Annotated in this window: 106 protein-coding genes, 1 tRNA gene and 1 pseudogene (1 of these 108 running past the window's edge); 57 read left to right on the top strand and 51 right to left on the bottom strand. The window is 71.9% G+C overall.

From position 1 onward, the window contains the following. Nucleotides 1-906, bottom strand: partial view of a glycosyltransferase family 4 protein gene (locus tag ACZ6RT_RS01240; RefSeq protein WP_470151738.1) — the 5' portion only. 282 nt of this gene lie to the left of the window's left edge; 906 of the gene's 1,188 nt are visible here — the first part of the coding sequence; its start codon is at nt 904-906; the stop codon falls past the left edge of the window. Continuing rightward, entirely contained in the window at nt 903-1,811 is a 909-nt protein-coding gene (locus ACZ6RT_RS01235) for a sulfotransferase family protein (protein ID WP_470151736.1), read from the bottom strand. Before ACZ6RT_RS01235 ends, ACZ6RT_RS01240 begins: the two co-directional genes overlap by 4 nt. A 322-nt stretch (nt 1,812-2,133) precedes the next feature. Between ACZ6RT_RS01235 and ACZ6RT_RS01230 the strand changes: the two genes are divergently transcribed. Next, on the top strand, nt 2,134-2,610 hold the full coding sequence (locus tag ACZ6RT_RS01230) for a hypothetical protein (RefSeq protein WP_470151734.1): 477 nt from the start codon (nt 2,134-2,136) through the stop codon (nt 2,608-2,610). Between the two features lie 158 nt (nt 2,611-2,768). After that, nucleotides 2,769-3,632: an NAD(+)/NADH kinase gene (locus ACZ6RT_RS01225; RefSeq protein ID WP_470151732.1), complete on the top strand. Its 864-nt coding sequence runs from the start codon at nt 2,769-2,771 to the stop codon at nt 3,630-3,632. A 108-nt stretch (nt 3,633-3,740) separates the two neighbouring features. Here ACZ6RT_RS01225 and ACZ6RT_RS01220 read toward each other — a convergent pair whose 3' ends face one another. Continuing rightward, nucleotides 3,741-4,094 (bottom strand): winged helix-turn-helix transcriptional regulator, encoded by a 354-nt coding sequence (locus tag ACZ6RT_RS01220; protein WP_399186927.1) that lies wholly within the window; start codon nt 4,092-4,094, stop codon nt 3,741-3,743. Nucleotides 4,095-4,248: 154 nt separating this feature from the next. On the opposite strand from ACZ6RT_RS01220, the gene ACZ6RT_RS01215 reads away from it, so the two are divergent. After that, nucleotides 4,249-5,139: an NAD(P)-dependent oxidoreductase gene (locus ACZ6RT_RS01215; RefSeq protein WP_470151730.1), complete on the top strand. Its 891-nt coding sequence runs from the start codon at nt 4,249-4,251 to the stop codon at nt 5,137-5,139. Nucleotides 5,140-5,150: 11 nt separating this feature from the next. On the opposite strand, the gene ACZ6RT_RS01210 is transcribed toward ACZ6RT_RS01215, so the two are convergent. Further along, nucleotides 5,151-5,732, bottom strand: coding sequence for a TetR/AcrR family transcriptional regulator (locus ACZ6RT_RS01210; RefSeq protein WP_399186929.1), 582 nt, complete (start codon nt 5,730-5,732; stop codon nt 5,151-5,153). A gap of 90 nt (nt 5,733-5,822) precedes the next feature. On the opposite strand from ACZ6RT_RS01210, the gene ACZ6RT_RS01205 reads away from it, so the two are divergent. Beyond that, nucleotides 5,823-6,767: an NAD(P)-dependent oxidoreductase gene (locus ACZ6RT_RS01205; protein ID WP_470151727.1), complete on the top strand. Its 945-nt coding sequence runs from the start codon at nt 5,823-5,825 to the stop codon at nt 6,765-6,767. Nucleotides 6,768-6,922: 155 nt separating this feature from the next. Continuing rightward, nucleotides 6,923-8,353 (top strand): pectate lyase family protein, encoded by a 1,431-nt coding sequence (locus ACZ6RT_RS01200; protein ID WP_470151725.1) that lies wholly within the window; start codon nt 6,923-6,925, stop codon nt 8,351-8,353. Between the two features lie 239 nt (nt 8,354-8,592). Here ACZ6RT_RS01200 and ACZ6RT_RS01195 read toward each other — a convergent pair whose 3' ends face one another. Then, complete coding sequence (locus ACZ6RT_RS01195; protein ID WP_470151723.1) at nt 8,593-10,119, bottom strand: glycoside hydrolase family 53 protein; 1,527 nt, start codon at nt 10,117-10,119, stop codon at nt 8,593-8,595. 94 nt (nt 10,120-10,213) lie between these two features. Beyond that, nucleotides 10,214-12,415 (bottom strand): beta-galactosidase, encoded by a 2,202-nt coding sequence (locus ACZ6RT_RS01190; RefSeq protein ID WP_470151721.1) that lies wholly within the window; start codon nt 12,413-12,415, stop codon nt 10,214-10,216. A gap of 237 nt (nt 12,416-12,652) precedes the next feature. Between ACZ6RT_RS01190 and ACZ6RT_RS01185 the strand changes: the two genes are divergently transcribed. From ACZ6RT_RS01185 to ACZ6RT_RS01170, 4 genes are read left to right on the top strand one after another with little or no spacing between them, the layout of a single operon-like run. Further along, entirely contained in the window at nt 12,653-13,975 is a 1,323-nt protein-coding gene (locus ACZ6RT_RS01185) for an ABC transporter substrate-binding protein (protein WP_470151719.1), read from the top strand. Further along, entirely contained in the window at nt 13,972-14,874 is a 903-nt protein-coding gene (locus ACZ6RT_RS01180) for a carbohydrate ABC transporter permease (RefSeq protein WP_399186935.1), read from the top strand. The genes ACZ6RT_RS01185 and ACZ6RT_RS01180 overlap by 4 nt, the downstream gene beginning before the upstream one ends. Beyond that, nucleotides 14,874-15,764, top strand: coding sequence for a carbohydrate ABC transporter permease (locus ACZ6RT_RS01175; RefSeq protein WP_470151716.1), 891 nt, complete (start codon nt 14,874-14,876; stop codon nt 15,762-15,764). The genes ACZ6RT_RS01180 and ACZ6RT_RS01175 overlap by 1 nt, the downstream gene beginning before the upstream one ends. Before the next feature lie 53 nt (nt 15,765-15,817). Then, nucleotides 15,818-16,819, top strand: a complete 1,002-nt coding sequence (locus ACZ6RT_RS01170) for a LacI family DNA-binding transcriptional regulator (protein WP_399186937.1) — start codon at nt 15,818-15,820, stop codon at nt 16,817-16,819. A gap of 52 nt (nt 16,820-16,871) precedes the next feature. Here the strand turns inward: ACZ6RT_RS01170 and ACZ6RT_RS01165 are convergent, their stop codons facing one another. Beyond that, the gene (locus ACZ6RT_RS01165; protein WP_470151714.1) at nt 16,872-18,143 is read right to left on the bottom strand and encodes a hypothetical protein; all 1,272 of its coding nucleotides are present in this window, start codon (nt 18,141-18,143) and stop codon (nt 16,872-16,874) included. Nucleotides 18,144-18,271: 128 nt separating this feature from the next. Continuing rightward, entirely contained in the window at nt 18,272-19,612 is a 1,341-nt protein-coding gene (locus ACZ6RT_RS01160) for an aminotransferase-like domain-containing protein (RefSeq protein WP_470151712.1), read from the bottom strand. Nucleotides 19,613-19,832: 220 nt separating this feature from the next. On the opposite strand from ACZ6RT_RS01160, the gene ACZ6RT_RS01155 reads away from it, so the two are divergent. Further along, nucleotides 19,833-21,197, top strand: a complete 1,365-nt coding sequence (locus ACZ6RT_RS01155; RefSeq protein ID WP_470151710.1) for a pyridoxal phosphate-dependent decarboxylase family protein — start codon at nt 19,833-19,835, stop codon at nt 21,195-21,197. 65 nt (nt 21,198-21,262) lie between these two features. On the opposite strand, the gene ACZ6RT_RS01150 is transcribed toward ACZ6RT_RS01155, so the two are convergent. From ACZ6RT_RS01150 to ACZ6RT_RS01140, 3 genes are all read right to left on the bottom strand, one after another. Then, on the bottom strand, nt 21,263-21,874 hold the full coding sequence (locus ACZ6RT_RS01150; protein WP_399187164.1) for a maleylpyruvate isomerase family mycothiol-dependent enzyme: 612 nt from the start codon (nt 21,872-21,874) through the stop codon (nt 21,263-21,265). A 257-nt stretch (nt 21,875-22,131) separates the two neighbouring features. Further along, a complete protein-coding gene (locus ACZ6RT_RS01145) occupies nt 22,132-22,989 on the bottom strand; it encodes an ABC transporter permease subunit (protein WP_470151708.1) in 858 nt (285 codons plus the stop codon). Next, nucleotides 22,986-23,903: an ATP-binding cassette domain-containing protein gene (locus tag ACZ6RT_RS01140; protein ID WP_470151706.1), complete on the bottom strand. Its 918-nt coding sequence runs from the start codon at nt 23,901-23,903 to the stop codon at nt 22,986-22,988. The genes ACZ6RT_RS01145 and ACZ6RT_RS01140 overlap by 4 nt, the downstream gene beginning before the upstream one ends. Nucleotides 23,904-24,110: 207 nt before the next feature. Between ACZ6RT_RS01140 and ACZ6RT_RS01135 the strand changes: the two genes are divergently transcribed. Then, on the top strand, nt 24,111-24,920 hold the full coding sequence (locus ACZ6RT_RS01135) for an SAM-dependent methyltransferase (protein WP_399186943.1): 810 nt from the start codon (nt 24,111-24,113) through the stop codon (nt 24,918-24,920). A 40-nt stretch (nt 24,921-24,960) separates the two neighbouring features. On the opposite strand, the gene ACZ6RT_RS01130 is transcribed toward ACZ6RT_RS01135, so the two are convergent. From ACZ6RT_RS01130 to ACZ6RT_RS01120, 3 genes are read right to left on the bottom strand one after another with little or no spacing between them, the layout of a single operon-like run. Further along, entirely contained in the window at nt 24,961-25,665 is a 705-nt protein-coding gene (locus tag ACZ6RT_RS01130) for a hypothetical protein (RefSeq protein WP_399186944.1), read from the bottom strand. Continuing rightward, nucleotides 25,662-26,576, bottom strand: a complete 915-nt coding sequence (locus tag ACZ6RT_RS01125) for an ATP-binding cassette domain-containing protein (RefSeq protein WP_399186945.1) — start codon at nt 26,574-26,576, stop codon at nt 25,662-25,664. The genes ACZ6RT_RS01130 and ACZ6RT_RS01125 overlap by 4 nt, the downstream gene beginning before the upstream one ends. Beyond that, nucleotides 26,573-26,935, bottom strand: coding sequence for a GntR family transcriptional regulator (locus ACZ6RT_RS01120; protein WP_399186946.1), 363 nt, complete (start codon nt 26,933-26,935; stop codon nt 26,573-26,575). The genes ACZ6RT_RS01125 and ACZ6RT_RS01120 overlap by 4 nt, the downstream gene beginning before the upstream one ends. 468 nt (nt 26,936-27,403) lie before the next feature. On the opposite strand from ACZ6RT_RS01120, the gene ACZ6RT_RS01115 reads away from it, so the two are divergent. Further along, nucleotides 27,404-27,754, top strand: a complete 351-nt coding sequence (locus ACZ6RT_RS01115) for a hypothetical protein (protein WP_399186947.1) — start codon at nt 27,404-27,406, stop codon at nt 27,752-27,754. Between the two features lie 462 nt (nt 27,755-28,216). On the opposite strand, the gene ACZ6RT_RS01110 is transcribed toward ACZ6RT_RS01115, so the two are convergent. Both ACZ6RT_RS01110 and ACZ6RT_RS01105 read right to left on the bottom strand, forming a co-directional pair. Next, a complete protein-coding gene (locus tag ACZ6RT_RS01110; protein ID WP_399186948.1) occupies nt 28,217-28,573 on the bottom strand; it encodes an MmcQ/YjbR family DNA-binding protein in 357 nt (118 codons plus the stop codon). A gap of 192 nt (nt 28,574-28,765) precedes the next feature. Continuing rightward, entirely contained in the window at nt 28,766-29,062 is a 297-nt protein-coding gene (locus ACZ6RT_RS01105) for a hypothetical protein (protein WP_470151702.1), read from the bottom strand. A 208-nt stretch (nt 29,063-29,270) separates the two neighbouring features. Between ACZ6RT_RS01105 and ACZ6RT_RS01100 the strand changes: the two genes are divergently transcribed. Together ACZ6RT_RS01100 and ACZ6RT_RS01095 are read left to right on the top strand one after the other, a co-directional pair. Further along, a complete protein-coding gene (locus ACZ6RT_RS01100) occupies nt 29,271-29,579 on the top strand; it encodes a hypothetical protein (RefSeq protein WP_344898078.1) in 309 nt (102 codons plus the stop codon). Nucleotides 29,580-29,607: 28 nt separating this feature from the next. After that, the gene (locus tag ACZ6RT_RS01095) at nt 29,608-31,596 is read left to right on the top strand and encodes a hypothetical protein (RefSeq protein ID WP_470151699.1); all 1,989 of its coding nucleotides are present in this window, start codon (nt 29,608-29,610) and stop codon (nt 31,594-31,596) included. 14 nt (nt 31,597-31,610) lie between these two features. Here the strand turns inward: ACZ6RT_RS01095 and ACZ6RT_RS01090 are convergent, their stop codons facing one another. Next, nucleotides 31,611-32,084, bottom strand: coding sequence for a hypothetical protein (locus ACZ6RT_RS01090; RefSeq protein WP_470151697.1), 474 nt, complete (start codon nt 32,082-32,084; stop codon nt 31,611-31,613). A gap of 465 nt (nt 32,085-32,549) precedes the next feature. On the opposite strand from ACZ6RT_RS01090, the pseudogene ACZ6RT_RS01085 reads away from it, so the two are divergent. Both ACZ6RT_RS01085 and ACZ6RT_RS01080 read left to right on the top strand, forming a co-directional pair. Continuing rightward, nucleotides 32,550-33,341: pseudogene (locus ACZ6RT_RS01085) on the top strand (helix-turn-helix domain-containing protein); the annotation flags it as partial. A gap of 74 nt (nt 33,342-33,415) precedes the next feature. Next, nucleotides 33,416-33,610: a DUF397 domain-containing protein gene (locus tag ACZ6RT_RS01080; RefSeq protein ID WP_470151695.1), complete on the top strand. Its 195-nt coding sequence runs from the start codon at nt 33,416-33,418 to the stop codon at nt 33,608-33,610. A gap of 27 nt (nt 33,611-33,637) precedes the next feature. On the opposite strand, the gene ACZ6RT_RS01075 is transcribed toward ACZ6RT_RS01080, so the two are convergent. From ACZ6RT_RS01075 to ACZ6RT_RS01060, 4 genes are read right to left on the bottom strand one after another with little or no spacing between them, the layout of a single operon-like run. Continuing rightward, nucleotides 33,638-35,725 (bottom strand): amylo-alpha-1,6-glucosidase, encoded by a 2,088-nt coding sequence (locus ACZ6RT_RS01075; RefSeq protein WP_470151693.1) that lies wholly within the window; start codon nt 35,723-35,725, stop codon nt 33,638-33,640. Then, nucleotides 35,722-37,182, bottom strand: coding sequence for an MGH1-like glycoside hydrolase domain-containing protein (locus ACZ6RT_RS01070; protein WP_470151691.1), 1,461 nt, complete (start codon nt 37,180-37,182; stop codon nt 35,722-35,724). Before ACZ6RT_RS01070 ends, ACZ6RT_RS01075 begins: the two co-directional genes overlap by 4 nt. Beyond that, on the bottom strand, nt 37,179-38,003 hold the full coding sequence (locus ACZ6RT_RS01065; protein ID WP_470151689.1) for a TIM barrel protein: 825 nt from the start codon (nt 38,001-38,003) through the stop codon (nt 37,179-37,181). Before ACZ6RT_RS01065 ends, ACZ6RT_RS01070 begins: the two co-directional genes overlap by 4 nt. 14 nt (nt 38,004-38,017) lie before the next feature. After that, the gene (locus ACZ6RT_RS01060; RefSeq protein ID WP_470151687.1) at nt 38,018-39,064 is read right to left on the bottom strand and encodes a zinc-dependent alcohol dehydrogenase; all 1,047 of its coding nucleotides are present in this window, start codon (nt 39,062-39,064) and stop codon (nt 38,018-38,020) included. Between the two features lie 151 nt (nt 39,065-39,215). Here ACZ6RT_RS01060 and ACZ6RT_RS01055 point away from each other — a divergent pair, with 151 nt between their 5' ends. From ACZ6RT_RS01055 to ACZ6RT_RS01035, 5 genes are read left to right on the top strand one after another with little or no spacing between them, the layout of a single operon-like run. Beyond that, nucleotides 39,216-40,616, top strand: coding sequence for an ABC transporter substrate-binding protein (locus ACZ6RT_RS01055; RefSeq protein WP_470151685.1), 1,401 nt, complete (start codon nt 39,216-39,218; stop codon nt 40,614-40,616). A gap of 34 nt (nt 40,617-40,650) precedes the next feature. Beyond that, on the top strand, nt 40,651-41,664 hold the full coding sequence (locus tag ACZ6RT_RS01050) for a carbohydrate ABC transporter permease (protein ID WP_399186957.1): 1,014 nt from the start codon (nt 40,651-40,653) through the stop codon (nt 41,662-41,664). Next, nucleotides 41,661-42,527 (top strand): carbohydrate ABC transporter permease, encoded by an 867-nt coding sequence (locus ACZ6RT_RS01045; RefSeq protein ID WP_399186958.1) that lies wholly within the window; start codon nt 41,661-41,663, stop codon nt 42,525-42,527. Before ACZ6RT_RS01050 ends, ACZ6RT_RS01045 begins: the two co-directional genes overlap by 4 nt. 20 nt (nt 42,528-42,547) lie before the next feature. Next, the gene (locus ACZ6RT_RS01040) at nt 42,548-43,765 is read left to right on the top strand and encodes an ROK family transcriptional regulator (RefSeq protein ID WP_399186959.1); all 1,218 of its coding nucleotides are present in this window, start codon (nt 42,548-42,550) and stop codon (nt 43,763-43,765) included. Nucleotides 43,766-43,823: 58 nt separating this feature from the next. Beyond that, entirely contained in the window at nt 43,824-44,747 is a 924-nt protein-coding gene (locus tag ACZ6RT_RS01035) for a Gfo/Idh/MocA family protein (protein ID WP_470151682.1), read from the top strand. 79 nt (nt 44,748-44,826) lie between these two features. Here ACZ6RT_RS01035 and ACZ6RT_RS01030 read toward each other — a convergent pair whose 3' ends face one another. Further along, nucleotides 44,827-46,089 (bottom strand): RNA polymerase sigma factor, encoded by a 1,263-nt coding sequence (locus tag ACZ6RT_RS01030; RefSeq protein WP_470151680.1) that lies wholly within the window; start codon nt 46,087-46,089, stop codon nt 44,827-44,829. Continuing rightward, nucleotides 46,086-46,457, bottom strand: coding sequence for a YciI family protein (locus ACZ6RT_RS01025; RefSeq protein WP_399186962.1), 372 nt, complete (start codon nt 46,455-46,457; stop codon nt 46,086-46,088). Before ACZ6RT_RS01025 ends, ACZ6RT_RS01030 begins: the two co-directional genes overlap by 4 nt. A gap of 116 nt (nt 46,458-46,573) precedes the next feature. On the opposite strand from ACZ6RT_RS01025, the gene ACZ6RT_RS01020 reads away from it, so the two are divergent. The 6 genes from ACZ6RT_RS01020 to ACZ6RT_RS00995 all read left to right on the top strand — a co-directional run bounded on the left by ACZ6RT_RS01020 (nt 46,574) and on the right by ACZ6RT_RS00995 (nt 50,791). Continuing rightward, a complete protein-coding gene (locus tag ACZ6RT_RS01020; RefSeq protein ID WP_470151678.1) occupies nt 46,574-46,966 on the top strand; it encodes a DUF1761 domain-containing protein in 393 nt (130 codons plus the stop codon). Beyond that, on the top strand, nt 46,963-47,304 hold the full coding sequence (locus ACZ6RT_RS01015) for a DUF1905 domain-containing protein (RefSeq protein WP_470151869.1): 342 nt from the start codon (nt 46,963-46,965) through the stop codon (nt 47,302-47,304). Before ACZ6RT_RS01020 ends, ACZ6RT_RS01015 begins: the two co-directional genes overlap by 4 nt. A gap of 110 nt (nt 47,305-47,414) precedes the next feature. Next, a complete protein-coding gene (locus ACZ6RT_RS01010) occupies nt 47,415-48,956 on the top strand; it encodes an alpha/beta hydrolase (RefSeq protein ID WP_470151676.1) in 1,542 nt (513 codons plus the stop codon). Nucleotides 48,957-49,112: 156 nt separating this feature from the next. After that, nucleotides 49,113-49,448: a hypothetical protein gene (locus ACZ6RT_RS01005; protein WP_399186965.1), complete on the top strand. Its 336-nt coding sequence runs from the start codon at nt 49,113-49,115 to the stop codon at nt 49,446-49,448. A gap of 70 nt (nt 49,449-49,518) precedes the next feature. After that, nucleotides 49,519-50,007 (top strand): GNAT family N-acetyltransferase, encoded by a 489-nt coding sequence (locus ACZ6RT_RS01000; protein WP_399186966.1) that lies wholly within the window; start codon nt 49,519-49,521, stop codon nt 50,005-50,007. A 46-nt stretch (nt 50,008-50,053) separates the two neighbouring features. Further along, nucleotides 50,054-50,791, top strand: a complete 738-nt coding sequence (locus ACZ6RT_RS00995; protein ID WP_399186967.1) for a sulfite exporter TauE/SafE family protein — start codon at nt 50,054-50,056, stop codon at nt 50,789-50,791. A gap of 175 nt (nt 50,792-50,966) precedes the next feature. Here the strand turns inward: ACZ6RT_RS00995 and ACZ6RT_RS00990 are convergent, their stop codons facing one another. Then, nucleotides 50,967-51,581, bottom strand: a complete 615-nt coding sequence (locus ACZ6RT_RS00990) for a TetR/AcrR family transcriptional regulator (RefSeq protein WP_399186968.1) — start codon at nt 51,579-51,581, stop codon at nt 50,967-50,969. 69 nt (nt 51,582-51,650) lie between these two features. Between ACZ6RT_RS00990 and ACZ6RT_RS00985 the strand changes: the two genes are divergently transcribed. Next, nucleotides 51,651-52,226, top strand: coding sequence for a peroxiredoxin-like family protein (locus tag ACZ6RT_RS00985; RefSeq protein WP_470151673.1), 576 nt, complete (start codon nt 51,651-51,653; stop codon nt 52,224-52,226). Between the two features lie 39 nt (nt 52,227-52,265). Here ACZ6RT_RS00985 and ACZ6RT_RS00980 read toward each other — a convergent pair whose 3' ends face one another. Then, nucleotides 52,266-53,549 (bottom strand): hypothetical protein, encoded by a 1,284-nt coding sequence (locus ACZ6RT_RS00980; protein WP_470151671.1) that lies wholly within the window; start codon nt 53,547-53,549, stop codon nt 52,266-52,268. 344 nt (nt 53,550-53,893) lie between these two features. On the opposite strand from ACZ6RT_RS00980, the gene ACZ6RT_RS00975 reads away from it, so the two are divergent. After that, the gene (locus ACZ6RT_RS00975; protein ID WP_470151669.1) at nt 53,894-55,765 is read left to right on the top strand and encodes an RICIN domain-containing protein; all 1,872 of its coding nucleotides are present in this window, start codon (nt 53,894-53,896) and stop codon (nt 55,763-55,765) included. Between the two features lie 266 nt (nt 55,766-56,031). Here ACZ6RT_RS00975 and ACZ6RT_RS00970 read toward each other — a convergent pair whose 3' ends face one another. The 7 genes from ACZ6RT_RS00970 to ACZ6RT_RS00940 form a co-directional block, all read right to left on the bottom strand. Continuing rightward, on the bottom strand, nt 56,032-57,249 hold the full coding sequence (locus ACZ6RT_RS00970) for an RNA polymerase sigma factor (RefSeq protein ID WP_470151667.1): 1,218 nt from the start codon (nt 57,247-57,249) through the stop codon (nt 56,032-56,034). A gap of 34 nt (nt 57,250-57,283) precedes the next feature. Next, nucleotides 57,284-57,625, bottom strand: a complete 342-nt coding sequence (locus tag ACZ6RT_RS00965; RefSeq protein ID WP_399186973.1) for a YciI family protein — start codon at nt 57,623-57,625, stop codon at nt 57,284-57,286. Continuing rightward, nucleotides 57,622-58,125 carry an SRPBCC family protein gene (locus tag ACZ6RT_RS00960; protein ID WP_399186974.1) on the bottom strand — a complete coding sequence of 168 codons (504 nt, stop codon included), beginning with the start codon at nt 58,123-58,125 and terminating at the stop codon, nt 57,622-57,624. Before ACZ6RT_RS00960 ends, ACZ6RT_RS00965 begins: the two co-directional genes overlap by 4 nt. A 123-nt stretch (nt 58,126-58,248) precedes the next feature. Next, nucleotides 58,249-59,142, bottom strand: coding sequence for a sulfotransferase domain-containing protein (locus tag ACZ6RT_RS00955; protein WP_470151664.1), 894 nt, complete (start codon nt 59,140-59,142; stop codon nt 58,249-58,251). 326 nt (nt 59,143-59,468) lie between these two features. Further along, nucleotides 59,469-59,900 carry a hypothetical protein gene (locus ACZ6RT_RS00950; RefSeq protein ID WP_399186976.1) on the bottom strand — a complete coding sequence of 144 codons (432 nt, stop codon included), beginning with the start codon at nt 59,898-59,900 and terminating at the stop codon, nt 59,469-59,471. Nucleotides 59,901-59,983: 83 nt separating this feature from the next. After that, nucleotides 59,984-60,499 (bottom strand): GyrI-like domain-containing protein, encoded by a 516-nt coding sequence (locus tag ACZ6RT_RS00945; RefSeq protein WP_470151662.1) that lies wholly within the window; start codon nt 60,497-60,499, stop codon nt 59,984-59,986. Nucleotides 60,500-61,022: 523 nt separating this feature from the next. Beyond that, nucleotides 61,023-61,394: a DUF5997 family protein gene (locus ACZ6RT_RS00940; RefSeq protein ID WP_470151660.1), complete on the bottom strand. Its 372-nt coding sequence runs from the start codon at nt 61,392-61,394 to the stop codon at nt 61,023-61,025. Between the two features lie 55 nt (nt 61,395-61,449). On the opposite strand from ACZ6RT_RS00940, the gene ACZ6RT_RS00935 reads away from it, so the two are divergent. Next, entirely contained in the window at nt 61,450-62,187 is a 738-nt protein-coding gene (locus ACZ6RT_RS00935; RefSeq protein WP_470151658.1) for a LysR family substrate-binding domain-containing protein, read from the top strand. Nucleotides 62,188-62,372: 185 nt separating this feature from the next. Here the strand turns inward: ACZ6RT_RS00935 and ACZ6RT_RS00930 are convergent, their stop codons facing one another. From ACZ6RT_RS00930 to ACZ6RT_RS00920, 3 genes are all read right to left on the bottom strand, one after another. Continuing rightward, nucleotides 62,373-62,711, bottom strand: coding sequence for a helix-turn-helix domain-containing protein (locus ACZ6RT_RS00930; protein WP_470151656.1), 339 nt, complete (start codon nt 62,709-62,711; stop codon nt 62,373-62,375). 216 nt (nt 62,712-62,927) lie between these two features. Further along, nucleotides 62,928-63,176 carry a hypothetical protein gene (locus ACZ6RT_RS00925; RefSeq protein WP_470151654.1) on the bottom strand — a complete coding sequence of 83 codons (249 nt, stop codon included), beginning with the start codon at nt 63,174-63,176 and terminating at the stop codon, nt 62,928-62,930. Between the two features lie 734 nt (nt 63,177-63,910). Continuing rightward, entirely contained in the window at nt 63,911-64,222 is a 312-nt protein-coding gene (locus tag ACZ6RT_RS00920; RefSeq protein ID WP_470151652.1) for an XRE family transcriptional regulator, read from the bottom strand. A 245-nt stretch (nt 64,223-64,467) separates the two neighbouring features. Here ACZ6RT_RS00920 and ACZ6RT_RS00915 point away from each other — a divergent pair, with 245 nt between their 5' ends. From ACZ6RT_RS00915 to ACZ6RT_RS00895, 5 genes are all read left to right on the top strand, one after another. After that, nucleotides 64,468-64,749 carry a type II toxin-antitoxin system Phd/YefM family antitoxin gene (locus ACZ6RT_RS00915; protein ID WP_470151650.1) on the top strand — a complete coding sequence of 94 codons (282 nt, stop codon included), beginning with the start codon at nt 64,468-64,470 and terminating at the stop codon, nt 64,747-64,749. Beyond that, a complete protein-coding gene (locus ACZ6RT_RS00910) occupies nt 64,742-65,146 on the top strand; it encodes a type II toxin-antitoxin system VapC family toxin (protein WP_470151648.1) in 405 nt (134 codons plus the stop codon). The genes ACZ6RT_RS00915 and ACZ6RT_RS00910 overlap by 8 nt, the downstream gene beginning before the upstream one ends. Nucleotides 65,147-65,566: 420 nt before the next feature. Continuing rightward, nucleotides 65,567-65,959 (top strand): hypothetical protein, encoded by a 393-nt coding sequence (locus tag ACZ6RT_RS00905; protein ID WP_470151646.1) that lies wholly within the window; start codon nt 65,567-65,569, stop codon nt 65,957-65,959. After that, the gene (locus ACZ6RT_RS00900) at nt 65,956-66,291 is read left to right on the top strand and encodes a hypothetical protein (protein ID WP_470151644.1); all 336 of its coding nucleotides are present in this window, start codon (nt 65,956-65,958) and stop codon (nt 66,289-66,291) included. Before ACZ6RT_RS00905 ends, ACZ6RT_RS00900 begins: the two co-directional genes overlap by 4 nt. An 18-nt stretch (nt 66,292-66,309) precedes the next feature. Next, nucleotides 66,310-66,483: a hypothetical protein gene (locus ACZ6RT_RS00895; RefSeq protein ID WP_470151642.1), complete on the top strand. Its 174-nt coding sequence runs from the start codon at nt 66,310-66,312 to the stop codon at nt 66,481-66,483. Between the two features lie 187 nt (nt 66,484-66,670). Here the strand turns inward: ACZ6RT_RS00895 and ACZ6RT_RS00890 are convergent. The 6 genes from ACZ6RT_RS00890 to ACZ6RT_RS00865 form a co-directional block, all read right to left on the bottom strand. Beyond that, nucleotides 66,671-66,745, bottom strand: a tRNA-Val gene (locus ACZ6RT_RS00890). Nucleotides 66,746-66,775: 30 nt separating this feature from the next. After that, on the bottom strand, nt 66,776-67,774 hold the full coding sequence (locus tag ACZ6RT_RS00885) for an ROK family protein (RefSeq protein WP_399186986.1): 999 nt from the start codon (nt 67,772-67,774) through the stop codon (nt 66,776-66,778). 160 nt (nt 67,775-67,934) lie between these two features. Beyond that, complete coding sequence (locus tag ACZ6RT_RS00880; RefSeq protein ID WP_470151641.1) at nt 67,935-68,246, bottom strand: hypothetical protein; 312 nt, start codon at nt 68,244-68,246, stop codon at nt 67,935-67,937. Nucleotides 68,247-68,303: 57 nt separating this feature from the next. Continuing rightward, complete coding sequence (locus tag ACZ6RT_RS00875) at nt 68,304-68,762, bottom strand: peroxiredoxin (protein WP_399186988.1); 459 nt, start codon at nt 68,760-68,762, stop codon at nt 68,304-68,306. A 90-nt stretch (nt 68,763-68,852) separates the two neighbouring features. Continuing rightward, nucleotides 68,853-69,281, bottom strand: coding sequence for a DUF3052 domain-containing protein (locus tag ACZ6RT_RS00870; RefSeq protein ID WP_344896091.1), 429 nt, complete (start codon nt 69,279-69,281; stop codon nt 68,853-68,855). Nucleotides 69,282-69,404: 123 nt separating this feature from the next. Further along, nucleotides 69,405-69,812: a secondary thiamine-phosphate synthase enzyme YjbQ gene (locus ACZ6RT_RS00865; RefSeq protein ID WP_344896094.1), complete on the bottom strand. Its 408-nt coding sequence runs from the start codon at nt 69,810-69,812 to the stop codon at nt 69,405-69,407. A gap of 557 nt (nt 69,813-70,369) precedes the next feature. Between ACZ6RT_RS00865 and aceE the strand changes: the two genes are divergently transcribed. Next, the gene (gene aceE / locus ACZ6RT_RS00860; protein ID WP_399186989.1) at nt 70,370-73,123 is read left to right on the top strand and encodes a pyruvate dehydrogenase (acetyl-transferring), homodimeric type; all 2,754 of its coding nucleotides are present in this window, start codon (nt 70,370-70,372) and stop codon (nt 73,121-73,123) included. A 93-nt stretch (nt 73,124-73,216) separates the two neighbouring features. After that, nucleotides 73,217-74,794, top strand: coding sequence for an alpha/beta hydrolase (locus tag ACZ6RT_RS00855; protein ID WP_399186990.1), 1,578 nt, complete (start codon nt 73,217-73,219; stop codon nt 74,792-74,794). 174 nt (nt 74,795-74,968) lie between these two features. Here the strand turns inward: ACZ6RT_RS00855 and ACZ6RT_RS00850 are convergent, their stop codons facing one another. Together ACZ6RT_RS00850 and ACZ6RT_RS00845 are read right to left on the bottom strand one after the other, a co-directional pair. Next, a complete protein-coding gene (locus ACZ6RT_RS00850; protein WP_399186991.1) occupies nt 74,969-76,849 on the bottom strand; it encodes a serine/threonine-protein kinase in 1,881 nt (626 codons plus the stop codon). A 75-nt stretch (nt 76,850-76,924) separates the two neighbouring features. Next, entirely contained in the window at nt 76,925-78,205 is a 1,281-nt protein-coding gene (locus tag ACZ6RT_RS00845) for an amidohydrolase family protein (protein ID WP_399187167.1), read from the bottom strand. A gap of 82 nt (nt 78,206-78,287) precedes the next feature. Here ACZ6RT_RS00845 and ACZ6RT_RS00840 point away from each other — a divergent pair, with 82 nt between their 5' ends. The 10 genes from ACZ6RT_RS00840 to ACZ6RT_RS00795 all read left to right on the top strand — a co-directional run bounded on the left by ACZ6RT_RS00840 (nt 78,288) and on the right by ACZ6RT_RS00795 (nt 87,963). Next, a complete protein-coding gene (locus ACZ6RT_RS00840) occupies nt 78,288-78,821 on the top strand; it encodes a MarR family winged helix-turn-helix transcriptional regulator (protein ID WP_399186992.1) in 534 nt (177 codons plus the stop codon). A gap of 285 nt (nt 78,822-79,106) precedes the next feature. Next, entirely contained in the window at nt 79,107-79,454 is a 348-nt protein-coding gene (locus tag ACZ6RT_RS00835; RefSeq protein WP_399186993.1) for a hypothetical protein, read from the top strand. A gap of 20 nt (nt 79,455-79,474) precedes the next feature. Continuing rightward, complete coding sequence (locus ACZ6RT_RS00830) at nt 79,475-80,635, top strand: glutathionylspermidine synthase family protein (protein WP_344896112.1); 1,161 nt, start codon at nt 79,475-79,477, stop codon at nt 80,633-80,635. A gap of 23 nt (nt 80,636-80,658) precedes the next feature. Further along, nucleotides 80,659-81,147, top strand: coding sequence for a DUF350 domain-containing protein (locus ACZ6RT_RS00825; RefSeq protein WP_399186995.1), 489 nt, complete (start codon nt 80,659-80,661; stop codon nt 81,145-81,147). A 193-nt stretch (nt 81,148-81,340) separates the two neighbouring features. Further along, nucleotides 81,341-82,558 carry a PucR family transcriptional regulator gene (locus ACZ6RT_RS00820; protein WP_399187168.1) on the top strand — a complete coding sequence of 406 codons (1,218 nt, stop codon included), beginning with the start codon at nt 81,341-81,343 and terminating at the stop codon, nt 82,556-82,558. Between the two features lie 117 nt (nt 82,559-82,675). Continuing rightward, nucleotides 82,676-83,587 (top strand): ACP S-malonyltransferase, encoded by a 912-nt coding sequence (locus ACZ6RT_RS00815; protein WP_399186996.1) that lies wholly within the window; start codon nt 82,676-82,678, stop codon nt 83,585-83,587. Nucleotides 83,588-83,594: 7 nt separating this feature from the next. Further along, nucleotides 83,595-84,551, top strand: a complete 957-nt coding sequence (locus tag ACZ6RT_RS00810) for a beta-ketoacyl-ACP synthase III (RefSeq protein WP_344896121.1) — start codon at nt 83,595-83,597, stop codon at nt 84,549-84,551. A 63-nt stretch (nt 84,552-84,614) separates the two neighbouring features. Further along, nucleotides 84,615-84,854 (top strand): acyl carrier protein, encoded by a 240-nt coding sequence (locus tag ACZ6RT_RS00805; protein ID WP_344896124.1) that lies wholly within the window; start codon nt 84,615-84,617, stop codon nt 84,852-84,854. A gap of 49 nt (nt 84,855-84,903) precedes the next feature. Then, nucleotides 84,904-86,136 carry a beta-ketoacyl-ACP synthase II gene (gene fabF / locus ACZ6RT_RS00800; protein WP_470151635.1) on the top strand — a complete coding sequence of 411 codons (1,233 nt, stop codon included), beginning with the start codon at nt 84,904-84,906 and terminating at the stop codon, nt 86,134-86,136. Nucleotides 86,137-86,544: 408 nt separating this feature from the next. Further along, complete coding sequence (locus tag ACZ6RT_RS00795) at nt 86,545-87,963, top strand: acyl-CoA carboxylase subunit beta (protein ID WP_470151633.1); 1,419 nt, start codon at nt 86,545-86,547, stop codon at nt 87,961-87,963. 197 nt (nt 87,964-88,160) lie between these two features. Here ACZ6RT_RS00795 and ACZ6RT_RS00790 read toward each other — a convergent pair whose 3' ends face one another. Then, a complete protein-coding gene (locus ACZ6RT_RS00790; protein WP_344896133.1) occupies nt 88,161-88,655 on the bottom strand; it encodes a DUF3145 domain-containing protein in 495 nt (164 codons plus the stop codon). Between the two features lie 206 nt (nt 88,656-88,861). On the opposite strand from ACZ6RT_RS00790, the gene ACZ6RT_RS00785 reads away from it, so the two are divergent. The 4 genes from ACZ6RT_RS00785 to ACZ6RT_RS00770 are packed head-to-tail and all read left to right on the top strand — an operon-like array spanning nt 88,862 to nt 93,772. Next, a complete protein-coding gene (locus ACZ6RT_RS00785; RefSeq protein WP_470151631.1) occupies nt 88,862-89,941 on the top strand; it encodes a S8 family peptidase in 1,080 nt (359 codons plus the stop codon). Nucleotides 89,942-89,975: 34 nt separating this feature from the next. Further along, nucleotides 89,976-90,569 carry an RNA polymerase sigma factor gene (locus ACZ6RT_RS00780; protein ID WP_470151629.1) on the top strand — a complete coding sequence of 198 codons (594 nt, stop codon included), beginning with the start codon at nt 89,976-89,978 and terminating at the stop codon, nt 90,567-90,569. Beyond that, the gene (locus tag ACZ6RT_RS00775; RefSeq protein WP_470151627.1) at nt 90,566-91,030 is read left to right on the top strand and encodes a hypothetical protein; all 465 of its coding nucleotides are present in this window, start codon (nt 90,566-90,568) and stop codon (nt 91,028-91,030) included. The genes ACZ6RT_RS00780 and ACZ6RT_RS00775 overlap by 4 nt, the downstream gene beginning before the upstream one ends. Then, nucleotides 91,031-93,772 (top strand): CHAT domain-containing protein, encoded by a 2,742-nt coding sequence (locus ACZ6RT_RS00770; RefSeq protein WP_470151625.1) that lies wholly within the window; start codon nt 91,031-91,033, stop codon nt 93,770-93,772. It abuts the gene before it with no gap. On the opposite strand, the gene ACZ6RT_RS00765 is transcribed toward ACZ6RT_RS00770, so the two are convergent. Genes ACZ6RT_RS00765 through ACZ6RT_RS00755 form a run of 3 tightly spaced genes read right to left on the bottom strand, consistent with a single transcriptional unit; the run spans nt 93,712 to nt 96,247 of the window. Beyond that, nucleotides 93,712-94,548: a sulfurtransferase gene (locus ACZ6RT_RS00765; protein ID WP_470151623.1), complete on the bottom strand. Its 837-nt coding sequence runs from the start codon at nt 94,546-94,548 to the stop codon at nt 93,712-93,714. The genes ACZ6RT_RS00770 and ACZ6RT_RS00765 overlap by 61 nt on opposite strands. Further along, nucleotides 94,545-95,660, bottom strand: coding sequence for an alkaline phosphatase family protein (locus ACZ6RT_RS00760; protein WP_470151621.1), 1,116 nt, complete (start codon nt 95,658-95,660; stop codon nt 94,545-94,547). Before ACZ6RT_RS00760 ends, ACZ6RT_RS00765 begins: the two co-directional genes overlap by 4 nt. After that, nucleotides 95,657-96,247 (bottom strand): DUF5998 family protein, encoded by a 591-nt coding sequence (locus tag ACZ6RT_RS00755; RefSeq protein ID WP_344896154.1) that lies wholly within the window; start codon nt 96,245-96,247, stop codon nt 95,657-95,659. The genes ACZ6RT_RS00760 and ACZ6RT_RS00755 overlap by 4 nt, the downstream gene beginning before the upstream one ends. A gap of 349 nt (nt 96,248-96,596) precedes the next feature. Between ACZ6RT_RS00755 and ACZ6RT_RS00750 the strand changes: the two genes are divergently transcribed. After that, a complete protein-coding gene (locus ACZ6RT_RS00750) occupies nt 96,597-97,496 on the top strand; it encodes a hypothetical protein (protein WP_470151619.1) in 900 nt (299 codons plus the stop codon). Nucleotides 97,497-97,515: 19 nt separating this feature from the next. On the opposite strand, the gene ACZ6RT_RS00745 is transcribed toward ACZ6RT_RS00750, so the two are convergent. Next, complete coding sequence (locus ACZ6RT_RS00745) at nt 97,516-100,134, bottom strand: bifunctional acetate--CoA ligase family protein/GNAT family N-acetyltransferase (protein WP_399187007.1); 2,619 nt, start codon at nt 100,132-100,134, stop codon at nt 97,516-97,518. Nucleotides 100,135-100,345: 211 nt separating this feature from the next. On the opposite strand from ACZ6RT_RS00745, the gene ACZ6RT_RS00740 reads away from it, so the two are divergent. Further along, on the top strand, nt 100,346-101,239 hold the full coding sequence (locus ACZ6RT_RS00740; RefSeq protein ID WP_399187008.1) for a carbohydrate kinase family protein: 894 nt from the start codon (nt 100,346-100,348) through the stop codon (nt 101,237-101,239). A 189-nt stretch (nt 101,240-101,428) separates the two neighbouring features. Further along, nucleotides 101,429-104,230, top strand: coding sequence for an ABC transporter substrate-binding protein (locus ACZ6RT_RS00735; RefSeq protein ID WP_470151616.1), 2,802 nt, complete (start codon nt 101,429-101,431; stop codon nt 104,228-104,230). A 16-nt stretch (nt 104,231-104,246) separates the two neighbouring features. Here the strand turns inward: ACZ6RT_RS00735 and ACZ6RT_RS00730 are convergent, their stop codons facing one another. Then, nucleotides 104,247-106,316: a RecQ family ATP-dependent DNA helicase gene (locus ACZ6RT_RS00730; protein WP_470151867.1), complete on the bottom strand. Its 2,070-nt coding sequence runs from the start codon at nt 106,314-106,316 to the stop codon at nt 104,247-104,249. A 129-nt stretch (nt 106,317-106,445) separates the two neighbouring features. Here ACZ6RT_RS00730 and ACZ6RT_RS00725 point away from each other — a divergent pair, with 129 nt between their 5' ends. Next, on the top strand, nt 106,446-107,054 hold the full coding sequence (locus tag ACZ6RT_RS00725) for a GNAT family N-acetyltransferase (protein WP_470151614.1): 609 nt from the start codon (nt 106,446-106,448) through the stop codon (nt 107,052-107,054). Nucleotides 107,055-107,382: 328 nt separating this feature from the next. After that, nucleotides 107,383-109,899 carry a DNA gyrase/topoisomerase IV subunit A gene (locus ACZ6RT_RS00720; RefSeq protein ID WP_470151612.1) on the top strand — a complete coding sequence of 839 codons (2,517 nt, stop codon included), beginning with the start codon at nt 107,383-107,385 and terminating at the stop codon, nt 109,897-109,899. A 589-nt stretch (nt 109,900-110,488) separates the two neighbouring features. Here the strand turns inward: ACZ6RT_RS00720 and ACZ6RT_RS00715 are convergent. After that, complete coding sequence (locus ACZ6RT_RS00715) at nt 110,489-110,866, bottom strand: VOC family protein (RefSeq protein ID WP_399187012.1); 378 nt, start codon at nt 110,864-110,866, stop codon at nt 110,489-110,491. 400 nt (nt 110,867-111,266) lie between these two features. Continuing rightward, on the bottom strand, nt 111,267-111,584 hold the full coding sequence (locus ACZ6RT_RS00710) for a hypothetical protein (RefSeq protein WP_399187013.1): 318 nt from the start codon (nt 111,582-111,584) through the stop codon (nt 111,267-111,269). Between the two features lie 167 nt (nt 111,585-111,751). On the opposite strand from ACZ6RT_RS00710, the gene ACZ6RT_RS00705 reads away from it, so the two are divergent. Next, nucleotides 111,752-112,246 (top strand): beta-class carbonic anhydrase, encoded by a 495-nt coding sequence (locus ACZ6RT_RS00705; RefSeq protein WP_399187014.1) that lies wholly within the window; start codon nt 111,752-111,754, stop codon nt 112,244-112,246. Nucleotides 112,247-112,353: the final 107 nt, after the last annotated feature.

The raw sequence follows: 112,353 nt of genomic DNA, 5'->3' as shown, positions 1-112,353 counted from the left end.
CATCACCATCGGCAATCCCTCGAACCGGGAGCTGAGCACGTAGAAGGACGCCTTGGCCATCTCCTCGTCCAGGTGCTCGGTGCGTCCCATCAGGGCGACGACGTCCGACAGCCCGTGCTCGGCCGTCAGCGCCAGCAGCGCCTCCTTCTTCGGGCCGGTGCCGTAGATGCGCAGCCGCCAGCCCGGGTGGCGCTCGACGACCTTGGCGAACGCGGGGATCAGCAGGTCGAAGCCCTTCTGCCCGACGAGCCGCCCGGCCGCGACCACGAGCCCGTCCGGGCGGTCGGAAGGTGCCGGCCGCCCGGCGGCGACCGCGTTGGGGATGCGCACGACGGGGGTGCCGGGCAGCAGTTCCTGGTACTCCCCGCGGTCGGTCCCGGTGAGCACCGCCACCGCGTCCAGGGCGCCGTAGTGACGGGCGATCTGCGCACGGACCGCCTCGGGATGGGTGGCCAGGTTCATGTGCTCCTGCGCGACCCTGACGACACCGGCCGGGCCGCGACGGGCCGAGACGAGGTTCAGGGCGGGGCGGGTGGTGACTAGGACGCCCCCCTCCAGCGCGGAGACGTAGTCGATCACGGAACGTTCCACGCGTTCGGTGAAGTAGGAGGCGGCGAACTCGCCCGGGGGCACGATCTTGCCGCGGATCCGCCGCCAGGCCCGGCGTCCGAGCGAGTCGACGGGCCGCTCCCGGCGCTGGTCCGAGAGCGTCAGCAGGCGGACGCGCCCGTCGATCGGGAACTGCGGCCTCTCCCTGCGGCGCACCACACTGGCGATCTCGACGTCGTGCCCGGCGGCGGCCATCGCGTTCGCCTGGTTGATCACCGTGCGGATCGTCCCGCCCATGCCGTAGGCGTGCAGGAGCAGGTAGCGGATCGTCATGGCCTCCCGGCCGGGCGCCGTCACGAGGCCCCCTCACCGGGCAGGTATCCCCAGCTGCGGCACATCGGCCTGAGCGGCTCGGGAACCTCCTCGGGCGCCGGCAGGTCGCGTCCGGGCTGCACGGTCCCCGAACGGATCTTGTCCTTCCAGTCGCCGAGCCCCTTCTCCAGCACGGTCTGCTCGCCGTACGCCAGCATCCGCGGCTCCCAGGGGACGCCGAGGAAGTCGCACAGGCGGCGCGCCTGCGTCTCGGGGTCGGCGGTCAGGTCCTCGTAGCGCACGGTGCATCCCTCGAGCTCCCGGCGCGCCCGCTGCACGGCCTTCATGTAGCGCAGGGCGTCCAGCGCGGCCTCCTGCGGCGTCCTGCCGCCGGTGCCGCCGGTGCCGCCGGTGCCAGCTTCGTACCACGATCTCGCTATGGACGCCGGGTGACGCAGCAGGAAGACGAACCGCGCGTCCGGCCAGCAGGCGGCGATGCGCCGGTGGGCGAAGGCGTTGGCAGGGGTCTTGTCCACGAAGAACGTCTTGCCGCTCCTGACCAGCTCGCGATGGAGCACCCGGTCCCACAGCAGGTGCTCCAGGTCGGACCGGTCGTGCCCGAGCGCCCCCATGGCCTTCTCCGCCAGGGCGGTGCCGAACTCCACCCGCAGCCTGCGGACGTGCAGCTCGTGCGGGGCGTGCAGCATGGAGTGGGCGTTGAGCAGGGCCCGCAGCAGGGTGGAGCCGGACCTGACCGGGGAGAGGACGAAGACCGGGGCGACCAGCAGCCGGTCGGTCGCGGGGTCGGCGGGCGGCCTGAACGGCTCCTCGGCGGCCGGGGCCCTCGCCCCCGGAGATCTTCCCACCCTCGAACCGGTTTTCCCTACCCGGTTCACCTGGAATCCGGTGAGCCGCACAAGGGCGTCGTTGGCCTTACGCTGCCAGCTCATGGCGAGGCAGGCTACTCGACTTTCCTGGCATTTAACTGTGCGTTCACCGGACGTCACCTCTGCGTTCCGGAAATCCATCCTCGGGGACACCCCGGCTCGTGGGGCACCCCCGGTCCATCGGCCCGGATCGCGCGACGGTGGGCGATTCACCCGCGCCGGCCGGGGTAGTGAGACGTTCCCACAGCTCAGACGGCATGCGGCCGACGACGACCGGGCCGCACCGCACCGGGTCGCACCGCGCCGCACCGCGCGGCCGTGCGACCCCGGCCGCGCGGTACGGGCCCCGTGCCGTCCGAGCCCGCCACGCCCCCGCGAGGAGGAGATGTCAGTGACCCACGACGTACGCCCGGAGGCGTCCGCCCCCCAGGATCAGCCGGAGCGGCTCTCCTACCCGGACCCGTCCGGAAGCCGGGTGGACCCCGAGGAGAAGCTGGCACCGGACGTCGACGACGCGACCGCCGAGGCGCTGGGCAAGCTCTCCGAGGCGCTGGAGACCACCGACCGGGCCCGCGGTCACCTGTACACCTTCCACCAGCTGACCGGGCACGCCGACTTCCAGCTCGACGAGGCCGTGGAACTGCTGCGCGCCGCGGGCCGGGACGACATGGCGGAGCTGGTGACCCGCGAGCTGATCGGCCGCGACGTGCTGCCCGGCCGGTGGACCTTCCAGATCATGGAGGAGTACGAGGACGGCTACTACGGCGTCTTCGCCGACGTGGAGCGGCGGGTCAGACAGGAGCTGGCGGGCGGGCGCCGCCACATCCACGAGGCACGGCTGAAGAGGCGCCGCCAGGGCTGATCGTTTTTTCCCGGCGGCCTCGCCCCGCCCGTTCCCCTGCCGGGACGGGACCGGAACCGGTCCGGACCGCGCACCCCGTCCGCGCCCCGTCCACGCCCTGCCCGCACCGCTCCCCGCGGTGTGCGGGGCGCTGGACGGGTCCCCGTACAGTGTGAGGCATGGGGATGGTCAAGACCGTGGGGCTGGTTCTGCACCCGCAGCGCGATTCGAAGGTGGCCATCGACACGATCGTCGAGTGGGCCCGGGGCCGCGACGTCACGGTGATGGGGCTTCCGGACGAGGTGGGGCGGATCGACTGCAGCGCCGTGTCGGTCGACACCGAGACGCTGATCGACCGCGCCGACCTGCTCGTCAGCCTGGGCGGTGACGGCACGATGCTGCGCACCATGCGCCTCAGCTCCGGGAGGAAGACCCCGGTCCTCGGGGTCAACCTCGGCAGGCTGGGGTTCCTCGCGGAGATCGACATCGACGACCTTCCGCCCGCGCTGTCGGCCATCGACAACCACGACTACACGATCGAGCCGCGCATGGCGGTGTGCGTGACCCTGCCCGACGGCACCCTGATGACCGCGTTCAACGACATCGCCCTGGTCCGGATCCCCGGCGACGGGCTCTCGGCGGTGGCGATCACCGTGGAAGGGCACTCCTTCGTCCGGTACGCGGCCGACGCGGTGATCGTCGCGACCCCCACCGGGTCGACCGCCTACAGCTTCTCCGCGGGCGGTCCCATCGTCTCGCCGAACGTGGAGGGGTTCCTCGTGGTCCCTGCCGCGGCGCACTCGTCGTTCAACCGGGCCATCGTGCTCTCGGCCGACGAGCGGGTCACCCTGGAGCTGCTGCCGACCAGCGGCACGCTGGCCGTGGAGGTGGACGGCGCGGTCAGGGCGCACCTGTCGCCCGGGGACGAGCTCGGCGTCACGGCGATGCGCGCCGCGGCCTGGGTGGTCCGCCTCGGCACGACGAGCTTCTACGAGCGCGCCCGCCGCAAGCTCCGCGTCAACGGCAGCGCCGAGGTCGACTGACCCTCCCGGTCTCTCCCCCGCACCTGCCGGATCCTCCGCGCGGTGTCGACGGTGGGCGGGAGCGCAGGACCAGGCGGTGACGGGGCCTGCCGATCCGTCCGCGCCGGTTCACCCCACCTGGTCCCACGGGATGGCCTCGATGCGCTCGACGTGCTCCTCGCCCCACTCCCCGAGCGGTGCCATCGCGGTGTTCAGTGAACGACCGAACTCGGTGAGCGAGTACTCCACCTTCGGCGGGACCTGGTGGTAGACCTCGCGATGCAGCAGCCCGGTGGTCTCCATCTCCCGCAACTGCAGGATCAGCACCCGCTCGCTGATGCCGGGCACCGCGCGCCGCAACTCCCCGAAGCGCAGGGGACCCTCCTGGAGCGCGAACAGGATCAGTCCCTTCCACTTGCCTCCCATGACGGCGACGGCGGCGTCGAGACCGCAGGTGAACGTCCGCTTCTTCGTCTCTTTCACCTGCCCATACTGACACTTATGTCAGTACCCGGCAAAAATGTCGGTACTTGAGAGAATGCAGGCGTTCTGGCCAGCATGGACCAGGCCCGCGTCGGACCACGACGGTCTCAGGACAGCGCGCCCGTCCCCTTGTCCCCATGGCTGGAGCATGCACATGACCGCAAAGAACCTGACACCCGTGACCGTCATCGGACTGGGCTCGATGGGCACGGCACTGGCCGAGGCCTTCGTCAAGGCCGGACACCCGACCACCGTCTGGAACAGAACCGCCGCCAAAGCCGCGCCCCTCATCGCCATGGGAGCCAGGCCTGCGGAGGCCGTCGAGGACGCGGTGACGGCAGGTCCCCTGGTCGTCACCTGCCTGACCACCTTCGATGACACCCGGTCGGCACTGCGGCCCGCCGGTGCCTCGCTGCGGGGACGGGCCCTGGTCACCCTCAACAGCGGTTCCCCCGCCGGCGCCCGCGAGACGGCCGCCTGGGCCCTCGACCACGGCGCCCGGTTCCTGGCCGGCGCGGTCAAGAACGTGCCCTCGGCCGTGGGGGCGCCGGACACCCTGCTGTACTACAGCGGCGACAAGGCGGTCTTCGAGGAGTTCGAGACGACCCTGAAGGTGCTGGGCGGCGACACCGTCCACCTCGGCGACGAGACCGACCTGGCCGCCCTGTACGAGATGGCGGTGGGTGCCATGCTGCTGCCGGCTCTCGTCGGCTTCTTCCAGGGCGCCGCCGCGGTCCAGGCGCGCGGGCTGGAGGTGAGCACGATGGTGCGCTTCTCCGGCAAGTGGCTGGACATGATCAAGTCCCTGCTGCCGGTCTACGCCGAGGAGATCGACGGCGGCGACTACACCGACGCCGCCTCCTCGGTGAACCTCTTCCTGGCGGCGGCGGCCCACGACGACGACCTGGCCGGGGAGACGAACGTCGACACGGCCTGGCTCGCCCCGCTCCACGACCTGGTGAGGCGGGCGGCCGAGGCGGGACACGGCGATCACAGCATCTCGGCCCTCACGGAGGTGCTCAGGAAGCCGGCGCGGCAGCCGTAAGCCGGCTCGACTCATCGGTAGGAGTCGATGAGCCGTGCGAGGTGCCTGCCGGCGATCTCCAGCGGCGCCTCGCTCTGGGACACCTGCGCCGACAGCTCCGCGCCCTCCAGCATGTTGATCACGCTGTGGGCGAGGTCGTGCGCAACGTCGTCGGCGAAGCCGGAGCGGGTGAGTTTGTCGCGGACCAGCGTGCGCCAGTTCTCGTAGGCGTCCTCTGCGGCCCGCTGGATCTCGGGCACCCGGCCTGCGCTCTCCAGCGCCGTGGTGGTGACGGGGCACCCGTCCAGCCAGCCGGACGCGCGCAGCCCCTCGGCCAGGTCGCGGGTGCAGGCGACGATCGCCGACGCCGGATCGTCCTCCTGCTCGAACGCCCTGCGCAGGAATCCCGCGAACTCCCCGTCCCCGTGGCGGACCGCCTCGACCGCCAGCTCCCGCTTGCCTCCCGGGAAGAAGTGGTAGACCGAGCCCAGTGTGGCCCGGGCCTCCTGGGAGATCTGCTTGAGGCCCGTCGCCTCGTACCCCTGCCGCTGCATCAGGCGGGAGGTCGTCCGGACGATCCGCTCCCGGGTGCCGATCTCGTGCTGGGTCCGCATGGCTCTCATCGTACTAGGTAGAGCGTTCGTTCTAGTCATGCTACCGTTTTTCTGGATAGAGCGTTCGTTCTACTGATGAGGAGATCGTGGATGAAGTCCGTGACGGTGATCGGGCTGGGCCCCATGGGGCAGGCCATGGCCGGCGCCTACCTCGACGGCGGCTACGAGGTGACCGTATGGAACCGCACGACCGCCAGGGCGGACGAGCTGGTGGCGCGGGGCGCGAGGAGAACGGAATCCGTCGAGGCGGCCCTCACCGCCGGCGGACCGGTGGTGCTGAGCCTGACCGACCACGACGCGACGGACGCCGTCCTGGCGCAGGCCCCGGAAGCCGCCCTGGCCGGACGCACCCTGGTCAACCTCACCTCCGACACCCCGGACGGGGCACGTCAGACGGCCGCGTGGCTGGCCAGGCGCGGGGCCGTGCACATCACCGGTGGTGTGCAGGTGCCGCCTCCGGGCATCGGCACGCCTGATGCCATGACCTACTACAGCGGACCGAAGGACGCGGTCGAGGGGCACAGGCCCGCCCTGGAGGTGCTGACCGGGATCGAGTACCTGGGCGAGGACCCCGGACTGGCGGCGCTGTACTACCAGATCGGGATCGACATGTTCTGGACGGCGCTGGCAGGCTACCTGCACGGCCAGGCGGTGGCGGAGGCCAACGGCATCTCGGCCGAGGATTTCCTGCCGCACGCGGTGAAGACCATGGACCTCCGCTATTTCCTGGAGTTCTACGCGCCACGCATCGCCGCGGGCGACCACGAGGGGGACGTCGACCGGATCTCCATGGGCGCGGCGAGCCTGGAACACGTGCTGCACACCACACGGGCGTCCGGCGTCGACGACTCGATCCCGGCCGCCGTCCTGGAGATCTTCCGCCAGGGCATCGCCTCCGGTCACGGCCGGGACAGCCTCACGAGCCTGATCGGCGTGCTGAGGCAGCGCCGACGTACCACCGGCCCGGTTCCGGGAGATGGCCTCGATCCTTCCACGGGGTCGCGACCCGACGGCCCGCAACACTTCCTGTCATGAAACTTCCACGGACGGGTTGACACCGGGAAAGCGCTTACCTAGCTTGTGGGTTACTCGCTCACCGGTGCCGATCCGCCCCGGTGAACGCGAGTACTCGCTGGGGGGATCCGAAGCGCAGGCCACACCGGCCTGCCGGACCGGCAAGGAGCTCGAACGTGTTCCACAGAATCAGCAGGAAGACGGCCGGCGCGGCGATCGCCGTGACGGCCCTGGCTCTCTCGGGAGCGGTGGCAGGGGTCTCGTCGGCCGCCGCCGCCGCGCCCGCACCCGGTACCTACAACCTGGTCAACAACGCCAGCGGCCTGTGCCTGACCGTGCCGGGCGCCGGCTCCTCCAACGGCGTCCAGCTCACCCAGAGCGGCTGCGGCGGCGCGGGCCAGGCCTGGGCCTTCACCGGCAGCGGCGGCACGCTCAAGGCCACGCACAGCGGTATGTGCGCGGGCGTCCAGGACGCGAGCACCTCGGCCGGCAAGGCCGTGCAGCAGCAGACCTGCTCGGGCGGCAGCTCGCAGAACTGGAACCTGAGCCAGTCCGGGTCCAGCTACCGGGTGATCAACGCCAACGGCGGCAAGTGCCTCAACGTCAAGGACAGCTCCACCGCCTCCGGCGCCCTGATCCAGCAGAACTCCTGCGACTCGGTGGCGAGCAAGCAGTGGAGGCTCGTCCCGGCCGGCGGCGGCAACCCCGACCCGACCCCGACGCCCACCGTCACCCCGACCGTCAACCCTCCCCAGACCGGCCTGGTCGGCTGGGCGACCCAGGGCGGCGGCACCACCGGTGGCGGCAACGCCCCCACCACCACGGTCACCAGCTCCTCGGCGCTGAGCAGCGCCCTGTCGTCGAGCAGCGCGGCGGTCATCCGGGTCTCGGGCACGATCTCCTGCTCCGGGATGCTCAAGGTCGGCTCGAACAAGACCGTCCTCGGCAACCCGGGCGCCACGATCGCGGGCTGCGGGCTCAACATCTCCAACGCGTCCAACGTCATCGTCCGCAACATCAGCTTCCGTGACTGGAACGACGACGGCATCCAGGTGCAGTACTCCACCCGGGTCTGGATCGACCACAACACCTTCAGCAACGGCTACGACGGTGCGGTGGACGTCAAGCGGGCCAGCGACTACGTCACCATCTCCTGGAACAAGGTGACCAACCACAACAAGTCCATGCTGCTCGGCCACGACGACGGCAACGGCAGCGAGGACAGGGGCCACCTGCGGGTGACCTACCACCACAACTGGTTCGACGCCACCACCCAGCGCCACCCGCGCGTGCGCTTCGGCAACCCGGTGCACGTCTACAACAACTACTACGGCGGCGTCACCGGCTACGGCGTGGCCTCCACCGAGGGCGCGGGCGTCCTGGTCGAGGGCAACTACTTCGAGAACACCGACGACCCGTACCACCTGGGCGAGGGTGACTCCGGCCCGGGCACCCTGGTGGCCCGCAACAACCACTTCGTCGGCTCCGGCTCCGGCCAGGCCGGTGGCAGCGTGGCCTCCATCCCCTACTCCTACTCCCTCGACACCGCCTCCAGCGTCAAGTCGATCGTGACCGCCGGCGCCGGCGCCGGCCGGATCTCCGTCTGATCCCGCTCGACCAGGCCCCGGGCCGGCCCGCCTGACCGGGGCCGCCCCGGACCGGGGCGGGTGGGGCGGCCGGGCCGACCGGCCGCCCCACCCGCCTCACGCCGCCTCCCGGACGGCCCTCGCCCACCTGCGGGCGGGAGCCGTCCGGCGTCGGGACCGGTGACGGTTCAGGGGCCGGTGACGGTTCAGGGGCCGGTGACGGTTCAGGGGCCGGTGACGGTTCAGGGGCCGGTGACGGTTCAGCGGGGGCCGAACTGCGCCAGCGCGGGCAGCGCCCGGTCGGCGAAGTCGAACAGCGCCTGGTTCTCCCACCCATTGCCCGAGGACGGGTCGGCCGGGTCCCAGCCGTTGCCGGTCACCGCGGTCCAGGCGGGCTCCCAGTAGACGAAGCCGAGCCCGCGGCCGTTCGGTACGGCCTGCACGACGCTCGCCACGTCGCGGAGCATCGCCGACTGGCCCGCGGGGGAGGCCGGATAGCCGGGGTAGGGCGTCGCGGCGGTGATGATGTTGGTCAGCGCGTCGTCGTTGCCGGTGGTGAACGGGTAGGCGGTCTCGGCCAGCAGGACCGGCCTGCCGTACCGGGAGGCGATGTCGTCGACGTTGGCCTGGAACTCGCCGAGCGTTCCGTGCCAGTAGGGGTAGTAGGACACGCCGATCACGTCGTAGCGGACGCCGTTGGCCGCGGCGCTGTCGAACCACCAGCGGAACAGCGCGTTGTCGCCGCCCTCGGCGAGGTGCAGCACGACCCTGGTCGAGGACGACACCGCCTTGACCGCGTCGTAACCGGAGTTCAGCAGCTGGGCGAGGTTGCCGAAGTTCGCGCTGCGGCCGTCCTCCCAGAGCATGCCGTCGTTGATCTCGTTGCCGACCTGGACCATGTCGGCGGTCGTGCCCTGCGCCTTGAGGGCGTTCAGCACGTCGTAGGTGTGGTCGTGCACCGCGGCCTTGAGCTGCGCGAACGAGTGGCCGGTCCAGGCGGCGGGCTTGTACTGCTTGCCGGGGTCGGCCCAGGTGTCGGAGTAGTGGAAGTCGACCAGCAGCCCCATGCCCAGGGCCTTGACCCGCCTGGCCACGGCCAGCACGTGCGCCTTGTCGTTGTAGCCGTCGGCCGGGTTCACCCAGACCTTGAGCCGGACGAGGTTCATCCCGGCCGAGCGCAGGATCTCCAGCGCGTCCCCGCGGGTGCCCGAGGCGGTGTGGTACCTGCCGCCGAGCGCCTCGGACTTGGCCAGGCCGGAGGTGTCGCCTCCCCTGACCGCGAGCGTCGCGGCACCCGGGCCGAAGGTGACGTCGTCGAAGTTGGCCCAGCCTCCGGCCGCCGCCGCGGAGCCGAGGGCGACGGTGCACCTGCCGCCGGTCACGGTCTGGGTGACCGCGATCCTGATCCACTCGGACGAGCCGACCGGCAGGTAGGTCCGCTTCTCCGCCGGGCCGCAGTTGCGCAGCGCGATCCAGCTCTGGCTCATGGCCCCGGCCCTGACCCGGGCCCGGAGCGTGTAGGTGCCCGAGCTCAGGCCGGTCAGCGTCTGGTGGGTCTCGACGGTGTAGGCGTTCGAGGACCAGTGGGACAGGCGGTAGGAGCCGGTGTGGCCACCGGCCTCGGAGAAGTCGGCGGCGGCGGTGCCGCCGGTGCTCCACCCGGGCGGCGCCGCGACGGCACCGCCCGTCTCGAAGCCGCCGTTGGTGATCGTCGGGGCGGCCTGGGCCGGTGACGGCGCCAGGACCGCGGCGGCGCAGGTCAGCAGCGCCACCAGGATCTTCTTCATGGGGTCCTCACTTCGGGAAGGGGTGGTACGGACGGTCCCCCGAGGCCCCCGGTGACGCGCCGCGGTCAGGTGGCCGGCGCGGCAGCGGGGAAGATCATGTGTTCCCGGCGAGCTCGACGACCACGACGCCGCCGGCCGGTACGGTCGCCGACCCGGTGTGCCGCGTCCCGTCGAGCAGGCCGGTGCCGTTCACCTCCGGGACCGTGACCGGCCGGTCGCCGTGGTTGAGCAGGAACAGGTGGCGGCCCCGGCGTACCCGTTCGAGGGTGTCGGGCAGGCCGCGCGGGCGGGAGACCCCCGCGCGGTCGAGCACCGCGCGCAGCAGCACCCGCAGGTCCCCGCCGCCCGAGCCCTCCCCGGGAGCGGGGGCCGGGTCGAGGGCCGGGACGGAGCCCGCGCCGGGGACAGGGTCGGGGGCCTGGACGGAGGCCGCGCCAGGGATCGGGTCGGGGGCCGCGCCGGGGGCCGGGTCGAGGGCGGTCGCGACGTACCAGGCGGTGCCCGCTCCCAGCTCGTGGCGGGTCACCGCGGGGTGGCCCGCGTCCGGCCCGCCGGTGAAGACGCCCACGGCGCGCGCCCCGGCGAGACGGATCCGCTCCGACCAGATCCGGCCGTTCATCCGGCCGTTCGTCCGGCCCTCGACGCCGTCGCCCGTCCCGCCACCGGAACCCCCGTCCCCGCCCTCGCCCGCGGCACCGACGCCGACACCGACACCGACACCGACGGTGCCGTTCTCCGGCAGGGGGTGGAACTCCTCCACCGACAGGCCGAGCACGTCGCGCAGCGCGCCGGGGTGGGCGCCCGGGTGGATGGTGTCGTTCTCGTCGACGATCCCGGAGAAGTACGAGACGACCAGGTGACCTCCGGCCTCGACGTAGCGGCGCAGGTTCTTGCCGGACGCCTCGGTGAGCAGGTAGGAGCTCGGCGCGACCACCAGCCGGTACGCCGACAGGTCGGCGGAGGGGTGGACGAAGTCGACGGTCACGTGCTCGCGCCAGAGCGCCTCGTAGAAGGCCTCCACCCGCTCGCGGAACCTCAGGTCCACCGAGGGACGCCACTCCAGCTCCAGCGCCCAGTACGACTCCCAGTCCCACACCAGCGCGACCTCGGCCTCGACCCGGGAGCCGCGCACCCCGGCCAGCCCGCGCAGCTCGGTACCGAGGGCGACCACGTCGCGCCACAGGCCGGAGTCGGTGCCGGCGTGCGGCAGCATCGCCGAGTGGAACTTCTCCGCGCCGTGGCGGGAGGCCCGCCACTGGAAGAACAGCACCGAGTCCGACCCCCGGGCGACGTGCGCGAGGCTGTTGCGCCGCATCTCCCCGGGCCGCTTGGCGAGGTTGCGCGGCTGCCAGTTGACGGCACCGGTGGAGTGCTCCATGAGCATCCACGGCCGCCCGCCCGCCACCGAGCGGGTGAGGTCGGCCGCCATGGCGAGCTCGATGTGGCCGTCGGCGCGCCCGGCGTCGAGGTAGTGGTCGTTGGAGACGACGTCCACCTCGCCCGCCCAGCGCCAGTAGTCCATCGGCTCACAGTTGGGGATCATGAAGTTGGTGGTGACCGGCAGGGCGCCGAAGCGGCGGACCGCGTCGCGCTCGCGGCGGAAGTTGGTGATGTGCGCGTCCACCGAGAAGCGGGCGTAGTCGAGCTGCAGGGCGGTGAGCTGGCCGACCGGCCCGAGCCTGGGCGGTTCCACCTCCTCGAACGAGCCGTAGGTCAGCCCCCAGAACGTGGTGCCCCACGCGGCGTTGAGGGCGGCCACGTCCCCGTGCCGCTCGCGCAGCCACTCGCGGAACGCCTCGGCCGAGGTCTCGCAGTAGCAGCGCGCGTTCGCCCAGCCGTACTCGTTGTGGACGTGCCACATGACGACCGCCGGGTGGGCGGCGTAGCGGGCGGCGAGCCGGCCGGCGATCCGCTCGGAGGCGGCGGCGTACTCCGGTGAGCTGGGGCAGAAGCTGTGCCGCGACCCCCCGGCGATGACGTGGCCCTCCCGGTCGACGAGGCGGGAGCCCGGGTAGGCCGTCCTGAACCAGGTGGGCGGGGACGAGGTCGGCGTCGCCAGGTCGACCTTGACGCCCGCGCCGTCCAGCAGGTCGATGATCCGGTCCAGCCTGCCGAAGTCGTAGACGCCCTCGGCCGGCTCCAGCTGGCTCCAGGCGAAGATGCCGAGGCTGACCAGGTTCACCCCGGCCTCGCGCATCAGCCGGACGTCCTCGCGCCAGACCTCCTCCGGCCACTGCTCGGGGTTGTAGTCCCCGCCGTACGCGATGCCCTCCGGCAGGACGGGATATCCGGCCAACGACTCCCCCTCGAAATATCTTCTGTGAACGTGCACAGTAATGCAGGACCGGCATCTCGGGAAGAGGTCGACACCCCAAAGCCGGGGACGCGGGGAAGATCAGGGTTTAACAAGAACGTAACGGTCATTGACAGGGCGTATCGCGGGATTTCACTCTGTGAACGTTCACAGACTCTCCGGAGCGCCTCGCGGCCGATCCCCGCCTCCCATCCTCGAACGCCCGACACGGAGGAACACATGCATACGAAACGGCTCGTCGTGGCGGCGGCCACGGTCCTCGCCGCCGCCCTGGCCGCCGGGTGTTCCGGCAGCGCCCAGAACGCGGCCGCTCCGGCCGGGCAGGACGCGCCGAGTTCCGCCCCGGCGGGCCCGGTGACGCTCACCTACTGGAGCTGGGTCCCCAACATGGACAAGATCGCGGCCGTCTGGAACGCCGCGAACCCCGGCATCAAGGTGACGATCAGCAAGCAGGCCGGGGGCGACGACGCCGCCGCCAAGTTCCTGACCGCCGCCAAGGCGGGCAACCCCCCGGACCTGGTCCAGGCCGAGTACCAGATGCTGCCCTCCTTCGTCGCCGCCGACGCGTTGGCCGACATCGGCGCCGAGGTGGCGGCGATCAAGGGCGAGTTCGGCGAGGGCGTCTGGGGGCTGGTCACCCTGGGCACCGACGCCGTCTACGCCCTCCCCCAGGACAGCGGCCCGATGATGCTCTACTACCGCCGCGACCTGTTCGAGAAGTACGGCATCGAGGTGCCCAGGACCTGGGACGAGTACGCCGAGGCCGCCCGCACCGTACGGAAGAAGGACCCCGAGGCGTTCCTGGGCACCTTCTCCAGCAAGGACCCCGGCTCCTTCGTCGGCCTCGCCCAGCAGGCCGGCGCCCGGTGGTGGTCGATCAGCGGCGAGTCCTGGAAGGTCGCGGTCGACGACGAGCCCACCAGGAAGGTCGCCGACTACTGGGGCGGCCTGGTCAAGGAGGGCGTCATCGACGACCAGCCGTACTTCACCCCCGAGTGGAACAAGGCGCTCAACGACGGCAGGCTGCTGACCTGGCCGTCGGCCGTCTGGGGTCCCGGCGTGCTGTCCAGCAACGCGCCCAAGGGCAAGGGGAGGTGGGCGATCGCCCCGCTGCCGCAGTGGAACGCCGGTGAGAACGCCACCGGCTTCTGGGGCGGCTCCTCCACCGCGGTCGCCGCCAAGTCCGCCAACCGGGCCGCCGCCGCGAAGTTCGCGACCTGGCTGAACACCGACCCCGAGGCCCTGGCCCTGCTCGTCGAGGAGGGCGCCGTCTACCCGGCCGCCACCAAGGGCGGCACCCTGCTCGGCAAGGCCCCGGACTACTTCTCCAACCAGCCCGACTTCTGGCGGCAGGCCGCCGCGATCTCCGCCACCGCGCGCGGGTTCACCTTCGGGCCCAACGTCAACGTGACGTACAACGCCTTCAAGGACGCCTTCGACAAGGCCGTCCAGGACGGATCCGCCTTCTCCGACGCCGTCGGGAAGATGCAGGAGGCGACGGTCGCCGACATGCAGAAGTCCGGATTCCAGATCGCCCCATGAGACGGCCGCACGACGGCGCCCGCACCGCGGGCGCCGTCCCCTACCTCTTCCTCGCCCCCGCGCTGGCGCTGTTCGCGCTCTTCATGGCCGTTCCCGTCGTCTACACGGCCTACCTGAGCCTGCGCCGCACCAAGGTCTCCGGGCTGGGCCTGGGCAAGGGCTCGCGCCGCGAGGTGTACGCGGGCCTCGACAACTACACCGCCGCCCTGCGCGACACCGAGCTGTGGGCGGGCTGGCTGCGCGTGCTGGGCTACGGCCTGCTGGTGCTCGCGGTCATGCTCGGCCTGGCGCTGCTGTTCGCGCTGCTGCTGGACTCCGCGCACGTGCGCCTGGCCCGCTTCTCCAGGATCGCCGTCTTCCTGCCGTACGCGGTCCCGGGCGTGGCCGCCAGCCTGATCTGGGGCTTCCTCTACCTGCCGAGCCTCAGCCCGATCCGCCAGGTGCTCGACGTGGACCTGCTCGGCACCGGCGCGGTGGTCTTCTCCATGGCCAACGTCGCGGTCTGGGGCGGCGTCGGCTTCAACATGCTGGTGCTCTACACCGCCCTGCGGGCCGTGCCCAGGAGCTACTACGAGGCCGCCAGGATGGACGGGGCGAGCGAGCTGCAGGTGGCGCTCCGGATCAAGATCCCGATCCTGCTGCCCGCGATCATCCTCACCACGGTGTTCTCCATCATCGCCACCGTCCAGGTGTTCACCGAGCCGACCACCCTGCGGCCGCTGACGAACACGATCAGCTCGACCTGGAGTCCGCTCATGAAGGTCTACCGCGACGCCTTCGTCACCGGCGACCTCTACTCGGCCGCCGCCACCTCGATCGTCATCGCGGCGATCTCCCTGGTCCTGTCGTTCGGCTTCCTGCGCCTGGTCCGCGACCGCGCCTTCGGAGGGGAGGGCTGATGGCCGTCACCACCCTTCCGGAGGGCACGGCCGGATCCCGCCGCGCCGCCCCGCCGCGACGCCGGCCGCTCGGGATCGCACCGACCGCGATCCTGCTGCTGGGCGCGCTGTACTGCCTGCTGCCGGTCGGCTGGGTGCTGGTGGCCGCCACCAAGTCCAAGGCGGAGCTGTTCTCCACCGCGACCTTCGCGCCCGGGACCGGCCTGCTGTCCAACCTCGCCGACCTGGCCGCCTACCGCGACGGCGTGTTCTGGCTGTGGATGTTCAACACGCTGCTGTACGCGGGCGGCGGCGCCCTGCTGTCCACCGCCGTCTCCGCGATCTCCGGCTACGCCCTGGCCAAGTACCGCTTCCCCGGCCGGAACCTCATCTTCAACCTGCTGCTCGGCGGCGTGCTGATGCCGTCCGTGGTGCTGGCCGTCCCGCAGTACCTGCTGTTCTCCCGGGCCGGGCTCGCCGACACCTACTGGTCGGTCCTGCTCCCGCAGATCCTGAGCCCGTACGGCATCTATCTCGCGCGCGTCTACGCCGGGGCGGCCGTCCCGGACGTCCTGCTGGAGGCGGGGCGCATCGACGGCGCCGGTCACCTGACGCTGCTGCGCCGGGTGGCCCTGCCGCTGATGCTGCCGGGCATGGTGACCGTCTTCCTGTTCCAGTTCGTCGCGATCTGGAACAACTTCCTGCTGCCGTTCATCATGCTGGGCGACGACCAGAGGTTCCCGCTGACCGTGGGCCTCTACACGCTGCTCGCGGCCGGGGCCAACCAGCCCTCGCTGTACAACCTGATCCTCACCGGCACGCTGCTGTCGATCGTCCCGCTGATCGCGCTCTTCCTGACCATGCAGCGCTACTGGCGGACCGACCTGGCCGGCGGGGCCGTGAAAATCTAGTGACCGGCTCGCCCGGCGGTCGGCGGGCCTTCGGCCGAGGGGACAATGGCAGCATGGCGAAGCGTCCGACCATTCACGACGTCGCGGCGGTGGCGGGGGTGTCCCGGGGAACGGTCTCCCGGGTCCTCAACGACGACCGCTACGTCAGCCCGGCCTCGCACGCCGCCGTCAGGCGGGCCATCGCCGAGACCGGGTACATCGTCAACCGCGCCGCCCGCAGCCTGGTCACCCAGCGGACCGGCTCGGTGGTGATGGTCCTGTCGGAACCGCAGGAGCGACTGTTCGAGGACCCCACCTACAGCGTGCTGCTGCGCACCGCCACCCGGCGCCTCGCCGAGCGGGACGTGTCACTGGTGATGATGATCGCCGGGAACGACGGCGACCGCGACCGGGTGATCCGCTACCTGCGCGGCGGCCACGCCGACGGGGTCTTCCTGGTCTCCCCGCACGCCGGCGACAAGCTGGTGGACGCGCTGGTGGACATCCCGGTGCCCGCCGTCGCCCAGGGCGCCGTCATCGGGCGGGAGAACGTGATCCCGTACGCGGCGGCCGACGACCGCGAGGGCGCCCGGCAGATGACGCGCTACCTGGTCGAACGGGGCCGCAGGCGGATCGCCACCATCACCGGCCCGCTGGACACCCCCGGCGGCGCGCTGCGGCTGGAGGGCTTCGGCGACGTCCTGGGCAGGAAGGCCAGCAGGCGGCTCATCGAGCACGGCGACTACACCCAGCTGGGCGGGGAGAGCGCCATGGCCCGGCTGCTGGAACGTGCCCCCGACCTCGACGCGGTGTTCGTCGCCTCGGACCTGATGGCCGCGGGAGCGCTGTCCACGCTGCGCGCGGCCGGGCGGCGGGTGCCCGAGGACGTCGCGGTGGGCGGGTTCGACGACTCGGCGGTGGCGCTCTCCACCCACCCGCCGCTCACCACGATCAGGCAGCCCCTGGAACGGGTCGCCGAGGAGACCGTCCGCCTGCTGCTCGCCCTGATCGACGGCGCGGACCGGGTCGAGCCGGTGATCCTGCCCACGACCCTGGTCGTCCGCGAGTCCACCTGACCGGCCGGGGCGGCCCCGGCCGGTACGGGTTCCTCCGCGGGGGTCCGGGGGGTCAGCGCGCGGGTGACGAGCCGTTGACGGTCAGCACCTGCTCGGTCTCGATGGCGGGGAAGGTGCCGGTGTCGACGATCCCGTGCTCGTGGAAGGCCGCCTCCAGCAACGCGTGAGCCTTGGGCTCCAGCTTCCACAGCGCCCGGTACTCGCGGGCGCTGGCCAGCGAGACCCCGGTCTCGTGCGCGATGTCGGCGGCGCGGGGCACGAACCTGCGCTCGATCTGCTTGTCCCAGTACTCCCGGGCGGCCCGCATCAGGGCCGCGCGCTGCGCGGTGTCGACCACCGGCGGCGGCACGTCCAGCACCTGGAACTCGTCATCGTCGTCGTCGATCGCCGAACGCGCCCCCGGCATGCCCGCCGGCCCGGCCGCCACCGCGGCGCGAGCCCGCGACTGCGGCTCCTCGGCCTCCGGGCTCCACGGCACGGGCGGCGTGAGGTCGATCAGCGCGGAGGTGTTGTAGAGGGCGCCGATCTGGGAGAGCAGGGCCTCCTGGCGCGCGGGGTCGGCCGCCAGCCCGGTGTGCTCCACCGCCCGGTCCATGGCACGGTCCAGCTTGGTCAGGGCCGAGCGCATCTTCCGCTCGGACGCCCCGGCGGCACGCAGCGCGCGGGCGCGCTTGGCGGCCAGCGCGACCCGGGTCAGCCTGCGGTGCGCGTCCACCTCGCTCGCCGTACGGTCGCTGACCTCGGCCAGGCCGATGCGGACCAGCGCCCGCTCCGGGGTGATCCTCCAGTTGATCCGGGCGCGCCCGGTGATGCGGTGGCGTTCGATCGCCATGCCGCGCTCCCACAGCCAGGCCGCCACCAGGGGGGCGGCGAGCCGGAAGACGGCCTCGGCGACACTGCGGGCGTCCATGCTCGACAGCACCGCGGTCAGCCCGGTCAGCGCCCACACGGCGACGCCGTCGATACCGGCGGAGAAGTTCTCCCGCATGTTGCGGCGGGCCCGGACCGCGCTGGTGATGACGGCGACCTCGATGAAGGCGAAGAGCAGCAGCCGCAGCAGGCCGTCGAAGCCGAGCACGTCACCGGAGAAGCGCCACATGCCCTGGGCGGAGACGCCGGTCGCGATGCTGGCCGCGACGATGGTGAGGATGTCCTCCGCCGGGCGGGGGGCGATGTGACGGTGATAGAAGCGGACCGCCGCGCGCTGGACGGCGCGGGCCACGAAGTACGCCGCGACCAGGACGAGGAGCGCGAACACTCCGGCGATGGCCGTCAGAACCGGCTGGGCCGAGGCGAAGGCGGTGATGTCATCGATGGGGGGCATCTGTCACTGTCCGTCATTCTCGATGTCCGACAGGATATCCGGCGATCATCCCAGAATGTCGGCGTCCTGTTCGCGAAACGGGTGTCCATCGGCGTGACAGAAGTGAACACAGTTGTGACGGTGCCGAGTCAGGGGCGGCGGGCCCGCCGCAGGTGCTCGGCGACCCGGTCGAGGGCCTCGGCCGGGGCGGTGTAGGGCACCCGCAGCCGGCCGGTCAGGGTGCCGTCCGGGGAGAAGGCCGAGCCCGGCAGCAGGCTGAGCCCGATCCCGGCCGCCCGGGCCGCGAGGGTCTCCCCCGCCGTCCCGTCCAGGCGCAGCCACAGCGCCAGGCCGCCCGGCGGGAGGGTGAAGTCCCACCCGTCCGCCTCCAGGCTCGCGGCCAGGTGGTCGCGCTGGCGCCGCAGCTCGCCCCTGCGCTGGACCAGCAGCCCGTCCAGGAGGGGGAGGATCTCGCAGGCGACGAGCTGTTCCAGGGGCGGTGGGGCGTACAGGCCGCTGACGGGGTCGAGCAGGAGCGCGCGGATCAGCCCGGCCGGGCCGCGGACCCAGCCGACGCGCAGCCCGCCCCACACGGTCTTGCTCAGCGAGCCGATCGCGACGGCCCCGGCGACGCGGGGCATCGGCTCCGGGCGGTCGCGCAGGTCCAGGTCGCGCATGGTCTCGTCCACGATCACGGTCACCCCGTGCCGGGCGGCCAGCTCCGCGACCTCCGCGCGGGTACGGGCGTCCATCAGCGCCCCGGTCGGGTTCTGGAAGTCGGGGGTCAGCAGGGCAGCTCCCCGCGCGGCCTCGCGGAACGCGGTGGCCAGCGCGCCGGGGTCCCAGCCCTGCCCGGTGACGCGCGCCGGGACGGTCCGGACACCAAGGCGCCGCAGCATCGTCAGGGTGTCGAAGAACGAGGGATTCTCCACCACGATCCTGCGCGGGCCCAGATGGGCGGCCAGCAGCGCCAGCGCGGCACGGGCCCCGGAGGTGACCAGGATCTGCTCGGGCCGGGTGGGCGTCCCCTCGGCGGTGTGGCGCCGGGCGATCAGCTCGCGCAGCTCGGGCAGCCCCGCACCGGGCTCGCCGCTCTCCAGCAGCAGTCCCGCCGACCTGGCGAGCGCGCGGGTGACCGCGCCGGTGACGAGCGCGCGCGGGGCGGCCGGGAGGGCGCGGCGCAGGTCGAGGAGCGGGCCCCGGCCGTCCACCGACAGCGGCGCGTAGCGCTCGCCGAGGTCGCGCGGCAGCCGCACCCTGCTGCCGCCGCCCTGCCGGGTGACGATCCAGCCCTCCTCGCGCAGCCGGGACAGGGCCGCGACCACCGTTCCCCGGCTCACCGCCAGCTCGGTGGCCAGCCTCCGCTCCGAGGGCAACCGGTCCCCGACCCGTACGCGCCCGTCGAGCACGGCCTCGCGCAGGGCGGCGGCCAGCGCGTCCGCCAGGGGGCTTCCCGGGCGCCGCCATCCCGTCAGGACATCCGCGAACACCGGTCCAGTTTGCCGCAACTGGACCAGGACACGGCCCCGGCCTCCCTCCTAGCGTCGAAGCATGAACGACAGACCCGGCCCGGCCACCCCGCGCGTCCCCGCGCTTTCGAACGACCTTCCGGAAGCCGACCGTGCCCGCGAACCTCTGGGAGCCGGGCACGCCCATGACCTTTCGGGAGCCGGGCACGCCCGTGACCTTCTGGGAACCGATCGTGCCCGCGTGCCCGAGCTGATGGAGGCCGTCCGCGCGTACGCCGTGCGCATCCTGGACGGCCTGGACGACCGGCCCGCCGCACGGGCCCCGGTGCGGCCGGAGCCCGCCCCCCTGCCCGAGGCCGGGATCGGCCTGCAGGAGGCGATGGAGGTGTTCGCGACGCGGTGGGAGCCGGGCTTCGCGTCCGGTCCGGGCCCCCGCTACCTGGGGTTCGTCACGGGCGGCGCGACGCCCGCGGCGCTGGCGGGCGACTGGCTGACCGGCGCGCTCGACCAGAACCCCACCTCGAACCTGGACTCGCTCGCCCCGGACCTGGAACGGGAGACCGTCGCCTGGCTGCGCGACCTCTTCGGCCTGCCGGCCGGGCATCGGGGGACGTTCGTCAGCGGCGCGACCATGTCCAACCTCGCGGGCCTGGCGATCGCCAGGGAGTGGCTGGGCGAGGTACGCGGCGTGTCGGTGGCCGAGGAGGGCGCGGCCGCGCTCGGACCGGTGACGGTGCTGTCGGGAAGCCCGCACTCCAGCATCGCCAAGGCGCTGTCCGTGCTCGGCCTGGGGCGCTCGGCGATCCGGCACGTCGGTCTCCTGCCGGAACGGGAGGCGATCGACGTGGACCTGCTCGCCCGGGAGCTGGAGCGGCTCGACGGCACCCCGGCGATCGTGGTCGCCAACGCCGGGACGGTGAACACCGTCGACTTCGACGACCTGCGCGCGATCGCCGCCCTGCGCGAGCGCCACCCGTTCTGGCTGCACGTGGACGCCGCCTTCGGGGCCTTCGCCGCGCTGTCGGCCGGGCACGCCCACCTGGTCGCGGGCCTGGGCGAGGCCGACTCGGTCTGCGTGGACCTGCACAAGTGGCTGAACGTGCCCTACGACAGTGCGGTCCAGTTCACCCGCCGCCGTGACCTGCAGGCCCGCGTCTTCCAGAACGCGGCCGCCTACCTCGCGCCGCTGGGCGACGAAGCCGAGCCCGAGTTCGTGCACCTGACACCGGAGAACTCGCGCCGCCTGCGCGCCCTGCCGGCCTGGTTCACGCTGGCCGCGTACGGACGCGAGGGACACGCGGGGATCGTCCGCGACTGCGTCACCCTCGCCGCCGATCTCGGCGAGCGGATCGCCGCGATGCCCGCCTACCGGCTGCTGGCGCCGGTACGGCTCAACGTGGTCTGCTTCACCCTCTCCGATCCCCCCTCCCCCGCCCGGATCGCGGAGCTGGCCGACGCGATCACCGCGTCGGGCGAGGCGTTCCTCACGACGACCGTCCTGGACGGGGTGCCGGCCCTGCGCGCCGCGTTCAGCAACTGGCGTACCAGCGAGGCCGACGTGGACCGGGTCGCGAAGATCCTGGGGGAGGTCGCCTCCCGGGCGTGAGCCGTCCGTCCCCGCCGGCGCGACCGACCCGTCGGTGGCGTCCGGGTGGCAGGCGCCCGGTCATCTCATCTCATCTCACCGCGCTCGCGCAGGATCGCGACGCCGTCCCCGTGGAGGTCGTCGCAGTACGCCGTGCGCCCGGTCATGGCCATCGTGAGCGCCAGGGTGGTGCCGGACACCAGCGGACCGGAGCCGGTCGCGAAGGGGCCGTCGTCGGCGACGAGCCGCAGGCCGGTGATCCGTCCCTTGGCGAGGACGACGAAATCGCTGCCCCGGTAGTACTCGGCCAGCCGGGTGAGGGTCCCGATCGGGTAGTCGCGGCGGATGCCCAGTGGCCGCCGGATGTCCTCCGCGTGCAGGATCGTCTCACCCAGCATCGCGATGACCGGGATGGGAGGCTTGGTGGTGCTCGTGACGACGCGGCGGAACCTGTCGTGCGTCTCGGCCCCGGTCGCGCCCAGCTCCTCGGCGAGCCGCATGGCGTTCTGCCTGTCGAAGTCGAACCGGCAGCGGATCACGCCCGCCATCCACCGCAGCGGGGTGAGGCTCGCCCCCGAGGTGAGGTGCGCCAGCACCTCGCGTACGGTCAGCCCGGTGCACAGTGACGGCGTCGCCCACCGCTCGTCGGTCAGCTCCGCCAGGTCGGCCGCCAGGGCCGCCCGCTCGGCGTGGACCAGCGGCCAGACGCCGGACGCGCGGCGGGAACCGGGCTTCGGCTCCGGAGCGGTCCTGTCGGACGGTGTCCTGTCGTGGGTCACGGGAGTCCTCACGGTGGTCGTTGGGAACGGTCATGGACAGGACTCCCGCCACGGCGCGGAATCGTCGCCCGCGAACGATTTTTCCAGGGACGGGTCTTCCCCTCCCGGTCCGGGAAGTGGCGGGACGAGGAACGCGTCGCCACCACGCCCGGGACCTACGAGCCCCCCGGCCCTGCTCAGGCGTCGCGCCGCCTGAGCAGGTGGGCCGCCAGTGCCAGCAGCGCGGCGGTCCACAGCGCGAGGACGCCGAGCCCCGCCCAGGGGGAGAGGGACACGACCTGCTGGGCGTCTCCGGCGAGGACCGCCCGGCCCGCCACGGTGGGGAAGAGGGAGTGGATCGTCCTGCCCGCCTCGCCGGGCAGCATGAGGAGGAGGTTGGGCACCACCAGCACCAGGGCCAGGACGCAGGTGATCGCAGCGGCCGTGTGCCGCAGCAGCGCGCCGATCGCGAGCGCGAACAGCGCCTGCAGGGCCAGGTAGAGACCGGCGCCCGCCACCGCGCGGAGCACCTCGGGGTCGGTGAGGGAGACGTCCACCCGCTCGCCGAGGATCGCGGCCCCGACCAGGAACGACGGCACGACGATCAGCTCGGTGACCGCGAGGACCAGCAGGCCGAGGACGGCGGCCTTGGCGGCGAGCATCGGGACGCGGCCCGGCACCGCCAGCAGGCTCGACCTGATCGCCCCGGTGGAGTACTCGCCGGTGATCACCATCACGCCGAGGACGCAGACCGCGAGCTGGGCGAAGGAGACGCCGGGCTGGACGAGCAGCGCGAGCGGGTCGCCCACCATCTGCCGCTGCCGGGCCGGTGATGCCGTCGCCCAGTTCATCACCGTTGTCGAGGCCATCAGCACGGTGAAGCCGACGGTGAGCACGACCATGACGGCCAGCGACCAGACGGTGGACCTGACGGAGCGGATCTTCGTCCACTCCGAGGCCATCAGGTGGACGAACCCGGCACGCGCGACGGGCACGGCTGACCTGGCAGGGCCGGTGGGCCGGGCGGGCGTGGTGGACGGGGTGCTCGCGGTCATGACCGGCTCCTGTCGGCGTCCGCGTACTCGACGCTGTCCCTGGTGAGTTCCATGAAGGCGTCCTCCAGCGAGGCGCGCCTGGGGGTGAGCTCGTGCACGACGATCCGGGCGTCCAGGGCCAGCTCGCCGATCCGGTGGGCCTCCATGCCGGCCACCGTGAGCGCCCCGTCCTCGCCGGTGCCCACCTCGCCGCCCGCGGCGGTGATCAGCGCGCCGAGCCGCCCGGCGTCGGGGGTGCGGACCAGCACCGACCTCCTGGGATCGCGCCTGACGAGCTCGTCCACGCCGCAGTCGGCGATGACCCTGCCCCGGCCGATCACGATCACGTGGTCGGCGGTGACGGCCATCTCGTTCATCAGGTGGCTGGAGACGAAGACCGTGCGGCCCTCGGCGGCCATCCTCCTCATCAGCTCCCTGATCCAGACGACCCCCTCCGGGTCGAGGCCGTTGACCGGCTCGTCCAGGACGAGGACCTCGGGGTCGCCGAGCAGGGCGGCGGCGACGCCGAGCCGCTGTCCCATGCCGAGGGAGAATCCGCCCGTGCGCCTGCGCGCCACCTGGCCGAGCCCGACGAGCTCCAGGACCTCCTGGACCCGGGTGCGCGGCAGTGCCTGCGACCGGGCGAGATGGAGCAGGTGGTCGTAGGCGCTGCGGCCGGGGTGGACGGCCTTGGCGTCGAGGAGGGCGCCGACGGCGCGCAGGGGCGTGTCCAGTTCGCGGTAGGGGCGGCCGGAGATGGTCGCCCGGCCGGAGTCGGGACGGTCCAGGCCGAGGATGAGCCGCATGGTGGTGGACTTCCCCGCCCCGTTGGGCCCGAGGAAACCGGTGACCCGGCCGGCCCGGACGGTGAAGGACAGGTCCTCGACCACGGCCCGGGCGCCGTACCGTTTGGTCAGTTCATAGGCTTCGATCACCCTGTCCACGATCGGCCTGCGGGCCGTCCGGCACCACCGGGAGCGCCTCCGTGATGGTTTCGGGTTATCCCTGCAGCACGGGACCGGCTGCTCGGCCCGCGGGTGGTCGCCTGCTTCGTTCCGCTTTGGTCCCTTGTGGCAACATCACCCGCTTCATCCGTTACCTTAAGATCAACGAGTGACGCATTGAGCATGGGATGGACGCACATGACGCACGTGCCGGTGGAGATCGACCCCAACGTTCCGAGCGTCGCCCGGATATACGACTACCTTCTCGGCGGTAAGGACAACTTCGTCTCCGACCGTACGGCGGCCGAGAGGCTGCTCGAGATCACCCCCAACGCCAAGGAGGGGGTCCGGGCCAACCGGCGCTTCCTCCGCAGGGCCGTGCGGTTCATGACCGAGGCGGGCGTCCGCCAGTTCCTCGACATCGGCGCAGGGCTTCCCACGCAGGAGAACGTGCACCAGGTGGCGCTGGGCCTGGCGCCCGATTCCCGCGTCGTCTACATCGACAACGATCCCATCGTGCTCACCCACGGACGCGCCCTGCTGGCCGACAACGGGCAGACCATCGTCCTGAACGGCGACCTGAGGGAGCCCCTGGCCATCCTCGACGACCCCGAGGTCAACGACCACATCGACTTCGGCCGGCCGGTGGGCCTGCTCATGCTGGCCGTCCTGCACTTCATCCCGGAGAACGACGTGGCCGAGCGGATCGTCACGACGTTGCGCGACCGCCTCGCCCCCGGCAGCTGCGTGGCGATCAGCCACCTGTCCTTCGGCGACCTTCCCGAGGACAAGGTCCGCGAGGGCCGCGCGCTCTACACCAAGACCTCCGCGGGTTCCGCGACGCCCCGCTCGCATGAGGAGATCATGCGTTTCTTCGACGGCTTCGACCTGGTGGAACCCGGCCTGGTCTCCACCGACGACTGGCGTCCGGAGGCGGAGCACCCCCGGCTTCCCCAGCTCCCGGGCGTGGACGGCTACGTCGGGGTCGGGCTGCTGCGCCGGTCCTGAGAACGGACCGGCGCGAAGGCCCACGGGAGGCGGCCCGCGTTCAGGAGACCCTGTTGCGGAGCGGGACGTCGCGGATGATCGGCCAGGTGAGCGCCAGGCCGACCAGGAGGCAGCCGAGGCCGACGCCCAGGGCCATCGGGACGCTCGGCGCGAGGTCGAAGTCCAGCGCCGAGGTGAAGAACGGCAGCCGCAGGTTCCCTCCGATGGCCGACTCCCCCAGCGCGACCAGCGCGATGCCGAACGGCAGGGAGAGCATCCCGGCGGCCTGCCAGCGGTAGAACGCCGCCGCCATGAGCACCCCGGCGACCATCCAGGTCATCCCCTGGACGAGGTACTCGGCGAAGACCAGCGGCACCTGTGTCGGTGAGGAGAACAGGTGGACGCCCGTCAGCGTCTGCGGCCGGCCGAGCAGGTTGTACAGCAGCGCCTCCAGCAGGTAGCCCAGGGTGATCAGGGCGGAGAACGCGGGCGCGTACAGCACGACGGTGACCGCGGCCTGCGCGCCGAACTCCCTGCGGGTCTGCCCGTGCGCGATGTAGAGCGGGAGGAACTCCCTGATCAGCGAGACGCCGATGAACAGGGCCAGCCAGCGGGGGATCTGCGTGGCGACCTCCCACCCGCTGATCCTCAGCGTTCCGAAGATCGCCACACCGATCGTGATCAGCGCGACCAGTACGTAGAACCCCGCCCACATGAAGGCGGTGTAGATCAGGGGGGCGCCCAGAAGGCGGCTCGGGAATCTCATCGGACCTCTCCGGCGGGCTCGGTGGGGACGGGGGTGGTGAGGGCGGCGGGGTCGGGGTCGGTGAGGCGGACGAACAGGTCCTGCATGGCGATCGGGCCGAGTTCGAGCCCGGCCTCGGCGGCCTTGCGGCGCGAGGTCTCGTCGAGGTCGCCGTAGACCATGGCCACCTTGGTCGGGCCCAGCCGGTCGGTGTTCAGCACCGTCAGCCCGGTGGTGAAGGCGTCGACCGCGGCCACCGGCCCGGTGACCGAGGTGCCCCGCGCGAGCAGGGTCTCGCTCCGCTCGTGCAGGAGCAGCCTGCCCTGATTGATGATCAGGACCTCCTCGAACAGCGAGCTGACCTCTCCGATCAGGTGGGTGGAGAGGATGATCGTGCGCGGATGCTCCATGTAGTCGGCGAGCAGGGCGTCGTAGAAGGCGTAGCGGGAGGGGGCGTCCATCCCGATGTAGGACTCGTCGAACATGGTCAGCGGCGCCCGCGAGGCCAGCCCCACCACCACCCCCAGCGCCGACCGCTGCCCTTTGGACATGGCCTTGACGTTCGCGTTCCGCTTCAGCTTGAACCGGTCCATCAGCGCGTGGGCGTACTCCGCGTCCCAGTTCGGGCGGAGCCACTCGGCGAAGTCGAGCGCGTCCGCGGCGGTGCCGATGTCGACCGTCTCGCCCGCGTCGCGGATCAGGCAGATGTCGCGGGTGACGTCCGCGTTCTCGAACACGGGCCGCCCTCCGACCCGTACCGTGCCCCCCGACTGCCTGCGGAAGGCGGCCAGCACCGACAGCAGGCTGGTCTTGCCCGATCCGTTGCGTCCCAGGAGGCCGTATATCTTGCCGCCGTCGAGGGAGAACGTGACGTCGTCGACCGCCCTGACGGTTCCGTAGTCCACTCTCAGTCCGTCGGCCACGATGTTCATGCGTGCTCCTCCAGCTCGTTGATCCGCTTCACGATGTCGGTCAGGGGGATGCCGATCACTTTCGCCTCGGCCACCATCGGTGCGACCACCTCGGCGAAGAAGCTCTCCCGCCGCTGGGTCCTGAGCGCCTCCCGGGCGTCCGGACTGACGAACATGCCGATGCCTCGTTTCTTGTAGAGAACGCCCTCGTCGACCAGCTGCTGGAACGCCTTGGCCGCCGTGGCGGGGTTGATCCGGTAGAAGGCGGCGTACCGGTTGGTCGACATGACCTGGTCGCCGCCGCTCAGCGTCCCGTTCAACACCTCGGTCTTGATGCGATCGGCGATCTGCCGATAGATGGGACTTTGATCATCGAACATGAACACCCGCTTAGCTGGTTCATTACTCTTGTAATGAACCATAGGAGCGAAGAAGGTGTCCGTCAACACCGGCCGCCGGCAGGAAGGCCGACGACGGCCTTCGCGGCTGACGGACCTGGGACGACGCACCGAAAGACAGGGGCGGAAGGTACGGGAGACCCTCCCGCGGAGCCGCCTCGCTTCCGGATCTATGGGAGCTTTGTGGTCCGCTCCCCCGCGGAGACCTTCCGACGGACGCGTTCCGGCAGGACACGGTGACTGAGCGTGACCGGTCGCTCCGCTCCGCTACCGACGGGTAATCCCGCCCTCCCGAGGCTTTGGGGTCCGATGGCCGACCCGGGCGGGCTCGCGTGCCTACCGTGGAGACAGGTCCCGCGCCGTACCCGCGTCACCCTCGATGCCGGTACGGCGCTCCGCAGGCTCGGGCATCGCCCGGGGCGCCACCGATTCGACATGGGGTGGTCCGCCATGACCAGACTCAGCAACGTTCTCGCGGCCGGGGCGATGGCGGCCTCCGCCCTCGTCGCGCCCGTCACCCTGCCGGCCACGTTCACCGCCGCGGGCACCGTGGCCGCGGCCGACTCCTCCGCCCAGGTCTCCGCCCAGAAGCCGTGCAGGAAGAAGAAGAACCCGGACAGGTGCCGTGCCAGGCGCGGCCAGGACGGCGACGGCGCCCGCCAGGGCACCGGCAGCGGTGCCCGCCGAGGTACGGCGGGCGGGGGCGCGAGCGGTACGGGAAGCGGCACCGGCAACATCAGCGACGGCATCAGTGACGGCATCACTCCGGGACGCGGACCGGCCGGAGGGATCGACAACTGACGGAGGCCGGAGGACGGCCCGTCTCCCGGGGCGGCGCACGACGGCGACCACTATGGCGGTGCCGAGTTCGGAACACGTGCGCCTTTACAAAGTAATATCACATCGTCGAAGGGCCCCGCCCTCGGAAAAAACGGAGAAATCACAAGAAAGGGTCGCGGCTTCGCGCTGCAGGACGGCGTGCCCGGCGCGGTGCATCACCGCCCGCGCTCGCGCGCCGTCCCCGCCCGGACGCCCCTGCCCGGACGCCCCTGCCCGGACGCCCCTGCCCAGGACGTCCGTGCCCGGGACGTCCCCGCCCCCGGACGTCCATGCCGGACGCGAGGGGCGGGCCCGTCCTCTTCCCGCGGCGACAGTGCCACCACCTGGCGGTCGGCCTGTCGTCCCCATGACGCCGTCGCCCTCATGCCCCTGTCGTCCTCATGACGCCGCCGAGCGGGCCGTCATGATCTCGGGCGTCGCCCGTCACCGCAGCAGGGGCGACCCGGCCTCGTGCGCGTCGACCAGCCGCTTGGGCGCCGTCAGGCACCAGGCCTCGGTGACGAGCTCGAACAGCTCATCCGCCTCGATCTTCGCGAGGTGCACCACGACCCAGCCGAACTGGCCCGCCGTGAACTGGGCCTCGAACACCTCCGGCCGCTCCGCGACCAGCGCGACCTGCTCCTGGATCGTCGCCTTGAGCCCGACCGTCGCCGTCTTCTCCCACAGGTAGCCGAAGCCCTTCCCGTGCACCTTCAGGGAGACCCACTCACCACCGTCGCTCTGCACGACCTCGGGCAGCTCGTTCAGCATCTCCAGGAACTCACCGACACTCACAGCCATGGCCAACTTCTACCAGGATGCCCCGACATTTTCACCGTAGCGCTCACCATCTGTGGGAAGACGCCGCCGCGTCGACGGCGTGGACGCGCCGTCCCGCGTATGACGCCGCACGTGGACCCCCGCGTCGGTGGTCGGCACGGTGGTGACGGCATGGCGGGTCTCGTGCGCGTGCGCCGCCGGGACGGTGCGCGGTCACCGCTCAGGCCGCTGCAAGCGCAGGATCTTGAGACGCAGTTCTCGCTCGCGATGCTCGCGCCGCTGCTCACGGCGTAGTTCCGCTTCCCCCGCGCTCTCCCGGTCCCGGCACGCCCGGATCTCCCGGAACTCGTACAGGATGACGCGGGAGACCAGGACGGCGCCGGCCGCGACGGCCAGGGGCACGCTCACATGACCGGCGAAGAGCAATACGACAACGGCGATGAAACCCATCCACGCCAGGGCTTTGGCGGCGATTTCCAGCGCTTCGATGTGCTCTTCGAATAGTGACATCCGTTACTCCGATGCCGTCGTGGGAAGTGGTGCTCTGCCATAAGAGGAATGACCGAAATATCAGTCTCTTTGCCGTGTACGGCCATGTCCGCGGCGGGAAAGCGCGATACCGAGCGGGTACGGGACTTGCCGACTCAGACGATCAATACCTACTGTGGTATGCGACTTTTTCCTTCATCGCGGGGTCCTGTAAAGGAACGGGGGTGGCGTGGCCGAGCGGATGGTGCCCAATCCCCGGCGTGAGCGGCTGAGACAATTGCTCGTCGAGGCCGAGGACAGGGCTCACGAGGTTCGGCAGGCGTACCAGCGCGCCTCCTCGGCGATGCGGTCGGGAAAGGTGTGGACGGGGCCGACGGCCGCCACCTGGACCACCGAGCTGGAGGACCGGCACCACCGGCTGGGACGGCTCGCCCAGAACGTGGTGGACGCGGTCGAGGAGGAGCTGCGCCGCCAGCCTCCGCTGGTGACCGAGAGCGAGGCGAACGCCATGCGCCGGGAGATGGCCGGACGCACGTGACCGTCACGACCGCGAAGGGGAACGCTCCATGGCCTCCGCCTCCGAGTTCTGCGGCATCGACCCCGAGGGTATGGGCGAGCTCGCCACCTCCCTGCGCGGCGCGGCCGACCGGCTGACCGCGTTCAGCAGGGAGTTCGACGAGAAGCTCGGCCGGTACGGGATCGCCACCCCCGCGCTGCGGGAGATCGCCGACATCGCCGACTGGGCCGGGACGCAGGTCTCCATGCTGCACGGCCGGATCGACCTGATCAGGACCCTGGGCGCCGGCGCCCCGGAGCTCGGCGGGGCGGGCGGCACGGCCTCCATGGCGGCCGGCGGGCAGGGGCTCGTCCGCCTTCCCGACGAGCTGAAGGGCTTCGAGGTCGCCCGGGGCCTGGCCTCCATGTACGGCGAGGACATCCTCGTGCACCACGGCGGTGAGCTTCAGGCCGCGCTCATCCACGAGCACGCCGACGAGATCGCCCAGCTCGCCGACAACCCCCAGGCCGCCGCCGCTTTCTTCGCCCTGCTGTCGCCCAAGGTCCGGGACGCACTGCCCAGCATCATCGCGGCCACCGGCAGTAAGACCGCCAAGCAGGACCTGGGCGCTTTCAGCAAGGCTCTCGGAGCGGCACTGCGCGCTCCTTCCCTCGTCCCGGCGTTCGCCAAGGTCAGGAACGACCTCGTGAAACCGGTTGAAGGCAAGGTCACCGCGTGGAACCGACTCGCGCTGCTCAGCCGCGCCAACGCCCCCTCCTCCGTCCGCAGCGCGGCGGCCCGTTCCCTGGTTCTTGACGAGTTCGCGAAGAAACCCGGACAGGACTGGCGCGCCGGATCCCTCGGCAGTAAGGAGTACGGCCTTCCTGACGATCTGGTCGCCATGGGTTTGGAGGTGCTGGCCGGAGACGGCGCGGCGGTCCGGAACGCTTTCTCCGCAATGGGCGACAAAGACACCACGCTCAGCCAGGTCGACACAATGAAGCTGTTTCTCAATTACGCCAAGGGGGTGGGCACGGGGGACGAGGTGGCCGACGCCTTCGGCCGGGCGATGGAGTCGGGAACCGAGGCCACGACCGAGAAGGCCGGTCAGCACAGTCCGGCCGCTGCCGCCTTCGCCTTCGACGCCATCCGTGCAGCCGCCGCCTTCGGCGCCGACCTGCCGAAACCCGCGAAGGGCTCCATGGGGGTGATCGCACAGTCGTACGTCCATGAGATGGTCTCGGGCGGACGCTTCGACAGAGCCGCCGACCGCGTCTCTGGTATGCAGATTCCCAAACATTGGGAAGCCTTCCCCGGGGTGACCCCCGCGTTCTATCTCAGTTCCGGCGACACCTATCAATTCATGAAAACCTTTATCGGTGAAAACAAGACCGCCGACGCGTTCGACTCGACAGTGGCGAAGCTCCGTCATGAAACCTTGCTGGCCGCTGCCCGCCTAGACGCGCAGGGCAACACTGACTACTTCCGCGATATTGCAATGATGTTCGGCGATTTCAGCAGCATCTCATTCAAGGCGGCAAAAGACGTACTCGGCGAAGAAGACGCCGTCGCCGACTTGGCCCGCGACTTCGTTAAAAATACTTTTGGCTTCATGCTTGGTGGGGTAGCCGTCGTGCAGCCGGTCGCCGAAGTCGGCTGGGAGCTGACCCAGGCTTACATCGTCAGCACCGCATCAGACTTCTGGGCCGATAGTTTCGAAACGCAGGTCGAAGCGGCCACGGACAGCCGAGCTGACCTGTCTAAACGTATGAAGTATGAGATGGCTTACCTTCTTCACAGTGGCGGCTACCCGGCAAGTGAGCCTCCCGCCGAACTTCTCAACACGAAAACTGGAGCCCTCAAGACATACGAACAACTTGCGATCGAGGCTAAGAAAGGAGCCGCTGACGACAAGAAGTGGGAACAGGTGCTTAAGGAAAAATTGAATGCTTACGAAAACTGGATGGACGGCAACGCAGACCTCGACAAAAAAGCCGAGCACTCTTCGCGGTTCCAAACCAGCGATCTGGCTGAGAATTTACTGAAGATTCAGAACTGACACTGGCATCTCTCTCATCGCGGCAAACAGGCGGTCTGTGCGTGTATCCGCCAAGTCGGAGCCTCCGGTGCCACGTAAATATTTACTACAACACCCACCTCCTTACTCCCATGAATGAACCGCCCCTCTTGAGCATCTGCCTGGCTGATATCGTACTCCACTTTGTAACCGAGGATTCGGGACAGAGTGTTCTCCATAACTCTTTGGGCTTTATCCAGACGAGAGTCCTGTGATTCGTCAGCATGTTCCTCGTCAGCCGTTGCCCGCAATACTCGCTTAACTTTCTCTCCCCCACAGGGAAGATCCTTGTCTGGACGCTGCACGATGCGTAGATTCATGAGCGGATTTTTGAAGACGTCATCGGTCTCCAGGCGTCGCACGTCCTTCTGCAACTCCGCTGCCGCATCCTTCAGGGAGCGCTCGGAGGAACACCCCGAGGTCGCCATCATCAGCATCAGGCCGACGGCAAGCGACCGGGTGAAGCGCATTTAGAACCTCCAAGGGCAGCGGAAGCTGGGATGTGTCAATCCTTACCCACCCGGCGCGTCGCCGCCACATCCTTTCCATATCCGTCTGTCACCGATGGTGGCCGTCTGAGTCGATCCGTCCATTCGGGTGACGGAATCGTCCCGCGCCGGTCATGTCGGCGGCCTCGGATCGAGAACGTCATCCAGTGTGAAGCGCGCACCCCTGAGAGGTGGCGGGGCCATGGTCACCGACCCACCATGTGAGCGGTTTCCGATGTTCGTGGCTCAGGCGCGAAAAAGCGGCGTCATATTCATCCGTGAGTTGTTCTGTTCACTTGGGAAGGTCATACGCTCATTTCTCCATTGAGGCGCCGTAGTGAGAATCCTGCGCTTAGAATGCCTTCCCAGTAGTTGGTCGGCGACTGGTTTGGTAATCCAGGTCAACACAGGCTATGACAGCCGTCGGCATGTCCACTGAATTCCGCGATGCCGACCAAAGAAATGTCCACTTTTTCTAATTCGGGAGGAAATGCGATGGACGAGGTGCCGTCTCTCGACCCCGGGTCTCCCCGTGTGCGGTTCGGTGCCGAGATGCGCCGGTTGCGGGAGGCCGCGCAGCTCTCGCAGTCCTCCGTGGCCGCCCGGCTGGGGTGCACGCAGACGCAGATCAGCCGTTTGGAAGGCGCCAGCCGCACCCCGTCGAAGTCCGATGCCGAGAGGCTGGATCTGCTGTTCAAGACGGCCGGCGGCAACGCCTTCACCCGTCTTCGGGAACGTATCCTCGCCCAGCCCGGCGGACCGATCTGGTTCCAGAGCTGGGTCGAGGAGATCGAGCCGGCCGCTCTCGCCCTACGGTCCTGGGACCCTCTCCTCATCCCAGGACTTCTCCAGACGGAGTCCTATGCTCGGCATATCTTCGCTCAAGCACCACAGATCACCCCCGACGAGGTGGAAGAACGGGTCCAAGCTCGTATGAACCGGCAGTGGGTTCTGAGTCGAGAAAATCCTCCCATCCTCATTGCGCTCGTCGACGCGAACGTCTTGCGGCGCAAGGTCGGTGGAGACGAGGTGATGTACGAACAGCTCAGTCATTTACTCAAGATCGCTCACAGGCCGACCGTTTACATCCAAATCGTTAGTCCGGAATGCCTCACGGGCCTGATGGGCGCCTTCACGATCGCCGAACTTCCAGACGGGCAGCCGGGTGCCGTTCATGCAGAATCATCGGCGGAAGGGCAGATCATGACCGATCTTGCTTCTGTGACAACGGCATGGAAGCGCTATGAGGCGATACGACTCTGGGCCTACCCTGAGCACATGTCCCTCAGAATGATCGAGGATGTGAGGCAGGAATGGACCCGAGCAACGCGGTGTGGCAGAAGTCGTCGCGTTCCGGAGACAGTGGTGGTCAGTGCGTCGAGGTGGCCACCAACCTGCCCGGCCTGGTCGCCGTACGCGACAGCAAGAACCCCGACGGCCCCAAACTGCTCCTCACCCCCGCCACGTGGACGTCCCTCGTCACCAGCATCAAGACCGGCGCGTTCTGAGAGGACCGGAACGGGGAGCAGGCCGGATCAGACGTCCTCGCCGGTGGCGCGCAGTGCGGTCAGCAGCGCGAGCGGGGTCGCCGCCGCCCAGGCCTGCGGCGATGAGGCGTGCGGGTAGGGCACCGGGACCGGGTGCTCGTCGAGGCCGTACCCGGCCAGGACCTCCGGCAGGCGCCAGTCGTGCAGGGCCGCGGCGAGGATCAGGCCGCGGGCGACGATGCCGGCCTGTTCGGCGAGGCCGCAGCGGGCCAGGCCGAGCGCGATGACGGCGTTGTCGTGCGGCCAGATGCTCCCCCGGTGGTAGGAGAGCGGGTGGTAGGGGGCCTGGCCCGAGGCGAGCGTACGGATGCCGAACCCGGAGAAGAAGTCCGGCCGCAGCAGCCGCATGCCCACCGCCCGTTCCTGGTCCGGGTCCAGGATGCCGGACCAGAGCAGGTGGCCGGCGTCGGAGGCGAGCGTGTCGACCCGGCGGTCCCGGCCGTCCAGGGCGAGGGCGGGGAAGCCGTGCTCGGGCATCCAGAAGTCGCGGTGGAAGCGGGCCCGCAGGTCGGCCGCGGCCCGTTCCAGGCGATCCGCCTCGGAGGCGTCCTTCCACAGCGTACGGGCGAGCCGTGCCGTGCGGACCAGGGCGTCGTAGGCGTACCCCTGCACCTCGCAGACGGCCAGGGCGCCCTCGGCCTGGCGGCCGTCGGGGAAGCAGACGGCGCCGGCCGAGTCCTTCCAGTTCTGGTTGACCAGGCCGCCGCCCGCCGCGTCGGAGGTGTAGCGGAGGTAGCCGTCCTCGCCGAGGCCGCCGTCGCGGAACATCCACTCCACCGCGGCGCGGGCCTGCGGCTCAAGGCGCAGGGCGAGCGACGCATCGCCGGTGGCCGAGGCGTGCGCCTCCAGCAGCACCAGGAAGAGCGGGGTGGCGTCGATGCTGCCGTAGTAGCGGCCGTAGGGGACCTGCCGGAAGTGCGCGAGCTCGCCGTGCCGTACCTCGTGCACGATCCTGCCCGGCTGCTCCAGGCGGGACGGGTCGTCCCGCGTTCCCTGGACGGCGGCCAGCGCGAGCAGCGTGTCCGCGGCCAGGGCGGGCCGGTAGGGCAGCGCGAAGAGCGAGGTCAGCAGCGCGTCGCGGCCGAACAGGCAGAGGAACCAGGGGATTCCGGCCGCGGGTGCCCGCAGCGCCTCGCCGTCGGGGCCCGTGACGGGGATGCGCAGTCGCGCCAGGTCGGTCAGGCCCTGCTCGCAGGCGCGGGCCAGCTCCTCCCAGACGGTGAGGTCGCGCGGGCGCGGGTGGGCGTTCACGAAGTCGCCGGTGTCGGCCCGGATCCGCTGCCGTACGTCGCCGGGGGATCCGGGCGGGGACGGCTCCGGCAGGCCGTGCGGGGCGGCCAGCGCGGTGAGCGCGAGCTCGGCCGTGCCGTGGGCGGGCAGCTCGAACCGCCAGGCCAGCACGCGGGCCGTGCCACCACCCCCGGTACCGTCGCCGCCCTTCCCGCCCTCGTGACCGCCCTCGTGACCGTCGGCACCGGCCTCGCTTCCCTGACCGTCCCCGGTGCCCTGCCGGGCGGTGCCGCCGGTGGCGCCCCCGTGGCCGCCTCCGGTGGTGTCGGGGACGCCGATGCGGTGCGGCCGGGGTGAGGTGGTGACCGTGGTGCGCGAGGACCAGTTCTCGCCGCGCCGGTGGTGGAAGACGAGACCGTCCGGGGTGTCGTGCACCGCGCGGTGCACGTCGGGCCTGGGATAGGCGCGGTCGTCGGCGCGGAGCTCGAACTGGTCGGCGAAGTCGGCGTCGACATGGAGTTCGAGCTCCACGACGGTGGGTTCGCCCCGGTTGTTCACCAGCCGGAGCCGTTCGGTGAGGGCACCCGGGGCCACCGCCTGCCGCCGGAACAGGGTGCAGGCGGGGGGCAGGTCGCGGGTGCCGGGCGGGGTCAGTACGCACTCCTCGCCGGAGGAGGTCAGCAGGGTGGGCGTGGCTCCGTTCACGGTGAGCGACCATCGGCTCAGGTGCCGGGCGTCGCGGACGAACAGTCCGTCCGTCGAGGCGCCCCGGGTGCCGTGGACGTCCCCGCGGTCGGTCACCGCGGCGAACGTGCCGCCGCCGACGAGCAGCCGGCCGGCCGTCACCGCGCCGCCCCCGCTCCCCCGCGCGTCGTCGACGCCCCGTCGCCGCCGGTGTCCTGCTCCTCGACGTCCCGGTCGACGTCCCACTCGTCGACGTCTTGGTCGACGTCCCGGTCGCCGGAGTGCAGCAGGTCCAGGGCCAGGGCCGCGGTCCAGGCGAAGCGCCGGATGCCGCGCCCCTGCCCCGTGTACGGCTCCAGGTACTCGGCGAACCCGGTGCTGCCCGCCGCGGTCAGGATCTGCGTGCGCAGGACGCGGGCCGACCCTGCCCGGCCCTGCCGGACCAGGCCGCGGTGGATCAGCCAGGCCGTGTTGAACCAGCTGGGCCCGCGCCAGTAGCGGTTGCCGTCGAACTCCTCCGCGGTCAGGTCGTAGCTGGGCACCAGGTGCACCTGGCCGAGGCGGAAGCGCGGCCCGTGGGCGGTGCGCAGCAGGGCCGCCGTCACCCGCGCGGGCAGGCCGGGGACGATCAGGGGGACGAGCCCGGACACGCCGTACCCGCCGATGGGTTCGCCCGTCAGCAGGTCGCGGGCGCCGAAGACGCCCGCGGCCGGGTCCCAGAGCCGGTCGACGAGGGCGGCGGTCGTCTCCTCGGCGCGGCGCAGGTGCGCCCGCGCGTCCGCCGGATCCGCGCCGATCGTCCGGGCGATCGCGGCGAGCGCGTGCTCGGAGGCGATGAGCAGCGCGTTGAAGCAGGGGTCCTCGACGGCGAAGGCGTGCGGGGTGCGCGCGTCGTCGTAGTCGTGGTCGCGGTAGACGCCTGCCAGGCGCACGTACCGCGCGTAGTCCAGGTCGGTGGGGCGGTCGGAGGGCGAGCCGTGGGCGAGGTCGGCCCTGCGGAAGGAGTGCGGTGGCGCGGGTTCGACCCTGGCCAGGGCCGCGTCCCAGTACGGGCTGTTGTCCAGGCCGGGCTCCCAGGGGTGCACGACCGCGGCCAGGCCGCCGCCGCCCAGGTCCCGCCGGGTGGCCAGGTAGCGGTGCCAGGCGGCCAGGCGCGGGTAGATCCGCGGCAGGAAGCCGCGGCGCCGCGACTCGGCGGGGTCGGCGAGGTGCACCTGCCAGGCTGCCAGCGCGTGCACGGGCGGCTGGACGATGCCGGAGGTCTGGACGGCGCGGGGGGCGCCTGCGGCCCGGCCCGCGGTGGAGGAGCGCCAGAAGTCGGGGCTGGGGAAGTAGGCGTCGAGCGGCACGGCGGGGTTGAAGACGATGTGCGGGATGCGGCCGTCGTCCCACTGCGCGCCCAGCAGCGTCTCCAGCTCGCGCTGGGCGCGGCGCGGGGCGACGTGGCGCAGCCCGATGGCGATGAACGCCGAGTCCCAGCTCCACTGGTGCGGGTACAGCGCGCGCGAGGGGACGGTCGCCGCCCCGGTCCAGTTGTCGAGCAGGACGTGGGTGGCGGCCTGGCGCAGGGGCGTCCACCGGCCCCCGCCGGGAGGGGGCGTCTCCAGGATCGTGGTCATCCGGCCACCCGCTGCGAGAGCGACGGGATCGCCCGGCGCAGAAAGGACGGGATCGCGCGCACGGCCTCGGCCGGGTCCCCTGCGAGCCGGCACTCGACGGCCAGGTGGCCGTCGTAGCCGATGGCGTCCAGCGCGCCCAGCCAGGCGGGCCAGTCCAGGTGCCCGGCGCCGGGCTGGAGCCGGTTGGAGTCGCTGACCTGGGCGTGGCCGATCAGGGGCCCGGCGGCCAGGACGGCCGCGGCGGGGTCGGCCTCCTCGATGTTCATGTGGTAGCTGTCGATGCCGATGCGGACCGAGTCCAGGCCGACGGCGCGGATCAGCTCGGCGGCCTGTTCCAGCCGGTTGACCATGTGGTCCTCGTAGCGGTTGAGCGGTTCGAGGAAGAGCGTGACGCCCTCGTCGCGGGCGTGCTCGCCCAGCTCGGCCAGGCCCTTCAGCAGGATCTCGCGGTCCTCCTCCTCGTCGCGCGGCGGGTCGAACGGGGGCAGCCGGCGCGAGAACATGCCGTAGGAGGCGGGGGTCTGGGCGCCGAGGCCGCCGAGCTCGGCGATGACCGAGAGCTGGGACTTCATCTGCTCGACGGCGTCGCGGCGCAGGTCGGCGTCGAAGGCGCCGAAAAAGTGCGGCATGTCCACGCATACGGTCGGCATGACGACGCCGTCGGCGCGGGCGGCACGCAGTTCGGGGAGCCGGTCGCGGAAGGCGTGACCGCCCTTGCCGCGCAGTTCGATGGCGTCGTATCCGGCGCCGCACGCGAACTCCCACTTGCGCTGCAGTGTCTCGCCGGGAAGCAGCTGCTCCTGGCAGGCGATGCTGAACATTGGTCGAGGTCCTCTCAGAACTCCAGGACGACCTGGAGCGCGTCGGCGGGACGCTCATCCAGCAGGACGTAGGCCTCGGCCGCGTCGGCGGCCGGTATGACGTGGCTCACCAGGGACTTCACGTCGACGAGACCGTCGGCGACCAGGCGCAGGAAGGTCTGCTGGAGCCGGTCCACGGTCCAGCGCCCGGCGAGCTGCGGCGGCACCCCGCCGATCTGCGAGGAGACGAGCTGCACGCGGTTGTGGTGGAACTCCTCGCCCAGCCGCAGGCCCGCGCCGTCGCCCTGGTAGAAGCCCGAGGCGACGACGCGCCCGCCCACGGTGACCGAGCGCACGGCCTCGTGCAGGGCCGGGTAGGCGCCGCTGATCTCGATGGCGACGTCGGCGCCGCGCCCGCCGGTGGCCTCGCGGATCCGCTCGGCGACGGCGTCGGCGCGCGGGTTCAGGGTGCGCAGGGCGCCGTACTCCCTGGCCTTGGCCAGGCGGGAGCCGAGGGTGTCGACGGCGGTGACGCGGGCGCCGTTCAGCTCCGCCAGCCGGGTGACGAGCAGGCCGAGCACGCCCTGGCCGAAGACGGCGACCTCCTCGCCGACGTGGATGTCGCCGGCGAGGACGGCGTTGTAGGCGATGGCCCCGACCCGGGCGAAGGCGCCGGCGAGCGGGGACAGCCCCGCGGGGAGGCGGTGGCCGCTCAGCAGGGCGGCGGGGACGACGCCCTCGCTGCGGTGGCCCCACACGCCCCACACCATGTCGCCGGGCTGGGGTATTCCGGGCGTGTCCACTAATTCCGGGGAGATCTCACATATCTCGCCCACCTCGGAGTATCCCCAACCCGCGACCGGGTAGGAGATCCCACCTCCGGCATCGCGGAAGAGGCGTGTCTCGGGACTCCAGGAGCGCGTCAGGTACGGGTTGGTGCCCCGGTAGGCGGTGAGCTCGGTGCCCGCGGAGATGCCCGAGTAGCAGGTCCGGACACGCAGGTGGCCGGGGGGGAGGGGGGCGGATTCGCCGGTGGCGATCTCCACCTGGCGGGGACCGGTGAACTGGACGACGCGTACCACAGGGGGCTCCGGGAGGTCGCTTTTGGGGTGAGCGTTACGCAGATGATGCTTATTTATGTCGAAGATATACCAAGCTTAGGTCTTGTTAACAGACAGAAGTGGTGCTCTGATGCAACGCGTACGTAACACGCGGCGGCAGTTAGGAAGATCCATGCGAGGGTGGACGGGAAGGGCGAGAGCGGTGGCGGCCTGCGTGGCCGTCACGCTGGCGGCGGGACTGGTGTCCGGCTGCGGCGCCCAGGGCAGGGGCGCTCCGGACAACCGGATCACGGTCTGGAGCCTGGAGAACCTCACCCCGCGCATGGAAGTGACCAAGAAGATCGTCGCGGCGTTCCAGCAGGAGACCGGCGTCCAGGTCGAGCTGGTCGGGATCGACGAGGGCCAGCTCCCCCAGCTGATCATGTCCGCGGCCGCCGCGGGGACCCTGCCCGACGTCATCGGCAGCGTCCCGCTCGCCCCGGTCTGGCAGATGTACACCAACGGCCTGCTCGACACCGCCGCCGCGGGCAGGATCGTCCAGGGGCTCGGCGCCGGGACCTTCAACCCCAACGCGCTGACGCTGACCGGCGACAGGTCGACCCGGCTCAGCGTTCCCAGCGACGCCTGGATGCAGATCCTCGTCTACCGCAAGGACCTGTTCGCCAAGGCCGGGCTCGCCGTCCCCGACTCCTACGACGCCATGCTCAAGGCCGCCCAGGCCCTGAACGCCCCCGGCAACAGCGGCATGTCGCTCGCCACCGACCCGAGCGACGTCTTCACCCAGCAGAGCTTCGAGGACCTGGCGCTCGCCAACGACTGCCGCCTCGTCGGCGCCGACGGCCGGATCGGCCTGGACAGCCCGCAGTGTGTCCAGGCCTTCACGACCTACCACCGGCTCGCCGCCGACTACGGCGCTCCCGGCACCCAGAGCGTGGACTCCACCCGCGCCACCTACTTCGCCGGCCAGTCCTCGATGATCGTCTGGTCCACCTTCCTGCTGGACGAGCTGGCCGGCCTGCGCGCCGACGCGCTGCCCAGCTGCCGGCAGTGCGGCCCCGACCCGCAGTTCCTGTCCGAGAACAGCGGGATCGTCACGGCCCTGAAGGGCTCGGCCGGCGCGCAGCCCGCGCAGTTCGGGGAGATCTCCTCCTGGGTGGTCACCCGGAACGCCGAGACCGCGGCCGCGGAGAGGTTCGTGTCGTACATGATGAGCGGCGGGTACGAGGACTGGTTCGGCATGGCCGCCGAGGGCAAGATCCCGGTCCGCAACGGCACCGCCGAGGAGCCCGAGAAATACCGCAAGGCCTGGCGGGCCAGCGACATCGGCGTCGACACCAAGAAGCCCATGGAGGAGGTCTTCTCCGCCGAGCTCCTCGACGCGCTCGCCGCCGGTGTCAGCGACATGAAGCGCTGGGGCATCACCGAGGGTCAGGGCGCGCTGGTCGGCGCCACGATCGGCGAGCTGCCCATCCCCAAGGCGGTCGGCGCCATGACCTCCGGCCAGATCTCCCCCGGCGAGGCCGCCAAGGAGGCCGCCGAGGAAGTCAGGGCCCTGCAGAAGTCCCTCCAGTGAGCCGTCCCCGGCCCTGTCCCCCTAGGAAGCCGCGATGAGCACCGTGCAAGACGCCGAGCAGCGCCCGTCCCCCGCCCCGGACCCGGAGCCGCGGCCCGGGTCGCGCAGACTCCTCACCCTGGCCCAGCGTGAGAACCGGGCCGGAATGGCCTTCGTCTCCCCCACCGTCCTGGTGGTCGCGTTCGTGGTCATCCTGCCCATCGCCTGGACCGTGCTGCTCGCCTTCCAGCGCGCGCGGCTGGTCGACATCCAGGGCATGGGACTGCTGTCCAACTGGACCCTGGACAACTTCGTCCAGGTCTTCACCTCGCCCGGTTTCTGGACCTCGCTGTGGACCACCCTGGTCTACACGATCGGCAGCACCGTCGGCTCGATCCTGATCGGGCTGGTCGCGGCCCTCGCGTTGCGGCGTCCCTTCCGCGGCCGGGCCCTGTTCCGCGGCTCGATGCTGCTGCCCTACGTCGCGCCCGTGGTGGCCGTCACGTTCGTCTGGGAGATCGCGCTCAGCCCGCAGTTCGGCATCGTCAACCAGTGGGGCACCACGCTGTTCGGCTGGGACGAGCCGCTGGCCTTCCTGTCGACCCGCTCCCACGAGATCTCCGTCCTCGGCTGGCAGGTGGAGATCCCGCTCGCGCTGCTCACCGTCATCGCCTTCGAGATCTGGCGCTACTTCCCGTTCGCGTTCCTGTTCCTGCTGGCCCGGCTCCAGGCCGTGCCGGTCGGGCTGGAGGAGGCCGCCACCGTGGACGGCGCCACGCACACCCAGCGCTTCCGCTACATCCTGCTGCCCCAGCTGATGCCGGTGATCGCGCTGCTGTCGGTGCTGCGGTTCATCATGACGTTCAACAAGTTCGACGACGTCTACCTGCTCACCGGCGGCGGCTCCGGCACCGACGTCGTCGCCGTGCGGGTCTACGACTTCCTCACCGCCCGCTACGACGTGGGGGCCGCGGCCGCCCAGGCCCTGGTCCTGGCCGTCATCCTCGCCGTACTGCTCGGCATCTACTTCACATTCTTCGCCAAGAGGGTTCAGGAGGAGGCGTCATGAGCCGCGCTCGGACCGAACAGAGGATCTTCGGCGTCCTGCGCTGGATCGTGATCGCCGTCCTGGCGGTCGTCACCCTGTTCCCCTTCTACTACATGCTCGTGCTCTCGGTGAAGCCGATCGACGAGCTGCTGCTCGACCCGGGCCGCATCTGGGTGAACCTGTCCGAGCTCACCTTCAGCACGTACCAGAACGTCCTGCAGTCGGTCGAGGAGGGCGGCCAGGGCTTTCTGAGGATGCTCGGCAACTCCGCGCTCGTCGCCCTGGCCACCGTGGCGCTGACCCTGCTGGCGTCGATCCCCGGCGCCTACGCGGTCAGCCGGCTGAGGTTCTTCGGCGGGCGCCAGGTCAGCGCGGTGTTCCTGGCCGTCTACCTGTTCCCGGCCACCCTGCTGGCGGTCCCGCTGTTCGTGATGTTCGCCCGGATGGGCCTGCAGGGCAGCCTGTTCGGCCTGGTCATCGTCTACATCGCGCAAACCGTGCCGGTGTCGATCTACATGCTGAAGAACTACTTCGTCACCATCCCCAAAAGCGTCGAGGAGGCCGCCGCGCTGGACGGCTGCTCGCGGCTGCAGACCGTGCGCCGGATCGTGCTGCCGCTCGCGGCGCCCTCGCTCATGGCGACCGGCCTGTACGTCTTCATGATCGCCTGGAACGAGTTCCTGTTCGCCCTGCTGTTCCTGGCGGCCGTCCCCGACAGCTGGACGGTCTCGCTGGGCCTGCAGCAGCTCGCCAACGGCATCGAGGTGCCCAAGACGGTTCTCATGGCCGGGTCGGTGATCCTGACCATCCCCGTGGTACTTCTTTTCTACGCCGCCGAACGGCTCCTCACCGAGGGCCTCACCAGCGGGGCGGACAAGAGCTGAGGCTGGGAGAGACGTACCGGATGGCAACGCCCTGGAGCACCGCAGGTCATCTCCTGGAACTGATCCGCACCGGGCAGGCGCGGACCCGGGGGGAGCTCCAGAGCGTGACCGGCCTGTCCCGGTCCACGGTCGGCCAGCGGCTGGACCAGCTCTTCGCCGCGGGCTGGCTGCGCGCCGTCCCGGGCAGCCACTCGACCGGGGGGCGCCCGTCCACCCTGCTGGAGTTCGACGTCCGGCACGCGGTGGTCCTCGCCGCCGACCTGGACACCACCCACGCCCGCGCCGCCGTCCTGGACCTGGCCGGCGGCGTGCTGGCCGAGCGCTCCGGCGGCCAGCCGATCGAGGACGGTCCCGAACGGGTCCTCGACCGGCTGGCCGTCTGGTTCGCCGACCTGCTGGAGTCCACCGGGACCGTTCCCGAGGCGGTCTGCGGGGTGGGCCTGTCGCTGCCGGGGCCGGTGGACACGTCCACGGGAAGGGTGGTGCGGCCACCGGTCATGCCCGGCTGGGACGGCCACCCGGTCCCCGAGCGCATGCAGGCCCTGGTGAACCTGCGCGCCGGTGTGGACGCGGCCGTCCCGGTCCTGGTCGACAACGACGCCAACCTGATGGGGCTGGGCGAGCAGCGCGCCTCGTTCCCGGACTGCTCGGCGTTCGTGCTGGTCAAGGTCTCCAACGGGATCGGCGCGGGCGTCGTCGTGGACGGGCGGATCTTCCGCGGCATCGACGGCGGCGCCGGGGACCTGGGCCACATCCGCCTGCACGACCAGCCCGACGTGCGCTGCATGTGCGGCTCGTACGGCTGCCTGGCCGCCGTCGCCAGCGGACGTGCCCTGGCCGGGCAGCTCACCGCCCTCGGCGTGCCGGCCGAGTCCGGCGCGGACGTCCGCGCCCTGCTCGACGCGGGCAGCCCCGACGCGGGACGCCTGGCCCGCGAGGCCGGGCGGCGCTGCGGCGAGGTGCTCGTCACCGTCGTCACCCTGCTCAACCCCGGCGTCCTCATGATCGCCGGGGATCTGGCCGAGACGCACTTCGTCACCGGGGTACGCGAGCTGCTGTACCAGCGGGCGCTGCCCCGGGCCACCCGCAACCTTCAGGTCGTCACCTCCGGCCTCGGCGACCGCGCCGCGCTGGCCGGGATCGCCGCGATGGTGGTCGAGCACCTGTACGCCCCCGGCCAGGCCGACGCCCGCCTGGCCGCCCGCCCGCCCCACCTGGCCACCGGAAGCGACGCATGAGGACCCCCGCCCCGCCGCGCCCGGCGGCCCGTCCCACCGGACTCCCCGGGAGCCGGCCGTGACCGCCCCCTCCCCCGGCCCCGCGGCCGGCGCGCCCGCCGTCCCGGCCTGGTCCGGTCCTCCCGTCGAGGTCGGCCTGATCGGCGCCGGGCCGTGGGCCCGGACCATGCACGCCCGGATGCTGGCCGCCGGGCCGCAGACCCGGCTCGCCGCCGTCTGGGCGCGCCGCCCCGCCGCGGCCCGCGAGGTCGCCGAACCGTACGGGGCAGCGGTCGCCGGAACGCCGCAGGAGCTGTTCGAGCGGTGCGAGGCCGTCGCGTTCGCCGTCCCGCCCGCCGTGCAGGCGGAGCTCGCCGTACGCGCGGCCCGCGCGGGCAGGGCCCTGCTGCTGGACAAGCCGCTGGGGCCCGACCTCGCGTCGGCCCGCGCGGTGGCCGACGCCGTCGCCTCCGCCGGGGTCGTCTCCCAGATGGTGCTGACCAAGCGTTACCACCCGGCCACGCGGGAGTTCCTGCGCCGCGCGGCCGGCCTGGAGGTGACCGGGGCCCGCTCGTGCTACCTGCACGGCGCCTTCCTCGGGGGGGAGTCCGCCACCGGCTGGCGGCTGGAGCGGGGGGCCCTGCTCGACCTGGGCCCGCACCTGCTGGACCTGCTGGACGCCGCCGTCGGCCCCGTCACCGCCGTCCGGGCGACCGGCGACCCGCGCCGCTGGGTGGAGCTGACCTGCGAGCACGGCAACGGCGCGGTCAGCCAGGCCTCCCTGTCCGGTACGGTCCCGCTGCCCCGGGCGCGTACCAGGATCGAGCTGTTCGGACCGGCCGGGGAACTGGTCTTCGACACCGCGGGCATCGACCACGAGGAGTGCTGGCCGGTGCTGCGCGCCGAGTTCGCCGCGGCCGTACGGTCGGGCCGGGCGGGCGAGCTGGACGCGGCCCGGGGGCTGCGGCTGCAGGAACTGATCGAGGCCGCGACCGCGTCCTGACCGGTCCCGGTGGCGGTGACGGAGCCGGTGGCGGTGACGGTGACGGTGACGGTGACGGGGCCGGTGGCGGTGGCGGGGCCTACCGGTCCTTCCCGGGGGCCGGGCCGCCGGTGGCGCGGGACCGCAGGTGGCGCTGTTCGGGCAGGCTGAGGGTGCGCGCGGCGGCCCGGGCGTAGCACGCACGGGCGGCCTCGTGCTCACCGGCGAGGTCGAGCAGGTAGCCGTGGACCGCGTCGAACCGGTAGTGCGAGGCGACGGCCGCCTCCCCCCGGGCGGCGTGGAGCTCCTCGATCCCGGCGGCGGGGCCGTGCGCCATGCCGACGGCCACGATCCGGTTCAGCGTGACCATCGGGCCCGGGGCGAGCCGGGTCAGGAGGTCGTACAGGACGAGGATCTGGCGCCAGTCGGTGTCCTCGGGCCGGGCGGCCTCGTCGTGGACGGCCGCGATGGCCGCCTGAAGCTGGTAGGGGCCGATCGGCGCGGTCCGCAGGGCGTGGGTGATCAGCGCGGTCCCCTCGGCGATCATCGCGGTGTCCCAGAGGCCGCGGTCCTGCTCGGGCAGGGGCACGAGGTCGCCGGAGGGGGTGCTGCGGGCCGGCCCGCGCGCCTGGGTGAGCAGCATGAGGGCCAGCAACCCGGTGACCTCACCGTCGCCGGGCACGTGGGCGTGGAGCCGGCGCGCCAGCCGGATCGCCTCGGCGGAGAGGTCGGCCCGATCGACCGTGGGGCCGGAGCTGGCGGTCGACCCCTCGGTGAAGACCAGGTAGAGGACCTCCGTGACGCTCCGGATCCGCTCGGCGCGGTCGGCGGCGCCGGGCGGCCGGAACCGTACGCCGGAGGTCCTGATGCGGTGCTTGGCCCGGCTGATGCGCTGCGCCACGGTGGCCTCGGGCACCAGGAGCCCGCGGGCGATCTCCGCGGTGGTCAGCCCGCCCACCGCCCGCAGGGTCAGGGCGACCTGGGACGGCCGGGTGAGAGCGGGATGACAGCACAGCAGGAACAGGGTGAGGGTGTCGTCGACGTCCGGGACGGCCCCCGGATCGGCGGGCACGAGGACGGCGAGCGCGCGCTCCCGGTCGGCGCGGGCGGTGTCGCTGCGGTACCGGTCGATGAACCGCCGGGAGGCGACGGTGATCAGCCACGCCTTGGGGTCGGCCGGTACCCCCTGGGCGGGCCACTGGGTCGTCGCGGCCAGCAGGGCCTCCTGCAGCGCGTCCTCGCAGGCGTCGAAGCCTCCGTGGTGACGCACCAGCGCCCCGAGGACCTGCGGGGCCAGCTCGCGCAGCCGCCACTGCCACGCGAACCCGGCGTGGTCGCTCATGTCGCGAAGGTGGTCGCTCATGCCCCGAAACCGGACAGCGCCGTCACCGGCCTGACCTCGACCAGGCCCAGGGCCGCCTCGGGGACGCGGGCGGCGATCTCGACCGCTCGGTCGAGCCCGTCGCACTCGACGAGGTAGAAACCGGCCACGACCTCCTTGACCTCGGCGAAGGGGCCGTCGGCCGAGGTCGTCACCCCCGCCTCCACGCGGACCCGCCTGCCCGTGGCCGGGGGCGCGAGGGCCTCCGAGACGATCAGCTCGCCGGTCGCGGCCAGCGCCTCGTCGAGGGCGGCGTAGGCCTCCAGCCCCTCACGGCGCCGCTCGGCGGGGAACTCGTCCCACAGCTGCCGGGACTCCGGGTTGCTGTAGATCAGGATCACGTATTTCACGACAGGTACCCGCCCCGGAATTCTCTGGTGTGGCGTGTCGAGAATAGTCGCCCGGCCCCGACGTCCCCCCTGAGAGTCCTCCGGCCGAGGACTCCTGGACGAAGGAGGTTCGAAAGGTGACAGAACTGAACCACCTCGCGGTCGCGGTGGCCACGGTCACGGCGTTCCTGCTGAGCACGGCCTGGTACGCGGCCTTCGGTGCCCGGCTGGCGAGGCTGTCCGGCGCCTACGCCACCGCGGAGCGGCCGCCGGTCTGGACGGTGGTGGCGGAGCTGGGCCGCGGCGCGCTGGTCGCGGTGGTCCTCGCGTGGCTCACCCGCGAGGCGGGCGTGAGCGGGTGGCCCGGTGCGCTCGCGCTGGCAGGCGTGTTGTGGATCGGCTTCCCCTGCGTGCTGCTGGCCGGCTCGGTGCTGCACGAGAGGGTTCCCTGGCGGCTGGCCGCCGTCCACGCCGGGGATTGGCTGCTCAAGCTGGTGGCGATCACGGTCATCGTCGGGGCGTGGAGATGAAGGACGTGGAGACGAGGGACGTGGAGAGGAAAGTCGTGGAGATGAACGACGGGAAAGCCCCGGGAGCGCTGGACAGGCGGTTCACCGCGACCATGCGGAAGAGCCCCGCCGAGGGCGGGTGGACCTACGTGGTGATGCCCGGTTCGGCCGAGTACTTCGGCACCCGGGGGCTGGTCAAGGTACGCGGGACCATGGACGGGCACCCGTTCCGTAGCTCGTTCATGGCGCTGGGGGACGGGACCCACAAGCTGCCGGTCTCAGCCGCGCTGCGCCGGGCGACGGGGAAACAGGCCGGTGACACGATCACCGTTCACCTCGTCGAACGGCTCGGGAGCTGAGGGACGTCCGTATCGGCCGGACGGCGGCGGCCATCGGCCGTCCGGCCGATGCCCGGAGCCGTGGCGCGTCCCTAGCGTCGCTCACGACACCGTCACCGGACCCGAGGGAAATGATGCGCGCGACGTTCACGATGACGATCGGCCTGGGTGCGATCCTGCTGGCGGGATTCACGCCCGCGGCGGTCGCGAACTCACGGGTCCCGTCCTCCGTCTCCTACGAGCACCAGCGTCTTACGTGGCGACCGTGCCCGGCCCGGTACAAGGAGCTGAACCGGGCGGGTGCGCGGTGCGCGAAGGTGACCGTTCCCCTCGACCACGCCGATCCCGGCGGGCCCACGATCAAGATCGAGATCTCCCGCGTCGCGGCGAGCTCCAAGGCCCAGCGGCGCGGCATCCTGCTGTCCAACCCGGGCGGGCCCGGCGGGACGGGCCTCGCGAACACCCTGGCCCTCCGCCCCGCGCTGAAGGACGTGGCGGGCCGCTACGACCTGATCGGCTTCGATCCGCGGTTCCTGGGGGAGAGCACACCTGTCAGATGCGCCGCCGCCCGGCCCGTCCCCCCGCCGGCGTCGACGTCCCCCCGCAGGGACTTCGAGGCATCGGTACGGTCCGCGCGTGACACGGCTCGGCGCTGCGTGGACCACGGGGACAACGCGCGGCTGCTCCCCCACGCCTCCACCCGCAACGTCGCCCGGGACATGGACGTGATCCGGAGCGTCCTGCGTGAGCGCAGGCTGTCCTACTACGGCGTCTCCTACGGCGCCGACCTGGGCGCGGTCTACACGCAGATGTTCCCCGGCCGGGCCGACCGCATGGTCATCGACTCCTCCACCGACCCGGCCGCCACGCAGTACGAGCTGTTCCGGCGGACCGGTGAACCGCTGGAGAAGGCGCTGGACGAGTGGGCCGGGTGGGTGGCCCGGCACGGCGGGTATCGGCTCGGCCGTACGAGCTCCCAGGTGCGCGCGGTGGTCCGCGGCCTGCTCGACCGCGCCGAGAGGAAGCCGGTCCCCGTCGGCGGGACGCGCCTCGACGCCCCCGTGCTGCGGCTGGTGGTGAGGCAGTTGCTCCAGAACCGGGAGCACGACGCGACCCTGGCGAACGTCGTACGCGACCTGGCCGGCATCTCCGCGGGAAAGCCGGTCGAGCCCGGCCCGGACCTGACCGGGCTGCTCGGGCTGCTCGGCTCGCCCGAGCTGGCGGACGGCATGGTGGGCGGGGCGCTGTTCATGTGCGGCGACGGCGGCTGGCCCGCCGGAGGCTGGCCGAAGGACCCGGAGACGTACTGGCGCAACATCGTGCGCGGCCGCGCCACCCAGCCCGTGTTCGCCCCGTTCGTCAACGGCATGATCGCCCCGTGCGCGTTCTGGGAGGTCCAGCCGCGTGAACCGGGAACCTCGATCCGCAACGACGTGCCCGTGCTGATGGTGCAGGCCCGCAGGGACAACAACGTCCCCTACGACGGTGCCCTCGCGCTGCACCGCAGGCTCACCTCCTCGCGACTGGTGACGGCGGACATCCGCGCCCACGGCGTCTACGGGCGCGCGCTCGGCGGGCTCCGGCCGGTGGCGTGCGTGGACCGGGCCGTCAACGACTACCTGCGCGGCGGCCCCCTGCCCGCCAGGGACGTCACCTGCGCGCCGCGCGGGTGAGCCCGCCGTCGCCGGCGGCCGGATGACGCCGTGCTCCCACCGGCGCGGGACGCCGTGCTCCCACCGGCGCGGATCGTGGCCGGCATCGGACACGACCGGGACGCCGTCCGCGCGTTAGCCTGGTTCGGGACGACCCGGACGAAGGGGTGGGCGCAGATGAGCCGGACCGACCCGCACATCCACGTCCCCCACGACGCGGTGCAGGCCGGTGCCGGCTTCCGCAACGTGATCGTGTCGTTGCTGGGGCTCGTGCCCGACGCGCCGAGCGTCGTCACCACCGGTTGCGGCCTCCAGGTGCCCTACGCGATGACCTCCGCGCGTCCGGAGAGCGTCACCTGCCTGCCCTGCCGGGAACACGCCCACCGGGAGCACCTGCGCTACGCCGATCAGGTGGAGCGCCTGAGCCGGATACCCGGCGCGCCCGTCACCGGCGCCCAGGCGGCCGAGGCCGCGCGATGGGCCCGGGACCGCGCCGAGAGGTTCTCCGGCTAGGACCCCGGGCGGGCCGGGAGGGCGGGAAAAGGGTTTGCGGTGCGCGGGCCGGGACGGCGATGCTGGCCGGATGCTGATCAGAGCGGCCACCGCGGACGACTGGCCCGCGATCTGGTCCTTCCTGAGCGGGATCGTCGCGGCGGGCGAGACCTTCACCTGGGACCGTGACACCGGCCGGGAGCGGGCCCGCGAGATGTGGCTGCTGAGCCCTCCGGGACACACGGTCGTCGCCGTCGACGCCGCCGGGACCGTGGTGGGCAGCGCCAAGATGAACCCCAACCACATGGGCGGGGCCTCGCACATCTCCAGCGCGAGCTTCATGGTCGACCCCGGCCACTCCGGGCGCGGCGTCGGAAGGGCCCTGGGCGAGTACGCGCTGGAATGGGCACGCGCCCAGGGATATCGGGCGATGCAGTTCAACGCGGTCGTGGAGACCAACACCCGGGCGGTCGCCCTGTGGACCTCGCTGGGGTTCGAGGTGATGGCCACCCTGCCGGAGGGCTTCGAGCATCCGACCAGGGGCTTCGTGGGCCTGCACATCATGTACCGTCTTCTGTGACCTCTCCCGCCACGCGCGTCTCCTCCCCCTCCCACCGGCACGGCTGATGCCCTCCCTCGACGCCCTCCAGTGGGTCGTGCTGGCCGGGGCCCTGTTCCTGGTGGGCTTCTCCAAGACCGGAGTCTCCGGCGCCGGTACGGTGGGGATCGCCCTGTTCGCGCTGGTGCTGCCGACCCGGCAGTCCACCGGCATGCTGCTGCCCCTGCTGCTGGTCGGCGACCTGGCCGCCGTGGTCTCCTACCGGCGCCACGCCGACTGGCCCCGGCTGATCAGGCTCTTCCCCTGGGTCGCCCTGGGCGTGGTGATCGGTGCCGGGGTGGTGCGCCAGGTCGACGACACGCAGATGAGGCGGCTGCTCGGGGCGATCCTGCTGATGATCGTGGTCGTGCACCTGTGGAACCGGCGCCGGGCGCCGGAGGACTCGCTCGTGCACCACCGCTCGGTGGCCGCGTTCGCGGGCGTGCTGGCCGGTTTCGCCACCATGACGGCCAACGCCGCGGGGCCCGTCATGTCGATCTACCTCCTGGCGGCGGGGCTGCCCGTGCTGGGTCTCCTGGGCACCGGCGCCTGGTTCTTCCTGACCGTCAACGCCTTCAAGGTGCCGTTCAGCGTCGCGCTCGGCCTGATCACCCCCTCCACCCTGCTCTTCGCCGCGCTGGGCGCCCCGGTCGTCCTGGCCGGAGCCGCCGCCGGCCGTGCCGTCATCGACCGCATCGACCGGACCCTGTTCGAGAGGATCACGCTGGGCCTCACCCTGCTCGCCGCGGTACGCCTGCTGTTCTGAGGCACGCCCACCGTCCCGGGACGGGCCGACCCCTCGCACGACCCGAGCACGACCCGAGCACGACCCCGTGCGCGGCCACGGCACCGGCCCGCGCACGGGGCACGGCACGGTCGTGCACGGGTACACGGGCGCCATGGGCGCCGTACCGGCCGCGCACGGCCGCGGCGGGTGCCGATCAGGTGCCGCGTATCCCGCGCAACAGGAGGTCGAGGCCCCCGTGGAACTCCTCGTCGGCGTCGACGAGCCGCGCGTGCCCCGCGGTCTCGGCCGTGTACGGGAACTCCGCGCGGGGCAGCCCGGCCAGGGCGGTCGTGCCAGTGCCCGAGAGGGAGGCCAGGTGCTCCAGCTGGATCGCGCCGATCGTGTAGCTCAGCAGGCCGCGCAGCGCGACGACCCGCTCCCTGCCCTCGACGCCCGCCTCGGCCAGGACGCCGAGCACCGCCTCCGACCAGCGCAGTATCCCCAGGGAGCGGTGCCGGTGGGTCATCGTCAGCGGTACGGCGCCCGGGTGCGCCCCCACGTGGTCGCGCATCCGGGCGACCAGCACCGCGATCCGTTCGCGCCACGACGTGCCGGACGGCGGTGACAGGTCGACGCCGCCGAGCACCAGCTCGACCACGAGCCCTTCCAGCTCCTGGCGGTCGTCGACGTACCGGTAGAGCGCCATCGTGCTCATGCCGAGTTCGGCGGCGACCGCGCGCATCGACAGCGCGGGGAGGCCGTCGCGGTCGATGACGGCGAGGGCGGCCTCGGCGATCTGGTCCTGGGTGAGCGAACGCGGTCGGGGCATGACGGCTGAAAGTGTACGGCATACGCCTACAATGGTAAGCGTATGTCGTACACCTATAGGGGAGTCCCCATGCGCCTCCAGCCCGGCACCGTCGTCCCCGTTCGCGAGCTGCCCTCCGTCACCGGCCCCGTGGTCTCCGTCCCGGACCGCTCGCGCCTGGTCCATCTGCAGTTCCGGCGTTTCGCCGGTTGCCCGATCTGCAACCTGCACCTGCGCTCCTTCGTCACGGGGCACGCCGGGATCGAGGCCGCGGGCGTCCGCGAGGTGGTGGTGTTCCACTCCCCGGCCGAGGAGCTGGCCGCGCACGTCGACGGCCTGCCGTTCGCCGTCCTCGCCGACCCGGACAAGAGGCTGTACGCGGAGTTCGGGGTGGAGTCGTCCCCGCGCTCGCTGCTCGACCCCCGGGCCTGGGGAGCGATCGTCCGGGCCGTCGCGCGCGGCCTGTGGACGATCGCCCTCGGGCGGGAGCGCGCACCGTCCCGCCGGGTGAACGGCGGGCGGCTCGGGCTCCCCGCCGACTTCCTGATCGCTCCGGACGGGCGGGTGCTCGCGTGCAGGTACGGCGAGCACGCCTACGACCAGTGGTCGGTCGCCGACGTGCTCGCGCTGGCGGCCCGCGAAGGCCGGACGGAGACGGCCCGCTGACCCCACCGGGCCCGGTGGCGTGAGGACATCGCTTCGACGTCAGTCGCGCAGGCCGGTACGGAGGCGCCGGTGGCGCCGGTGGCGCCGTACCAGGGCGGGCAGCCACGGCGCGACGCCGATCGCGGCCAGTACCGTCAGCAGCGGCAGCCGCCACCACCGCGAGACGCTCGCCGGGGGCGGGCCCGGTGGCCGCGCCACCCACGGCCGCGCCGTCTTCGACCAGGCGAGGAACGCGTCACCGGCCGGGAGCAGGCCGAAGGCGTAGCGCTTGGTCCACGGGGTGTCGACCGGCAGGCCCGCCAGCTCGCCGTACCCGGCCAGTGCCCCGGCGAGCGGCGCGTCACCGTGGACCTGGGCCGCACCGAGGGTGACCACGGTCGCCGACAGGCTCACCCCCAGCGGGAGCGGGCCGGAGTCGACGTCGGCCGGGCCGTCCATGCCCTCGGGGTACTCCCGGACCGCAGGTCCCAGGCCGAGCGGGAAGGCGACGTACCGGTCACGGAAGCGCAGGTACTGCTCGGCGGCGAAGGCCGGGTCGATGTCGGGCAGGAACCGGTGGACGACGCTCTGCGAGGTGCCCCTGGCCACCTCGGCGGGCTCTCCGGTGCCGGGATCGACCCGGTGCGGGACCAGCCCGGTACGCGGGTCGAGCCTGCGCCGCACCCCCTCCAGCCACCGCTCTACCGTGCCGGCGTACCGAGGCGGCAGCAGCGTGTCGTGCAGCCGCAGCGACGCCATCGCCACGGTCGAGTCGACCGGCCACGCCTGTCCCGGGTAGGCCTCCAGGTACGGTGACGCCGAGGCGCCGAACGCACCGGCGAGGGCGGCGGAGTCGTCGGCGAACCGGCGCGACTCGGCCGGATCGCGCCGCCCGGCCGGTTGCAGGCTCAGCACCCCGCCGCGCAGCCAGTTGCTCCAGCCGCGGTGGAAGACACCGTACGGCGGGGTGAGGTCCGGGCTGAACGGGGCGCGGCCGGACGGCGACTCCAGCCGCCCGAGCGCCCAGCGTGCCTCCCGCAGCGCCGCCGACCGCTCACCGGCCGGTTCGCGCATCCCCAGCTCCACCCAGGCCAGGCCGTACAGGGCGTGCAGGAAGAAGTAGCCCTCGGGGAACAGCCGCTGCGCCTCGTCCCCGGCGCCCGCGTCCAGCGCCGAGCGCAGGAACGTCAGCTGCCGCCGCACCCCGGGCGGCTCGCCGGTCGTCCCCGCGGTGGCGGGCGCGACCAGCCGCACCATCCCCACCAGCGCGCAGAGGCCGACCGCGACGGCGAGCACCCGTCGTGACCACCGCGGGACCCGGCTCCTTCCCGGTGGCTCGAGCATCCGTCGATGGTAGCGCCGGGCGCGCCGGGGACGGGCGGGCCTTCGGAAGGCCGGGCCCTTGCCGGCCTGAACGCGGCGACCGGCTTCCGGCCGGCAGGACGATGACCGAAAAGCGCGCGCGGACATGCGATAACCACATTTCCGACGAAAGAAAACGGAATAAAGGATGATTCACGTGCCTCTAAATATGACCACCGTCTTAAAACATGAATATTCATGTTCACTGCAGTGGTTACAGGAAGTAATTACGTCCCGACCACACATTCATCGCTTACTGAAGTCAACGCTTTGTGACATATATTACAAACCAACATATTTGTATATTTATAATGTGATCATTGCCGATGAGTCGTCCGTATAGGACGTATCCGTACCGATCGGAGTTCATCGGAATGCAGCTCAGGCGCAACCTCTCCCTGGCCGCCGCGTGGTTCCTCATCGCGGCCGGTCTGGTCGCCTCACCCCAGGCGGCGTCGGCCGCCGAACCACCACCCGGCAAGGACCGTCCCCACGTCGTGTCCGACGTCTTCCCCGGCGCCAAGATCGGCCAGCGCGTCGGCCCCGAGGCCCTCGCGAAGAGCCAGGTCGAGGCGAAGGTGAGCCCGCAGGTGGTGGCCTGCGACGGCGACGGCACCAGCGGCAAGCGGGTCGAGGTCCTGTACGTGCGCGAGGCGACGATGCCGAACCGCTACACGCAGTTCCTGCCCATGTTCCGCGCCTGGCTGGCCAACGCCGATGACGCGTTCAACGACGCCGCGGCCACCTCCAACCGCAGCAGGCACATCCGGTACGTCACCACGGCCGTGTCCGGCGGCTGCGCCGCCGTCGTGCGCAACCTGGTGGTCCCCGCCGGTTCGCTGGTCGACTTCTACTCCAGCGTGAGCGCCGTGCAGGCCCTCGGCTACACCAGCAACGACCGCCACTACCTCCTGCTCACCGAGGCCACCGCGATCTGCGGCATGGGTGAGATCCAGGGCGACGACCTGACGACCGGGGCCGCCAACCTCAACAACGGCCGCGCCTACGCCCGCGTGGACGCCATCCCGGGCTGTTTCGGCGCGAACGCCATCGCCCACGAGCTGGGACACACCTTCGGAGCGGTGCAGCTCAGCGCGCCCCACTCCGACGGCAGCTGGCACTGCCTCGACCAGTGGGACCTCATGTGCTACGGCGGCACGCCCTCGTGGAGCTGCCTGCAGTGGAACGACTACCGGCTGCCCGACTGCAACCGGGACGACTACTACAACGCCGCCCCCGCCGCCGGGAGCTACCTGGCCACCCACTGGAACACCGCCAACAGCGCCTACCTCATCGCGGGCGGCACCGCCGACAGCGACCCGCACCCCAAGGTCGGCAACACCTACGTCATCACGAACACGTCCACCGGAGGCGCGCTGGAACCCATCGGCGCCTCCACCGCGCCGCTGACCGAGCTGAGCCAGCGCGCCCGCGTCGACACCCCCGGTCAGAAGTGGCTGATGGGCTACACGACCGGCCTGCAGTTCATCAACGTCGGCAGCCGCCTGTGCGCCGACAGCGCCTACAGCGGCACCACACCCGGCACGACCCTGCTGCAGTACGCCTGCGCCGGCCAGGACGGCATGCGCTTCGCCTACCTGCCGACCGGCGGGAACACGTTCGCGATCTTCGACTGGCTGTCCGGGCTGGCCCTGACCGCGGGCGGTGCCTACCCGGCGCCCGTCACCCAGGAGACCTACACCGGCGCGGCCAACCAGAAGTGGGTGTTCAACCAGGTCACGGGCATCGCGCCGGTCAACAACAGCGTCTACCACCTGCGGGGCCTGGGCAGCCGTGACAACGCCGAGCCCGCGGGCGGCTCGACCGCGTCCGGCGCGCTGGTCACGCACAACGCGCCGTCCGGTGCCACCAGCCAGCGCTGGCAGCTCCAGGCCACCGGGTCGTACTGGAAGCTGATGAACGTCAACAGCTCCAAGTGCCTGGACCTCGTCTCGGCGAGCACGTCCAACGGCGTCCAGATCAGGCAGGCGACCTGCGGCAGCGCCAACAGCCAGCAGTGGACCCTCAAACGGGTCGCCGACGGGACGTTCTACCTGGTCAACCGCCACAGCGGTAAGGTGCTCGACCTGCCGCCCGGCAGCGGCACCACCCTCGACCAGCAGACCATCACCGGCAACACCGACTCCGGCCTCGGCATCGTCGCCGGCAACCAGATCTGGTACCTCGACCCCGTCTGATCCCCGTACGCCCTCGTGATCCTCGTGCGGCCGCCCGGCCTGTCCCGCCGGGCGGCCGTACGACGTCCACGACGACGCGGACCTGCGGGACGGTCACGGACCCGGCCGCGGACCGGATCGCGAACCCGGCTGCGGACCCGGTCGCGGAGCCGGTCGCGGAGCCGGTCGCGGAGCCGGTCGCGGAGCCGGTCGCGGAACGGATCGTGAACCCGGCCGTGAACCCCGTCACGGACGCGGTCGCGGACGGCGCGGGCCCGGATACACCGTCAGTGCGCCCGCAGCCGGTCCCGCAGGAAGCGGCGCTCGGCGTCGGTCGGCGCGAGGTCGAGCGCCGCCCGGTAGGCGTCGGCCGCCTCCCCCGTACGGCCGAGGCGTCGCAGCAGGTCGGCGCGGGTGGCGTGCAGCAGGTGGTAGCCGTCGAGCCGCCCGCTCCCGGCGATCTCCTCGACCAGCGCCAGCGCCACCTCCGGACCGTCGGCCATGCCGATCGCCACGGCGCGGTTCAGATCCACGACCGGGCTCGGCGCGATGCGCGCCAGGTGCGTGTACAGCCCGACGATCTGCGGCCAGTCCGTCCGGTCGGCGACCTCCGCGGTGGCGTGGCACGCCGCGATGGCCGCCTGGAGCTGGAACGGCCCGGCCCGGCGCCGGCGCAGCGCCCGTTCGCAGATCGCGGCGCCCTCCGCGATCCGTTCCCGATCCCACAGCGAGCGGTCCTGCTCGGCCAGGGTGACCACGTCGCCGGACGCGTCCGTGCGCGCCGCCCGCCGGGCGTCGTGCAGCAGCATCAGCGCGAGCATGCCCTGCGCCTCGGGCTCGTCGGGCATCAGCTCCGTCACCACCCGTGCCAGCCGGATGGCCTCACGGCACAGCCGGGCCTTGCCCGGGTCCCCGTACCCTTCGTTGAACAGCAGGTAGAGCACGTGCAGCACGGCGGGAAGGCGGTCGGGCAGCAGGTGCGCGGGCGGCACCCGGAACGGGATGCCCGCGTGCGCGACCTTCTGTTTCGCCCGGAAGAGGCGCTGGCCCATGGTGCGTTCCGGCACCAGGAACGCCCGCGCGATCTCGGCGGTGCTCATGCCGGCCAGGCTCCGCAGGGTCAGCGCCACCTGGGCGTCGAGGCCCAGCGACGGATGGCAGCAGGTGAACATGAGCTCCAGGCGCTCGTCGGGGATCTCGCCGTCGCTCGGGTAGGGCGGTGGTTCCAGGTCCAACGCGGCCGCCTTCCGCAGCTTCGCCGTCTCGGTCGACGCGCGGCGCATCCGGTCGATGGCGCGGTTGCGCGCCGTGGTGGTCAGCCACGCCAGGGGTTGGTCCGGTACGCCTGATTCCGGCCACCGCCGGAGTGCCTGCGCGAACGCGTCCTGCGCGCACTCCTCGGCCAGGTCCCAGTCACCGCCGGTGAACCGGATCATGGTGGCCACGATCCGGCTCCAGCCGTCGGCGTAGATCCCGGCGATCCGGTCCTTCAGCGGATCCGTCACCCGTGCCGCCCGTCGTGATCGCCTCGCCGGTCCCCTAGTCCTCGTCGTCGGGCCAGAACGGGCGCAGCTCGATCATCCCGTTCCACGCCATCGGGTGCCTGGACGCGACGTCGATGGCCTCGTCGAGGTCGGCGCATTCCAGGACGTCGAACCCGGCGATCTGGTCCTTGGTCTCCGCGTACGGGCCGTCGGTCAGCAGCACCTCGCGGTCGCGGACGCGGACCGTGGTCGCGTCGCCGGTCGGCCGGACGCGGTTGCCCATCAGCCGGACCCCCTTGCCGTCCATCTCCGCGACCCAGTCCCGCACGTCCGGGACGTCGTCGTCCTGGCCGGGCGTGTACGTCGGGTCGGTGCACACCAGCATCAGGTACTTCATCGGGTCGCTCCTGTCGCGGAATCGGCGGTGGTCATCGCGGCGATCGTGGTGATCATGTTCTGGCACAGGGTGACCAGGCGGTCGCCGAGCACCCGCGGATCGGTCCCGGCCCTCCGGCGGGGATCGCTGGCGCCGGGGCCGTGGGTGAACGAGTGATGGACCACGGTGCTCCCCGGCTCGTCCCCCTCACGCAGCTCGTAGCGCCACGTCGAGCTGATCCGGCCGGTGTCGTCGAGAACGGCCCACGCGAAGACGCCCGGCCGCTCCGCCTCGACGACCACGCAGGTCACCATGCTCTCATGCCCTCCGGGAAACCGGTTGCGGCCGATGAACCGGGCCCCCGCGACCGGTCCCCGGGCGCCGTCGCACCAGCCTCCGCCGATGACCTCCGGGCTCCACTCCGCGGTCCTGTCCACCGCGGTGACCGTGTCCCACATCCGCTCGCGCGGTATGGGGACGGGCAGGGTGACCGCCACCTGCGTACCGGTGACCGTGTCCATGGGTGCTCTCCTCTCCTTGACGTCCTCAGTCGTCCTCGTCGTCCTCGTCACCTGCATGACGAACGGGAAGGGCGCTCCACTACGGGCCGCTCCGGGATTTCTCCGGACGACCGGCCGGGGAGGTCAGGAGCGGTGCAGCCACTCCAGGAGATCCGGCGGGGCCAGCCGGGCCGCCCGCTCGTGGTAGCGGCGCAGCTCGTCGCCGGTGAGCGTCTCGCGGCCCGCCCCGGACGTACCGCGTCGGAAGAAGGCGGTGGTGTCCTTGAGGATCCCGACGGGATCGGGGGCGAGCTCGGCGGCACGGGACCGCATGCTGGCGAAGGTCGCGGCCCTCACCAGCGCCGGCCAGTCCTCCGGTGGCACCTCGATGCCCAGTGACCGGGCGAGCCCGCGCATCTGACCGTCCAGATCACCCAGCAGATCGTCGTAGTGCACCAGGAGGACGTTCGGCTGCCGGACCCGGCGTGCCCAGGCGTCCGACAGATGCCACATCACCCCCGGCAGGGAGTCCATCTCCTCCATGGGCGAGACGTCCTGCTCCACCCAGCTCAGCAGCCATTCGCGCAACGGCGGCCTCGGCCGTGGCGGCGCGGACGGCTCCGGCCCGTTCGTGAGCACGCGGATGCGTTCGCGGTCGAGGTTGTCGCTCTGGTGGTAGAGGGACACGGCCATGTCGAGCGGGTGGCGGGCCACGACGATGTAGGTGGCCCGCTCGTCGATCGGGATCCCGTCGAGCGGTGTGTGCGTCTTGATGAACCTGCGGTGCCGCTGAGCCTCCAGCCGCGCGTACACCTCGTCCTTCGGGACGACCAGGTGGTCCAGCCACGGCGACGTCTCCGACAGCGGCCGGGGCGGCTCAGGGGTCCGGAAGACCAGGAGCGCGCAGATCATCTGCATCCACGTCGTACCGCTCTTCGAACGCGTGCTGATCACGATGTCGCCCCGCCGGAACGGGAACCCGTCCCACCGGGCACTGTCCTCCTCGGGGGAGATGTACCGCACGGGCCTGTCCACCACTCGTCTTCTCCTTCCGGGCATCCGGCTCACCGCGCACGGCTGCCGGCCTCACCACGCACGACTCACGGCCTTACCGCGCACGGCCTCACGACTCACGACTCAGGGACCGGACGTCCGGGAGCGACGCGGGTCTTCACAGGGATCGGGAACTCTTCACAGGGATCGGGAGCGCCGACGATACCGCGACCCGCCACGGGCGCCGTCACCGGCATCTACGACGAGGCCTGGTCGCTGGAGATCGAAGCCGTCGCGGCGGCCTGAGGTCTTCTCATCCGGCGTGCCCCCTGCGGACGCGGACGCGGACGCGGTCGCGATCCCGGGCCGCGTCACGAGGGAAGCCAGGACGGCCACCAGGGCGGGTCACAGTCACCCGTGATCCCTTCGGCGGCGACGTCGTGGACGATCGTCGCCACCGGCCCGGCGATGGAGACGAGGACCGCGAAAGCCGTCATCACCGCCTTCCACCATCCGTGGTCCGCGAACCGTACCCGGTGGGCGATCAGGACGATCGGGAACGAGGCGAGCAGCGACACCCCGGTGACGATGGGGAACACGATGAGCCTGCCCGCCATCCAGGTGAAGCCGAAGAAATCCTCTCCCGTACCGGACTCGTCGAGGCAGTATCCGTGGGCCCTGGAGACCAGAAGGGCGTCGACGAAGGTTCCCAGCACCGCACACGCCGGCGCGACGGCCACCGAGACCCCGCACCCCATGGCCCAGAGCGCATCGCTCTCCCCTGACGCGCTTCGCTCGGCCACGGCGCAATCAAAACAGACGCCTATGACCGTTGAGCGCAGACGATGTGAGGATACGATGCAGATCCTCCTGACCGCCTCTCACCTCATGGGGCACCCGCCGTGGAGGGCTCGTCGGCCAGGCGGATGGCCAGCTCGATGCGCCAGCGGGTCTTCATCCGCTCGGACCGGGGGTCGGTGAGATAGGCCTCGTACCGGCAGCCGAACCGGTCGCCCGCCGGGTCCTCCACGCAGTCGAACGTCAGGCCCTGCTCCCGTACCCACTCGATCAGGGCGCGGTTCGCCCGGCGGCCGTGGTTGACGTAGGTCAGCGTCGCGTACCGGCCCGCCGGCAGCAGGCCGGGGGTGACCCGGCCGTCGCCCTCGACCGGCTTGTCGGTGACGACGCCGACCTCGACGTCCATCGAGCCGGCCATGTCGACCACGTGCAGACGGAAGAAGGTGGGTCCGAAACCGACGCCCCGATCGTCGAGCCGTTCGTACAGCTCCCCCATGAGCTCGTCCCGGACGGCGAACATGCCGCGGAACGGCGTGACCACCCGGATGCCGGCACAGTGCCGATCCGGCCTGACGCTGACCGAGGGACCCTCGACGATCTCCACCCGTACCTCCACGCGACCTCGACCGCTCCCCGATGCTCACGGGCGGCATCACTATGCCCCATCGGACGGTGCCGAGTCGATGTTCCGGACGGGCCCGAACGGGCCTCCTCGCCTCCTCGGTGAGGGGGATCGCTCGCTTTCGACGTCACGGCCACTCCGGTCAGAGGGCGAGCACGGAATCTCCCGCTCACCGCGAATTTCGCCCACGCCATCCGACAAACGGGATATGCCGTGAATTCCGGATTCCACTCATGGTTCGAGAGTGAAAAGGGGATCCGTTCAGAATCGTCCCCAATTCCCGGTCCCGCCCGTACGACCCACCGTTTCCAGGGCGGTCGCCGTCCGGCTCGGCGCTCCCCGCGGGTTCCCACGACTCCCCCGCCCTGGTCCTCGGCCGGGAGTGCTCATCATCGATCTTCGGAAGGGGAGACGTCCGCACGCTCCGTCGACCCGGCGAGGCGGAGGCGGTGGCGACGCGACCTGAAGACGCGTCCGGGGCCGGGGACGTGCGGAACCTCAGCCGTCAGCCCTGCTTGGGGCGGAGTGCCTCTTTGCGGATCTCGGCCTGCAGGGACCGCTCGCGCTCCAGCCACGCCGGGTTCTCCGCCTTCAGCGCCTCGATCTCGGCGGTGGTGAGCGGCCCGGTGATCCCGCCCCTGAGCAGGCCCGCGATGGAGATCCTGAGCTTCGCGGCGATGACCTGCTTGGTGTGCGGGCCGTTGCGGCGCAGGTCGGCGAGCCAGGCGGGAGGCGACGACTGCAGCTCGTTCAGCTCGTCCCGGGAGATGACGCTCGCCTGGAACTCGGCGGGAGTGGCCGAGAGGGGGACACCCAGCTTCTTGGCCGCGGTCGCGGGCTTCATCGTCTGGACGCTCTTCGGCTTGGGCGAGGTCATGGCGTCAAGAATAGTCAGCCGGAACGGGTTCCCCTGACATCGGTACCCTGAGGAAGTGACCGATGGAGAGACCGGCAGGACGTTCCGACTGGCCTACGTGCCCGGGGTGACACCCGCGAAATGGGTCGGCGTCTGGAACGAGCGAACGCCCGGCGTGCCGATCACCCTGATCGCGGTTCCCGCCGCCGAGGCGGTGGAACTCCTGCGGAACGGCGGCGCCGACGCCGGATTCGTCAGGCCGCCCGCCGACCGGGACGGGCTCAGCGTGATCCCCCTCTACGTGGAGACCACGGTGGTCATGGTGCCCAAGGACCACGCGGTGACCGCCGCCGACGAGGTGTTCGTCGCCGACCTCGTCGACGACGAGGTGTTCCATCCCCTGGACGACGTCATCGAATGGGCGACCAGGCCCGGGCTGCCCGCGTTCACCCGTCCGGCCACGACGGCGGAGGCGGTCGAGCTGGTGGCGACCGGCACCGGGCTTCTCCTGGTCCCGCTGTCGCTGGCACGCCTCCACCACCGCAGGGATCTCACGTACCGGCCGGTGCCGGACGCGCCGCAGTCCCAGGTCGCGTTGGCCTGGCCCGCGGACGCGACCACCGACCTGGTGGAGGATTTCATCGGCATCGTCCGCGGCCGGACGGTGAACAGCTCGCGAGGCCGTACCCCCGCCACCCCCGCCGCTCCCGTGAAGAAACCGGCACAGCGGCAGGCCCAGAAACCCGCACAGAAGGGCTCCGCTCGCCGGGCCGTGCCGACCGACCGCAAGAAGAAGGGCAACCGGCCCCGGTGACTGGCGGACCGGTGCGCCGACGTGGGACCGCGCTCGCCCGGAAAGCGGCGCACGCGGGGGTGGCCATGGCCTTCGCCCCTGAGCTCGAGCTCTGACCCGCTGCTGATCACGCCACAGGTCCGGCGAAGCGCTCCGGCCCGGGTCCGCCACCGCCTGCCTGACCACCGTCCGTTTTCAGGAAATGATCACCCCTTACGCCGACCACGAGGCGTTTCGAGCACCATGGCCGAATCACCGAAGTCGGCCACGATCTTGAGCTGACCTCCGAGCGCCGTTACGTGAACAGCCAGAGTGGCAACTTCGCCGATCACTCCGCTCTCGATCTGCGAGATGCGAGCCTGTGACACGCCCATCGCCTGAGCGACATCCTCCTGGCGTAGACCGAGCTTGCGTCTGGCTTCGGCGAGTTGGTAAGCACGCCGGCGAGCTACGAGCCCATCGCGGAACTGGGCGACCTCTTGCTCATCGCCGGGCCGGACAAGCTCAGCACGTAGTTCCTCCCATGTCACCGCCTGATCGCTCATTGCTCCCTCTCTCTGAGGTATCGGGCAAAACGCACCTGTGCTGCTTTGATCGCCACGTCATACCAACCACTCCTGGTCGCCGGACTTGTCTCCGGCGACCAGGAGGACAACGCCAGGGGTCGAGAACGAAGAGCAGCCGCACCTCGCTGCGCCCGCTGGATCCGGGTCTCAGCTCCTTGAGGTTGCGGATGGCCGACCCTTGTAGATGGTGATGGTTCAAGGCATAAGGTCGCTGTCGGTGACCTGACGTCGACCGACGTCCAACTTGTAGCGGGATACCTGGTGCAGGCGGACACGGAGGGTGGCGCAGCGGGTAAGAACCAGGTCACGGTTCTTGGCGTCCTTCAACCATGCCGGAAGCCGGCTGGCCAGGCTTCCGTTGCGGTTAGGTTCCCGCTCACGGATGAATGCGCGGACATATCGCTCCAGAAAATCCAGATGCTCGGCGTCATAGGCCCACAGCACGTGATTTCTGCATGGCGTCTGCAGCCACAGCTCGAGTCCGGCATAGCACGCCTCGTCTGACCGATTCGCGGGCCACCAGCGCAGGGGGAGGCTGGTCACTGTCCGGCAGCCGGTACATCTCACCAGCATCGGCGATGGTGGTGGCCCACTCGAGCGTGAGCTGCGGCGGTGGATGTCACGACCGCAGCTGCCACACCGCCCGCTGGCATAAATCGTGATTCGGCCCGGCCAACCGGCCCCGGGCGCCTCCTTGGCGTATCCACAGGACAGACAGCTCACACGACCGCCACTCATCACAGCGCAGTCCGCACAGCGCGGGCAGCGCACCAAGACCCGGGTCGCACGCAGGTACTGTCGGGGGTCGCCGCGATCGGAGAACCGGTGGGGGCTGCGCTCGTTCATGTCACATACGGTGTCATGACACGTCGCGACAAACGACTCAGTTTGTCTGAGCTTGGTCTTCGCGTTTGCCGTGTTAGGCGGCGATGCGGATGTACAACCACGACCAGGGCTTCGGCAGCCATCATCCTCTACGGCTGGAGGACTGGGCGGGGGCCTGACCTGGGCCGACATCAGCCCTGAGCTGGGCGTACGGTCCGTGGCCGTCCATGGTTGTACAGCCCCGTCCGGAATCGTCGTCACCCAGATAGTGACCCAGCACTCGTGCTCTCTACGCGTTCTGCCATCAGGGATGATCTTGATGTCCCACAGAACACCAACAGCGAGTGAGATTCCTACACACCGGGTGACCATCGTCCATCGATCAGGCCGCGTGGCTCGAACCAGACCGAACCCAGATCGTGACCAGAGGCAAGACGAACATCGGCGTTCAGCGCCGCGGCCAGATGCCGCAGCAAGGCGACCGCCGACGCGGTCCCACCTTCCTCGATGCACTCGATCTCATCCTCGGTCATGCCCGCACGCGCGGCCAACTCCGCCACGGTCAGTCCAAGCGCGCCACACCGGTCGCACAAAGCCCTACCGAAGGCCGACGCCTCTCGAATCATGATCCGTTCGGGATCCTCGACCGAGGCTTCAGGCCGCACCCAGCGAGTGTGACGACCAGCCATCACGCCTGCCTCTTATAGATCTCGGCCACCGGCCCATGGTGGTCGCGTTCACAAATTTTCTACGCCCGGACCGCCCTGTCGATCTGCCGCTGATCATGCTGCTTTGTCTTACGGAAAACCGTGAGCAACACGATCGTCCCGTGAGCGATCCTGGATCCACCGACGAAGGCGTCACTCCCTTCATGTAGCACCCTGAGACACAGGGGGCTACATTGTTATATATGAAGACGATTACTCAGCGTGAGTTTCGCAACAACTCCGCAGCCGTCATGGACGCGGTGGAGGCGGGCGAGATCTATCACATCACTCGCAACGGCACCGAGGTCGCCGAGCTGCGACCGTTGCCCCGGCGGCGGCGCCTGACCGCGGAAGAGCTGGTTGCCCGCCACCGCCGGCTACCCCCCGTGAACCACCACCTCATGCGCCAGGAGGCCGACGAGTTCTTCGGCACGGAAGATCGCGTCGGCGGTGACGACGATCCCTGGGAGCGTGACCATGCTTAGTCGCGACGAGTCGGGAGTGCTCGACACCTGCACGTACATCGATCTGGGTCTGATCGATCCAGCACGGTTGCCGACCGTTCCCGAGATCACCGCGATCACTCTCGCCGAGCTTCACCAAGGCGTCGCCATGGCCAAAGATGCCGGAACCAGAGCCGCGCGCATGGAAAAGCTGGGAGCGGCCGTCGCCGATTTCGACCCGCTGCCCTTCGACGGTGACGCCGCCGCTCGCTACGGAACCCTGGTAGCCCTCACCATCGCCGCCGATCGCGATCCCCGGCCTCGCCGGATGGATCTGATGATCGCAGCAGTGGCCTCCGCCCGAGGCCTACCGCTCTACACGCGAAACGAAGCCGACTTCAAGGGGCTGGAAAGCCTTTTGACCACGGTACCCGTCTGACAGGTCCGCACAGGGGGTCACGTCCAGCGGACGCGTTCGGCACAGCGGGAACTCCGAGCGGGGGCGCGACCAGGGCCGATACCGGTCCTGGCCTGGGCGTACGGCCCACGACCTTCCACCGTTGTCCGCCCCCGTCCGGGGTCGTTGTCACCCAGTTGGTCACTCACGTATGTCGTCTTCCTCAGCGAGGTCACTCTCGACCTCAAAGGAAGCAAAGAACGGAAGTTGCCGCTCGGCCGACCGCGTCGACAGACTCGGCTCCGGAACCAGGTGAGACTCCGTCTCTGACAGCCGACCTGCTGGGTGATGTACTTCCCCGCGCCTCGCTCTCACAGGTGCGAGTTTAGGCTGGCATACCTCCACGAGCAGGGCTGATCCAACCGATCACCCTGCGTCGGGCATTGGGCTACCGTGATGTCCATGAAGCGCGTCCGACAGTATCAAGCCGCCTCCATCTCGGTGCTTGCAGACTGGCTGGCCGATCATCCCAACGAGGAGACACGCTGGCGCCTGGTCGCCGAATTCCTGGAGGAGTACCGGCACGAGCCATCTGTGGTCCGGCTCGACCTGTTGTCCCTGGAGCCCTCCAGCGTGGGTGATGTTCACTGGGACGTCTTCCTTGCCGCGCTCGCCGAGTATCTCGCCGCGAAAGACGGCCATGCCGGCCCCTCCTGGGTCGAATCACGGCGACTCCACCAGTTCTGGTTTCCGTTCAACACTCCGGCAGCCCGCGTCGACGCGTTCGTCCACGCACCGGCTTCCTTCCGCCGTCGTGGAGTCTTCATCCACCCTCAGGAGCTAGAGGTCGCATGAACGACGTCCCTCTCCTCGATCGGGCTGCGATCGAGGACGCGTTCCGGCGACTCGGTGATCGCCTCGCCCGCCGAGGGGTCATTGCCGATCTCTACATCTTCGGTGGGGCGGCTATGGCATTGGCCTACGACGCCCGCCGGTCCACCCGTGACATCGACGCCGTCTTCGAACCGCACGGGATTGTCCTTGACGAGGCACGCGCGGTCGCATCAGAACTCGGGCTGCCGTCGTGGTGGCTCAATGAGCAGGCCAGTGCTTACGTTGCTCCGGGTGGAGACAGTTCGGCCCGGCGCGTCTTCGATCATCCTGGGCTACGTGTATCCGCAGCATAACCGGAACATCTATTCGCGATGAAGGTCCTGGCTGCCCGCCGAAGGGATATCAGCGACATCCAGGCTCTTGCCGAGCGCCTCGCCCTTGGCTCGACCGACGAGATCCTCGCCCTGTGTGCGGAGGTCTTCCCCGACGAACCCGTCCCTGATCGGGCTCGTCTCATGCTGGAAGACCTGTTCGACGAAGGCTGAACACGCTGGGTTTGATCCAAATTGACGGGCATCTGGGATCAAGGGTTCGTCTCGAAATGATGTCCGGAAACCGTCTGCTACCAGCAGGACCACCCGATGCTCACGCATGGCGCGGAGGCGATGGACGGAATCTTCCGAAGTAGTCACTCACGCCCCGTTCCGAAGATCGGATACGGGGCGTTTTGGCTGGTGGGCACTACTGGGTTCGAACCAGTGACATCTCGCTTGTAAGGCGAGCGCTCTACCGCTGAGCTAAGCGCCCCGGGGATCCCGCCGGATAGACGGGACAACCTTACGCCACCGGAGGGGATTCCGGCACATCGACCGACCACGTATCGCCCGCATCGGTGACACCGGCGGCGTACCAGCCGAGGAGGGCGGCGCCGAGCATGCCCGCGGACATCCCGAGGGCGGCCCGGCGCAGCGGCGGGGCTTCCCGGAAGGCGAGACGGGCACCGAGCCGTTCGGCCAGGGGGACGGTCAGGAGCGGGCCCGCCTCGGCGAGGCCGCCGCCGAGGACGATGGCCGAGGGGTCCAGCAGCAGCGTGTAGGTGGCCAGGGCCAGTGAGAGGGCCTCGACCGCGTCGCCCCAGATCTCGGTGGCGAGCGGGTCCCCCGCCGCGGTCAGGGCCGCGACCCTCTCTGCGGTGACGGGACCCTGGCCCGCGGCCGTGACGCTCCCCGGTAGGGGCGGGTAGACGGGTGAGGTGCCCAGCCGGGCGGAGTAGCGGCGGGCCACGGCCGAGGCGGAGGCGTAGGTCTCCAGGCAGCCGATCTGGCCGCACGCGCACCGCTCCCCCTCCGGCAGGACCGGGATGTGGCCGATCTCTCCGGCCCAGCCCGCGCTTCCGGCGTACGGCTCGCCGCGCAGGATCGTGGTGCCCGCGATGCCGGTGCCGATCGGCAGGAACAGGAAGTCCGACAGCTCCCGGCCGGCGCCCAGGACGCTCTCGGCCAGGCCGCCGGTGCGCACGTCGTGGCCGAGCCGCACGGGGACGTCCAGCGGGACGAGGTCGGTGGCGGGGACGTCGCGCCAGCCGATGTTGGCGGAGTAGACGGCCGTCTCGGCGGTGACCAGGCCGGGAACCGCGAGTCCCACCCCGGCGGGGGGGCCGTCGCCGGAGGCGGCGAGGTCGGAGATGAAGGAGCGGATCTCCGCGATGACGGCGTCCGGGCCCCGGTCGCGCGGGGTGGCCCGGCGTCCGGTACGGACGATCTCTCCGGAGCGGGTGACGAGGCCGCCCTTCATCGACGTCCCACCGACGTCCAGGGCAACGACGAAGGAGCTCATGCACCCATCCAGCGGGTCGAAGGGGCGGGATCGAGCCCGACCCTAGCGCACCCTCGACGAGCCGCCACGGGCCGGATGTCCTTTTCCCTGTTCCACCGGGACCGTCGCCCACAGGGCGAGATGGCCCCGGTCCGGCCGGTCGGCGACAGGCCGCGACCGCTCAGGGGACGCGGCGCAGGACCCGGGCCAGGGCGGCCTCGACCTCGTCGGCCAGGCCCGGGGCGCAGGAGGCGACCGGCCGGCCGCCGCCGCGGGCGAGCCGTACCGCGCCGCAGGAGCGGCACTCGACCTCGCCGAGGCGGCAGATCAGCGCGGCCGAGCCGCACGAGGAGCACGTGTCGAGGTGAACGTCGTGGGTGCGCCGGCAGTCCGGGCAGATGAGCACCTGTGTCTCGTCGCGTACCCCGCGCGTCCATGGGCTGGCGCCGCGTACGGGGTCGGTCTGCCTGGCCCCGCAGGAGAAGCAGGGCATGATCGCCTCCGAGAGGTCGGACCGGCGGCGCCTCGCGGGCGGCCACCGGATCACCGCTTAGGGAAGTTCGGCGAGCACCTTGAGGTACTCGGTGACGTCGCGAGCCTGCGGGATCGGGTTCACGACACGCCAGCGGACCACGCCCTCGCCGTCGATGACGAAGGTCCCGCGCTTCGCGAAGCCGTTCTCCTCGTCGAAGACACCGTATGCCCGGGCGGCCTGTCCATGTGGCCAGAAATCGGAGAGAAGCCGGAAGGTGTAGCCCTGCCGGTCCGCCCAGGCGCGCTGGGCGAAGATCGAGTCGACCGAGACGGTGGCCACCGTGACGTCGCCGGGCAGGGCGGGCAGGAACTCGTCCCTGAGGGCGTCGAGCTCGCTGCCGCAGACGCCGCTGAACGCGAGGGGGTAGAAGATCAGCACGATCCTTCCGCCCCGGTGGGCGGAGAGCCTGAACGGGGTGCCGTGCTGGTCGCGCAGCTCGAGGTCCGGAGCCTGGGCGCCCACCTCGATCACCATGGCGGGTCCTCTCTCGGACGTCGGCGGGATGACGGCACGCGTCATCATCCTGCCGTACGGCTCGCGCGAGCCGTACGGCAGGGCGGACCCTTAGCGGCGCGCCTTGGGCGTCGCCAGACGCGTCCCCGACCAATCGGGGGCGGCACTGATGCTGCTGGTCTGCGAGAGACCCGCAGTGGTGGCGTCTTCCCCGATGTCGCTCGGCTCCACGTGCCCGTCCCGGCCGGCCTTGGGAGTGAGCAGCCAGATCTGGCCTCCGTCGGTGAGGTTGGTCACCACGCTGCTCAGGGCGTCGAAAAGATCACCGTCACCGTCGCGCCACCAGAGCAGCACGACGTCGACGACGTCCTCGAAGTCTTCGTCGACCAGCTCGTTGCCGGTCAGCTCCTCGATGGAGTCGCGCAGATCGTCGTCGGCGTCCTCATCCCATCCGACCTCCTGCACCACCTGACCCGGCTTGAGGCCGAGCCGTTCGGCCAGGCCGCGTTCGCCTTGCGCCTGACCCGCGGTCGCGCTCACGTTTGTCCCTCCTGCTTGGATGGCCCCGCATTCACACGGTGCTCAGAGTGCTTCGGCACAGTCCACACGCTGTGACCCTCAGTCGTCAACGGTCGCCACGGCAACGACTGGGCTACGTATGAATCAGTCCGACAAAAATGACAAACGGACCTGGCGTTCCGGGTTGTCGACGTTGAGGTCCACCACCGCGATGGACTGCCAGGTTCCCAGCGCGAGCCGTCCCGACAGCACGGGGACGGTGGCGTACGGCGGAATGAGGGCCGGCATGACATGCGACCGTCCATGCCCCCTGGATCCGTGCGCATGCCTGTATCTGTCGTCGGCCGGGAGCAGGACCCCCAGGGCCGCGAGCAGATCGTCGTCGCTGCCGGAGCCCAGCTCCAGCACGGCGACGCCGGCGGTCGCGTGGGGCACGAAGACGTTCAGCAGCCCGTCGCCCCCACATGACCGGACGAAGCTCTCGCACTCGGAGGTGATGTCGTGCACCCGTTCCCGGGAACCCGTTACCACCTCGATCGTCTGAGATCTCACATACCGATCCTACGATCCATCCTGAGCTGCGGTGACGGCCGAGGTCCGCCACGGCCGCGCCGGGCCGCCCCGTCCGGCGCGTGCCTGCCCGGACGGATCGCCCCACACGGGGACGTACCACCCCGCTCCCGCCCACTGCCCACCCCGGAAAGCGGCCCGGGCGGGCATCACGGACGTAGGTCGTTCGTTACATATATAAGGAAGGAACGAGACCGTGGACCGGCCCCGGCGAAGGCCGCCGGAGGGTCACGGGAGGCGGGAGGGCAGGTGGCCCGCGGCGCCGTACGGGCCGCCGGGACCGTCCCGCCGGGCCCGGCGCGGGAAGATCGGGCGGTGCCGGACGGATTCCCGGGAGATGAACCTGTAAAAAAGGGGGAACCACCATGTAACCTTTGGTGGCAATTCGTCCTACCATCGGTGGTCTAGGCCACTTTCCTACCTCTGCCAGCAGTGATCTCCTGGTTACCGGGAAGTAGAGATGCACTTTCCGGGGTAAGCGACCAGGATGGAAGACGACCCACACCAGACAAAAGTCCATCCTCGGAAGGCGAGACCCAGTGGCTTCCGGACGCCAGCGTTTCTCGATCATCAGTGACGGCCTACCCAGCCAGCTTCCTGATGTCGATCCCAGTGAGACCCAGGAGTGGCTCGAGTCGCTCGACAACGTCATCAAGACGGAAGGCCGCACTCGCGCCCGTTATCTGATGCTCCGGCTGCTGGAACGGGCCCGTGAGCACCAGGTCGGCGTGCCCGGCCTGCGCAGCACCGACTACATCAACACCATCCCGCCGGAGCGCGAGCCCTGGTTCCCCGGGGACGAGTACGTCGAGCGCCGGATCCGCGCCTACACGCGCTGGAACGCGGCCGTCATGGTGACCCGGGCCAACGCCCGCACCAACGTGGGCGGCCACATCGCCACCTACGCCTCGGCGGCCTCGCTCTACGAGGTGGGCTTCAACCACTTCTTCCGCGGCAAGGACCACGGCGAGTCCGGGGACCAGGTCTTCTTCCAGGGGCACGCGGCGCCGGGCATCTACGCCCGCGCCTTCCTGGAGGGCCGGCTCAACGAGGGTCAGCTCGACGCCTTCCGCCAGGAGCTCTCGCACGGGTTCAAGGGCCTGCCCTCCTACCCGCACCCGCGCCTGATGCCCGACTTCTGGGAGTTCCCCACGGTCTCCATGGGCCTCGGCCCGATCGGGGCGATCTACCAGGCCCGGTTCAACCGCTACCTGCTGAACCGGAAGATCAAGGACACCAGCCGCAGCCACGTCTGGTGCTACCTCGGCGACGGCGAGATGGACGAGCCCGAGTCGCTCGGCGCGATCGGCGTGGCCGCCCGCGAGGAGCTCGACAACCTCACCTTCGTGATCAACTGCAACCTGCAGCGCCTGGACGGGCCGGTGCGGGGCAACGGGAAGATCATCCAGGAGCTGGAGTCGTACTTCCGGGGCGCCGGCTGGAACGTCATCAAGGTCGTCTGGGGCCGCGACTGGGACCCGCTGCTGGCGGCCGACGTCGACGGCGTGCTGGTCAACAAGATGAACACGGTCCCCGACGGGCAGTTCCAGACCTACTCCGTCGAGGACGGCGCGTACATCCGGGAGAACTTCTTCGGCGACGACCCGCGCCTGCGCAAGATGGTCGAGCACCTGTCCGACGAGGAGATCCGCAAGCTCTCGCGCGGTGGTCACGACTACCGCAAGGTGTACGCGGCCTACAAGGCGGCCCGTGAGCACGTCGGCCAGCCGACGGTCATCCTCGCCCAGACCATCAAGGGCTGGACGCTGGGCAAGGACTTCGAGGCGCGCAACGCGACGCACCAGATGAAGAAGATGTCCAAGGCCGACCTGAAGGAGTTCCGCGACCGGCTCTACCTGCCGATCCCCGACTCCGCGCTCGAGGCCGACCTGCCGCCCTACTTCCACCCGGGCGAGAACGACCCCGAGATCCAGTACATGAAGGAGCGCCGCGCCGCGCTGGGCGGCTTCCTGCCCAAGCGGGTGGTACGCGCCAAGCCGGTCACGCTGCCCGGCGACTCCGCGTACGCGCAGCTGAAGAAGGGCTCGGGCAAGCAGAACGTCGCCACCACGATGGCGTTCGTCCGCCTGCTCAAGGACCTCATGCGGGACAAGGAGATCGGCCACCGGTTCGTGCCGATCATCCCGGACGAGGCGCGCACCTTCGGCCTCGACGCGATCTTCCCGACGGCGAAGATCTACTCGCCGCACGGGCAGACCTACGACGCGGTCGACCGCGAGCTGCTGCTGTCGTACAAGGAGTCGACCGAGGGTCAGATCCTGCACGAGGGCATCAGCGAGGCCGGGTCGATGGCCTCGGCGATCGCGGTGGGCTCGTCGTACGCCACGCACGGCGAGCAGATGATCCCGATCTACATCTTCTACTCGATGTTCGGCTGGCAGCGCACCGGCGACCAGATGTGGCAGCTGGCCGACCAGATGGGCCGGGGCTTCCTGCTCGGTGCCACGGCCGGCCGTACCACGCTGAACGGGGAGGGCCTGCAGCACGAGGACGGCCACACCCCGCTGATCGCCTCGACGAACCCGGCGGCGGTCTCCTACGACCCCTCCTGGGGCTTCGAGGTGGCCCACATCGTCAAGGACGGCCTGCGGAGGATGTACGGCGAGGAGCCGGAGAACGTCTTCTACTACATGACCGTCTACAACGAGCCCTACCCGCAGCCCGCCGAGCCCGAGGGCCTGGACGTGCAGGGGCTGCTCAAGGGGCTCTACCGGTTCGCCGCGGCCCCGTCCGTGTCCGGTTCGGCGCCCAAGGCCAACATCCTGGCCTCCGGCGTGGCCGGGCCGTGGGCCATGGAGGCCCAGCGGATGCTGGCCGAGGACTGGGGCGTGGCGGCCGAGGTGTGGTCGGCCACCTCCTGGACGGAGCTGCGCCGCGACGCGCTCGCCGCCGAGGAGCACAACCTGCTCAACCCCGACGCCGAGAAGCGGGTGCCGTACGTCACCCAGGCTCTCTCGGCGGCCCAGGGGCCGTTCGTGGGCGTCAGCGACTACATGCGGGCGGTCCAGGACCAGATCGCCCAGTGGGTGCCCGGTGACTGGAGCTCGCTCGGCACCGACGGGTTCGGCCTGTCCGACACCCGGTCGGCGCTGCGCCGCCACTTCCACGTGGACGCCGCGTCGATCACGCTGGCCGTGCTCACCCAGCTCGTCGGGCGCGGCGAGCTCGACCCGGAGGTGCTGGGCGACGCCATCGCCATGTACCACCTGAAGAACGGCGTGACCGAGGCCGGGGGCGCCGAGAGCAACGACACCCAGTCCATGGGAGTGTGATCCTGTCCGGGCGGGTTCTCCTTTTCCAGGGGGGCCCGTCCGGTTAGGGTGGAATCGCTTCCCCCGGCAGACGACTCCAGGGGAGCTGTTCCAATGGCAAGAATCCTCAGGGCGGCCGTGACGATCGCCGTCCTGTCCACCGCGCTCGCCGCCTGCAGCGGTGAGGGGGGCGGGAACCGCGCGGCCCCGGCCGGTTCGGGACCGGCCGTCGGCCCGGCCTCGTCCAGCCCCTCGGCGGCGCCCGCCACCCCCGTGCCCGCGGGCGCGATCACCTGGGGACCGTGCACCGACGTCAAGCGGCCCGGCGAGCAGATCCCGGCCAAGCCCGACCCCGGCCAGCAGTGCGGCAGGCTCAGGGTCCCGCTCGACTACGCCGCCCCGGCCGGTGAGGCCATCGACATCGCCGTCATCCGGATCAAGGCCCAGGGGCCGGGGGCACGGATCGGCTCGCTGGTGTTCAACTTCGGCGGCCCCGGCGCCTCGGGCGTCGACACCCTGGCCCAGGCCGCCAAGGCCTTCACCGACCTGAACAAGCGCTACGACCTGGTCAGCTTCGACCCGCGCGGGGTGGACCGCAGCTCCGGCGTCAGGTGCGGCGACAGGGCGGTGATGGACGAGTACACCTCGATGGACACGCTGCCCGCCACCGCCGCCGAGCGGGCCGAGATCCAGCGGGTCACCGGGAGGTTCACGGCGGCCTGCGGGCGGACCTCGGGCCGGCTGCTCCCGCACGTCGGGACCGTGAACGCCGCCGCCGACATGGACCGCCTCCGAGCGGCCCTGGGCGAGCAGAGACTGCACTACTTCGGCATCTCCTACGGGACGCAGCTCGGCGCGGTGTACGCGACCAGGTTCCCGCGCAACGTGGGCCGGTTCGTGCTGGACGCCCCGCTGGACCCGCGGGTGTCCATGGCCGAACGCTCCAGGGTCCAGACCCAGGGGTTCCAGCACGCCTACGAGTCCTTCCTCAAGGACTGCGTGAAGCGGGCCGGCGAGTGCGAGATCGGCGCCGACGTGACCGTCGCCGGCAAGAACGTCACCGCGCTGATGGACGAGCTGAACGACAGGCCCCTCAAGGTCGGCGGCCGGCAGCTGACGCAGGGGCTGGCGGGCGTCGGCATCGCCGCGGCGCTGTACTCGGAGCTGACCTGGCCGCTGCTGGACCAGGCGCTGGGCGAGGCGATCAAGGGCGACGGGCGGATCCTGCTGGCGATGGCCGACAGCTACAACGGCCGCCTGCCGGACGGGAACTACACCACCCTGATGAGCAGTTTCCCGGCGATCAGCTGCGTGGACACCGCCGAACGGCCGAACCCGGGCCAGCTGGCCGCGATCGAGGCCGAGACGATGAAGATCTCCCCGCTCTTCGGCGGCGCCGGCATGGGGCTGATCTGCTCGATGTGGCCGGTCCCCGGCAGTGACGCGGCCAGGCGGGTCGACGCCTCGGGCTCGGCGCCGATCCTGGTGATCGGCGGCACCGGCGACCCCGCCACCCCGTACGAGTGGGCGCCCAAGCTCACGGCCGAGCTGCGCACCGGCGTGCTGGTGACCTACAAGGGCGAGGGGCACGGCGCCTACCTGTCGGGCGACTCGTGCGTCAAGAAGGTGACCGAGGACTACCTGATCGGCGGGAAGGTCCCGGCGAAGGGCGTCACCTGCGTCGGTTCGTGAGCCCCGGCCGTCCCCCGCGGGGCGGCGAGCGGTGCCGCGGGGGACGTGCCCTCGCGCGCGTCCCGGCCGCGGGACCGGAGAGCTCCGGGATCCGCGCACGTCCCGGCCGCGGAACCGGTGAGGCCGTGAAGGTCCGCGCACGTCCCGATCGCGGGGCCGCAGGGTTCCCGGTGCCTAGCAGGTCTCCAGGCGGGGCCGCGCGGTCTCGAAGCGGAACCCGACCCTGCCCAGGTGTTTCCTGAGCAGGCGCTCCATGCTCTCGTCCGCGTACATGGCGGTGATCACCTCGTTGATCCTGCGGCAGGCCACCGGGTCGCCGCGCCTCATCGCCACGCCGTACCGCTCGGTGGTGAGCCTGAGCCCGGCGATCTGGAGCCTGATGCCGTGGAGGCGGCTCCCGAACCCGGCGATCAGCAGGTCGTCCCCGGTCATGGCGTCGGCGCTGCCGTCGGCCACCTGGGACGCGCACTGCACGGGGTCGTCCGCCCGGACGTCGACGAAGGCGACGCCCCGTTCGCGGATCAACGATCCGGTGGTCTGGCCCCGCGTCAGGCAGATCCTCCTGCCCCGCAGCTCCCCCAGCCTGTCGATCTTCGAGCTGGCCCGGACCAGCACGTCGCGGTGGGCGATGTAGTACGGCCCGGCGAAGGCGACCCGCTCGCGGTCGGCGTTCTCGATCGAGAAGTTGGAGATCACGAGATCGACCCTGCCCTTCTCGATCGCGTCCTCCCTGGGCATGGAGCCCAGGCGCACCAGCCTCAGGCCGCCGGCCGGCACGCCCAGGCCCGTGGCCACGCGCTCGGCCACGTCGATCTCGAAGCCCCGGGGCGGGTCGCCCAGCGAGATCCCGGGCAGGCCGTCGCGGTAGCCCACCCGGAGCGTGCGGGTGGTCCTGATCCGGTCGAGCAGGCGCGAGGGGGCGGTGGTCCGGGTGGCCCGTACCGAGGTCTGCGGCGGGGGTGTCTGCGCCAGGGTCCGGGTGGGCACGGCCTCGGCGGTGAGCAGGCCGGACCGGGCGGCCAGGAAGGCGCCCGCCACCCCGAGGACCGCCAGGCCCCCGGCGACGGCGGTGATCGCGGTACGGCGTCGTCGTGTCCTCGCCGTGCCCGCCGTGCCCGCCGTGCCCGTCCGTTCCCCGGGTCCCGTCAGGTCGACGGTGGCGTTCTGCGCCCCCTCGGCCAGCTCCTCCTCCGACGCCTCCCCCTCGCCGGGCGGGTGGCCGAGCAGGCGCCGCAGCAGGGCGTCGGAGGTGGGCCGCAGGCGCTGCTCCTTGTTCAGGCAGGCCGCGACGATCTCGCGCAGCCCTTCGGGCACGCCGCTCAGGTCGGCCTCGTGGTTGATGACCCGGTTGAGGGTCGCCACGATCGTCTCGCTTCCGAAGGGTGCCTTGCCGGTGGCGGTGAAGACGATGGTCGAGCCCCAGGCGAACACGTCGGCGGGGAAGCCCACCCGCTCTCCGGCGATCTGCTCGGGCGCCATGTAGGCGGGGGTGCCGACCGCGCGGGTGGTGATCGTGCCGCTCTCGTCGATGATCTTCGCGATGCCGAAGTCGACGACCCTGGGGCCGTCACCGGCGAGCAGGACGTTGTCGGGCTTGAAGTCGCGGTGCGCGATGCCGGCGTGGTGGATCGCGGCCAGCGCGGTGGCGGTGCCGACGGCCAGCCGTTCGAGCGCCTCCCCCGACAGCGGCCCGTCGCGCTCGACGACCTCGCGCAGCGAGGGGCCCTCGATCAGCTCGCTGGCGATGTAGGGGGTCTCGCCGTCGAGGTCGGCGTCGAGCACCCTGGCGGTGCAGAAGGGCGCCACCCTGCGGGCCGCCGCCAGCTCCCGGGCGAAACGGGAGCGCGCGTGCTCCTGCCCGGTGAAGCGCACGTGCAGCAGCTTGACGGCGGCACGCTCACCCCCGTCGGACTCCCCCAGGTAGACGACCCCCTGCCCGCCCTCCCCCAGCCTGCCCTTGAGCGAGTACTCCCCCAGCCGCGGCGGATCCCCCGGCCGCAACGGTCTGATCTCCGGCACCGCGGACCCCTCGTTCAGCGCGCTTTGCCAGAACATTACACATCCGGCCGGTCGTCCCGGACCGGCGTCGGCGTGCGGGGGCGGGCGCCGGGGCCCGGCGGGAGCGGGGGATCAGCGCACGGCCGCCGTGGCGAGCCCGGCGGTGCGGGCGAGGTGGGCGGCGGAGCGGGAGACGAGATCCAGGGCTCCGGGCAGGCCGGGGTGCAGCAGGCGGCCGGCGCGCTTCACGACGCGGCCCGCGACGATCACGGTGTCCACGTCGCCGGGGCCCGCTGCGGTCACCACCGCGCCGATCGGGTCGTGGACCGGCGAGAGGCTCAGGGAGCCGGTCCGCAGGATCACCAGGTCGGCCTGCGCGCCCGGCCGCAGCGACCCGATCCGGTCCGCCATGCCGAGGGCCTCTGCGCCGCCGAGCGTGGCCATCCTCAGCATGTCGGCGGCGGACGGCGAGCCGCCGCGCAGGCGTTCGACGGCGAACGCGGCCCGCATCACGGTGAACATGTCGCCCGGCGCGTCGGTCACGGTGTCGACGCCCAGCCCGACCGGGACGCCGGCGTCGCGGAACCTGCCGGACTCCGGGTATCCGTGTCCCATCTGCGCCTCCACGACCGGGGTGACCGAGGCGGTGGCGCCGCTGCCGGCCAGGAGTCCCATCGCCTCGTCGGAGAAGCCGTTGCCGTGCACGACCATGACGTCGGGCCCGAGCAGGGCCTCGGCGTGCAGCCGCTCGACCGCGCCGGTCCCGGTCGCGTGCAGGCTGATCGGCAGGCCCAGCTCGCGGGCCAGCCGCCAGTCGGCCCGCGCGGCGCCGACGGAGCCGTAGACCGGTCCCCACGCGGCCAGGGCGGGGGTGATCAGGTCCGTTCCGGCGGTGAGCGCGGCGACCCGGCGTACCTCGTCCTCGCGGCGCGCGCCGTCGGCGGGCGCGGGGTGGGCGTAGCCGAACACGGCGCGGATCCCGGCCTCGCGCAGGGCGTCGAGGGCGGCGTCGGTGTGGGCCGGGGTGAGCTGGACGTGCGACCAGTCGTACAGCGTGGTGACGCCCGCGTCGAGCGCCTCCAGGGCGCCCCACAGGTTCGCCGCGTGGACGTCCTCGGGGCGGAACGCGGGGGCGAGCCTGCCCAGCACGAGGTCGAGATAGCCGCCGAGGGTGACGTCGGCCGCGACCGAGCGCAGCGCGCTCTGCCACACGTGCCGGTGGGTGTCGACGAAACCGGGCAGCAGGATCCCACCGGCCGCGTCGATCACCTCGGCGGCCCCGGCGGCCCCGGCCCCGGCGCCGAGGCCGCGCCCGACCGCGGCGATCACCCCCTCCTCCACCAGCACGTCGGCCCCCTCCAGGACGCGCGGCCGCGGATCGGTGTCGATCACGGTCGCGCCGGTGACGATCATTCGCACGACAATCTCTCCGTTCAGAAAGCAACCTAAAAAGCTTTTTGGAAAGCTATCAGCACGAGGAGGTACCCTCAACCCCATGGGCGCACGGGAGGCGGCGCGGCGTGACCGCGTCGACGAGATGATGGACGGCTGGCGGGCGGAGCTGCCCGAGGCCGCCACCGTGCAGCTGGAGATCGTCAAGCGCGCCGGCCGGCTGAAGTCCCTGGTCGAGGAGGTCACCCAGGCCGTGCTCGGCGGGTACGGCCTGACGTACGCCGAGTTCGACGTGCTGGCCACGCTGCGCCGGGCCGGGGCACCCTACCGGCTGAAGCCCAGCAGGCTCGCCTCGCGCTCCTCCCTCACCACCGGGGGGACGAGCAACATCCTGCAGCGGCTCACCGCGGCCGGGCTGGTCGAGCGCGAGCCCGACCCCGACGACGGCCGGAGCTCGTGGGTGCGGCTGACGTCCCAGGGGGTACGACGCGCCGAGGAGCTGGCCCTGGCCACCGGCGAGGCGCACGCCGACCTGCTGGCCGGGGTTCCGGACGAGACCGCGCGGGCCCTGGCCGACCTGCTGCGCGAGGTGCTCCTCGCCCTCGGGGACCGGCCCGGCCCCGCCCGCCGCGCCTGACCGGGCCGCCCGCCGCGCGGCACGCGGCCGGGACCGCACGACGCGCGGCCACCCGTGTCCCGTGCCGTCACGGAGGAGGGCCCGCACGACGCGCGACCGCCGTGCCGCGCGCCGTCACAGGGGATACGTACCATCAAAGATGGATAGCGCTGTTGAACAGACAAAACACCATCGGTAGCCTATGGCGACACATCTCATTGGAGCTCGATGTCCGGACCACCGAAACACCCCTTGGCGGCAGGAGGCAATCCTCCGCCCAGACCACCCGCCAAGTCCTCCAAGGGCATGGCCTCCAAGGTGGTCACCCTGACCGGGATCGGCGTCGTCTCACTGCTGCTGATCGGCTACTGCTCGGCGCAGAACGACTACGAGGAGGTCGGCGCCGAGTGCGTCGACATGAACAGCCGCCTGCCCGACGGCACGTACGCGGTCGTGGACGAGGACTACTGCGACGACGACCGCACCTACTACGGGTCGCGGGGCGCCTACGGCTGGTACTACGGCGGCGTCAGGAGCGGCGTGCGCATCCGGCAGGGCACCACCGTCCGCCCGGCGGACGTCAGGATCACCTCCCCCAAGGGCACCGTGATCCAGCGCGGCGGCTTCGGCGGCCGTAGCTCGGGCGGGAGCTGAGTCCGCGCGGTGAGCGGCAGATGAGACGCGAGACCTCGCTCCCCCGCGACGGCTGGGAGAGCATCATCGAGAGCCAGGGCCTGGCCTACCATCGCTCGGCCCACCCCGAGGGCCTGGACCGTCCCTACTGGGACGAGTCCGTCCAGTACGTCTTCTCCATGGACGAGGTCCTGGACCTGGAGAACCAGGTCGAGGAACTGCACCGGATGTGCCTGCACGCCGTGGAGCACGTCGTCGCCAAGGGCCGCTACGCCGACTTCGCGCTCCCGGAGTGGGTGGGGCCGGAGATCGCGGCCTCCTGGGAGCGCAACGACCCGCACCTGTTCGGCCGGTTCGACCTGCGCTACGACGGGACCGGCCCGGCCAAACTGCTGGAGTACAACGCCGACACCCCCACCAGCCTGCTGGAGAGCTCGGTCGTGCAGTGGTTCTGGCTGCGCGACCGCTACCCCGACGACGACCAGTGGAACTCCGTCCACGAGCGTCTCATCGCCCGGTGGCAGCAGATCGCGGCCGGCCTGCCCACCGGGCCCGCGCACTTCGCCTGGACCAACATGGACACCTCGGGCGAGGAGGCGATGACGCTGGCCTACCTCCAGGAGACCGCCGACCAGGCCGGGCTGGCCACCGTCGCGGTCGCCATGGAGGACATCGGCTGGGACGGCCTCAACCTGCGCTTCGTCGACATGGAGCGCAGGGTGATCCGCACCCTGTGCAAGCTGTACCCGTGGGAGTGGGCGATCGCCGACCCGTTCGGCATGCAGGCGGTGCGCCAGCAGGTCTCGATGACCTGGATCGAGCCGCTGTGGAAGATGCTTCTGTCGAACAAGGCGCTGCTCGCGGTGCTCTGGGAGCTGTACCCGGGGCACCCGAACCTGCTGCCCGCCTACCTCGACGGTCCCCGCGGCATGTCCTCGTACATCTCCAAGCCGTTGCTGGGCCGGGAGGGCGCGAACATGCGGATCGTCACCCCCGCCGAGCACCTGGAGACCCGGGGCGGCTACGGCGCCGAGGGTCACGTCCACCAGGAGTTCCAGGCGCTTCCCGTCTTCGACGGGTGGCGTCCGGTACTCGGCGCCTGGGTCGTCCATGATGAGGCCGCAGGTCTCGGCATCCGCGAGACCTCGGGATTCATCACCGACGACACGTCGTCATTCGTCCCGCACCGCATCGAGCTCTGAGTTCCGAAAAGAGATAACGACACATGAGTCCCACTGTCGCGCTGGTCCTGACGTCCCCGTCCCCCGCGGGCGGCGAGACGTTCTCGCTCCTGGAGAACCTCGGGCGCGGCGCGCTCGCGATCGCCGCCTACGCCGTCCTGGGGGTGATCCTGCTGATCATCGGTTTCTACGTGATCGACCTGGCCATCCCGGGCAAGCTCAGCCACCTGATCAAGGAGGCCCGCAACCCCAACGCCACCCTGCTCACCAGCTCGGGGCTGGCCGCGGTGGGCCTGATCGTGGCGGCCTCCATCTGGTCCTCCGGCGGGGCCCTGCACGAGGGCCTGCTCGCCACCGCGGTCTTCGGCCTGCTCGGCATCGCGATGCAGACGATCGGGATGATCGTCTTCGACAAGGTCGTGGGCATCTCCGTACGGCAGCTGGTCTCCGAGCCGGAGCTGCAGCCCGGCGCCCGCCTGCTGGCGGTCACCCACCTGGCCATCGGGCTGATCACCGCCGTCGCGGTCGTCTGAGCCCGGCGCCCCGGGCCCGGCCCGCGCCGTTCCCGCCGCGCGCGGGGGCGGCGGCCGGCCTCCGGGGAGCGGGACGGCGCAGCGGCCTACAACGGGGAGGGCCGCGCGTTGTCCGGGACCACGGCCGACGCATCCCGCTCGACCTGGCACCCTTGGTGACGTGAGGGAGCGGAGCAGGCAGGCGGCGGAGCGGATGGCACGGCGGGCGGCGGGACACGGTGACGCCGCGGCCGCGGAGAGCGGGAGGGATCCCGAGTCCGACCGGGTCCGGCAGGACACCACGCGGCGGCTGGAGCGGGCCATGGGCACGCTGGGCACGGCCGCCATGTCCCGGATGGACGACCGGCTCATGTGGTTCCGCGCCCTGTCGGCCGAGGACCGCTCCTGGGTCGGGCTGGTCGCCCAGGCCGGGATCGCCGCGTTCGTGGAGTGGTTCCAGCACGCCGGCGAGGGCCGCCCCACCCCCAGCATCGAGTTCTTCGGCACCGCGCCCCGGGAGCTGAAGCGGTCCATCTCGCTGCAGCAGACCGTCGACATCGTGCGGATCGTGGTCGAGGTGGTCGAGGCGCAGTCCGGGGAGCTGGCCGCGCCCGGCGGGGAGGACCAGCTCCAGCAGGCGATGCTCCGCTACACCCGCGACGTCGCGTTCGCCGCCGCGCAGGTGTACGCCAGGGAGGCCGAGGCGCGGGGGGCCTGGGACGCCCGGCTGGAGGCCCTGATCGTGGACGCCCTGGTCAGGGGGGAGGTCGACGACGGCCTGCACTCCTGGGCCGCGGCGCTCGGCTGGACCTCCGCGCCCGTCGTGGTGCTGGCGGGCCAGACGCCCGGCGACGACCCGCAGGCGGTGATCGACGCGCTGCGCGAGCGGGGCCGCAGGTCGGGGCTGGACATGCTGGCCGGCGTGCAGGGCGACCGGCTGATCGTGATCGTCGGCGGGGCGGACAGCGTCGCCGCGGCGGCCAGGCACGTGGTGCCGCGCTTCGGCCCCGGCCCGATCGTGATCGGCCCCGAGGTGGCCGACCTGCACTCGGCCGCCAGGTCGGCGCGGGCCGCGATGGCCGGGCTGCGGGCCGCGGCCGGGTGGCCGGACGCCCCCCGGCCGGTGCACGCCGAGGACCTGCTGGCCGAGCGGGCCATCGACGGCGACGGCGACGCCAGGGCGCAGCTGATCGAGAACGTCTACCTGCCGCTGATCGGCACGCCGCTGCTGGACACCCTGGCCACCTACCTGGAGCAGGGCACGTCCCTGGAGGCGACGGCCCGGCTGCTGTTCGTCCATCCGAACACGGTGCGCTACCGTCTGCGTAAGATCACTGAATTGACCGGGTACCAGCCGACCGAGGGTCGCTCCGCCTTCACCCTCCAGGTCGGGCTGATCCTTGGACGGCTGTCCGAAACGACCGTGATCTAGTGGTGTGTAGTTAATCTTTAAGAAAGTCCCGTTGTAGATCCCCTACAAAAATGTAGGGACAAACTTCGTCCGGATCCCCATCCGGGTAGTGGACTCCTACAGGGCAGGCTGGATTTCGTGCTCGTCATCGTCGCTCCGGGCCAAGGCGCCCAGACCCCAGGATTCCTCGGTCCATGGCTCGAACTCCCGGGTCTGGCCGACCGGCTGACCGCCTGGTCCGATCTGATCGGCCTTGACCTCATCGCCTACGGGACCACCGCGGACGCGGACGAGATCCGTGACACCGCCGTCGCCCAGCCACTCCTCGTGGCCGCCGGGCTGGCCGTCGCCGAGGTCCTCGGCGCCTCGCCCGACATCGTCGCCGGGCACAGCGTGGGCGAGTTCACCGCCGCCGCGCTGGCCGGGGTGCTCACCCCCGAGCAGGCCCTCGTCCTGGTGCGCGAGCGCGGCCGGGCCATGGCCAAGGCCGCGTCCGTCACCGAGACCGGCATGTCCGCCGTGCTGGGCGGGGTCGAGGAGGAGGTGCTCGCGGCCATCGCCGCGGCAGGGCTCACCGCCGCCAACGTCAACGGCGCCGGGCAGATCGTGGCCGGGGGCACGCTGGAGCAGCTGGCCGCGTTCAAGGCCGGGCCGCCCGCCCGTGCCCGGGTCATCCCGCTCGCGGTCGCCGGGGCCTTCCACACCGAGCACATGGCCTCCGCGGTCGACCGGCTGCGCGAGGCCGCCGCCGACCTGGTCCCCGCCGACCCGGCCGTGACGCTGCTGTCCAACCGCGACGGCGAGGCGGTCTCCAGCGGCGCCGAGTTCCTGCAGCGCCTGGTCGCCCAGGTCGCCAGCCCGGTGCGCTGGGACGCCTGCATGGCGGGCATGGCCGGCCGCGGCGTCACCACCATGATCGAACTCGTCCCCGGCGGCACGCTGACCGGACTGGCCAAGCGTGCTCTGCGCGGGGTGACGGCCGTCGCCCTGAAGACCCCCGACGATCTGGAGGCCGCGCGAGCCGCCCTGGGATCGAATGAGGAGCGGTGATCGACGCATGAAGATCTCCCAGAGCGTGCCGGGCGCGAGGATCCTGGCGTTCGGTCACTATCAGCCCTCCCAGGTGGTCACCAACGACGACCTGTCGGCCACCATGGCGACCGACGACGCCTGGATCCAGAGCCGGGTCGGCATCAAGGAGCGCCGGATCGCCCCGGACGGGGAGTCCGAGATCGACCTGGCCGTGCAGGCCGGAGGCAAGGCCCTGGCCAACAGCGGCCTGTCGGCGGACGACATCGACCTGGTGATCGTCGCCACCTGCACCCTGGAGACGCAGATCCCCAACGCCGCCGGCCGGGTCGCCACCCGGCTGGGCATCGACTCCCCCGGCGCGTTCGACGTCAACACCGCCTGCTCGGGCTTCTGCTACGCCCTCGCGGTCGCCAACGACGCGATCCGCGCGGGCTCGGCCACCCACGTGCTCGTGGTCGGCACCGAGAAGCTCTCCCAGTGGATCGACTGGACCGACCGGGCCACCGCGGTGATCTTCGCCGACGGCGCGGGCGCGGCGGTCGTCGGCCCCTCCGACACCCCGGGGATCGGCCCGGTGGTCTGGGGCAGCGCCGGCGACAAGTACGACGCGATCATCATCAAGGACCGGGACTCCTTCCTGCACCAGGAGGGCCAGACCGTGTTCCGCTGGGCGACCACCGCGCTGCACCCGGTGGCCAGGGAGATCTGCGACCGCGCCGGGGTCGACCCGGCCGACCTGGCCGCGTTCGTGCCGCACCAGGCCAACCTGCGCATCATCGAGACCATCGCCCGCAAGCTCGGCGCCGACAACGCCGTCATCGCCAAGGACATCGTGCTGGCCGGGAACACCTCGGCCGCCTCGATCCCGCTGGCCCTGTCCAGGATGATCGAGCGCGGCGAGGTCCCCTCGGGCGGCCTCGCCCTGCTGCTGGGCTTCGGCGCGGGCCTGACCTACGCGGGCCAGATCATCGAGATCCCCTAGAGCTTCCGCACGGCTCCGCCGTACGGGAAACCAGAAGACGACGAACCAAGGAGAACACCAGACATGGCTCTCACCGAGCAGGAGATCCTCGCCGGCATCGGCAAGATCGTAAACGAGATCACCGGGATCCCGGCCACCGAGGTCACCCCGGAGAAGAGCTTCGTCGACGACCTCGACATCGACTCGCTCTCCATGGTGGAGATCGCCGTCGCCGCCCAGGACGAGTTCGGCGTCGAGATCCCCGACGACCAGCTCAAGCACCTCAAGACCGTCAAGGACGTCATCAACTTCATCCAGAACTGAGACGTTCCGGCATTCCTCTCAGACCAGCGATACACAAGGAGCGCAGACCGTGAGTACAGACCAGGTACGTGTCGTCGTCACCGGGCTCGGCGCGACCACGCCCCTCGGTGGAGACGTCGCCTCGACCTGGTCGGCGCTCCTCGCCGGTCGGTCCGGGGTTCGCACCGTCACCGAGGACTGGGTCGACTCCGTCCCGGTGAAGTTCGCCGCCTTCGCGGCCGTCGACCCGACCGAGGTGCTGCCCCGGCCCGAGTCGCGGCGGCTGGACCGGGCCGAGCAGTTCGCGCTGGTCGCGGCCCGCGAGGCCTGGACACACGCCGCGATCGAGAAGGTCGACCCCGAGCGGCTCGGCGTCGTCGTGGGCAGCGGCATCGGGGGCATCACCACGATCCTCGCCGCCTACGACGTCTTCAAGGAGAAGGGCTGGCAGCGGCTCTCGCCGTACACCGTGCCCATGCTGATGCCGAACGGCGCGGCGGGCTGGATCGGCATCGAGGTCGGCGCCCGCGCCGGCGTCCACGCCACCGTCAGCGCCTGCGCCACCGGCGCCGAGTCGATCGGGTACGCCATCGAGATGATCCGCTCGGGCCGGGCCGACGTGGTCGTGGCCGGCGGCACCGAGGCGGCCATCCACCCGCTGAACATCGGCTCCTTCGCGGCCATGCGCGCCATGTCCACCCGCAACGACGAGCCCGAGCGCGCCTCCCGTCCGTGGGACAAGGGCCGTGACGGCTTCGTCCTGGGCGAGGGGGCCGGCATCGTCGTGCTGGAGTCCGAGGAGCACGCCCGCGCCCGCGGCGCCACGATCTACGCGGTCGCCGCCGGGGTCGGGTACTCGGCCGACGCCCACCACATCGCGCAGCCCGAGCCGAGCGGCGCCGGGGTCATGCTGGCCATGCGCCGCGCCCTGGAGAACTCCGGTCTCACCGGGGCCGACATCAAGCACGTGAACGCGCACGCCACCTCCACCCCCGCGGGCGACGTGGTGGAGACGGTCGCGATCAAGGAGGTCATCGGGGGCCACCCCCTGGTCAGCGGCACCAAGTCGATGACCGGGCACCTGCTCGGCGGTGCCGGCGGCATCGAGTCCGTCTTCACCGTCCTCGCGCTGCACGAGCGGCGCGCGCCTGGAACGATCAACCTGGACGACCTGGACGACGGCGTCGAGGTCGACATCGTGCGCGGCGAGCCGCGCGCCCTGCCCGGCGGCCAGATCGCCGCGATCAACAACTCCTTCGGGTTCGGCGGGCACGACGTCGCCGTGGCCTTCACCAGCGTCTGACGGGGAGCTCCGACCTCTCCTCCTCCGCGGCGCGAGCCGGGCGGTCCCGGCCCTCAGGGGCCGGATCCCACCGCCCGGCTCCCGCCCGGAACCCTCGCCCGGGGCCCTCGCCGCGGTCACGGCGGCAGGGGCGGGAAGGCGGCCCCGGCACGGGCTCAGGGTCTGCACGGGTCCCGGACCTGCACGGCCTCAACGGTCTGCACGGCCTCAGGGTCTGCACGGGCCCCCGGGCCTGACGGGCCTCGCGGTCGGTCTGCACGGCCCGCACGGGCCTCGCGTGCCACCGGCCCGGCCCGGCGCGGGGCCCGGTGGCCCGGCTCCGGCCGGAACCTCACCACCATCGTGCGGCGGCGCGCCGCGTTTCCCGCCCAGGACCGACGTCCGGGATCTCCATGCTGGAGGTAAGTGATGACCGTGCTCGACGACGGGGTGGTGGGCGAGGACGCCGAGCGGCCCGCCGATCCCCGCGATCCCCAGGTGCGCCTGTCGGCCCTGCTCGACGAGGGGTCGGTGCGGTTGATCTCGCCGGTCGACCGGAGCGGCATGCTGGCCGCGACGGGCCGGGTCGAGGGGGTGCCGGTCGTCGCGTTCGTCAGCGACCCCCGCGTCCAGGGCGGCGCGATGGGCAGCGAGGGGTGCGAGCACATCGTGCACGCCTACGACGTCGCGGTCCGCGAGCGGGTCCCGATCATCGGCGTGTGGCACTCCGGTGGCGCCCGCCTGGCCGAGGGCGTCGAGTCGCTGCACGCGGTCGGCCGCGTCTTCGCCGCGATGACCCGCGCCTCCGGCGTGGTCCCGCAGCTGTCGGTGGTCGTCGGCCCGGCCGCCGGTGGGGCCGCGTACGGGCCCGCGCTGACCGACATCGTGATCCTGGCCGACGAGGGCCGTATCTTCGTCACCGGCCCCGACGTGGTCCGCAGCGTCACCGGCGAGCAGATCGACATGGCAGCCCTGGGCGGGCCCGAGCCGCACGGCAGGCGCAGCGGCGTCGTGCACGTGGTCACCAAGACCGAGGCCGACGCCTACCTGCAGGCCCGGCGCCTGGCGGTGCTGCTGGGCCACCAGGGCCGGGTGCGGGACGAGGTCGAGGAGGTCGACTTCTCGGGGCTGCTGCCGGAGAACGTGCGCCGCGCCTACGACGTGAAGCCGCTGGTGACGGGCCTGCTCGACGAGCCTGGTGTGGAACTGCACGCCCGGTGGGCGCCCAACGTCGTCACCACGCTGGGCTGGCTGGGAGGCCGGACGGTGGGCGTGGTGGCCAACAACCCGCTGCGGCTGGGCGGCTGCCTCGACTCCACCTCGGCGGAGAAGGCCGCACGGTTCGTCCGGATGTGCGATGCCTTCGGGGTGCCGCTGGTCGTCCTGGTGGACGTGCCCGGCTACCTGCCGGGCGTCGGGCAGGAGCACGACGGCGTGGTACGGCGCGGCGCCAAGCTGCTGCACGCCTTCGCCGAGGCGTCGGTGCCCAGGATCACGCTGGTGACCCGGAAGGCCTACGGCGGCGCCTACATCGCGATGAACTCCCGGTCGCTGGGCGCGACCAGGGTGTTCGGCTGGCCGACGACCCAGATCGCGGTGATGGGCGCGGTCGCCGCCGTGCGCGTCCTCAAGCGCCGCGAGCTGGCCGCCGCCCCCCAACACGAGCGCGCCGACCTGGAGACCAGGCTCGCCGAGGAGCACGAGATCCAGGCCGGGGGCCTGAAGCGGGCACTGGAGCTCGGGGTGATCGACGAGGTCATCACCCCCGACCGGACCCGCGGCGCCATCGCCAGGGTGCTGGCCCAGGCGACCCCCGCCCGGGGCGCCCACGGCAACATCCCCCTCTGAGCCGCCCGGACCAGGCGGACCCCGGATCGATCAGGATTGACCGGGACGATTCAAATGCTCGACGAGCCCTCGCCGGCCTGACCGGCGGGGGCTCGCTCGTTTTCCGCCGAAGCCGAGGGACGGTCCGTCCGGAGCCGGGGAGGCGGTCTCTCGGCGAACGCCGGTCCTTCAGGCGCGGTGGGAGCGAGGGGGGACGGTCAGACGGCGGCGTGCAGCCAGCGCACCGGGGCGCCCTCCCCGGCGTACCGGAAGGACTCCAGCTCGGCGTCCCACTGCTTGCCCAGCATGCGGTCCAGCTCCTCCTCCAGCACCACCCGGCCCTGGCGGGCCATCAGCATGGCCGAGCGCAGCCGGTCCTCGGGGATCAGGATGTCCCCGGAGGCGCCGATCACCGCCGTGAAGGCTCCCAGCGAGGGGGTGTAGGCGTGCCGGGACCCGTCGGCACCCGGTGAGGCGTCCTCGGTGACCTCGAAACGTATGCGCTGCCAGCCCATCAGCGACGAGGTGATGGCCGCCGCGGTCCCCACACGGGCCTCCCACTCGGCCTGCGCGCGCACGTGGCCGGGCGCGGCGGGCTGTGGAGTCCAGGTCAGGTCTACGGGTACGCCAAGAACGCCTGCGACCGCCCATTCGATATGCGGGCACAGCGCAGGCTGAGTCGAGTGGACGTACAGCACGCCACGAGCAGACACCGGACCTCCCGTTTCGGTACGAGGTGCGCCTTCCCCAACGGCCTCGTTCCAGGATGATCACAAGTGACTGAAGGAGAGACTACCGTCGGTCGCGACCTCGCACCAGAGGGGGGTCATACCGAGATGTTGCGGCGTGGGCACTTGACCGTGACTTTCCCGGGAATGAAGAGAACCCCGCCACTCGGCGATCGTTTCCGGAGGACCAGATGGATACCGGCATCGAACGGGTCGAACCCATCCCCGGTTCGCCCGCTCTGATCAGGAAGGGCCAGCTGCTGACCGACGCCTCGGGCCTGGCGGCCACCGCCCGCTGGGCCGAGGCCGTCACCGAGACCGGCGGGGTCTACCGGGTGCGGCTCTCCCGGGGCGTGGACGTCTGCGACCTGGTGGCGTCGGTACGGGCGCGAGGGGTGCGGGCCTCCCCCAACCACATCGTGACGGGCCAGCCGCTCTACTTCGGCGGACCGGCCTCACGCCCCTTTCCCCACGCCGCCCTCCCGGCGCCCGGACCCGCCCCGGACGGGCCGGGGGCGGGCTCCGTGACCGTGGCCCTGCCCGACACCGGCCTGACCGAGCACCCCTGGTGGGAGCGGAGCCCGTGGTTCCTGCGACGCGGGCGGGAGGGCGACGAGGTGACCGACGGTGACGGCGACGGCCTGCCGGACCCCCAGGCCGGGCACGGCACTTTCATCGCCGGGCTGATCCTGCGGTCGGCCCCGGGGGCGCGCCTGCGGCCGATCCGGATGCTGGACGGCCACGGCGTCGGGGACGAGGCCGGGCTGCTGCACGTCCTGGGCCGGCTCAGGGCCGACCCGCCCGGAGTGCTCAACCTCTCCTTCGGCACGCACACCTTCGACGACGGCCCCTCCCCGCTGGTGGAGGCCGCGCTGGAGGACCTGGCCGGCGGCCCGGCCGGCACGGTCACGGTGGCGTGCGCGGGCAACACCGCCTCCGACCGCCCTTTCTGGCCGGCCGCCTCGCCCGGGGTGATCGCCGTCGCGGCGCTGGACGCGACCGGACAGGCCAGGGCGCCGTTCTCCGGCCACGGCCCCTGGGTGGACGCCTGCGCCCCGGGAGAGTGGCTGTCCAGCGCCTTCCTGGACCACCCGCCCTTCGACGGCTACGCCCGCTGGAGCGGGACCTCCTTCGCCACCGCCCTGGTGAGCGGGGCGATCGCCGCGGCGGCCGTGGAACGATCCCCCCGGCAGGCCGCCGCGCACCTGCTGAAGGGCGCGGAGTGCCGACGGATTCCGGATTCCGGTGTGGTCGTGCCCATGCCCGGCTAAAGTCTCACCCAAAGTCATCACTCGAACACCCTCGGTGTTCTACGTGACCCTGGAGACGCCGGTGAGGGACCAGCACGCGACCGACGACGTCCTGGCGGGCGGCCAGGAGGCCTGGGACGCCCTGGTCGCGCGATTCAGCGGTCCTCTCTGGTCGGCCGTGCGCGCCTACGACCTGGGCCCGGCCGACGCCGCCGACGCGGTCCAGGGCACCTGGCTGAGGTTGCTGGAGAGCCTGCACACCATCCGTGCCCCGGACCGCCTCGGGTACTGGCTGCTGACCACGGCCAAGCGCGAGGCGTCCCTGCTGAGCCGCAGGCACCGGGCCGAGCGGCCGGTGGCCGAGCATCCGGACGACGGGCTCCCGCTCACCGCGCCGGACGGCACCGCCCACGCCGACCCGGCGCTGGCCGTGCTCACCGCCGACGAGGGCCGCCGTCTGTGGCAGGCCGTCGACGAGATGCACGAGCCGTGCCGCTCGCTGTTCCGGTTGATGGCCTCGGCCCCCGACGCGGGCGTCCACCAGCTGGCCGGGCGCCTGGGCATGCCCACCGGCAGCTACGGTCCCACCCGGGGCCGCTGCCTGAACCGTCTGCGCACCATGCTCACCGCCCGGGAGGCGACACCGTGACGCGGCATCCCACGCCGATCGACGACGAGTCCCTGATAGCCGCCCTGCGCCTTGCCTCGGGCAGCGACCCGGTGCCCGAGCGGGTGACGGCCGCGGCCCGGGCGACCTTCGGCCTGCGGCTGCCCGGCGCCGCCACGGCCCGACCGGCCGCCACGCCCGCGCCGCGCGGGGTGCGGTCCGCCGAGCGTCCGCGGCTGCTGAGGTTCACCGCGGCCGGGCTCACGGTGGAGCTGGAGGTCGGCTCCCTGGACGGCCTGGTCGATCTGGCGGGCCAGATCTCCCCCTGCCCCGAACAGGGTGCGCTGGTGGAGATCCGCACGCTGCACCTGACCGAGTCGCGTACGCCGTCCCCGACGGGCCGGTTCGCGGTCACCGGCCTGCCGCCCGGCTGGTTCAGCGTGGTCTGCCACCTGCCGGGCCGCGCACCGGTGGTCACCAGCTGGACCCGGATCCGCCCGTAGGTGGGCCCCGACGAGACGCTCGCCGCGACCGGGAGCACGGGGAGCACGGGGAGCGCAGCCGATCACGAGGCCCTCGCCGCCGAGCGCGTGACCGACGGTGATGCGCTCGCCGCGGCCGAGCGCGCGGTCGACCTCTCGGGCAGCGACCCGGCCGGCGCGCTCGCCCTCGCCCATGCCGTGCTCGCCTCGCTTCCGGACCTCTGCCCGGGAACGGCCGCCCCGGGCGAGGCGGGCGGATCGGATGGATCGAGCGGATCAAGCGGGCCGGACGGGCCGGGAAGGCGGAGCAGGGGCTGCCCGCACTGCGAGGCCGAGGCGGTGGCGCACCGGGCGCTCGCCGTGGCCGCGCGCGAGCTGGGTGACCTGCCGTTCGCCGAGGAACGGCTGTGCAGGGCCGTACGGGTGGCCCTGGCGGCGGGGCTGGCGCACCGGGCGGCCCAGGCCCGGCTCTCGCTGGTCCACGTCCGCACGGAACTGGGCCACCCGGAGCAGGCGCTGGCCGTCGCCGCCGACGCCGAGCCCGGCCTGACCGGTGCCGAGCTGGGCAAGCTCGGGGTGCACCGGGCGGTGGCGCTGGCGCGGCTCGGCCGCTACCGCGAGGCCGTCGCCCACTGCGACCGGGCCGTGACCGTCCTCGGCGGCGACGTCAGGTTCCTGGCCGGCGCGATGCTGAACCGCGGGCTCGCCCGCGTCTTCCTCGGGGAGTTCGCCGCCGCCGAGGCCGACCTGAGCCGGTGCGCGGAACTGGCCCGGGACGCGGGCCTGGAGCACCTGCTCGCCCTGGCCGAGGGCAACCTGCCGTTCCTGGCCGCGCGGCGCGGCGACCTGCCGGCCGCGTTCACCGCCTACCGGCGCGCCGAGGCCGTGCTGCTCGGCTACCCGGAGCGGCTCGCGACGGTCCGCTGCGACCTGGCCGAGGCGCTGGTCGCCGCCCACCTGCCCGGCGAGGCGCGGGTGCTGCTGGAGGCGGCCGTCCCCGAGCTGGCGGCGGCCGGTGCCGGGGTGGCCCTGGCGGAGGCCCGGCTGCTGCTCGCCAGGGTCGAGCTGCGCACCGGCGATCCGCGCGGGGCCGCCGAGAGCGCCGGGGCGGCCGCCCGCGAGCTGGCCGCGCAGGGCCGGACGGTCCTGGTGCCGCTCGCCACCGAGATCGCGCTGCGGGCCCGGCTCGCCCTGGGCCCGCCCTCCCCGGACCTGCCCGGGGAGATGCTCGGCTGCGCGGACGACCTGGGCGCCGCGGGGCACGACGACGCCTCGGCGGCGCTCAGGCTCACCGCCGCGGAGGTCTCGCTGAAGCTGGGCGACCGGCCGGCCGCCGAGGAGCAGCTGGCGCCGCTGGCCCGCGCGGGCCGCGGGGTGGTCGCCCGTCAGGCGACGGCGCTGCGCCGCGCCCTGGCGGGTGACCGGCGGGGGGCGTTCGCCGCGGTGCTGGCCGGTCTGGCCGAGGTCGGGGCGGACACCAGGGCGCTGGAGGACCCGATGCTGCGCGCGCACGCGGTCAGGGCGGGCGAGCCACTGGCCGCGTTCGGGCTGGAGCTGGCCCTGCGGACCGGTCACGCCCGAGCGGTCCTGGCCTGGGCCGAGCGGTGGCGGGCGGTCACCGGCGGCTCCGGCCGGCCGCTCGCACCCGGCCTGTCCGCGCTGCGGGCGGGGCTGGGACGGACGTCGCTGGTGGAGTTCGTCCGCCACCGGGGCGAGCTCGTCGCCGTCGCGGTCACCCGGGACCGGCTGGCGCTGCGCCGCCTCGGGCCGTTCGCGGCCGTCGCCGAGGCCACCGTCCGCCTCCGCTACGGGCTGCGCAGGACGCACCTGCGCGACGGCCGGGCCGCGCTCCCCGGTACGGAGGGGGCGGACGCGGCCGAGCTGGAGCGACTGCTGCTGCGCCCGCTGCGCGACCTGCTCGGCGACCGGCCGCTGGTGATCGTCCCGACCGGGACCCTGCACACCCTGCCCTGGCCGCTGCTGCCGTCGAACGCCGGCCGGCCGGTGACCGTGGCGGCCAGCGCCGCCGCCTGGCTCGCCGGACGCGGGGAGCCGGGCACGGGAGACGGCCGGGAAGGACGCGGTGAGCCGGGCACGCGAAACAGGCGGAGAGGGCCCGGGGAGCCGGGCGCGGGAAACGGACGGGAAGCTCCCGGGGAGCCGGGCGGAGGGCACGGGCGGCGGGGGCGGGTCGTGGCGGTGGCCGGTCCCGGCCTGCGGTGCGCCGGGGCCGAGGCCGCCATGGTCGGCGACCGCCACCCGGGGACGGAACGGGTGGCGGCGCGCCGGGCGGACGTGCTGGCCGCGCTGGAGGGGGCGGACGTGGCGCACCTGGCCGCGCACGGGATGTTCTCCCCCCGCGGGCCGCTGCTGTCGAGCATCGACCTCGACGACGGCCCGCTGATGGCGTACGACCTGTTGCGGTTGCGCACCCCGCCCGCCCTGGTGGTGCTGTCGGCCTGCGACGCGGGAATGGCCCACGCACCGGCCGACGGGGCGCCGCTGGGGCTGGCCGGCACGTTCCTGTCGCTGGGGTCGCGGTGCGTGGTCGCCAGCCTGGTGCCGGTCCGCGACACCGAGACGCTGACGCTGATGACGGCCTTCCACACCGCGCTGGCCGCCGGCGACCCGCCCGCGCGGGCGCTGGCCGTCGCGAGCGCGACGTCGGGCGTGGCGGGCTTCGTCTGCTTCGGGTACGGGGATCAGCCGGTGGCGACCGGCCGCGCCGGGTCGGTCACCCAGTCCGACCACGACCCGACGTAGAGCGCGGCCGGCACGCCGGCCACCTCCAGGGCCAGCACCTGGTGCGCCGCGGTCACGCCGGAGCCGCAGTAGGCGCCCACCTCCACGCCGGGCACGACGCCCAGGGTGTTGAACCGTTCCCGCAGGAAGGCGGGCCGGTGGAAGCGGCCCGAGGGCTCGACGTTCTCGGCGGTGGGGGCGCTGACCGCGTCCGGGATGTGCCCGGCGACCGGGTCGATCGGCTCGACCTCGCCGCGGTACCGTTCGGCGGCGCGGGCGTCCAGCAGGACCCCGTCGGCGGCGAGCCGGGCGGCCTGGCCGGCGTCGAGCACCGGCATGCCTCCGGGCCGGGCCTCGAAGTCGCCGGGCTCGGGGACGGGCTCCTCGGTGGAGAGCGGCGATCCCGCGGCGACCCAGGCGCGCAGGCCGCCGTCGAGGACGCGGACGTCGGGGTGGCCGAAGTGGCGCAGCGTCCACCAGGCGCGGGCCGCGGCGGTGGAGTCGGCCTCGTCGTAGACGACGACGGGACGGGAGCCGGACACGCCGAGCCGCCGCATCGCCTCCTGGAAGGAGGCGGCCGAGGGCAGCGGGTGGCGGCCCCCGGGCGTCCCGGCCTCCAGCACGGGCGGGCCGGCGAGGTCGGTCTCCAGGTCGCAGAAGACCGCGCCGGGAACGTGCCCGGCGCGGTAGTCGTCGACGCCGGCGGCACCGGGCACGCCGCCGAGCCTCCAGCGCACGTCGAGGACGGTCGCGCCGGACAGGCCGGCCAGCTCCGCGGCGGTGATCAGCGGGCTCATCGGGTGCTCACCTCCAGGAGGGGGACGTGCTGTTCGGCGGGGGTCAGCGAGCCGTGGCAGCCGACGAAGGACGCCTCCTTCGGCTCGGTCGCCGTGGAGACGATGGCGCAGTCCGTGTACGGGACGGCCAGCACGTCGCCGATCCTGGGCAGCCACTCGGGACGGATCCTCGGGCCGAACCAGCCCGAGTCGACCGCCTCGGTCCGGGAGGCCACCCACGCCTTCCCGGCGAGGGTCTCACGCCAGGCGTCCAGGACCGCCGAGGACGCGCCGGGAGCGGTGTAGACGTGGCGGGCCCTGGCCTCACCGCCGAGCAGGGAGACGCCCTCGCGCAGCGCGGGCAGGGCGTCGACGTCGATCCGCTCGTCGATGTTGACCATGCCGTGGTCGGCGGTGACGTACATCGCCGAGCCGGGCGGGAGCGTCTCGGCCAGCCGCTCGGCCATCCGGTCCACCAGGGCGAGCTGGTCGAGCCATTCCGCGGAGCCCCAGCCGGTCAGGTGGCCGGTGGAGTCGAGGTCGCCGTAGTAGACCGTGACGTGGGCGCGGGGCTCGGCCAGCGCGCGGCGCACCCCGGCGATCCGCTCGTCGACCTCGTCGGCCCCGGTGAAGCGGACCCCGCGGTAGACCGCCCGGTTCAGGCCGGTGGTCTCGAACTTGGCCGGGCCGACGTAGCCGACCGAGACGCCCGCGGCGGCGGCGCGCTGGTAGACCGTCGGGGCCGGCTGCCACTCGCCGGGATCGATCGGGGGGCCCGGGGCGGTCCAGCGCAGGCAGTTGAACAGGTGACCGGTGCCGGGGACGGCCAGCTGGCAGCCGAGCATGCCGTGCTCGCCCGGCGACAGGCCGGTGCCGAGGCTGCTCAGGCTGGTCACGGTCGTGGAGGGAAAGCCCGCGGTGATCGTCCTGCCCGTCCGGGACGACAGGAACGGCGCGACCTGCGGGTGGGCGCGGAGCAGCTCGGCGCCCATGCCGTCCACCAGGAAGAGCAGGACCCGCTCGGCCGGGGCGAGCTCCAGCGGGTTGTCGTCGTCCATCCCGACCACGGCGAGCAGCGAGCGGGACAGGTCCGCGAGCGAGGCCGTCCCGTACGCCGGGATGAGCGGGTTCACGAGGCGGTACGGGCCGTGGCCTCCGACAGTGCCTTGGCGAATGCCAGCACGTGGGAGACGGCCTCTGGTCCGTCGGCCGCCTCGCTCACCCGCAGGGAGAGGTCGTCGGCCGTGATGGCGCCGGTGTATCCGTGATCGGCCTCGCAGTTGTCGTCGCCGCAGGTCGCCGGCTCCAGGTCGACGTGGGAGATGGCCCCCCAGCCGATGGTCAGCGTGACCTCGGTGGGCGGCACGCCCGGCACGTAGGAGGCGGGGTCGGGGACGACCCGGGTGACCGCGACCGACTGGATCCGGCTGAGGCGTACGGCCTCGGTGGTGGTGGAGGCGTGGGACGCCGACACCCCCTCCACGGGCGGGTGCTCGTCGGTGTGGCAGACGAGCAGCCGGGTGGGTGAGAGCACCAGAACGGTGACGTGCCTGCGCACCTCCATGGCCGGGTCGAAGGTGGCCTCGTGGTGCACGACGTAGGCGTCCACCTGCTCCTTGCCGAGCGCGGACTCGACCGCGTCGGTGACCAGGTCGGGATAGTAGCCACTGCGGTCGATGGCGTCTCGCAGGCCGGCGGACGGGAGTCGGGTTTCCCTCATGGGTCCATCCTGCCCTGTCCGGGGCGGCGCTTTCACCGGGAGCGGGTGACCTTCACCGGGTGGTGCAAATCGTGATCCGGTCCGGCCGGCCTCCCCGGGGTCGTGGAGATCCCCGTCCCGACGGGGCCGGTGCCGCCGTGGCCCGTCCCTGCCGTGACTTTTCCATCCGGCCGGTTTGACGTGATCTTTTAACGGTTACCGGGAGCGGTGGCGGCGCCGCGTGCCGTCCCGGGCCCGGCGACGGCCGGCCCGGCGCGTTCGCCCGCTTCATCCGCGGAACGCCTGTCCCCCGTGGGAGGTCCTTCTGGCCGCCCCGAGGTGACGGTGTCCCTGAACCAGAGGACGAGAGATGACCGATGACCGTCCGGGTCCGCGCCACCGCTCCGGGAGCAGGCCCGGGAGCACGCCCGGTACGACACCGCGAGGCGGCCTCACGCGTCCCGTGCGCCTCCCGCGTCCCGGTGGCGCCACGGGTCCCGCCGGGTCCGCGCGTCCTTCCGGGGCGCCGTGGCTCACGGGTGCCCTGCGGCTGGCCGGGCTGGTGCTCGCCGCGACGGGCGTGGCGGGCGTGGTGAACATGGTGGGCGTGGTGGGCGTGGCCGGAGCGGTGAGCCCGGCGATGGCGATGGGCACGACGGGAGCGACAGGAGCGACGGGCGTCGTGGCGGGGAGGGCAGGTGCGACGGGCGCGACGGGCGCGGCCGGGGTGACGGGCGCCGTGTCCCCCGTCTCCGTGGAGGGCCTGTTCGGGGACCTGGTCCTGACCACCGTCCACGACGGCCCGTTCGAGGCGGGCGGCGCCGGGGTCTTCTCCATCGACGTCACGGCGGGGCGCCTCTCCCCGGGCATCACCCGACCGACCGGGGTCACCTACCACTTCCCGGAGGGCCTGACCCCGGTGCGGGCGCGGGGCACGGGCTGGACGTGCCGCATCACGGACCGGCGCCTGGGCTGCGGCACGACCGGCCGGGCCGGGCCGGGGTTCCAGCTTCCCCGGATCACGGTCGAGGTGGCCGTGGCACCGGACGCCTCGGGCACGCTGACCGCCACCGGCAGGGCCGTCCAGAGCGGGCCGCCCCCGGGGACCGGCCTCACCCCCGCGTCCGGCGCCTTGCCCGGCACCGCGTCCGGCGCCTTGTCCGGCGCCGTGTCCACCGGCGTGTCCGGCACCGCGTCCATCGGCCCGGCCGGCAATGTGTCCGGCACGGTGGCCTGCAGCGTCCAGGTCCTGCCCGCCGGGACGTCGTGACGCGGTCCCGGCGGCCGGGTCAGCCCAGTCTGCGGGGGCCGTCGTCGGGACGCGGGCCCCGGTGGCTGCGGAGCACGGCGCGGGCGCCCAGCACGATCACCTCGCTCTCCCCCACCAGCACCGGGTCCAGGGTCAGCCGCGCCACCTCCGGGAGGTCGTCCGCCAGCCGCCCGAGGCGGATCAGCAGCTCCTCCAGGGCCTCCACCGCGACCGGCGGGTAGCCGTACTCGCCGAGCAGCAGGGGCGCGGCGCGCGGCGACCGCACCAGGGCCGCCGCGTCCTCGCGGGTCAGCGGGGCCAGCCGGTACGCCTCGTCGTGGAGCAGCCGGGCGGTGACCTCGCCGAGCCCGAAGGAGACCACCGCGCCGAAGGCGGGGTCCTCCATCACACCGGCCACGGTCGGTACCGCGGGCTGGGGCGCCATCCGCTGCACCGCGAGCACCGACTCGGGTTCGAGCTGGCGCGTCAGGTCGGCGTAGGCGTCGCGCACCCCGTCGGGACCGGCCAGCCCCAGGCGTACGGTCCCGGCGCGTTTGGCCGCCTCGGGACCGGCGGCCTTCAGCACGACCGGCCAGCCGAGCCTCTCGGCGGCGTCGACGGCCTCCTGCGGCGACCCCACCGTCTGTGACGGCCATACCTCCACCCCGTAGCACGCCAGCAGCTCCGAGGCGTCGATCTCGGCCGGGGCCTCGCCCAGCGCGGCGTGCACGAGCTCGCGGGCCGCGGCGGTGTCGACGCCCTCGGGCTCCTCGAACACCCCCGCCGGCTGCTCCAGCCAGCGCGCGTGCCGCACCGCGTGGGCGAGCGCGCGCACCGCCTCCTCCGGTGCCGCGTACGAGGGGATCGAGCCCCGCTCGGGGACGGTGCCGACCCGCAGCCCCTCGAGCATGCCGATCTTGCCCTCGAACGTGGCCAGCACCGGCTTGCCGGAGCCGCGCGAGACCCGCAGCAGCTCGGCCGCGACCTGCGCGGCGTTGCCGGGGATGGGCGGCATGTAGATCGCGACCACCGCGTCCACCTCGGGAAGCACCGAGGCCAGGGCCTCGCCGAACTCCGCGGCGCAGCCCCGCGCGCCCAGGTTGACCGGGGGCAGCGGTTCCAGGCCCATCCGGACACAGGCGTCGGCCGCCAGCAGCGCCATCGCGTCGGAGTTGCTGACCAGGCCGACCCTGGGCCCGGTGGGCAGCGGCTGGTAGGCCAGCAGCTGCGCCACGTCGAACTGCTGGATCAGGTCGTCGACCCTGATCACGCCCGCCTGCTCGAACAGGGCGCTGAGCGCGGTGTCGGGCAGGCCGAGGACGGGGGCCGCGTGGCCGGAGGGGACGCCCTGGGTGGTGCCGCCGCTCTTGACGACGACGATCGGCTTGCGGCGCGAGATGCGCCGTGCCAGGCGCGCGAACTTGCGGGGGTTTCCCAGCGACTCCAGGTAGAGCAGGATCACGTCGGTGTTCGGGTCCTCCTCCCAGTACTGCAGCAGGTCGTTGCCGGACACGTCGGCCCGGTTGCCCGCGGAGACGAACGAGGAGATGCCCATGCCCCGCTGCGCCACCCGCTGCAGCAGCGCGGTGCCCAGGGCGCCCGACTGGCTGAAGAAACCGACCCGGCCCCGCCCGGGGACGGTGGCGGCCAGGGTGGCGTTCAGCCGTACGGCCGGATCGGTGTTGGCGATGCCCAGGCAGTTGGGGCCGACGACCCGCAGGCCGTAGGCGCGGGCGATGCGCACCAGCTCGTCCTGCCGTTCCCGTCCCTCCGGGCCGGTCTCGCCGAACCCGGAGGAGACCACGATCAGCCCACGCACGCCCTTCTCCGCGCACTCCTTGACCACGTCGATGACCCCGTCGGCGGGTACGGCGAGCACGGCGAGGTCCACCTCCCCGTCGATGGCCGTCACGCTCGGGTAGGCCCGCACCCCCGCCACGGCCCGTGCCTCGCGGTGCACGGGGTAGACCGGCCCGGTGAAGTCGGCACCGAGCAGGTTGCGCAGCACGGTCTGGCCGACGCCGCCCGGTTCGCGCCCGGCTCCCACGACGGCCACCGAGCCCGGCGAGAGCAGCCGCTCGATCGAGCGGGACTCGGCGCGGTGCTCGCGGGAGGCGGTCACCTCCTGGGCGGTCTCGGTCGGGGTGAGGTCGAGGGTCATCCGGACCACGCCGTCGGCGAAGCGGCTCTGCGCGGTGTAGCCGGCCTGCTTGAGCACCCCCATCATCTTCTGGTTGGCGGGCAGCACGTCGGCGACGAAGCGGCCGATCCCGTGTTCCCTGGCGGTCGCGGCCAGGTGCTCCAGGAGCACCGAGGCGACCCCGCGACCCTGATGGGCGTCCTCGACGAGGAAGGCGACCTCGGCCTCGCCGGGTTCGATCCGGTCGTAGCGGATGACCGCCACCATCTCGGTGCCGATCGTGGCGATCAGCGCCACCCGGTCCACGTAGTCGACGTTGGTGAACCAGGTGATCTCCCGGTCCGACAACCGCGGCCGGGGACCGAAGAAGCGGAAGTAGATCGACTCGTCGGACAGCCGGCCGTAGAAGGAACGCAACCGGTCGGCGTCGGCGGGCCGAATCGGGCGTACGTGGGCGGTGCCGCCGTCCGACAGGACGACGTCCGCCTCCCAGTGAGCGGGATACTGAGCAGCCTCCACAGTCCCGAGAGTAGACGTGCATCCCACGCATCGGACCGGCCGGGGGGATTCACGCAACGCTTGTGCATCGACTCTGGTCCGGTGTTCGGTCAAGGCCCCACACGCTGGCCGGAAGCTGTTAGGTTTTTGGCGGCCGGAGGCACGGTCAGCGGTACGGCTCAAGGCACGTATAGAGGCATGTCGGCATCGAAGGCAGCAAGGTGGTGACATCATGACGCGGGTGGTCGTGGTGGGCGATCTCATGACCGACGCGGTCGCCCGGGCTCGCTACCCGCTGGCCAGGGCGAGTGACACACCGGCGATCGTCACCATGCACGGTGGCGGGTCGGGTGCCAACATCGCCTCCTGGCTCGCCGTCGAGGGCACCGAGGTCGCCTTCATCGGACGGCGCGGCGCCGACATCACGGGCCGCAACCGCGACATGGAGCTGATGGGGTACGGCGTCGACGCCCGCCTCGTCATGGATCCCGAGCGTCCCACCGGCACCTGCGTGGTGCTCGTCACCCACAAGGGCGAGCGCACCATGCTCTCCGACCCCGGTGCGAACGCGGCCCTGTCCCCCGAGGACCTGCCCCGCGACCTGTTCTCCCAGGGCGGTCACCTGCACCTGTCGGGCTACACCCTCATCAACGAGGGGTCGCGCGAGGCCGGTCTCGCGGCCCTGGAGCTGGCCCGCCGCGCGGGGATGTCCGTCTCGGTGGACTGCTCCTCGTCGGCGCCGCTGGAGCGCACCGGCGCCGAGCCGTTCCTGGAGTGGACGCAGAACGCCAAGCTGCTGTTCGCCAACGCCGACCAGGCCAAGGTCCTCACCGGCCGCGACGACCCGGCCGCCGCCGCCAAGGTGCTCACCGCGTGGTTCCCGCAGGTGGTCGTCAAGCTCAACGACGAGGGCGCCCTGTGGTTCGGCAACAACCGTCCCGACCCGGTCACGGCTCCGGCCGAGGCCGTCGAGCGCGTGGTCGACGGCACCGGCGCGGGCGACGCCTTCACCGCGGGCTTCCTGCCCGCCTGGCTCGGCGGCAAGCCCCCGGCCGAGGCGCTGGCCGACGGGTGCCACCTGGCCTCCCGGGCCATCTCGCACCTCGGCGCCCGTCCCCGTCTCTGAGCCGGCTGCGTCCGTCCCGTCCGGCCGGGCCGATGCGGTCGTCGGGCCCTCAGGGCGTGGACACCCCGTCCCGCGGTACGGGGGACATGAGGCGGCCGGGCGTCGCGAGGATCGCCAAGCCCTCCCTGTGAGCGGATCGATTCAATATCGTGGTCGGGTCACGTTCATCGCGACCCCTGGAGTGACGGCATGCCGGAGCCGCTCCCCCTGCGGCAGGGTGACCCCGAGCGAATCGGCGAGCATCGGCTGGTCGGCTTCCTCGGAGAGGGCGGCCAGGGCGTCGTCTACCTCGCGCTGACGCCCTCGGGAGAGCGCGTCGCCCTCAAGGTGCTGCACGCCAAGCTCGCCGACGACCCCGCGGCCCAGCGACGTTTCCGGCGGGAGGCCGAGGCCACCCGCCGGGTCGCCCAGTTCTGCACCGCCCGCGTGCTGGAGGTCGACACCGTCGGCGCCCGGCCGTACATCCTCAGCGAGTACGTGGACGGCGAGTCGCTGCATCAGGCGGTGCTGCGGGACGGCCCGCGCGCGGAGCACGCGCTGCTCAGGCTGGCCGTCGCCACCGCCACCGCGCTGGTCGCGATCCACCGTGCCGGGATCGTGCACCGCGACCTCAAGCCGAGCAACGTCCTGCTGGGGCCCGACGGCCCGCGCGTCATCGACTTCGGCATCGCCAGGGCGCTGGACGCCGGGCAGAGCGTGACCAGCGGCGTGATCGGCACACCGGCCTACATGGCCCCCGAGCACTTCCACGGCCAGGACGTGGGCATGGCGGGCGACGTGTTCGCCTGGGCCGGGACCATGGTGTTCGCGGCGACCGGGCGGTCACCGTTCGGTTCGGGCGACCTGCCGGTGGTGATGCACGCGATCCTGTCCGGCACCCCTGATCTGTCCGGGGTGCCGGAGTCGCTGCGCCCGTTGCTGCACGCCGCCTTCGCCAAGGACCCCCGGGAGCGCCCGACCTCCGGCGAGGTGCTGGACGCGCTGCTGAACCCGGGCGGCGCCTCCGTGCCCGGCCCGGCGTCCCGGCCCGAGGTCCGTGACGCCCCGCCGCCTTCGTCACAGTCGTCCCCCGTGCCGTCGTCCTCCGTGCCGCCGTCCCCGGTGCCCCCGTCACCGTCCCCGTCGTCACCGTTCCTGCCGTCACCGTCACCGTCACCGTCCCCGTCGTTACCGTCGTCGCCGGCGCCGTCCTGGGGGTTCAGGACCTCTCCCCTCGGCGGGCTGAGACGCCACCGTCGCGTCCTGACCGCGGGCGCGGCGGTCGTGACGGCGTGCGCGCTGGTCGTCGCGCTCTGGCCGAGGACCACCGGCGGCTCCGGCTCCGGGCCGCCCTCGGGACAGGCCGTCGCGGGGGCCGCGCGGACCGGGCCCGACGCGGCCCTGACGTCCATCGCCGCCCCCTCGGCGAAACGGGGCGGGACGATCCGGATGGCGGCCTCGTTCACCCCCGACTCCCTGGACCCGGGCAACAGCTACTACGTCTCGCTGTGGAACGTCATGCGGCTCTACGGACGGTCGCTGACGATGTACCGGCCCGCTCCCGGCCGTGCGGGCCGGGAGCCGGTGGGCGACCTGGCCGAGGGGCCGGGCGTCCCCGCCGACGACTCCCGCACGTGGACCTACCGGCTCCGCGAGGGCCTCAGGTACGAGGACGGGACGCCGATCGTCTCGGCGGACGTCAAGCACGCGGTGCTCCGCACCCTGGACAGGGACGTCCTCGACGAGGGGCCGCACCACTTCAGGTCCCTGCTCGACCTGCCGGAGGGCTACCGCGGCCCCTACCGGTCGCCCGGCGCCGACACCTCATCCGCGATCGAGACACCCGACGACAGGACGATCGTCTTCCACCTGCTCAGGCCGTACCCCACCTTCGACCACGTCGTCCAGAGCCCGCAGACCATGCCGGTCCCGCCCTCCAAGGACACCCGCCAGAAGTACGGGAGCCGGGTGCTCTCCTCGGGCCCGTACCGGTTCGGCACCCTTCGCGAGGGCAGGCGGCTCGTCCTGGTCCGCAACCCGCGCTGGTCGGCCGCGACCGATCCGCACCGCCGGGCGCTCCCCGACCGCTACGAGATCGACTTCGGCCTGGACCAGGACACCATCGACAGCAGGCTCGTCTCCGAGGACGTGGACCTGGACCTCGCCGCCAGGGCCGATGTGGGGCTGGCCGACCGGATCGCCGCACGGCCCGACCTGCGGGCACGCTCCGACGTGGCCACGGTGAACCAGCTCCGGTTCATCGCGCTCAACCCCGAGGTGCCCCCCTTCGACAACGTGTCGTGCCGCAGGGCGGTGTTCGCGGCGGCCGACCGGGTGTCGCTGCGCGACGCCTTCGGCACCGGGCTGCGCTCCGGCAGGATCGCCACCGGCCTGCTCGCCCCCGGCGTCTCCGGGTACCGGCCGCTGAACCTCTACCAGACCGGTGGCGGCGACCTGGAGAGCGCCCGGGGGCACCTGGCCGCGTGCGGCAGGCCCGGAGGCTTCACGGCCAGGATCGGCTACCGGACGGACCGGCTGGGTGAGCCCGAGGCCGCCGACCGGCTCAGGCGGTCGCTGGAGCGGGTCGGCATCCGGCTGGCCCTACGGGGGTTCCCAGAGGAGGACTACCTCGACGACCACGGCGGCAACCCGGCCGAGCTGAGAAGGGAGGCGATCGGCCTGGTGATGATGCGCTGGAACCCCGACTGGCCCGAGGGACGCGACTACCTGTCGTACATCGTGGACAGCCGCGAGATCGAAGACGGGGGGTCGTTCAACGTGAGCGTGCGGCTGCCCGAGGTGGACCGCCTGCTGGACCGCGCCTACGTCGAGACCGACGCCGCCCGCCGCGAGGACCTGTGGTCCCAGGTCGACCGGGCCGTGATGGAACAGGCCGTCATCCTGCCCGTCCAATGGGAGACGCACGTCCTGCTGCGCAGCGGCCGCCTGACCAACGTGCACGTCAGCGACATCTTCCAGGACTACGACTACCTGAACATGGGCGTCTCCTAGCCCTCGGGGGCGGGCGCTAGCTGGTGACCGCCAGGGCCAGGGGCAGCACGGCCGGGGCCCCGGCGTGGCGGAGCATCGCGGCGCCCAGGGTCATCGTCCAGCCGGTGTCGACCAGGTCGTCGACGAGCAGGACGGGGCCGCCCGCCGAGGCGACGGCCGCGCCCAGCGCCGCGGGCATCGCCAGGGTGCCCCGGACGGCCTGGACGCGCTGGGCGCTGTTGAACTGCCGTCCGGGCGGGCCCGACCGGTAGCCGAGGTCTCCCAGGTAGGTCAGCCGTCCCACCTGCGCCACCCGCTCGGCCAGGCTCCGCACGAGCAGCGGACGGCTCGACGAGGGCACCGCGACCACGCCGACCGGGCGCGACTCCCACTGCCAGGAGGAGAGCACCGTGACCACGGCCGCGAAGACGTCGTCGGGGACCGGTCCGTCCGGGGCTCCCTCGGCGAGCAGGGCGCGCAGCCGGTTGCCCCAGCCGATGTCGGTGAGCCTGCCCAGCGCCCGGCCGGGTTCGGCGCCCAGCTCCGGCTTGATCCTGCCCTTGAGGTCGGTCAGGCCGGTCGGCCACTGCCTGCGGGCCTCGACCTCCACCCCGGGCCGCTGCAGCCGGTCGGCGGCGGCCCGTACGGCCTGCTCGTCGACCTCGGCGCTGCGGTGCGCGCCGGTGCAGTTGTCGCAGCGCCCGCACGGGGAGGCGGTGTCGTCGTCCAGGCGGCGGCGCAGGAACTCCTCGCGGCAGCCGGTGGTCTCGATGTACTCCAGCATGGCCCGCTGCTCGGCCTCGCGCTCGGCCGCGACCCGGGCGTAACGCGGGGCGTCGTACCCCCAGGGTTCGCCGGTCGACTCCCAGCCGCCCTTGACCCGGCGGACCGCGCCGTCGACGTCGAGGACCTTCAGCATGGTCTCCAGGCGGCTCCGGCTGAGGTCCACCCGGTTCTCCAGGGCCGCGGTGGACATCACGCCGCCCTCCTCCAGCGCGGCCAGCACGGACCGGACGACCGGCTCGGGCGGGAAGGCCAGCGAGGCGAAGTAGGCCCAGATGTCGCGGTCCTCCGCGCCGGGCAGCAGGATCACCTCGGCCCGCTCGACCCCGCGCCCGGCGCGCCCGACCTGCTGGTAGTAGGCGACCGGGGACTGGGGGGCGCCGACGTGGACGACGAAGCCGAGGTCGGGCTTGTCGTAGCCCATGCCCAGGGCGGAGGTGGCGACCAGGGCCTTGATCTTGTTGTCGAGCAGCGCCTGCTCGGCGACGAGCCGCTCGGCCTGCTCGGTCTGCCCGGAGTAGGCGATCACCTCGTGACCCTGCTCGCGCAGGTAGGCGGCGATCTCCTGGGCGGCGGCCACGGTGAGCGTGTAGACGATGCCGGAGCCGGGCAGCTCGTGCAGGGTGTGGGCCAGCCAGGCCAGGCGCTGCTCGGCGCCGCGCAGGCGCACGACCCCCAGGTGCAGGCTGTCGCGCTCCAGCGCGCCGCGCAGCACGAGCGTCTCCTCGCCCATCTGCTCGGCGACGTCGCGGGTCACCCTGGCGTTGGCGGTGGCGGTGGTCGCCAGGATCGGCACGCCCTCGGTGAGCTCCTCGAACAGGGTGCGCAGCCGCCGGTAGTCGGGGCGGAAGTCGTGACCCCAGTCGGAGATGCAGTGCGCCTCGTCGACCACGATCAGGCCCGCGCTCTCGGCCAGCTCGGGCAGCACGTGGTCGCGGAAGTCGGGGTTGTTGAGCCGCTCGGGACTGACCAGCAGCACGTCCACCTCGCCCTCTGCGACCTGGGTGTAGACCTGCTCCCACTCCTCGGGGTTGGCCGAGTTGACCGTGACCGCGTTGATCCCGGCACGTTCGGCCGCGGCGATCTGGTTGCGCATCAGGGCCAGCAGCGGTGACACGATCACGGTCGGTCCCTCGCCCAGCTCGCGCAGGAGCGCGGTCGCGATGAAGTAGACCGCCGACTTGCCCCAGCCGGTGCGCTGCACCACGAGGACCCGCCGACGATCCATGACCAGGGCCTTGATGGCCGCCCACTGGTCCTCGCGCAGCCGGGCGTGCTCCCCGGCGAGCGCCCGCAGCCGCTCCTCGGCCTCTTCGCGCAGCATCAGCTCTTCGCTCACCCGGTCATTGGTACCAGGTCCGACCGACTGTTTTCTCCCGGCTCCGGCGCGGCGGGGAAGGCGGGGAGGGCACGGGACCCGGCCGGTTCCCCGTCATGGTTTGATGCATCCACCATGGACGTCACCACCCGCTACCTCGAGCAGACCTCGCCGTCGGACCTGCGGCCCGCGAGACCGCCGTCGATCGAGGTCGACGTCGTACGCGCCGAGTCGCCCTCCCCCGAGTTCGGCCGGTTCCTCTACACGGCGGTCGGCGGGGACTGGCACTGGACCGAGCGGCTGCCCTGGACCTGGGCGGAGTGGGCGCGCTGGCTGGAGGGCGTGGAGATCTGGGTGGCCCACCACCGCGGCTCCCCCGCGGGCTACGTCGAACTCGCCGCGCAGGACGACGCCACCGTCGAGATCACCTGCTTCGGGCTGCTGCCCTGGGCGATCGGCAAGGGTCTCGGCGGGCACCTGCTGGCGGCCGGCACGGCCCGCGCCTGGGACCTGGCCGACCGGTGGCCGGGGCGGGAGCCGACCCGCAGGGTGTGGCTGCACACCTGCTCGCTCGACGGCCCCGCGGCGCTCGCCAACTACCTCGCCCGCGGTTTCAGGCTCTACGACACGCGGGTGAACGTGCCCGGGGACGAGTACGAGGGCGCCCCGCCGCCCGGTCCCTGGCCCGGGGCGGGGCCCCGCCCCGGCGTCCCCGGCGCCTCTTGTGCTCCGGGCGGCCCCTGAGGTGCGCGGGAGCGGGCGGAACGACGACGGTCCGCGGCGCCGGGGCCCGCGCCCGTACCCATGATCACGGTGATCCCCGAGCGTCCCCGGGCCGCGCGGGACGGCGACGGGCCGCGCCACGGGCCGGACGGGGCCCGGAAGTGTCGGACGGCGTGGGTATGGTATCGAGTCTCGGTACGATGTCCGGTCGCCCCCGTCGCCGGTCCTCCGCCGGACACTCCGGCCCGGTGTTCCCCGGGACCCGGCGCCAACGCTTCGCCCACGATGACAGAAGGAGGATGCGCCTCCCCCTCGGCCTGACCGCCGGGGCGCACGCGCAGGAAAACAGATGGCTCGACGGACGACCACACCCCCGACCGACGAGGGCTTCGAGGAGCGGATCGTCGACATCGACGTTTCCACCGAGATGCGCACCAGCTTCCTCGAATACGCATATTCGGTCATCTACCAGCGTGCGCTGCCCGATGCCAGGGACGGCCTCAAGCCGGTCCAGCGGCGCATCCTCTACTCGATGAGCGAGATGGGCCTGCGGCCCGACCGGGGTCACGTGAAGTCCTCCCGCGTCGTCGGCGACGTGATGGGCAAGCTCCACCCGCACGGCGACACCGCCATCTACGACGCGCTGGTCCGGATGGCCCAGCCCTTCTCGATGCGCCTGCCGCTCATCGACGGCCACGGCAACTTCGGCTCCCCGGACGACCTGCCCGCCGCGATGCGCTACACCGAGGCCCGGCTGGCCTCGGCGGCCATGGCCATGGTGCAGTCGATCGACGAGGACACCGTCGACTTCAAGCCCAACTACGACGGCCAGGAGACCGAGCCCACGGTCATGCCCTCGGCCTTCCCCAACCTGCTGGTCAACGGGGCGACCGGCATCGCGGTCGGGATGGCCACCAACATGGCGCCGCACAACCTCGTCGAGGTGATCGCCGCCGCCCGGCACCTGATCAAGAAGCCGGAGGCGACGCTCGACGACCTGATGCGCTTCGTACCAGGCCCCGACCTGCCCACCGGCGGCACGATCATCGGCCTGGACGGCGTCCGGGACGCGTACGCCAAGGGCCGGGGCACGTTCCGGATGCGCGCCAAGTGCTCCGTCGAGCAGGTCAGCGCCCGGCGCAAGGGCATCGTCGTCACCGAGCTGCCCTTCAACGTCGGCCCCGAGCGGGTGGTCACCAAGATCCGGGAGCTGGTCACCGCCAAGAAGCTCCAGGGCATCTCCGACCTCAAGGACCTCAGCGACCGCCACAAGGGCCTGAGCCTGGTCATCGAGATCAAGAACGGCTTCATCCCCGAGGCCGTGCTGGAGGAGCTCTACCGGCTCACGCCGATGGAGGAGACCTTCGGCATCAACAACGTCGCGCTGGTGGACGGCCAGCCGCGCACGCTGGGCCTGCGCGAGCTGCTGCAGGTCTACGTCGACCACCGCATCGACGTGGTCCGCCGCCGCTCGCTGTACCGCAGGCGCCGGCGCGAGGAGCGCCTGCACCTCGTCGAGGGCCTCATCGTGGCCCTGCTCAACATCGACGAGGTCATCCAGGTCATCCGCTCCTCCGACGACTCCGCCCAGGCCCGCGAGCGCCTGCGGGAGGTCTTCGACCTCTCCGAGATCCAGGCCAACTACATCCTGGACACCCCGCTGCGCCGGCTGACCCGCTACGACAAGCTGGAGCTGGACCGGGAGAGCGAGACGCTGCGCGACGAGATCGCCGAGCTGACCGCGATCCTGTCCTCCGACGACAGGCTGCGCAAGGTGGTCTCCGACGAGCTGGCCCAGGTCTCCAAGACCTACGGCACCCCCCGCCGCACGGTGCTGCTGGAGGCGTCGGGGATGGCCAGGAACGTCTCGGTCCCGCTGGAGGTGGCCGACGACCCGTGCCTGGTGCTGTTCTCCTCCACCGGCCTGCTGGCCCGCACGCACGACGCCTCCCCGCTGGCGGCCGACGGCGACCGCTCGGCCCACGACGTGCTGCTCTCCGTCGTGCGGAGCACGGTCAGGGGCGAGGTGGGCGTGGTCACCAACCAGGGGCGGATGATCCGGGTCCAGGTGGTCGACCTGCCCACCCTGCCCCGCTCGGACAACCCGCCCTCGCTGTCGGGCGGTCACCCGGTCGCGGAGTACGTCACCTTCAACCCCGGTGAGACGGTCGTCGGTCTCGGCTCGCTCGACCCCGACGGGCCCGGCCTGGCACTGGGCACGGCTCAGGGCGTGGTGAAGAGGGTCGTGCCCGACTATCCGGCCAACCGCGACGACTTCGAGGTCATCGGCCTCAAGGAGGGCGACAGCGTCGTCGGGGCGGTGGAGCTGACCAGTGAGGAGGACGACCTGGTCTTCATCACCTCCGACGCCCAGCTGCTGCGTTATCCCGCCTCGGTCGTCCGGCCGCAGGGCCGTCCGGCGGGCGGCATGGCCGGGGTCCGGCTGGACGGCGGCGCCACGGTGATCTGGTTCGGAGCGGTCGACCCCACCCGCGAGTCACGGGTGGTGACGATCGCCGGTTCGTCGACCGCGCTGCCCGGCACCCAGGTCGGCGGCGCCAAGATCTCCGACTTCGCCGAGTACCCGGCCAAGGGCCGGGGCACCGGCGGCGTCCGCGTCCAGCGCTTCCTCAAGGGCGAGGACGTGCTGCTGCTCGCCTGGGCGGGCCCGGCCCCGGTCCGCGCCGCGTCGGCCGTGGGCAAGCCCGTGCCGCTTCCCGAGGAGCTCGGCCGCCGCGACGGTTCCGGGCTCCGGCTCACCCATACCGTCTCGGCCGTGGGCGGTGCCCTGGGCGCCGGCGGGCCCCGGGCGTCCCGGGAGTCCGGCGGGAGGCACTCCGTCCCGCCCGCTCCGCCCGGGGAGTGACCCGACCGGCAGGTCCGGACCGACCTGGTCCGGCGCCGCCCGCTCCGGGCGGGGTGTGACCCGGTTCACGGGTACGGGCCGATCCGGCCCGGCGCCCCGCCCACTCCGGCCGGGGAGTGATCCTCCGGCCCTGTGGGAGACCTCGCCGAAGGCGACCTCCCGGCTCTTGCCGGGAGGTCGCCTCCCGGTCTTGGCGGAGGGCGGGCCTTCCGGCCCTGCCGAAGCGGACCTCCCCACCTGTTCGAGCCAGACCTGCTCGGCCGGGCCACCGAGGACCTTTCCCGGTACGTGCCGGTTCCAGGACGTCCCGGGGACAGACCTCGGTGCCTCCGGAGGACGGGCCTTCCAGCCTGTTCGCGCCAGACTCTTCTCGGCCGGGCCACCGAGGACCATTTCCGGGACGTGCCGGGGACGAGCCCTTCCGGTCCCGCCGAAGGACGGGCCTTCCGGGTCACGTCGGAAGGCCCCTTCGATCCGTGCCCGTTCAGGACCCGCCGCCCGGTGCGGGTCGCGAGCGGACACGGGCGCCGGAAAGGCCCCGGGGGCGGCACAGGACCGCCCTGGGAGGCCCTGAGATCCCCCAGGACGGTCAGTCCACGCAGAAGCAGAACGGATGCCCGGCGGGGTCGAGAAAGACCCGGAAATCCCCCTCCCCGCCCTCCTCCTCGGCCGGCTGGTGCGAGTGCTTGACCGCTCCCAGCTCCAGGGCGACCTTCTCGGCCTCGTCGAGGTCCTCGACGGTCAGGTCAAGGTGGAACTGCTGCGGCCTCTCGTTGCCCGGCCAGTCGGGCGGCCGGTGGTCGGGGGCGAGCTGGAAGCAGAGCCGTCCGGGGCCGTCGCCGGTGGCCACCACCCAGTCGTCCCTGCTGCTGTCGACCTTCCAGCCCAGCAGGGCGACGTAGAAGTCGGCCAGCCGCTTGGGGTCCGGGCAGTCCAGAACGATCGACCTGAATTGCGCGATGCTCACTCTTCCTCCTGATCTCGGCATCGACGGGGTGTCCGATGGTGCCACCGGAGGACCCCGGCCGATGTTCGCCCCCGGCCCCGGCGGACCCCGGACGGCCCCGACAGGCACTGACAAGCGCCGACCGGCGCCGGGCGCTCCGGCACGTGAGGGCCGTGACCTCGATCCGTGTTTCCCCGGCGCGCCGCCTCAAACCCGGTGCCGCACCCTCATGACCGGTGCCGTGTCTCCGTGACCGACGCCGTGTCTCCGTGACCGGTGCCACACCCTCGTAACCGGCACCGCGTCCCCGTGAAACCGGCACCGCACCCTCATGACCGGCATCGCGCCTCGTGACCGGTGGCGCGTCCCCGTGACCGGTGCGGGCCCAGGGGGCGACGTCGGCCCGGGCACGGCGCCGGCCTCAGGTCAGCGCGCCCTGGAGCGCGAACCGGATCGCCATCAGCAGCTGCCATGGCTCCCCCGACTCCCAGAAGCGGACGACCTTGGCGACCCGGTCCGTCGGGCTGAAGTCACCGTCCCCATCGGGGCCGAAGCACCCCGCCTCCGCCAGAAGCCGTACGAACGGATCGTCCTCCTGCAGGGAACGGGTGTAGACGGCCGCGTCGAGCAGGGCCAGCGCCGAGCGTGCGTTGCGCCCCCCGTCCCTGGCCTCGACCCGGTCCAGCTTGCGCCTGCCCTGGTCACGGAGATAGTCGGCCAGCGATTCGGTCCTGCTCATTGCCTCTCCACACCTGTCGGACGTCGGGTGACGACATCATCACGGAAAGCGACGGAGCATGGCAGGATCTTGGTCAAGTCCTCACTCGATACAGGCCCGGAAACAATCCTGAAACGGGCATGAAGCATCATTGATCTGCTGACTTCCACCGACCGAGGGATGCGTACGTGAGTGCCTTCGACGACCTGCTGGCCGCCAACGAGGATTTCTCCGCCACGTTCACCGACTCCGAGCTGACCGGCAGGGCCGCGCGCGGCCTTGCCGTGGTCACCTGCATGGACTCTCGGATCGACCCGCTGGGCGTGTTCGGCCTCAAGCGCGGCGACGCCAAGATCCTCCGTAACGCCGGGGCCCGGGTGACCGACGACGTCCTGCGCACGCTCGTCCTGGCCGTCAACCTGCTCGCAGTGGAGCGGGTGCTGGTCATGCCGCACACCGACTGCGGCATGACCAAGGTCACCGACGAGGAGGTGCACGCGATCGCCGCCCGGCGCGGGGTCGACACCCGCAGCCTGGACTTCCACACCGTCCCCGACCAGGACGCCGCGCTGCGTCACGACCTGACCCGGATCAGGACCAGCCCGTTCCTCCCGCCGGGCATGCCGGTGGGCGGCGCGGTCTACGACGTGCGCACCGGGAAGCTGCTTCCGGTCGACATCTGAGCCTCAGGGCCCGGGGGGGGGGGGGGGGGGGGGGGGGGGGGGGGGAGGAGGGGGGGGGGGGAGGGGGGGGGGGGGGGGGGGGGGGGGGGGGGGGGGGGGGGGGGACG

It is taken from the genome of Streptosporangium sp. NPDC050148, assembly GCF_055586505.1.
Note: the sequence above shows the minus strand (reverse complement) of the source record. Positions and strands in the feature narration are given on the sequence as shown.

Bases quoted from the DNA above. Each gene is read 5' to 3' on its own strand.
- ACZ6RT_RS01235 (WP_470151736.1), bottom strand. From the start codon at position 1,811: ATGAGCTGGCAGCGTAAGGCCAACGACGCCCTTGTGCGGCTCACCGGA.
- ACZ6RT_RS01230 (WP_470151734.1), top strand. From the start codon at position 2,134: ATGTCAGTGACCCACGACGTACGCCCGGAGGCGTCCGCCCCCCAGGAT.
- ACZ6RT_RS01225 (WP_470151732.1), top strand. From the start codon at position 2,769: ATGGGGATGGTCAAGACCGTGGGGCTGGTTCTGCACCCGCAGCGCGAT.
- ACZ6RT_RS01215 (WP_470151730.1), top strand. From the start codon at position 4,249: ATGACCGCAAAGAACCTGACACCCGTGACCGTCATCGGACTGGGCTCG.
- ACZ6RT_RS01210 (WP_399186929.1), bottom strand. From the start codon at position 5,732: ATGCGGACCCAGCACGAGATCGGCACCCGGGAGCGGATCGTCCGGACG.
- ACZ6RT_RS01205 (WP_470151727.1), top strand. From the start codon at position 5,823: ATGAAGTCCGTGACGGTGATCGGGCTGGGCCCCATGGGGCAGGCCATG.
- ACZ6RT_RS01195 (WP_470151723.1), bottom strand. From the start codon at position 10,119: ATGAAGAAGATCCTGGTGGCGCTGCTGACCTGCGCCGCCGCGGTCCTG.
- ACZ6RT_RS01185 (WP_470151719.1), top strand. From the start codon at position 12,653: ATGCATACGAAACGGCTCGTCGTGGCGGCGGCCACGGTCCTCGCCGCC.
- ACZ6RT_RS01180 (WP_399186935.1), top strand. From the start codon at position 13,972: ATGAGACGGCCGCACGACGGCGCCCGCACCGCGGGCGCCGTCCCCTAC.
- ACZ6RT_RS01175 (WP_470151716.1), top strand. From the start codon at position 14,874: ATGGCCGTCACCACCCTTCCGGAGGGCACGGCCGGATCCCGCCGCGCC.
- ACZ6RT_RS01170 (WP_399186937.1), top strand. From the start codon at position 15,818: ATGGCGAAGCGTCCGACCATTCACGACGTCGCGGCGGTGGCGGGGGTG.
- ACZ6RT_RS01165 (WP_470151714.1), bottom strand. From the start codon at position 18,143: ATGCCCCCCATCGATGACATCACCGCCTTCGCCTCGGCCCAGCCGGTT.
- ACZ6RT_RS01145 (WP_470151708.1), bottom strand. From the start codon at position 22,989: ATGACCGCGAGCACCCCGTCCACCACGCCCGCCCGGCCCACCGGCCCT.
- ACZ6RT_RS01135 (WP_399186943.1), top strand. From the start codon at position 24,111: ATGACGCACGTGCCGGTGGAGATCGACCCCAACGTTCCGAGCGTCGCC.
- ACZ6RT_RS01130 (WP_399186944.1), bottom strand. From the start codon at position 25,665: ATGAGATTCCCGAGCCGCCTTCTGGGCGCCCCCCTGATCTACACCGCC.
- ACZ6RT_RS01125 (WP_399186945.1), bottom strand. From the start codon at position 26,576: ATGAACATCGTGGCCGACGGACTGAGAGTGGACTACGGAACCGTCAGG.
- ACZ6RT_RS01120 (WP_399186946.1), bottom strand. From the start codon at position 26,935: ATGTTCGATGATCAAAGTCCCATCTATCGGCAGATCGCCGATCGCATC.
- ACZ6RT_RS01115 (WP_399186947.1), top strand. From the start codon at position 27,404: ATGACCAGACTCAGCAACGTTCTCGCGGCCGGGGCGATGGCGGCCTCC.
- ACZ6RT_RS01110 (WP_399186948.1), bottom strand. From the start codon at position 28,573: ATGGCTGTGAGTGTCGGTGAGTTCCTGGAGATGCTGAACGAGCTGCCC.
- ACZ6RT_RS01105 (WP_470151702.1), bottom strand. From the start codon at position 29,062: ATGTCACTATTCGAAGAGCACATCGAAGCGCTGGAAATCGCCGCCAAA.
- ACZ6RT_RS01095 (WP_470151699.1), top strand. From the start codon at position 29,608: ATGGCCTCCGCCTCCGAGTTCTGCGGCATCGACCCCGAGGGTATGGGC.
- ACZ6RT_RS01090 (WP_470151697.1), bottom strand. From the start codon at position 32,084: ATGCGCTTCACCCGGTCGCTTGCCGTCGGCCTGATGCTGATGATGGCG.
- ACZ6RT_RS01080 (WP_470151695.1), top strand. From the start codon at position 33,416: ATGGACCCGAGCAACGCGGTGTGGCAGAAGTCGTCGCGTTCCGGAGAC.
- ACZ6RT_RS01070 (WP_470151691.1), bottom strand. From the start codon at position 37,182: ATGACCACGATCCTGGAGACGCCCCCTCCCGGCGGGGGCCGGTGGACG.
- ACZ6RT_RS01065 (WP_470151689.1), bottom strand. From the start codon at position 38,003: ATGTTCAGCATCGCCTGCCAGGAGCAGCTGCTTCCCGGCGAGACACTG.
- ACZ6RT_RS01055 (WP_470151685.1), top strand. From the start codon at position 39,216: ATGCGAGGGTGGACGGGAAGGGCGAGAGCGGTGGCGGCCTGCGTGGCC.
- ACZ6RT_RS01050 (WP_399186957.1), top strand. From the start codon at position 40,651: ATGAGCACCGTGCAAGACGCCGAGCAGCGCCCGTCCCCCGCCCCGGAC.
- ACZ6RT_RS01045 (WP_399186958.1), top strand. From the start codon at position 41,661: ATGAGCCGCGCTCGGACCGAACAGAGGATCTTCGGCGTCCTGCGCTGG.
- ACZ6RT_RS01040 (WP_399186959.1), top strand. From the start codon at position 42,548: ATGGCAACGCCCTGGAGCACCGCAGGTCATCTCCTGGAACTGATCCGC.
- ACZ6RT_RS01030 (WP_470151680.1), bottom strand. From the start codon at position 46,089: ATGAGCGACCACCTTCGCGACATGAGCGACCACGCCGGGTTCGCGTGG.
- ACZ6RT_RS01015 (WP_470151869.1), top strand. From the start codon at position 46,963: ATGAAGGACGTGGAGACGAGGGACGTGGAGAGGAAAGTCGTGGAGATG.
- ACZ6RT_RS01010 (WP_470151676.1), top strand. From the start codon at position 47,415: ATGATGCGCGCGACGTTCACGATGACGATCGGCCTGGGTGCGATCCTG.
- ACZ6RT_RS01005 (WP_399186965.1), top strand. From the start codon at position 49,113: ATGAGCCGGACCGACCCGCACATCCACGTCCCCCACGACGCGGTGCAG.
- ACZ6RT_RS01000 (WP_399186966.1), top strand. From the start codon at position 49,519: ATGCTGATCAGAGCGGCCACCGCGGACGACTGGCCCGCGATCTGGTCC.
- ACZ6RT_RS00995 (WP_399186967.1), top strand. From the start codon at position 50,054: ATGCCCTCCCTCGACGCCCTCCAGTGGGTCGTGCTGGCCGGGGCCCTG.
- ACZ6RT_RS00990 (WP_399186968.1), bottom strand. From the start codon at position 51,581: ATGCCCCGACCGCGTTCGCTCACCCAGGACCAGATCGCCGAGGCCGCC.
- ACZ6RT_RS00985 (WP_470151673.1), top strand. From the start codon at position 51,651: ATGCGCCTCCAGCCCGGCACCGTCGTCCCCGTTCGCGAGCTGCCCTCC.
- ACZ6RT_RS00980 (WP_470151671.1), bottom strand. From the start codon at position 53,549: ATGCTCGAGCCACCGGGAAGGAGCCGGGTCCCGCGGTGGTCACGACGG.
- ACZ6RT_RS00975 (WP_470151669.1), top strand. From the start codon at position 53,894: ATGAGTCGTCCGTATAGGACGTATCCGTACCGATCGGAGTTCATCGGA.
- ACZ6RT_RS00965 (WP_399186973.1), bottom strand. From the start codon at position 57,625: ATGAAGTACCTGATGCTGGTGTGCACCGACCCGACGTACACGCCCGGC.
- ACZ6RT_RS00960 (WP_399186974.1), bottom strand. From the start codon at position 58,125: ATGGACACGGTCACCGGTACGCAGGTGGCGGTCACCCTGCCCGTCCCC.
- ACZ6RT_RS00940 (WP_470151660.1), bottom strand. From the start codon at position 61,394: ATGACCTCGCCCAAGCCGAAGAGCGTCCAGACGATGAAGCCCGCGACC.
- ACZ6RT_RS00930 (WP_470151656.1), bottom strand. From the start codon at position 62,711: ATGAGCGATCAGGCGGTGACATGGGAGGAACTACGTGCTGAGCTTGTC.
- ACZ6RT_RS00915 (WP_470151650.1), top strand. From the start codon at position 64,468: ATGAAGACGATTACTCAGCGTGAGTTTCGCAACAACTCCGCAGCCGTC.
- ACZ6RT_RS00910 (WP_470151648.1), top strand. From the start codon at position 64,742: ATGCTTAGTCGCGACGAGTCGGGAGTGCTCGACACCTGCACGTACATC.
- ACZ6RT_RS00905 (WP_470151646.1), top strand. From the start codon at position 65,567: ATGAAGCGCGTCCGACAGTATCAAGCCGCCTCCATCTCGGTGCTTGCA.
- ACZ6RT_RS00900 (WP_470151644.1), top strand. From the start codon at position 65,956: ATGAACGACGTCCCTCTCCTCGATCGGGCTGCGATCGAGGACGCGTTC.
- ACZ6RT_RS00895 (WP_470151642.1), top strand. From the start codon at position 66,310: ATGAAGGTCCTGGCTGCCCGCCGAAGGGATATCAGCGACATCCAGGCT.
- ACZ6RT_RS00885 (WP_399186986.1), bottom strand. From the start codon at position 67,774: ATGAGCTCCTTCGTCGTTGCCCTGGACGTCGGTGGGACGTCGATGAAG.
- ACZ6RT_RS00880 (WP_470151641.1), bottom strand. From the start codon at position 68,246: ATGCCCTGCTTCTCCTGCGGGGCCAGGCAGACCGACCCCGTACGCGGC.
- ACZ6RT_RS00875 (WP_399186988.1), bottom strand. From the start codon at position 68,762: ATGGTGATCGAGGTGGGCGCCCAGGCTCCGGACCTCGAGCTGCGCGAC.
- ACZ6RT_RS00855 (WP_399186990.1), top strand. From the start codon at position 73,217: ATGGCAAGAATCCTCAGGGCGGCCGTGACGATCGCCGTCCTGTCCACC.
- ACZ6RT_RS00850 (WP_399186991.1), bottom strand. From the start codon at position 76,849: ATGTTCTGGCAAAGCGCGCTGAACGAGGGGTCCGCGGTGCCGGAGATC.
- ACZ6RT_RS00845 (WP_399187167.1), bottom strand. From the start codon at position 78,205: ATGATCGTCACCGGCGCGACCGTGATCGACACCGATCCGCGGCCGCGC.
- ACZ6RT_RS00840 (WP_399186992.1), top strand. From the start codon at position 78,288: ATGGGCGCACGGGAGGCGGCGCGGCGTGACCGCGTCGACGAGATGATG.
- ACZ6RT_RS00835 (WP_399186993.1), top strand. From the start codon at position 79,107: ATGGCCTCCAAGGTGGTCACCCTGACCGGGATCGGCGTCGTCTCACTG.
- ACZ6RT_RS00830 (WP_344896112.1), top strand. From the start codon at position 79,475: ATGAGACGCGAGACCTCGCTCCCCCGCGACGGCTGGGAGAGCATCATC.
- ACZ6RT_RS00825 (WP_399186995.1), top strand. From the start codon at position 80,659: ATGAGTCCCACTGTCGCGCTGGTCCTGACGTCCCCGTCCCCCGCGGGC.
- ACZ6RT_RS00820 (WP_399187168.1), top strand. From the start codon at position 81,341: ATGGCACGGCGGGCGGCGGGACACGGTGACGCCGCGGCCGCGGAGAGC.
- ACZ6RT_RS00810 (WP_344896121.1), top strand. From the start codon at position 83,595: ATGAAGATCTCCCAGAGCGTGCCGGGCGCGAGGATCCTGGCGTTCGGT.
- ACZ6RT_RS00805 (WP_344896124.1), top strand. From the start codon at position 84,615: ATGGCTCTCACCGAGCAGGAGATCCTCGCCGGCATCGGCAAGATCGTA.
- ACZ6RT_RS00795 (WP_470151633.1), top strand. From the start codon at position 86,545: ATGACCGTGCTCGACGACGGGGTGGTGGGCGAGGACGCCGAGCGGCCC.
- ACZ6RT_RS00785 (WP_470151631.1), top strand. From the start codon at position 88,862: ATGGATACCGGCATCGAACGGGTCGAACCCATCCCCGGTTCGCCCGCT.
- ACZ6RT_RS00765 (WP_470151623.1), bottom strand. From the start codon at position 94,548: ATGAGCCCGCTGATCACCGCCGCGGAGCTGGCCGGCCTGTCCGGCGCG.
- ACZ6RT_RS00755 (WP_344896154.1), bottom strand. From the start codon at position 96,247: ATGAGGGAAACCCGACTCCCGTCCGCCGGCCTGCGAGACGCCATCGAC.
- ACZ6RT_RS00750 (WP_470151619.1), top strand. From the start codon at position 96,597: ATGACCGATGACCGTCCGGGTCCGCGCCACCGCTCCGGGAGCAGGCCC.
- ACZ6RT_RS00740 (WP_399187008.1), top strand. From the start codon at position 100,346: ATGACGCGGGTGGTCGTGGTGGGCGATCTCATGACCGACGCGGTCGCC.
- ACZ6RT_RS00735 (WP_470151616.1), top strand. From the start codon at position 101,429: ATGCCGGAGCCGCTCCCCCTGCGGCAGGGTGACCCCGAGCGAATCGGC.
- ACZ6RT_RS00730 (WP_470151867.1), bottom strand. From the start codon at position 106,316: ATGCTGCGCGAAGAGGCCGAGGAGCGGCTGCGGGCGCTCGCCGGGGAG.
- ACZ6RT_RS00725 (WP_470151614.1), top strand. From the start codon at position 106,446: ATGGACGTCACCACCCGCTACCTCGAGCAGACCTCGCCGTCGGACCTG.
- ACZ6RT_RS00720 (WP_470151612.1), top strand. From the start codon at position 107,383: ATGGCTCGACGGACGACCACACCCCCGACCGACGAGGGCTTCGAGGAG.
- ACZ6RT_RS00710 (WP_399187013.1), bottom strand. From the start codon at position 111,584: ATGAGCAGGACCGAATCGCTGGCCGACTATCTCCGTGACCAGGGCAGG.